105 protein-coding genes and 8 tRNA genes are annotated in these 112,333 nt (G+C 46.8%); 38 read left to right on the top strand and 75 right to left on the bottom strand.

The genetic code is table 11. The annotated features are described in order from the left end of the window. From QZ209_RS07600 to QZ209_RS07585, 4 genes are all read left to right on the top strand, one after another. A partial coding sequence (locus tag QZ209_RS07600) for a hybrid sensor histidine kinase/response regulator (RefSeq protein ID WP_294346576.1) occupies positions 1-1,524 on the top strand: 1,524 nt, incomplete at its 5' end. Positions 1,525-1,794: 270 nt separating this feature from the next. Then, positions 1,795-2,175, top strand: a complete 381-nt coding sequence (locus tag QZ209_RS07595; protein WP_294346571.1) for a hypothetical protein — start codon at positions 1,795-1,797, stop codon at positions 2,173-2,175. Between the two features lie 330 nt (positions 2,176-2,505). Then, the gene (locus tag QZ209_RS07590) at positions 2,506-3,093 is read left to right on the top strand and encodes a fibrobacter succinogenes major paralogous domain-containing protein (protein WP_294346568.1); all 588 of its coding nucleotides are present in this window, start codon (positions 2,506-2,508) and stop codon (positions 3,091-3,093) included. 119 nt (positions 3,094-3,212) lie between these two features. Then, positions 3,213-3,650 (top strand): PPC domain-containing DNA-binding protein, encoded by a 438-nt coding sequence (locus tag QZ209_RS07585; RefSeq protein WP_294346564.1) that lies wholly within the window; start codon positions 3,213-3,215, stop codon positions 3,648-3,650. Between the two features lie 41 nt (positions 3,651-3,691). Here QZ209_RS07585 and QZ209_RS07580 read toward each other — a convergent pair whose 3' ends face one another. After that, entirely contained in the window at positions 3,692-4,432 is a 741-nt protein-coding gene (locus tag QZ209_RS07580; RefSeq protein WP_294346561.1) for a fibrobacter succinogenes major paralogous domain-containing protein, read from the bottom strand. A 142-nt stretch (positions 4,433-4,574) separates the two neighbouring features. On the opposite strand from QZ209_RS07580, the gene QZ209_RS07575 reads away from it, so the two are divergent. Then, complete coding sequence (locus QZ209_RS07575; RefSeq protein ID WP_294346558.1) at positions 4,575-4,754, top strand: MarR family transcriptional regulator; 180 nt, start codon at positions 4,575-4,577, stop codon at positions 4,752-4,754. A gap of 100 nt (positions 4,755-4,854) precedes the next feature. On the opposite strand, the gene QZ209_RS07570 is transcribed toward QZ209_RS07575, so the two are convergent. Together QZ209_RS07570 and QZ209_RS07565 are read right to left on the bottom strand one after the other, a co-directional pair. Continuing rightward, a complete protein-coding gene (locus QZ209_RS07570) occupies positions 4,855-5,136 on the bottom strand; it encodes a hypothetical protein (RefSeq protein ID WP_294346557.1) in 282 nt (93 codons plus the stop codon). Between the two features lie 80 nt (positions 5,137-5,216). Then, positions 5,217-5,819, bottom strand: coding sequence for a class I SAM-dependent methyltransferase (locus QZ209_RS07565; RefSeq protein ID WP_294346555.1), 603 nt, complete (start codon positions 5,817-5,819; stop codon positions 5,217-5,219). Positions 5,820-6,323: 504 nt separating this feature from the next. Between QZ209_RS07565 and serC the strand changes: the two genes are divergently transcribed. Genes serC through yrfG form a run of 3 tightly spaced genes read left to right on the top strand, consistent with a single transcriptional unit; the run spans position 6,324 to position 9,287 of the window. Further along, the gene (serC, locus tag QZ209_RS07560; protein ID WP_294346553.1) at positions 6,324-7,406 is read left to right on the top strand and encodes a 3-phosphoserine/phosphohydroxythreonine transaminase; all 1,083 of its coding nucleotides are present in this window, start codon (positions 6,324-6,326) and stop codon (positions 7,404-7,406) included. A 12-nt stretch (positions 7,407-7,418) separates the two neighbouring features. Continuing rightward, the gene (locus QZ209_RS07555; protein ID WP_294346552.1) at positions 7,419-8,582 is read left to right on the top strand and encodes a phosphoglycerate dehydrogenase; all 1,164 of its coding nucleotides are present in this window, start codon (positions 7,419-7,421) and stop codon (positions 8,580-8,582) included. 45 nt (positions 8,583-8,627) lie between these two features. Further along, entirely contained in the window at positions 8,628-9,287 is a 660-nt protein-coding gene (yrfG, locus tag QZ209_RS07550; protein WP_294346550.1) for a GMP/IMP nucleotidase, read from the top strand. Between the two features lie 99 nt (positions 9,288-9,386). On the opposite strand, the gene QZ209_RS07545 is transcribed toward yrfG, so the two are convergent. From QZ209_RS07545 to QZ209_RS07485, 13 genes are all read right to left on the bottom strand, one after another. Then, a complete protein-coding gene (locus QZ209_RS07545) occupies positions 9,387-9,791 on the bottom strand; it encodes a GNAT family N-acetyltransferase (protein ID WP_294346547.1) in 405 nt (134 codons plus the stop codon). A gap of 82 nt (positions 9,792-9,873) precedes the next feature. Continuing rightward, positions 9,874-10,329, bottom strand: coding sequence for a tRNA (N6-threonylcarbamoyladenosine(37)-N6)-methyltransferase TrmO (gene tsaA, locus QZ209_RS07540; RefSeq protein WP_294346545.1), 456 nt, complete (start codon positions 10,327-10,329; stop codon positions 9,874-9,876). A 100-nt stretch (positions 10,330-10,429) separates the two neighbouring features. Next, on the bottom strand, positions 10,430-11,107 hold the full coding sequence (locus QZ209_RS07535) for a sulfite exporter TauE/SafE family protein (RefSeq protein WP_294346539.1): 678 nt from the start codon (positions 11,105-11,107) through the stop codon (positions 10,430-10,432). Beyond that, positions 11,107-11,310, bottom strand: coding sequence for a cbb3-type cytochrome oxidase assembly protein CcoS (ccoS, locus tag QZ209_RS07530; protein ID WP_294346536.1), 204 nt, complete (start codon positions 11,308-11,310; stop codon positions 11,107-11,109). Before ccoS ends, QZ209_RS07535 begins: the two co-directional genes overlap by 1 nt. Positions 11,311-11,403: 93 nt before the next feature. Further along, entirely contained in the window at positions 11,404-13,827 is a 2,424-nt protein-coding gene (locus tag QZ209_RS07525) for a heavy metal translocating P-type ATPase (RefSeq protein WP_294346533.1), read from the bottom strand. After that, positions 13,814-14,257, bottom strand: coding sequence for a hypothetical protein (locus QZ209_RS07520; RefSeq protein ID WP_294346532.1), 444 nt, complete (start codon positions 14,255-14,257; stop codon positions 13,814-13,816). Before QZ209_RS07520 ends, QZ209_RS07525 begins: the two co-directional genes overlap by 14 nt. Continuing rightward, positions 14,236-14,673, bottom strand: a complete 438-nt coding sequence (locus QZ209_RS07515) for a FixH family protein (protein ID WP_294346530.1) — start codon at positions 14,671-14,673, stop codon at positions 14,236-14,238. The genes QZ209_RS07520 and QZ209_RS07515 overlap by 22 nt, the downstream gene beginning before the upstream one ends. A gap of 214 nt (positions 14,674-14,887) precedes the next feature. Next, positions 14,888-15,790 carry an SDR family NAD(P)-dependent oxidoreductase gene (locus QZ209_RS07510; RefSeq protein ID WP_294346527.1) on the bottom strand — a complete coding sequence of 301 codons (903 nt, stop codon included), beginning with the start codon at positions 15,788-15,790 and terminating at the stop codon, positions 14,888-14,890. Positions 15,791-15,931: 141 nt separating this feature from the next. After that, on the bottom strand, positions 15,932-17,035 hold the full coding sequence (locus QZ209_RS07505) for a 4Fe-4S dicluster domain-containing protein (protein WP_294346521.1): 1,104 nt from the start codon (positions 17,033-17,035) through the stop codon (positions 15,932-15,934). Between the two features lie 9 nt (positions 17,036-17,044). After that, positions 17,045-17,509: a c-type cytochrome gene (locus QZ209_RS07500; RefSeq protein WP_294346519.1), complete on the bottom strand. Its 465-nt coding sequence runs from the start codon at positions 17,507-17,509 to the stop codon at positions 17,045-17,047. Positions 17,510-17,529: 20 nt separating this feature from the next. Continuing rightward, positions 17,530-17,679: a cbb3-type cytochrome c oxidase subunit 3 gene (locus tag QZ209_RS07495; protein ID WP_294346517.1), complete on the bottom strand. Its 150-nt coding sequence runs from the start codon at positions 17,677-17,679 to the stop codon at positions 17,530-17,532. Then, positions 17,676-18,347 (bottom strand): cbb3-type cytochrome c oxidase subunit II, encoded by a 672-nt coding sequence (locus QZ209_RS07490; RefSeq protein ID WP_294346514.1) that lies wholly within the window; start codon positions 18,345-18,347, stop codon positions 17,676-17,678. The genes QZ209_RS07495 and QZ209_RS07490 overlap by 4 nt, the downstream gene beginning before the upstream one ends. Next, on the bottom strand, positions 18,347-19,753 hold the full coding sequence (locus QZ209_RS07485; protein WP_294346510.1) for a cbb3-type cytochrome c oxidase subunit I: 1,407 nt from the start codon (positions 19,751-19,753) through the stop codon (positions 18,347-18,349). Before QZ209_RS07485 ends, QZ209_RS07490 begins: the two co-directional genes overlap by 1 nt. Positions 19,754-19,895: 142 nt before the next feature. Between QZ209_RS07485 and QZ209_RS07480 the strand changes: the two genes are divergently transcribed. Beyond that, on the top strand, positions 19,896-20,402 hold the full coding sequence (locus tag QZ209_RS07480; RefSeq protein WP_294346507.1) for an SRPBCC family protein: 507 nt from the start codon (positions 19,896-19,898) through the stop codon (positions 20,400-20,402). On the opposite strand, the gene trxA is transcribed toward QZ209_RS07480, so the two are convergent. Further along, the gene (gene trxA / locus QZ209_RS07475; RefSeq protein WP_294346504.1) at positions 20,383-20,727 is read right to left on the bottom strand and encodes a thioredoxin; all 345 of its coding nucleotides are present in this window, start codon (positions 20,725-20,727) and stop codon (positions 20,383-20,385) included. The two genes, QZ209_RS07480 and trxA, sit on opposite strands and share 20 nt — an antisense overlap. A gap of 260 nt (positions 20,728-20,987) precedes the next feature. Here trxA and QZ209_RS07470 point away from each other — a divergent pair, with 260 nt between their 5' ends. Next, complete coding sequence (locus QZ209_RS07470; RefSeq protein WP_294346501.1) at positions 20,988-21,437, top strand: 6-carboxytetrahydropterin synthase; 450 nt, start codon at positions 20,988-20,990, stop codon at positions 21,435-21,437. Continuing rightward, positions 21,397-22,068, top strand: a complete 672-nt coding sequence (folE, locus tag QZ209_RS07465; RefSeq protein WP_294346498.1) for a GTP cyclohydrolase I FolE — start codon at positions 21,397-21,399, stop codon at positions 22,066-22,068. The genes QZ209_RS07470 and folE overlap by 41 nt, the downstream gene beginning before the upstream one ends. Here folE and QZ209_RS07460 read toward each other — a convergent pair. From QZ209_RS07460 to QZ209_RS07445, 4 genes are all read right to left on the bottom strand, one after another. Beyond that, positions 22,058-22,528 carry a HyaD/HybD family hydrogenase maturation endopeptidase gene (locus QZ209_RS07460; RefSeq protein ID WP_294346494.1) on the bottom strand — a complete coding sequence of 157 codons (471 nt, stop codon included), beginning with the start codon at positions 22,526-22,528 and terminating at the stop codon, positions 22,058-22,060. The genes folE and QZ209_RS07460 overlap by 11 nt on opposite strands. Before the next feature lie 179 nt (positions 22,529-22,707). Continuing rightward, positions 22,708-23,397, bottom strand: coding sequence for a Ni/Fe-hydrogenase, b-type cytochrome subunit (gene cybH, locus QZ209_RS07455; protein ID WP_294346491.1), 690 nt, complete (start codon positions 23,395-23,397; stop codon positions 22,708-22,710). Between the two features lie 14 nt (positions 23,398-23,411). Next, the gene (locus tag QZ209_RS07450) at positions 23,412-25,130 is read right to left on the bottom strand and encodes a nickel-dependent hydrogenase large subunit (RefSeq protein WP_294346488.1); all 1,719 of its coding nucleotides are present in this window, start codon (positions 25,128-25,130) and stop codon (positions 23,412-23,414) included. Positions 25,131-25,190: 60 nt separating this feature from the next. Next, a complete protein-coding gene (locus QZ209_RS07445) occupies positions 25,191-26,279 on the bottom strand; it encodes a hydrogenase small subunit (protein WP_294346487.1) in 1,089 nt (362 codons plus the stop codon). A 569-nt stretch (positions 26,280-26,848) separates the two neighbouring features. Between QZ209_RS07445 and QZ209_RS07440 the strand changes: the two genes are divergently transcribed. Continuing rightward, the gene (locus QZ209_RS07440) at positions 26,849-28,252 is read left to right on the top strand and encodes a hypothetical protein (RefSeq protein ID WP_294346484.1); all 1,404 of its coding nucleotides are present in this window, start codon (positions 26,849-26,851) and stop codon (positions 28,250-28,252) included. 287 nt (positions 28,253-28,539) lie between these two features. On the opposite strand, the gene QZ209_RS07435 is transcribed toward QZ209_RS07440, so the two are convergent. The 15 genes from QZ209_RS07435 to QZ209_RS07365 all read right to left on the bottom strand — a co-directional run bounded on the left by QZ209_RS07435 (position 28,540) and on the right by QZ209_RS07365 (position 42,396). Beyond that, positions 28,540-30,075 (bottom strand): NADH-quinone oxidoreductase subunit N, encoded by a 1,536-nt coding sequence (locus tag QZ209_RS07435; RefSeq protein WP_294346481.1) that lies wholly within the window; start codon positions 30,073-30,075, stop codon positions 28,540-28,542. A gap of 83 nt (positions 30,076-30,158) precedes the next feature. Next, entirely contained in the window at positions 30,159-31,796 is a 1,638-nt protein-coding gene (locus QZ209_RS07430) for an NADH-quinone oxidoreductase subunit M (protein ID WP_294346478.1), read from the bottom strand. A gap of 53 nt (positions 31,797-31,849) precedes the next feature. Next, entirely contained in the window at positions 31,850-34,198 is a 2,349-nt protein-coding gene (gene nuoL / locus QZ209_RS07425; protein WP_294346476.1) for an NADH-quinone oxidoreductase subunit L, read from the bottom strand. A gap of 52 nt (positions 34,199-34,250) precedes the next feature. Continuing rightward, the gene (nuoK, locus tag QZ209_RS07420; protein WP_294346473.1) at positions 34,251-34,568 is read right to left on the bottom strand and encodes an NADH-quinone oxidoreductase subunit NuoK; all 318 of its coding nucleotides are present in this window, start codon (positions 34,566-34,568) and stop codon (positions 34,251-34,253) included. A 6-nt stretch (positions 34,569-34,574) separates the two neighbouring features. Continuing rightward, on the bottom strand, positions 34,575-35,099 hold the full coding sequence (locus QZ209_RS07415) for an NADH-quinone oxidoreductase subunit J (RefSeq protein ID WP_294346469.1): 525 nt from the start codon (positions 35,097-35,099) through the stop codon (positions 34,575-34,577). A gap of 32 nt (positions 35,100-35,131) precedes the next feature. Then, entirely contained in the window at positions 35,132-35,755 is a 624-nt protein-coding gene (locus QZ209_RS07410) for a 4Fe-4S binding protein (RefSeq protein ID WP_294346466.1), read from the bottom strand. Between the two features lie 15 nt (positions 35,756-35,770). Next, complete coding sequence (nuoH, locus tag QZ209_RS07405; RefSeq protein WP_294346464.1) at positions 35,771-36,889, bottom strand: NADH-quinone oxidoreductase subunit NuoH; 1,119 nt, start codon at positions 36,887-36,889, stop codon at positions 35,771-35,773. Then, a complete protein-coding gene (locus QZ209_RS07400; RefSeq protein WP_294346462.1) occupies positions 36,886-38,088 on the bottom strand; it encodes an NADH-quinone oxidoreductase subunit D in 1,203 nt (400 codons plus the stop codon). Before QZ209_RS07400 ends, nuoH begins: the two co-directional genes overlap by 4 nt. A gap of 39 nt (positions 38,089-38,127) precedes the next feature. Then, positions 38,128-38,655: an NADH-quinone oxidoreductase subunit C gene (locus QZ209_RS07395; RefSeq protein WP_294346460.1), complete on the bottom strand. Its 528-nt coding sequence runs from the start codon at positions 38,653-38,655 to the stop codon at positions 38,128-38,130. 21 nt (positions 38,656-38,676) lie between these two features. After that, a complete protein-coding gene (locus QZ209_RS07390; RefSeq protein WP_294346459.1) occupies positions 38,677-39,249 on the bottom strand; it encodes an NADH-quinone oxidoreductase subunit B in 573 nt (190 codons plus the stop codon). A gap of 38 nt (positions 39,250-39,287) precedes the next feature. Further along, positions 39,288-39,710: an NADH-quinone oxidoreductase subunit A gene (gene ndhC, locus QZ209_RS07385; protein WP_294346457.1), complete on the bottom strand. Its 423-nt coding sequence runs from the start codon at positions 39,708-39,710 to the stop codon at positions 39,288-39,290. Between the two features lie 204 nt (positions 39,711-39,914). Then, a complete protein-coding gene (locus QZ209_RS07380; RefSeq protein WP_294346456.1) occupies positions 39,915-40,166 on the bottom strand; it encodes a hypothetical protein in 252 nt (83 codons plus the stop codon). Continuing rightward, complete coding sequence (locus QZ209_RS07375; protein WP_294346453.1) at positions 40,156-40,755, bottom strand: tetratricopeptide repeat protein; 600 nt, start codon at positions 40,753-40,755, stop codon at positions 40,156-40,158. The genes QZ209_RS07380 and QZ209_RS07375 overlap by 11 nt, the downstream gene beginning before the upstream one ends. Next, positions 40,742-41,812 (bottom strand): ferrochelatase, encoded by a 1,071-nt coding sequence (locus QZ209_RS07370; RefSeq protein WP_294346451.1) that lies wholly within the window; start codon positions 41,810-41,812, stop codon positions 40,742-40,744. Before QZ209_RS07370 ends, QZ209_RS07375 begins: the two co-directional genes overlap by 14 nt. Next, a complete protein-coding gene (locus tag QZ209_RS07365; RefSeq protein WP_294346585.1) occupies positions 41,809-42,396 on the bottom strand; it encodes a hypothetical protein in 588 nt (195 codons plus the stop codon). Before QZ209_RS07365 ends, QZ209_RS07370 begins: the two co-directional genes overlap by 4 nt. 107 nt (positions 42,397-42,503) lie before the next feature. On the opposite strand from QZ209_RS07365, the gene QZ209_RS07360 reads away from it, so the two are divergent. The 6 genes from QZ209_RS07360 to QZ209_RS07335 all read left to right on the top strand — a co-directional run bounded on the left by QZ209_RS07360 (position 42,504) and on the right by QZ209_RS07335 (position 48,391). Continuing rightward, positions 42,504-42,585, top strand: a tRNA-Leu gene (locus QZ209_RS07360). A gap of 56 nt (positions 42,586-42,641) precedes the next feature. Then, positions 42,642-42,726, top strand: a tRNA-Leu gene (locus tag QZ209_RS07355). 33 nt (positions 42,727-42,759) lie between these two features. Next, entirely contained in the window at positions 42,760-43,281 is a 522-nt protein-coding gene (locus QZ209_RS07350) for an HIT domain-containing protein (protein ID WP_294346448.1), read from the top strand. Positions 43,282-43,286: 5 nt separating this feature from the next. After that, positions 43,287-44,255, top strand: a complete 969-nt coding sequence (locus QZ209_RS07345; protein ID WP_294346446.1) for a class I SAM-dependent methyltransferase — start codon at positions 43,287-43,289, stop codon at positions 44,253-44,255. 142 nt (positions 44,256-44,397) lie between these two features. Then, on the top strand, positions 44,398-45,285 hold the full coding sequence (locus tag QZ209_RS07340) for a hypothetical protein (RefSeq protein WP_294346443.1): 888 nt from the start codon (positions 44,398-44,400) through the stop codon (positions 45,283-45,285). Positions 45,286-45,691: 406 nt separating this feature from the next. Continuing rightward, the gene (locus tag QZ209_RS07335; protein WP_294346441.1) at positions 45,692-48,391 is read left to right on the top strand and encodes a cation-transporting P-type ATPase; all 2,700 of its coding nucleotides are present in this window, start codon (positions 45,692-45,694) and stop codon (positions 48,389-48,391) included. Positions 48,392-48,462: 71 nt separating this feature from the next. Here the strand turns inward: QZ209_RS07335 and QZ209_RS07330 are convergent, their stop codons facing one another. From QZ209_RS07330 to QZ209_RS07285, 10 genes are all read right to left on the bottom strand, one after another. After that, positions 48,463-49,854 (bottom strand): TolC family protein, encoded by a 1,392-nt coding sequence (locus QZ209_RS07330; protein WP_294346438.1) that lies wholly within the window; start codon positions 49,852-49,854, stop codon positions 48,463-48,465. A 71-nt stretch (positions 49,855-49,925) separates the two neighbouring features. Further along, positions 49,926-51,254, bottom strand: a complete 1,329-nt coding sequence (locus tag QZ209_RS07325; protein WP_294346435.1) for a replication-associated recombination protein A — start codon at positions 51,252-51,254, stop codon at positions 49,926-49,928. Further along, positions 51,254-51,910, bottom strand: a complete 657-nt coding sequence (locus tag QZ209_RS07320; RefSeq protein WP_294346433.1) for a riboflavin synthase — start codon at positions 51,908-51,910, stop codon at positions 51,254-51,256. The genes QZ209_RS07325 and QZ209_RS07320 overlap by 1 nt, the downstream gene beginning before the upstream one ends. 137 nt (positions 51,911-52,047) lie before the next feature. Then, complete coding sequence (nadA, locus tag QZ209_RS07315; RefSeq protein WP_294346431.1) at positions 52,048-52,983, bottom strand: quinolinate synthase NadA; 936 nt, start codon at positions 52,981-52,983, stop codon at positions 52,048-52,050. A gap of 47 nt (positions 52,984-53,030) precedes the next feature. Further along, complete coding sequence (tpx, locus tag QZ209_RS07310) at positions 53,031-53,531, bottom strand: thiol peroxidase (protein WP_294346428.1); 501 nt, start codon at positions 53,529-53,531, stop codon at positions 53,031-53,033. A 203-nt stretch (positions 53,532-53,734) separates the two neighbouring features. Then, on the bottom strand, positions 53,735-54,520 hold the full coding sequence (locus QZ209_RS07305) for an ATP-binding cassette domain-containing protein (RefSeq protein ID WP_294346425.1): 786 nt from the start codon (positions 54,518-54,520) through the stop codon (positions 53,735-53,737). 59 nt (positions 54,521-54,579) lie between these two features. After that, a complete protein-coding gene (locus QZ209_RS07300) occupies positions 54,580-54,996 on the bottom strand; it encodes a DoxX family protein (protein ID WP_294346422.1) in 417 nt (138 codons plus the stop codon). A 202-nt stretch (positions 54,997-55,198) separates the two neighbouring features. Then, a complete protein-coding gene (locus tag QZ209_RS07295) occupies positions 55,199-56,212 on the bottom strand; it encodes a porin (protein ID WP_294346420.1) in 1,014 nt (337 codons plus the stop codon). A gap of 283 nt (positions 56,213-56,495) precedes the next feature. Further along, on the bottom strand, positions 56,496-57,614 hold the full coding sequence (gene ribD / locus QZ209_RS07290) for a bifunctional diaminohydroxyphosphoribosylaminopyrimidine deaminase/5-amino-6-(5-phosphoribosylamino)uracil reductase RibD (RefSeq protein ID WP_294346415.1): 1,119 nt from the start codon (positions 57,612-57,614) through the stop codon (positions 56,496-56,498). Between the two features lie 6 nt (positions 57,615-57,620). After that, entirely contained in the window at positions 57,621-58,157 is a 537-nt protein-coding gene (locus tag QZ209_RS07285) for a dCMP deaminase family protein (RefSeq protein ID WP_294346410.1), read from the bottom strand. 153 nt (positions 58,158-58,310) lie between these two features. Between QZ209_RS07285 and QZ209_RS07280 the strand changes: the two genes are divergently transcribed. Then, positions 58,311-59,951 carry an NFACT RNA binding domain-containing protein gene (locus QZ209_RS07280; protein WP_294346407.1) on the top strand — a complete coding sequence of 547 codons (1,641 nt, stop codon included), beginning with the start codon at positions 58,311-58,313 and terminating at the stop codon, positions 59,949-59,951. 34 nt (positions 59,952-59,985) lie between these two features. After that, positions 59,986-60,390, top strand: a complete 405-nt coding sequence (locus tag QZ209_RS07275) for an acyl-CoA thioesterase (RefSeq protein ID WP_294346405.1) — start codon at positions 59,986-59,988, stop codon at positions 60,388-60,390. On the opposite strand, the gene QZ209_RS07270 is transcribed toward QZ209_RS07275, so the two are convergent. After that, entirely contained in the window at positions 60,371-61,696 is a 1,326-nt protein-coding gene (locus QZ209_RS07270) for an LptF/LptG family permease (protein WP_294346403.1), read from the bottom strand. The two genes, QZ209_RS07275 and QZ209_RS07270, sit on opposite strands and share 20 nt — an antisense overlap. Before the next feature lie 416 nt (positions 61,697-62,112). Here QZ209_RS07270 and QZ209_RS07265 point away from each other — a divergent pair, with 416 nt between their 5' ends. After that, on the top strand, positions 62,113-62,772 hold the full coding sequence (locus QZ209_RS07265; RefSeq protein WP_294346401.1) for a hypothetical protein: 660 nt from the start codon (positions 62,113-62,115) through the stop codon (positions 62,770-62,772). 540 nt (positions 62,773-63,312) lie between these two features. Here QZ209_RS07265 and QZ209_RS07260 read toward each other — a convergent pair. Together QZ209_RS07260 and secG are read right to left on the bottom strand one after the other, a co-directional pair. Continuing rightward, positions 63,313-63,385: transfer RNA gene (locus QZ209_RS07260), tRNA-Lys, on the bottom strand. Between the two features lie 23 nt (positions 63,386-63,408). Next, positions 63,409-63,759: a preprotein translocase subunit SecG gene (gene secG / locus QZ209_RS07255; protein WP_294346398.1), complete on the bottom strand. Its 351-nt coding sequence runs from the start codon at positions 63,757-63,759 to the stop codon at positions 63,409-63,411. Positions 63,760-63,863: 104 nt separating this feature from the next. On the opposite strand from secG, the gene QZ209_RS07250 reads away from it, so the two are divergent. Together QZ209_RS07250 and hisB are read left to right on the top strand one after the other, a co-directional pair. Beyond that, positions 63,864-64,106, top strand: a complete 243-nt coding sequence (locus tag QZ209_RS07250; RefSeq protein ID WP_294346396.1) for a DUF2905 domain-containing protein — start codon at positions 63,864-63,866, stop codon at positions 64,104-64,106. 8 nt (positions 64,107-64,114) lie between these two features. Then, entirely contained in the window at positions 64,115-64,717 is a 603-nt protein-coding gene (gene hisB, locus QZ209_RS07245; RefSeq protein ID WP_294346394.1) for an imidazoleglycerol-phosphate dehydratase HisB, read from the top strand. Positions 64,718-64,988: 271 nt separating this feature from the next. On the opposite strand, the gene rny is transcribed toward hisB, so the two are convergent. The 13 genes from rny to QZ209_RS07180 form a co-directional block, all read right to left on the bottom strand. Then, positions 64,989-66,563 carry a ribonuclease Y gene (rny, locus tag QZ209_RS07240; RefSeq protein ID WP_294346391.1) on the bottom strand — a complete coding sequence of 525 codons (1,575 nt, stop codon included), beginning with the start codon at positions 66,561-66,563 and terminating at the stop codon, positions 64,989-64,991. A gap of 303 nt (positions 66,564-66,866) precedes the next feature. Beyond that, on the bottom strand, positions 66,867-67,130 hold the full coding sequence (locus QZ209_RS07235) for a cell division protein ZapA (protein WP_294346390.1): 264 nt from the start codon (positions 67,128-67,130) through the stop codon (positions 66,867-66,869). Between the two features lie 7 nt (positions 67,131-67,137). Beyond that, the gene (locus tag QZ209_RS07230) at positions 67,138-67,416 is read right to left on the bottom strand and encodes a hypothetical protein (RefSeq protein WP_294346388.1); all 279 of its coding nucleotides are present in this window, start codon (positions 67,414-67,416) and stop codon (positions 67,138-67,140) included. 23 nt (positions 67,417-67,439) lie between these two features. After that, positions 67,440-69,851, bottom strand: a complete 2,412-nt coding sequence (gene pheT / locus QZ209_RS07225; RefSeq protein ID WP_294346387.1) for a phenylalanine--tRNA ligase subunit beta — start codon at positions 69,849-69,851, stop codon at positions 67,440-67,442. A gap of 164 nt (positions 69,852-70,015) precedes the next feature. Further along, a tRNA-Glu gene (locus QZ209_RS07220) sits at positions 70,016-70,087 on the bottom strand. Positions 70,088-70,245: 158 nt separating this feature from the next. After that, positions 70,246-70,321, bottom strand: a tRNA-His gene (locus QZ209_RS07215). Positions 70,322-70,343: 22 nt separating this feature from the next. Then, positions 70,344-70,417: transfer RNA gene (locus QZ209_RS07210), tRNA-Arg, on the bottom strand. Positions 70,418-70,451: 34 nt separating this feature from the next. After that, positions 70,452-70,524: transfer RNA gene (locus QZ209_RS07205), tRNA-Pro, on the bottom strand. Between the two features lie 181 nt (positions 70,525-70,705). After that, positions 70,706-72,055, bottom strand: a complete 1,350-nt coding sequence (locus QZ209_RS07200; RefSeq protein WP_294346385.1) for a TolC family protein — start codon at positions 72,053-72,055, stop codon at positions 70,706-70,708. 51 nt (positions 72,056-72,106) lie between these two features. Beyond that, positions 72,107-75,259, bottom strand: a complete 3,153-nt coding sequence (locus QZ209_RS07195) for an efflux RND transporter permease subunit (protein ID WP_294346382.1) — start codon at positions 75,257-75,259, stop codon at positions 72,107-72,109. A gap of 100 nt (positions 75,260-75,359) precedes the next feature. After that, the gene (locus QZ209_RS07190) at positions 75,360-76,523 is read right to left on the bottom strand and encodes an HlyD family efflux transporter periplasmic adaptor subunit (protein ID WP_294346381.1); all 1,164 of its coding nucleotides are present in this window, start codon (positions 76,521-76,523) and stop codon (positions 75,360-75,362) included. A gap of 32 nt (positions 76,524-76,555) precedes the next feature. Then, positions 76,556-77,002, bottom strand: a complete 447-nt coding sequence (locus tag QZ209_RS07185; protein WP_294346380.1) for a MarR family transcriptional regulator — start codon at positions 77,000-77,002, stop codon at positions 76,556-76,558. A 118-nt stretch (positions 77,003-77,120) separates the two neighbouring features. Then, entirely contained in the window at positions 77,121-77,531 is a 411-nt protein-coding gene (locus QZ209_RS07180) for an NUDIX hydrolase (RefSeq protein ID WP_294346376.1), read from the bottom strand. 187 nt (positions 77,532-77,718) lie between these two features. Here QZ209_RS07180 and QZ209_RS07175 point away from each other — a divergent pair, with 187 nt between their 5' ends. From QZ209_RS07175 to ahcY, 3 genes are all read left to right on the top strand, one after another. Next, a complete protein-coding gene (locus QZ209_RS07175; protein WP_294346373.1) occupies positions 77,719-78,696 on the top strand; it encodes a sugar phosphate nucleotidyltransferase in 978 nt (325 codons plus the stop codon). Between the two features lie 362 nt (positions 78,697-79,058). Next, entirely contained in the window at positions 79,059-80,270 is a 1,212-nt protein-coding gene (gene metK / locus QZ209_RS07170; RefSeq protein ID WP_294346372.1) for a methionine adenosyltransferase, read from the top strand. 37 nt (positions 80,271-80,307) lie between these two features. Beyond that, positions 80,308-81,723 carry an adenosylhomocysteinase gene (ahcY, locus tag QZ209_RS07165; RefSeq protein ID WP_294346583.1) on the top strand — a complete coding sequence of 472 codons (1,416 nt, stop codon included), beginning with the start codon at positions 80,308-80,310 and terminating at the stop codon, positions 81,721-81,723. 383 nt (positions 81,724-82,106) lie between these two features. Here ahcY and QZ209_RS07160 read toward each other — a convergent pair. Continuing rightward, a tRNA-Gln gene (locus tag QZ209_RS07160) sits at positions 82,107-82,178 on the bottom strand. Between the two features lie 168 nt (positions 82,179-82,346). Between QZ209_RS07160 and QZ209_RS07155 the strand changes: the two genes are divergently transcribed. Beyond that, a complete protein-coding gene (locus QZ209_RS07155) occupies positions 82,347-83,009 on the top strand; it encodes a phosphoribosylanthranilate isomerase (protein ID WP_294346369.1) in 663 nt (220 codons plus the stop codon). Here the strand turns inward: QZ209_RS07155 and QZ209_RS07150 are convergent. Next, on the bottom strand, positions 83,006-83,980 hold the full coding sequence (locus QZ209_RS07150; RefSeq protein WP_294346580.1) for an alpha/beta hydrolase: 975 nt from the start codon (positions 83,978-83,980) through the stop codon (positions 83,006-83,008). The two genes, QZ209_RS07155 and QZ209_RS07150, sit on opposite strands and share 4 nt — an antisense overlap. A 193-nt stretch (positions 83,981-84,173) precedes the next feature. Between QZ209_RS07150 and QZ209_RS07145 the strand changes: the two genes are divergently transcribed. From QZ209_RS07145 to QZ209_RS07130, 4 genes are all read left to right on the top strand, one after another. Then, positions 84,174-84,620 carry an arsenate reductase ArsC gene (locus QZ209_RS07145; protein ID WP_294346367.1) on the top strand — a complete coding sequence of 149 codons (447 nt, stop codon included), beginning with the start codon at positions 84,174-84,176 and terminating at the stop codon, positions 84,618-84,620. Positions 84,621-84,713: 93 nt separating this feature from the next. After that, positions 84,714-85,400: an aquaporin gene (locus QZ209_RS07140; protein ID WP_294346365.1), complete on the top strand. Its 687-nt coding sequence runs from the start codon at positions 84,714-84,716 to the stop codon at positions 85,398-85,400. 160 nt (positions 85,401-85,560) lie between these two features. After that, positions 85,561-86,100 carry a hypothetical protein gene (locus QZ209_RS07135; RefSeq protein ID WP_294346578.1) on the top strand — a complete coding sequence of 180 codons (540 nt, stop codon included), beginning with the start codon at positions 85,561-85,563 and terminating at the stop codon, positions 86,098-86,100. A gap of 88 nt (positions 86,101-86,188) precedes the next feature. Beyond that, positions 86,189-86,629 (top strand): hypothetical protein, encoded by a 441-nt coding sequence (locus tag QZ209_RS07130; RefSeq protein ID WP_294346363.1) that lies wholly within the window; start codon positions 86,189-86,191, stop codon positions 86,627-86,629. Between the two features lie 237 nt (positions 86,630-86,866). Here QZ209_RS07130 and QZ209_RS07125 read toward each other — a convergent pair whose 3' ends face one another. Further along, positions 86,867-87,367 (bottom strand): rubrerythrin family protein, encoded by a 501-nt coding sequence (locus QZ209_RS07125; protein WP_294346361.1) that lies wholly within the window; start codon positions 87,365-87,367, stop codon positions 86,867-86,869. A gap of 159 nt (positions 87,368-87,526) precedes the next feature. Then, on the bottom strand, positions 87,527-87,895 hold the full coding sequence (locus tag QZ209_RS07120; protein ID WP_294346360.1) for a YbhB/YbcL family Raf kinase inhibitor-like protein: 369 nt from the start codon (positions 87,893-87,895) through the stop codon (positions 87,527-87,529). Positions 87,896-88,045: 150 nt separating this feature from the next. Here QZ209_RS07120 and QZ209_RS07115 point away from each other — a divergent pair, with 150 nt between their 5' ends. Then, positions 88,046-89,206 carry a cation:proton antiporter gene (locus tag QZ209_RS07115; protein WP_294346358.1) on the top strand — a complete coding sequence of 387 codons (1,161 nt, stop codon included), beginning with the start codon at positions 88,046-88,048 and terminating at the stop codon, positions 89,204-89,206. A 203-nt stretch (positions 89,207-89,409) separates the two neighbouring features. Here the strand turns inward: QZ209_RS07115 and QZ209_RS07110 are convergent, their stop codons facing one another. Next, positions 89,410-90,765, bottom strand: a complete 1,356-nt coding sequence (locus QZ209_RS07110; protein ID WP_294346357.1) for an MATE family efflux transporter — start codon at positions 90,763-90,765, stop codon at positions 89,410-89,412. Between the two features lie 220 nt (positions 90,766-90,985). Here QZ209_RS07110 and QZ209_RS07105 point away from each other — a divergent pair, with 220 nt between their 5' ends. Genes QZ209_RS07105 through QZ209_RS07090 form a run of 4 tightly spaced genes read left to right on the top strand, consistent with a single transcriptional unit; the run spans position 90,986 to position 97,239 of the window. Beyond that, positions 90,986-91,657 carry a TetR/AcrR family transcriptional regulator gene (locus QZ209_RS07105; RefSeq protein WP_294346355.1) on the top strand — a complete coding sequence of 224 codons (672 nt, stop codon included), beginning with the start codon at positions 90,986-90,988 and terminating at the stop codon, positions 91,655-91,657. A 5-nt stretch (positions 91,658-91,662) separates the two neighbouring features. Continuing rightward, positions 91,663-92,829, top strand: a complete 1,167-nt coding sequence (locus QZ209_RS07100; protein WP_294346354.1) for an efflux RND transporter periplasmic adaptor subunit — start codon at positions 91,663-91,665, stop codon at positions 92,827-92,829. Continuing rightward, on the top strand, positions 92,826-95,864 hold the full coding sequence (locus QZ209_RS07095) for an efflux RND transporter permease subunit (RefSeq protein ID WP_294346351.1): 3,039 nt from the start codon (positions 92,826-92,828) through the stop codon (positions 95,862-95,864). Before QZ209_RS07100 ends, QZ209_RS07095 begins: the two co-directional genes overlap by 4 nt. Beyond that, entirely contained in the window at positions 95,848-97,239 is a 1,392-nt protein-coding gene (locus tag QZ209_RS07090) for a TolC family protein (protein WP_294346348.1), read from the top strand. The genes QZ209_RS07095 and QZ209_RS07090 overlap by 17 nt, the downstream gene beginning before the upstream one ends. On the opposite strand, the gene QZ209_RS07085 is transcribed toward QZ209_RS07090, so the two are convergent. Both QZ209_RS07085 and QZ209_RS07080 read right to left on the bottom strand, forming a co-directional pair. Beyond that, positions 97,201-97,662, bottom strand: coding sequence for a MauE/DoxX family redox-associated membrane protein (locus QZ209_RS07085; RefSeq protein WP_294346345.1), 462 nt, complete (start codon positions 97,660-97,662; stop codon positions 97,201-97,203). The two genes, QZ209_RS07090 and QZ209_RS07085, sit on opposite strands and share 39 nt — an antisense overlap. Before the next feature lie 3 nt (positions 97,663-97,665). Continuing rightward, a complete protein-coding gene (locus QZ209_RS07080) occupies positions 97,666-98,211 on the bottom strand; it encodes a rhodanese-like domain-containing protein (RefSeq protein WP_294346342.1) in 546 nt (181 codons plus the stop codon). Positions 98,212-98,448: 237 nt separating this feature from the next. Between QZ209_RS07080 and QZ209_RS07075 the strand changes: the two genes are divergently transcribed. Beyond that, a complete protein-coding gene (locus tag QZ209_RS07075; protein ID WP_294346339.1) occupies positions 98,449-98,892 on the top strand; it encodes a PPC domain-containing DNA-binding protein in 444 nt (147 codons plus the stop codon). Positions 98,893-98,979: 87 nt separating this feature from the next. Continuing rightward, on the top strand, positions 98,980-99,252 hold the full coding sequence (locus QZ209_RS07070) for a hypothetical protein (protein WP_294346334.1): 273 nt from the start codon (positions 98,980-98,982) through the stop codon (positions 99,250-99,252). 18 nt (positions 99,253-99,270) lie between these two features. On the opposite strand, the gene ald is transcribed toward QZ209_RS07070, so the two are convergent. From ald to QZ209_RS07040, 6 genes are all read right to left on the bottom strand, one after another. Then, positions 99,271-100,383: an alanine dehydrogenase gene (ald, locus tag QZ209_RS07065; RefSeq protein WP_294346332.1), complete on the bottom strand. Its 1,113-nt coding sequence runs from the start codon at positions 100,381-100,383 to the stop codon at positions 99,271-99,273. Next, entirely contained in the window at positions 100,380-102,362 is a 1,983-nt protein-coding gene (locus QZ209_RS07060) for a DUF2779 domain-containing protein (RefSeq protein ID WP_294346329.1), read from the bottom strand. The genes ald and QZ209_RS07060 overlap by 4 nt, the downstream gene beginning before the upstream one ends. Before the next feature lie 42 nt (positions 102,363-102,404). Next, positions 102,405-103,139, bottom strand: a complete 735-nt coding sequence (locus QZ209_RS07055) for a SprT family zinc-dependent metalloprotease (protein ID WP_294346326.1) — start codon at positions 103,137-103,139, stop codon at positions 102,405-102,407. A gap of 176 nt (positions 103,140-103,315) precedes the next feature. Beyond that, positions 103,316-104,488: an MFS transporter gene (locus QZ209_RS07050; protein WP_294346323.1), complete on the bottom strand. Its 1,173-nt coding sequence runs from the start codon at positions 104,486-104,488 to the stop codon at positions 103,316-103,318. 56 nt (positions 104,489-104,544) lie between these two features. Continuing rightward, on the bottom strand, positions 104,545-105,960 hold the full coding sequence (locus QZ209_RS07045; protein WP_294346321.1) for a TolC family outer membrane protein: 1,416 nt from the start codon (positions 105,958-105,960) through the stop codon (positions 104,545-104,547). A 31-nt stretch (positions 105,961-105,991) separates the two neighbouring features. Next, positions 105,992-112,333, bottom strand: a 6,342-nt coding sequence (locus QZ209_RS07040) for an Ig-like domain-containing protein (RefSeq protein ID WP_294346319.1), incomplete at its 5' end; no start/stop codon positions are given.

Raw genomic sequence — 112,333 nt, 5'->3', positions numbered from 1 at the left:
ATTTTCCATATCGATGAAACTCTTTTTCTTTTTATCCTGTTCAATCTGCTGAAAAATGCACTGTATTATTTCAGAAATCATGCTGATAGCGAGATCCGGATTCAGCTGAAAAGTGGCAGTGAATACAACTATCTTTTTTTTCGCGATACCGGACCCGGTATCGCAAAAGAGGATCTACCCCACATTTTTAACAGCTTTCATACAAAAGGAAAGCAAGGTGGCACCGGTTTGGGACTCGCATACTGCAAACGGATAATGAAAGCTTTTGGCGGAAACATCACTTGTGATTCGGTGAAAGGAAAATATACCGAGTTCTCCCTTGCTTTTCCGGTTGTCAGCAACAACGATCTGGCTCGCCATAATGCTGACGTTATAGCCAGCGCCCTGCCTGATTTCCGCGGAAAACGGTTATTGATCGTCGACGATGAACCGCTCTACCGAATGACTTTGAAAAAACACCTCTTGCCTCTTGAAGTAACCCTCGATGAAGCGGCAAACGGGTTTGAAGCCATGGTATACGCTGCAGAAAATCAGTACGATCTCATCATCATGGACCTGAACATGCCGCAAATGAACGGTTACGAAACGGCAGAACGGCTGCGATGCGGAGAAGCCGGTGCAGCAGCGGTTACAACCCCGATCATCGCCCACAGCACCGAACCGGCATACATCGCAGGAGCAATGTCTGAAAAGGCAGGTATGCAGGCTCTGGTTGCAAAACCTTGCAGCCAGGCTGAGTTGATTAACGCTCTACACGAAGCTCTCGAGACAGGCAAACACAAAGCCCTCAAAAGTAACCTGTTTGAAAACTCACGAGTACTTTTGGTCGACGATTCAGCTTCGAACCGGGAACTGCTGGCCATGAACCTGACCGAAACCGGTCTCCAGGTGGCATTAGCCGAAAACGGAGCAGAAGGCTGGCATATGCTTCAGACGCTCGAGTTCGACCTGCTGATCACCGATATCCGGATGCCCGAGATGGATGGTCTGGAACTGACCCGTTTGCTCCGCACAAGCGAAAATCAACGTTTACGCAGGTTACCGATAATCGGTCTTAGTGGTGCCGAGGAAGAAGCGGAAACAGCTAAGGCCCTAGGAATCGATGAGTTCAGGCTCAAAACCGAAAATTCGGACCTCTTGCTGGCTTCAGTTGAAAAGCTGCTCTCTTCATCACCATTCAAGCAACCGATCGATTGCACCCTGCCACCGTTCAGCCTGACCCCTTCACCTGAATCGATGGGTCTGTCAAGTGCTGACGTCGAAGACCTTTTCAAAACGTTCCTCGACGAATTTCAGGGCATCGAAACATCGATGTACAAAGCCCTTGCCGAAGAAAATATCGAATACCTTCGCACTCAAGCACATAAGTTGAAAGGCAATGCCGCTCTCTTTGGCGCTGAGCCCTTGAGGCTGGCAGCAGAGAACCTGGAAGAAAGTTGCCGCTCAAACCAGACCGATGAGTTGGAAAAGCAGGTTACAGCCTTGCTCGGAGCGTTGTCTGCTCTCAAACAACATCCTTGTTGAAAGTCACCTTCACCGATGGATAAAAGAATGTCTGTGATCTCCGAAAGATTCCATGACCGGCATGAGGAATTATGAGAAAGAATAAGAGTATATTATCCTTGAGATTCAATCCCGGCAGTTAATAAACAATACAATGAAACATCTTCTTCAGGGTATAGTTCTACTCCTGTTGTCAATCGGAATCCCGTTGTTGATAATAAGACGGTTTGACTTCGGCAGAAAATTTTCAAACAAGGAAATCGGTCGTGAAATCCACACGAAAAGAAAACCATGATGAACAAGAACTATTACACAACTGTCTCATCCATATTGTTTTTCATGGTCGCTCTACTCCATCTGTTTCGCGTTTTCTTTGCATGGGAGGTGACAATAGGTGACTATACGCTGCCAGTTGCAAGGTCATGGGTTGTTTTTGGCGTTACGCTTTGCCTTGGCGCATGGGGATTTCTCGGATCGAAAGGATATACTGCCCTGTCGGCAATTCTGTTTGCCCTTGTTGCCATGCTTCACCTTTTCCGCGTACTGATCGCAGACACAATCGTTGTTATAGACAGCGTCACGGTGCCACTCTCCGCATCCTGGACAAGCTTTGTTATCTCTGCAGCCCTCTCAGTATGGGGCTTCGTAACCTACAAAGTAAAAACACCATAACAGTCTCGCCCTCTGCGATACCCCTTTGAGCATCCCCGAGAACAAATACGTATCATGCTTCACAAAGATTTGACCGAATCGGGCTTGTTTTTCACTCAGGAAGAGTGAACATTTCGATGTGCGCTACACAATACATAAAAAACAAAGCAAATATGAAGTATTGTTTATTATCAATGTTATAATCAGCCCGATCATTTTGCATAAATAATGCAATTACCTATTTTATCTATCGTTGTGAAGATGTCCCCCCCCCAACCTTCGAAGGGGACATTATTAAAATCACGTTTTTCGGCGTAGTCAGTATGAACGCTCGAACATAACAGAAACAGTATGCCAAAGCAGACGCTTTCCGCCTACTCTTCAATTGCCATCGGTTCGCAGGTTTGGATGGATTCCAACCTACAGGTAACCAGCTACAGGAATGGCGACCCAATACCTCAAGTGGATGACCCTCATGAATGGAGGAATTCGACAACTGGAGCCATGTGCCCGTACGGAGGAGAAAACGGTTATAGCCGGAATTTCGGCTATTTATATAACGGGTATGCACTCAATGATCCCAGAGGATTGGCACCTGAGGGATGGCGCTTACCTGAAGATTCTGACTGGCAGACACTGTTTGATTTTCTCGGTGGTAATGAAAAAGCGGGCGGTGCACTGAAACAGGAAGGAGTCAAGCACTGGAAAAGGCCCAACAGCGGAGCCTCGAACAGCAGCGGATTTTCTGCCTTACCCGGCGGGTTCCGCAGTCTTTACGGAGACTACCGTCACCTCGGACTGTACAGCTATTTCTGGTCCTCAACACTGTTCAAAAACAACTGTACATCCATAAAGGTCCTTGGATATTTCGATTCGAAGGTGGTTCATACAGGTGGTCCTGCTGAAAGCGGCTACTCTGTTCGTTGTATCAAGTGTTGAAAAACAGCTCTCCGCAACCTGATTCATCATGAATCCATTACCTGAATAAGAAATACAACTTCTTAACCCCAGACAATTGCTCGGTTCATTCGATCACCGAAAGTCTTCCATTATCAGCTATGTCAAGAATACACAAGGTCGCATCGAGATCGCTCTATATGGGCAAACTCAAACATGGAGATGATCTTCTGGGAGCCATCAGTGTTATTTGCAGAGAAAACAACATCCGCCTCGGTAGAGTGGAAGCAATTGGAGCCGTAGAGAAAGCCACACTTGGTTATTACGATCAGATACGAAAAGAGTATGACTTTTTTACAATCCACGCCCCTCATGAAATCACTTCACTGATAGGCAACGTCTCGTTACGTGACGGTGTACCGATGGTTCATGCCCACATGACGCTTTCAGACGAAAAGGGTAACGTTACAGGTGGTCATCTCGCTCCCGGCACCATCGTATTTGCATGCGAGACGATAATCGAGGCTTTCGAAGGACTTGATTTCAACAGATGCATCGATGAAGATACCGGACTACCACTTTGGCATCACCATGACTGACATCCTGAAACCTCCCTTGCATCGATATGGTACTATCCCGGTTAATCCTTTACACAGCGTACCGAAAAACCGCACTTCTGATTGAAGCTGAAGCGGTAGACACCAGGCTCTGTCGAAGTCACCCCCCTGAATAAAACACGATTACCGTCTTCGGCTTTCGATGAGGTCCAGAAAGAGCCGTATTTTCCAAAAAAACAGAATGGACCGTCATTATCGCGATAACCACCTGCGAGAGCTGAAAAACCTGTTTCATTGGTTGCATCAGCGTTTTGCCCTTTCCAATGCTCGGTTCCTGCCTGTTTCAGTTTACTGCCGACAGCAGCTTCTCTTCCCCGAAACTCAACATCATTGACCTCGTTACTATCCATCCCAAGCTGCATCTCCATTGCAGCCCACTCTTCATCGGTAGGCACATGCCACCCTTCCGGGGCAAGACCGCGAGGATCGTTGACGGCATACCAGTTATAGAGTTTCCCGTAAATCGTTCCGGTTTCGGGATCGTTGTTATAATAGCACCACGCTCCGGTTTCAAGCGTGATCCACTCCTCTTCGTCCGTCACCTGTGGTATCGGATCACCATTACGGTAATGCGTAACCGAAAGATTTTGAGCCATCCAGACCTGATCACCGATCTGTATCGCTTCATATTCATTTCCATCAACATCGGTTACAGGTTCTGTCGTTTTCTGTTCAATCACCTGTTTTCCGTTACAACCGCCTGTCATCAATAACAAAAGAACGGTACACAGAGAAAGCAGCGAATGGCATGAAAAGCGGTTCATCGTAGAAATTCGTTTAAATTGACGATACATTGGCGAGTAAAATATTAAAAAACAGAATTTTCATGGCACTATTTCTAACTGCATGCAGTTAGAAAATATCATGTTTACAAAGCAGTCCCGCTAATTTAACAGAAAAGAGACCATGGATGTAAAAAATACTGTTCTGGAAATCATGAACAAAGAAGGAAAACCCCTCAGTGCCGGACAAATTGCAGAAATCAGCGGCCTGGACCGCAAGCAGGTCGATAAGGTAATGAAATCGTTAAAGCAAGAAAACCTGATAGTTTCTCCAAAGAGATGTTACTGGGAGCCAAAAAAATAATGATCACCTCATCTCTTTCGTGACAGGAATCAAGGATGCCGCAACAAATGCGACATCCATTCCGGCACTCCCCTGTCCCGAGCCGGGAAATCACATTCGGCTACTCCAATCCCTTGGTATTGAAAAAATAACCGATTATGTACTCACCTGCCTCCTGAATGGCTTTATCTATGGCGGCTTCATCAGAACAGTCTTCCAGCAGTTCCACCTCTTCAGCAAGACAAACATCCTGGGGCACCTCTTCTTCTGTAGAACAACTGCGGGGATTCGTCAAAGGATTGTCGGTAACTGTTTTCGATATATACCCTTTAAGCCTCGGGAAAACAACTCTTTCAAAAACAAACCGTTCCCCGTCCCTGTATATTTTGAAGTCGTTATTCATAGTATTGTTGTCTTTTGGGAAAAAACAGGTATAAGTTAGCCTTATTTCCTGGAAAGACAAGCATACCCATCCCCAATAGTTCAGAGCCTTCTCTTCTTCATCACACACACCCAGCACTTTACAGGGTCAGGACGGTCGGAATCCAGATTTCCCGAAACAAGGGAAAGAATCTCAAAAAAAGGCTCGACCGCTATCGTGATTTCAGCTGCCGATAGCCTTGGAGGTCCAGGATTTCGTTGCGGTGCATCGGTACAGGCGATGAGACTGAGCCATACTCCCTCATGATCGAGATGAATACTGACGTTTTGAGCAAATAATGCATGCTGTTGCGGAGAGTCGAGAGAATGAAAACAGCCCCTGTCAAAAGCAAAACCAAAAGGAGCTTCATCGATCCGTTCTTTCAGAAAATCTGCAACAACGAACTTGCATTCAATACCGATCTGTAATGCCTTTCTTCTTGCTTTTTGTATCGCCAGAGCTGAAATGTCAACCCCTGTAACATCAAATGTCCGGCGAGCCAGCCATAGGGAATTATCACCGGTACCACATCCGATATCAAGTGCCCTGCAGCTTTTGATCGGCCACGCATCGACTACCGACACAAGATTGGCATCCGCCCTACCCAAGTCCCAGGGGATTTCACCTTTTGCGTAGCGTTCTTCAAAACTCTGTTCTTTCGACATACACCATTCTGATTCTTTCTCCATCAACACCTTTTCATAGAGAGATATTGCGGTTTCGAACCTTGAACCGGCAATACCATTTCTTCAAATCCTGCCTGCATTACATCATCATAGTGATGCACAATACCGTCGACTTCGAAAAACAGGCTTCGCTGTATAGGTATCATACCACAAATCACCTGTTCAGATCTATCAGAATTTTGCGATAGATACTCTCGCAGAAGATTACCCTGGTATTGTCTGACACTTTCTGCTACCAGAACCCCTTCTTTTTTATGACAAAGGAAGGTGTTGAATTACCATGATTAAGGAAGATTCAATACCGAAAGTTATTGAATGTTTTTAAATTACAGCATCCCATTTTGGCGAAAGAGGTTTCCATTGTCATCTCTTTCGCCAAATACTAAAATGGCATGACCATGGTATTACAGGAAACGACATGTTCCCTGAGAAGTACTATCTTTTTTTCTCTTAATCATCAAAAAAAGAAGGAAAAACGAAAATATGACCAGAAACTTCAATTTCAGTGCCGGACCGGCGATGCTGCCAACTGCAGTCATCGAGCGTGCCCAAGAAGAAATGCTGGACTGGAATGGTTCAGGAATGTCTGTAATGGAAATGAGCCATAGAGGCAAAGAGTTCGTCTCTATCGCGGAAAAAGCTGAAGCTGATCTTCGTGACATTTTGGCTATTCCGCAAAATTATAAAGTGCTTTTCCTGCAGGGAGGCGCTTCCAGCCAATTTGCGATGATTCCCCTCAACCTGCTGAAAGACAAAAAGAAGGCCGATTATATCAATACCGGCATGTGGTCAAAAAAAGCGATTGCCGAGGCCAAACGTTTCTGCGAAGTGAACCTTGCCGGTGACACGTCAGAGAACAATTTCACGACTGTACCCGATCAGGACAGCCTGAGACTCGATCCAGATGCAGCCTATGTACACTACACTCCTAACGAAACCATAGGTGGTGTCGAGTTCAACTATGTCCCTGATACAGGAGATACACCACTGGTTGCGGATATGTCTTCCGATATCCTTTCACGCCCTATCGACGTTTCAAAGTTCGGACTCATTTATGCAGGCGCCCAGAAAAACATCGGGCCTTCCGGGCTGACCATCGTTATCATTCGTGAAGACCTGATCGGCAATCCCGCCGATGGAATACCGACAATGTTCAACTATGCCACTCATGCCGACGCCGGCTCTATGTACAACACACCCCCCACCTATAACTGGTATGTCGCCGGGCTGGTTTTCGAATGGATCAAAGACCAGGGCGGTCTTTCAGCAATGGCGGAAATAAACCGGAGAAAAGCTGAGAAACTGTACACAGTTATCGATAATTCAGCATTTTATGCAAACCCCGTTGCAGAAAATGCCCGTTCCTGGATGAATATTCCATTCACGCTTGCCGACCCCGGTATGGATGCTGATTTTCTTTCAGGAGCCACAGCAAGAGGACTGCTCACGCTCAAAGGCCATCGTTCCGTAGGAGGCATGCGCGCAAGTATTTACAACGCTATGCCTGAGGAAGGTGTCGATACACTGATCTCTTATATGCAGGAATTCGAACAAAAAAACGGTTAACATCTACTCGACATGTTCAAGATCTTAACGTTAAACAATATTTCCGTTGCCGGACTTGACCGCTTACCACGGGATAAATACGAGGTCGCCTCTGAAATCGTGCATCCTGACGCAATACTGTTGCGCTCTTTCAAAATGCACGAGATGGAAATCCCCGAAACCCTCAAAGCTGTCGGCCGTGCAGGAGCGGGAGTCAATAATATCCCGGTAGGAAAACTCACAAACATGGGTATTCCCGTTTTCAACACTCCGGGAGCAAATGCCAATGCCGTCAAGGAGCTGGTTGTAGCAGCACTGTTGATTGCCAGCCGTAATCTCACACAGGCCTGGGACTATGCCCGAAATCTGGAAGGAGACGATGCTTCAATCGCAAAAGCTGTCGAAGCAGGAAAGAAAAAATACGCCGGCACCGAATTGCCCGGAAAAACACTCGGAGTCATAGGCCTCGGAGCTATCGGCGGAAGAATTGCAAATGCGGTTATCGGTCTTGGCATGAAAGTTATCGGTTACGATCCAACCGTCACTATCCAGCATGCCTGGAACCTCTCTGCAGAAGTCCAGCGAGCTCATAGTTTCGAAGAGCTTCTGTCGAAAGCAGACTATATCACGTTCCATGTCCCTCTCATCGACGCGACAAAGAACATGCTCGATGCTGAACGCATCGCGCATATGAAGGACAATGCAATCGTTCTTAACTTCGCACGTGGAGGGATTGTCGATGACGATGCGGTAATCAAGGCGCTCGATGAGGGAAAACTATACGCCTACATCAACGATTTTCCGACGAACGAAAACAAAAACCACCCCCGAGTTGTGTCGCTGCCGCACCTCGGGGCATCGACACTCGAGGCGGAAGAAAACTGTGCTGTCATGGTTGCCTGCCAGATACAGGACTATCTTGAAAACGGCAATATCACCAACTCGGTAAACTTCCCTGAAATGAAGATGCCGAGGGCAGGAGCATCAAGAATGGCGATCTCCAACTCGAATGTTCCGAAAATGGTTGGCCAGATCACTTCGGTACTTGCCGACTCCGGCATCAATATCGTCGACATGCTTAACAAGTCCCGCGAGGATATCGCCTATAATTTGGTCGACCTCGAAACAGCTGCAGACGGCGATATAGTGAACAAAATCAAGCAAATCGAGGGTGTACTGGCAGTAAGGATAATCTGAGAGCTCGATGGCAGGAAAAGAAAGGGGCACAGGAAAGAAATGGCTATGAAGCATATACATATCCCGATGCAGGAGATCTCTCACATTCTGCTCGATATGGATGGTACGCTGCTCGACCTGTATTTCGATGATTATTTCTGGGGACACCATGTGCCGGAAAAGTATGCTGAAAAGCACAGTATTTCCTTCGGCTCTGCGAAGGAAATACTGCTTGCCAAATACAAGTCACATGAAAAAACCCTGAACTGGTGTGATATCGACTTCTGGTCAAAGGAACTGTATCTCGATATCCCCTCTTTGAAAGAAGAGATAAACCACCTGATCGATGTCCATCCGCATGTTTTCGATTTTCTCAACCTCATGCGCGAACAAGGGAAAAAAATTTATCTCCTGACAAACGCTCATGTAAAGGCAGTAGAAATCAAGTTCAGAAAAACACACATCGGTAAATACTTTGACGAGGTGCTCAGTTCATTCCACGTCGGGCATCCTAAAGAGAACCTGAAATTCTGGCACAAGGCAGAAGAAAAACTCAAATTCGACAAGGAACGATCACTGTTCATCGATGATACTGAAGATGTACTGATAACCGCAAAAGAATACGGAATCCGCCACCTCTTGTTCAAGGCAAAAGCCAGCTCGATGAGCGAACCGAAAAAAACCGAACATTTCCCGGTTATTCACGATTTCAGGGAACTGATGTAGAGCACCTTTCCCCCTCCGCAGCGTCTTTGTCCCGGCAAGTTCCTTCAGACTTTCAGTTATCCTTTCGATACTTCAGCATGATTCACGAAATGCGTCTTGTCAGACTCTTTCTTCACGGTTCAAATGCATATGAATCAATGCAACACGTTGGCTACCCGGACCTTTTCTCTCCTCGAGGTCCACAGGCCTGAATCCCATTTTGTAATACAGCAACAGCCCAGCAATATTCAGGTTGAAACAGGATATACGCACATAGTTCGCAGCATAGCGCTGAAATGCCATATCGACAAATGTACCGATGAGGTAGGAGGCAACTCCTTTACCTCTATGTGAAGGTTCGATGATAAGGTTCCCTATTGAACAATGACTTCCTCGATCGACCTCGATAAAGTTCCCGTAACCGGCAATAACGTCGTTTACGAACGCGACTAAAGGATCGCACCTGTTTCGTGCAGCCTCGAACAGCTGCTCAGGCGTCAATGGATAGCTTGCCTTCGGAAACATATAAAACAATTCATCAGCAGACTGAGGAAAGGTGCAAATACACTCCAAATCCTTTTTTAGTAGAGGCCTGTGCGTATACATCTTACTCTCTACCTTCAGGCTTTCGACGCCACTTTTGCCCAGCAGTCCAACCTTCTGAAGCCTTACCGATACAGTCATATTTGGGAATATAAGGCTTGATATCGAGAAGTGGAGTTCCGTCAAGTATGTCAGGTCTTTCGACCATAAGAATATTTTCATTTCGGCTAACAAGCCCGACTATCGAAAAGCCGATTCCATTCGGCCTGCAAGGGTGCCTCGAAGCATAGATGCCACGTGGTGCATCCCCCAGGAAAGTTGACCGGACCAGCTCGATCTTTCCCGCTCGATCAAAAAGATAGAGTATATAGATGTGGGAAAATGTTTCGATATCTCTCAAACCGAGTTCGTATTCCCTAAACACCTCAACTCGTCCAAAAGAACCTAAAGAATAGAGTGGCTGTATAGGACACTCCTCTTTGGTCTTGTACGGAGTGTGAATAATACCTATATGTTCCATATTAGAATGTTTACAGAACAAATATACAGCAATACTGCTTTACAGCATAATTCTCTGAGTATGCCAATTCCTCCTCAACACTCATTCCATATCAGAAGAACTACAGCACCTTCACCACGAAGTATACTCCAGTTAGAATCATGATCAGGCTTGCGAGTTTGTAGAACCTGTCACGAGCTTTTACACCGACATAATTGATAACTCTGCCGACAAGCAAGAGAGCAGGGGCTGTACCGAGCCCGAAGAAAAATAGCATGAAAGCACCTTGAAGCAGACCTGCCAGGTGATTTTCGGCTTCCATGGAAGCCCTTGCTGCCGCAAGAAGAGCAGTGTAAGTCAAGCCGCAAGGCAGAAACCCGAGCACGATACCCATTGGATAATAGGTTCCTGCCGTTCGAGGTCCCTTGAACAACTCCATCGTTTTCTGAATCAGGGAAGTCAACCAGGAAGCACTTCGTGAGGTTTTCCTTACCGGAATCCATCCGCCGATCACAATGCCCATGATGATGATCGACACTCCTGCCACAATCATGATCATCATCTGTATTTTTTCTATCGATGCCGTCAGCACCAGAAACGACCCCGTCAGCCCGACAATCGCCCCCATGAACATATAGGTTGTAACCCTACCGAAGTTGTAGAGAATATGGTGCAGATATTTCAGCCTCTGTTCACCGAGAGAGTACGCGGCGACAACAGGCCCGCACATCCCGATGCAGTGACCAAAACCTCCTGCAAGTCCGGTGAGAAACATGACGATCAGAGCACTTTCTTCCATCAGTAGTGGGTGTATGGTTTTTCATCCTCTTGAGAAGAGGCTGATTTATCGATGGCTTCACCGGCATCTTCATCGTCGAGCATACGGTATTTGGGGGCTTCCGGATCCTCGAACTGTCCGCTTTTTACCGCCCAGACAAACAGAAGCCAAGCGGCAAACCCCAGAAAAAACACGATGAATATGAGAAAGTAGGTGGTGTACATAATGAAAAGTCAAAAGGTAAAAGTCAAAAAGCCGGACAACTCGACGGTTTGATTGCTCTCTCGTCTCTTGTCACTCGTTACTCGTCACTATCTTCAAAACTTCCTCAACCGCAACGCATTCACCACCACAACCAGCGAACTCACCGCCATCAGAAAAGCTGACATGATAGGGTGTAAATAACCACCGATCGCAAGTGGCAACGCTACGAGATTATAGGAAAAAGCCCAGAAAAGGTTTTGACGAATGATTGCAAAACAACGCCTGGAACCAACGATAAGCGTAGCTATCAGGTCAAGGTTATCTTTTATTATAACAGCACCGGCACTTTCAAGCGCAATATCACTTGCATGGCCGAGAGTCACTCCGGTGTCGGCTTCTATCAATGCAGGAGCATCGTTAATACCGTCTCCGACCATCATCACCGTATCGCCTTTCGATCTCATGGATTGAACTTCCAAAGCTTTTTCAACGGGATTCAAACCTGCCTTGATGTCCTCTATACCACACTGTGCCGACACGTATCGAGCCACATTCAAAGCATCTCCGGTAAGCATGCTCACATGAACCTTGTTTTTTCTGAGAGCTTCAACAAGAACGACCGCATCATCGCGAACATCGTCAATCAGACCGATGATACCGGCAAGGGTGCCGTCTATCGCGATAAACACAACCGTTTTTCCCTCACGCGTCAATGTCGTAAAGGCTTCTTCAGATTCATGAGAGAGAGATACATCTCGTTCAAGCATGAAAACCCGATTTCCAGCCAAGCCTGATTTTCCGTTAACGGTACCCACCACCCCTTTACCGGGAACAACCGTAAAACTTTCAACGTCGAAAACATCAGCCTTGTACGCCTCTACAATGGCCTTTCCTGAAGGATGTTCGGAATACCTTTCAAGAGATGCCGCAAAGTGCAGCAGTTCTTCCCGTTTCATCTTGCTCACAACATCGGTCACCGAAGGATTGCCACTGGTTATCGTACCGGTTTTATCAAGCATCACACGGTTGGTTCTGGATATGCTCTCAAAAATGTCACCACCTTTTACAACGATTCCCTTTTTCGCCGCTGTACTTGTTCCAAGCAGAATTGCAAGGGGCGTTGCCAGACCAAGGGCACATGGACATGCTACGACAAGGACGGATACGGCATTCATGAGAGCGACAGCTGTATCGGCAGTTGTCAATTTCCAATACAAAAAAGCCGAAACAGCAAACAGCACGACAACCGGAACAAAATAACCGGCCACCCTGTCGGCCACAGCTTGAACGGGAGCTTTTCTTGATTGGGCATCTTCGACAGTTTGTATGATCTTCGAAAGGACTGTATCGTCTTCAGTAACTGAAACCCGAACAGAGAGCCTGCCGTTAAGCGAAATGGTCCCGGCAAAGACCTCCTCTCCTTTCGACTTGAAAGAGGGTGTGGATTCACCTGTCAGCATAGACTCGTCAACCTCGGCTCCACCTTCGAGAACCGAGCCATCGAGGGGAATCTTTTCTCCAGCCAGTACTTCGATCGTATCACCCTGGTGAATCTCATCGAGAGGAACCATACCGGTTTGACCGTCCATCATGACAAGCCGAGCTTCTTTCGGTTGCATTGCGATGAGCGACGTCAGGGCATCACCTGCTTTCAACCTCGAGCCGGCTTCGAGAAAACGGCCGAGCAGAATGAACGATACAATCATTGCCGAAGTATCGAAATACACTTCCCCCCCCCGAAAAATCATTACGACACTGTAAGCATATGCAGAAAAAGACCCAAGCGCGATCAGCACATCCATGTTGAGGGCACGATTGAGCATCGATCGAACAGCGTTTTTCAAGAAAGGATATCCCGAATAAAAAAGCACCGGCGTTGCAAGAACCCATGAAATAATCTGAAACGCCTGCCTGTATTCTTCTTCGATACCCTGAAAAAAACCGGCATAAAGAGCGGTAACAAACAACATGAGCTGCATCGAAAAAAACGCTGCCGTTCCAAATCTGAGTAAAAGGTCATTTTTCTCCTGCCGCATGGCCTCGTTGAACGCAATCTTGTGATAGGGATGCGGAACATAGCCGATAGAACGGATGCCCTCGAGAATTTTGCGCAACGCTATTTTACTCTCGTCCCACTCGATCGAAAGACGATGAGTTGCATAGTTTACCCTGGCAGAGTGTACGCCGTTCATTTTCACAAGAAACTTTTCGACAAGCCAGACGCACGATGCACATCGAATCCCCGAGAGCGTCATATCGAGAGAAGAGATGGTGCCGGCTGTACGGATAGACTCTCGAAATGCAGCCGGCTCAACTTTTGCTTTTTCAGGGGGGCCGGGAGTCCAACCGCATCGGCTATTGTAAAAAGTATCGAGTGATTCCCTGTGAATCAGCTCATACACGCCGAGGCAACCATGACAACAGAAATATTTCGTTTCTCCGTCGAAGTCAGCGCTCACGGCCGACTCCGGCTTCATCTCCAGCAGACAGTGATCGCAGCGGATAGTTGCCGATCCACGTGTTTCAGTCTCTGACATTGAAGGTATATGCCGGTTTCAGATTTTCGGAAAGCAACAGCGTAGCCCGCCACAGAGTCCTGCCGCTCGGGCATTTGACAATGATACCTTTTCCGCTGTACCGACTCTCTCCAACTCTTCGAAGCACGACTTCATTTTTTCCCATATCCATACCCGGCATGGAAAGATCGAGTAACAGGGTATCCGATGAAATTGGCGGGGAATCGCTGGAAAAGCTCAGCTCGAAAGTCAATTCTTTCATGTGCGGCACTGGCTTCGGTGAGATATCGAGCATTATCGTATAATCACCGGCCTGTTTCGTACAGGTTCCTGCATGAGGATCACAGTCCGGTATTGCATCCGTTCCGGATGAGCAGCTTACAAGAGCAAGAACAAGGTACAATGAGCAGCTCCACAGCCACCCATGTTTCATTCGATTTCTGTAAACCATCGCCTGCTTGTTTTAATTGTTGTATCTGCCACATCGACTCTCACGAACCATTTTCCCGAAAACGGAAGAGGTACATCAGCAGTATATATCCCCGGCAAATCCTCAATCATCGAATACTCAGCATCATAGCTTTTCTGTGATACACTTCCTGCAAAAAAAGTCACTTCCGCCCTGCAAAACGGCCTGTCCTCCAAGAAAACAAACACCTCAACCGCATTGTTTCCTTTTTTTAAAGAATCGGGCAGAATAATTTTCAGCCCGAGTGAATCCTCGAGCTCTTTCGTGGAAAAATAGCCGGTTGCCTTTTCATAGTAATTTTCCTCGACAAGCCCTTCGGCACCGCGATACGCAACATAAAATCCCATCGCCATGGCGAAGAGAAACAGTGTATACAGAGCGTAGAGAAAGATTTTCATGGCTGTAACGAAAATGTCAAGGCTTTACACATACTTGCTGTCCTGTCCATAACAGTGATAGTACAGTAATGTACCCTTTTCGAAGCGATCGCTCATCGAGAAACAACCCATGACAATCAAGATGCGTTTATGGTACTTGCTCGTTGCTGAAAAAAGGCATCATGAACAACCGGAAAAAACTCTGCAGTAACGGTTCGAAACAGGCTATCCGCCTTCATCCGGACATCAATCCTGTTTTTTTCACCAAGGCATCCCATAGCTTTTTTCCCGATTCCTCGTCATTCATTGCTCTATCGGGTTTTTCAATGCGCTTACGTAATTTGAACATGGCCCCGTTGATAGCATTACGATCAGGACAAGAAAGCATGAGATCCGCAATCGGCACACCGGCTACTACCGGCGGTCTTGAAAAAAGCGCTGTCATCACACGCCAGAAAATCCCCATCAACCCGGATGAAGGCCATCGTTTTTCCAGCTCCGGATCTGATTTATCAAAAATGAACGTCGGATTGAATGCAACAGAAGATATCTTTCCGGCATACCGCCTGGCCAGTTCCGCTGCGACCATCCGGTTGTATGTCTTGGTTCTGTTATATGCAGTCCATGTTCTATGGGTCCTGATACTTTCAGGGTCTTCCCAATCGATCCTTTTGTAAAATGTTGAAACCACATGCAAAACCAATCCATCGGATTGCTCCATTCTTTCCACCAACTGCTGGGTAAACAAAAACGGTCCCATCACGTTTGTAGCGAACATCATCTCATGACCACTGGGCAGGATACTCGGACCATTTTGGACCAGGACGACAGCGGAGAGTATCAGCCCGTGAATTTCCGGAAACCGATCCATAGCCTCCATTGCTGCTGACTTTACAGACTCCATATCCGAGAAATCGACCACCAATGTGGTGATATCCCCGTTCTGACAGTCTATTCCGGATTCAGATAACCTGTTACGAATAGAATCCGCCTTGGTTTCCAGGGTTATGCGCTTGCGCCCGAGCAGAACAACCCTGGCACCACGTTTTGCAAGCTCGATTGCTGCACCTCCGCCGATGCTTCCAGTCGCTCCGGCAACAAGTATTGTCTGTTTACCTGTTGTTTCGATAGTACTCACTGTCTTGAAAAATTATGGATTTTTTCAAAAGCCTGAGAAATGGATATTCATGTCTCACGAATCAAAATCACATACAAAGGGTTGTGACACAACAATCCACTGTTTTCAACTCTGTTGTGCATACCAACAATCCATTGCAGCTCATAGGAATCCCGCTTTTTTTTCTATGAAAAATTTCTCGTTCTCTACCCTGAACACAACCTCGCTTTTCCCGCCCTCTGATCTGATGAGCACTTTTCCTTTTTTAAACGAAAATGGCTCGACAGACAGTGTAGTTTCTCCGATAATCAGAAAACCACTCTGAACGGAAAGCTCGAATTGCTTTGAACTTCCTCCGTTGTTGTATAGCGTCCAGGAATAACGGTTGATTCCCTGAGGTAACCGTTCCGGGTCCCTATTCACCAAAAACGAGACTTCAGGCCTCGCATACACTATAATGGCAAGTGTCAACCCTGAAAGAAGCGTCACTACACCAAGCCAGTACGATTTGGCACGAAGGATGTTTCCTCGGTATCGTGGGAACGGTTTCATGTTCCTTTTTTCCGTTACCGCCGTACAGGCGTCGATGCATTCGGCACATGCGATACAGTCGGTTTTCAGTCCTTCTTTTATATCGATCCCGACCGGACAGACTTTGACACAATCATCACATTTCATGCACTCGCTTTCTCTGGCCTTGTCATATTCGATCACCAGAGTATCCTTGTCGAAAAGCGCATTCTGTATCATCGCATAAGGGCAGATAGTGGTGCAGAACCTGCGACCCAGAAAGACAAGTTCCGTATAAATCACCACCCATTGTACGAGAAAAAAACCGGTAACGACTGTGTTGGAAAACAGCGAATGAACCGCTTTTACCGGAGGGACGAAATACCAGAGTATGGTTAACGATACCAGCGCTGAAAACGGCAGAAGCACAATGCGTTGCACGGTTTTCACCGACATTCCGTTGAAAATTCTCGCAATACTCATCGAAAGGTCGAGAAGGACGGTCTGCGGACAAAGCCATCCGCACCAGACGCGCCCGAATACAGCCGTTACCGACGTGATGAAAAGAAGGAAAAAAAGAATCACGCTGAGGATCAGGTAGAATTCCTTTACCCAGATAACCGAACCGAAAAAGTATAGTTTCAGCTCCGGAATATCGAAACGCAGAGCGCTCTGCCCGTTTATGACAAGAAAAGGCAGGCCGGTAACGAAGAGAACCTGCAGAATCTCAACCGCTTGTCTGTATGTGCGCCACAAAACGATCTTTTACTTCCTGAGGATTTCGAGAAAAGCTATCAGTTTTCGTATTTTTGTATCGTTGAGCTGTTGCTTGAAAGGTGGCATCCCGCCTTCTCGTCCTTCCGCAATCGATTCATACAGTTCTTCTTCCGAACCACCGAATTTGAGATCACCGGTAAGATTGCTGCCGATTCCACCCGTTCCATCTGCATTGTGGCAAACGGCACAGCTCGAAGCATAGATTTCCCCCCCCTCTGCAATAGCGGCTTCATCTCCGCTGTATGACGCTTTCGCTTCACGTTGTGCATCGGTTGACAAAGCTTGAGCCTCCGATACTCTTTTTTCAAATAGTGTATAGTACGACCACCCGGAAATACCCGGTGTATATAAAACGACGTACACAACAACAAAAAGAATGCAAAAAACAAAAAAAGCAGCCATACCCTTTGGCACCTTGTTATTGCTTTCCGTCGGATTGTCATAATCGTTCATGGAAACCTCCTGTGCTGATTTTATCGGCCATCATCATCATCCAGCATTCTGTGTTTCGGAGCTTCAACCTCTTGTTTGCGCCGTGGGTTATAGTAATAGATTATGATAAACACCAAGACAACAACCAGTGAAAACGTGAAGAGAATGTATGCCAAGACCGTAAAACTCACTGTTCCGCCTCCAGTTTTTTTACATCCCTACCCAGTTTTTGCATATACGCTATGATCGCGTCCATCTCTGTCAACTCAGCCTGTAACGATTCAGGGGTAACTTCCTCTCTTGCTTCTTTTGAGTCATAGGACTGACCGGTGACTTTTACTGTATACTCTTCTATCTGAAGAGCAACCTCTTCCGGAGTGTATCCATAACCGAGAATAGAAATTTTTTTTACGGTATAACGGGTATCCAGCCTGTTTTCCGCCAACCACCCATAAGGAGGCATGTTCGATTTTTCAAACATGCTTTGCGGGCTTTGCATATGCTTGTAATGCCATGAATCCGGATACTTCCCCCCTACCCGGTTAAGATCAGGCCCTGTACGGCGGGAACCCCAGAGAAACGGACGATCGTAAGCGAACTCCTCCGGCTTCGAGTACTCTCCGTATCGCAGCACTTCCGTTCTGAGTGGACGAACGGTCTGGGTATGACAGTTGTTGCAGCCTTCACGGATATAGATATCCCTGCCTTCGAGCTCGACGGCGGTATACGGAGTGACATAGTCACTCACCGGTTGAGTCGATGGCATGAGCAACGGTATGAAAACCGTGACCACCGTACCAACGAGAATCACTACAGCAGAAAGGACGGCAAAAACAGCCGGTTTTGAATAAACGCTCATCACATGCCCTCCTTGTTCTGTTCAAAGGCTTTTTTTGGTGTTCTTATCGTCATGAAAATGTTCCACGCAAAAAGAACGATACCTGCGAAGTAAACAATACCCGCTGCGAACCGGATTTTATAGTAGGGATAAAGCGAAGCAATGGAGTCAAGGAAATTATATGTCAGTGAACCGTCTGCATCGGTAGCTTTCCACATTGCGCCCTGCTGAATACCGCCGACCCACATGGTAACCGTCCAGATGAGCTGCCCAACAAGAATAAGCCAGAAGTGAACATTGGCAATCCTGATACTGTATAAATTGGACCCGGTGATTTTGGGGATCATGTAATAAAAAGCCGCCGAAATAGTCATGGTCACCCAGCCCATCGTCCCCATATGCACATGGCCGATAACCCAGTCGGTATAATGAAAGAAAGCATTCAGTGTTCTCAGTCCCTGGACCGGCCCCTGTATGGTCTGCAAACCGTAAAAAGTGATACCGACAATGAAAAACTTCACAAGGTAGTTGGAGCGCATTTGTTCCCAATTTCCCCGAAGCGTGTAGTATCCGTTGACTACGGAGCCCCAGGACGGTGCTATCAGGAAAATGCTGAATGCAATGGCAACAGTCTGAATCCATTCAGGCAACGGTGTCAGCATGAGGTGGTGCGCCCCTGTCCAGAGATAAGCAAATATGAGCGACCAGAAAGAGATAATCGACAAGCGGTGACTGAAAAGAGGAAGTCCGGACGAAACCGGCAGGAAGTAATAGAACATCGCAAGAATCGGAACCGTGAAGATGAAACCGACGATATTGTGACCGTACCACCACTGCACATTCGCATCGTTCACACCCGCATAGAGCGAATAGGATTTAAACCAGTTTACCGGTATCTCGAGGTTGTTGACGATATACAGAATGGCAATGGTGACAGTCATGGCAATGATGTACCAGAGCGAAACATACATCTGCTTTTCCTGCCTTTTCGCCAATGTTGCAAAGACATTGACTGCAAAGATCACCCACATGACCACCACCGCGATATCAAGCGGCCATTCGAGTTCTGCATACTCCTTGGTCGTGTTCATTCCTGCGAAAAGACTGAGAGCCGCTAACGCGATGATGGCATTGAACAGATAAAGATGTACCTTGGCCAGACCGGGATAAACAAGCGACTTCCGGGTGAGCTTCTGAAGAATGTAATAGGAGGTGGCAAAAATACCGGCCAAACCGAAACCAAGCCCCAAACCGTTGGTATGTACTACCCTCAAGCGTCCGAAACTCAGCCATGGAGTAAGATTGAGTACCGGGTTGAACATTTCAAAAGCTATCCAGAGCCCTACAATCAAACCGACTATCAGCCAGAATAACGCAGAAAACGTAAATCCGCGTACTATTTGGTAATCATAACCGCTCTCTTTCATACCTGTCTCTCCAGGATCATATTAGATGGTAATGGTGATGAGCTCATTCTGAACAACTTTTATCGATCGGTGTTGGGAGATCCAAAATACAATCGCATATTTTACTCGAACATCTGGTCTGATTATGCTAATCCATGAACCTATGTCTTTTACAGTAACAATCAATATCAGCAAGAACCTCGAGACCGAAGCTTCTTCCGAAGAGGTTTTCGAACTTCTTTCCGATGTTGCAAAATCTGGGTCTTTTTTCCCTAAAGTCGAGAAACTGGTTGATCTTGGCGGCAATACCTGGCGATGGGAAATGGAACGTATCGGCATTGGAGAACATACGCTTCAGCAATCCATCTATGCCTGCAAATATAACGCCTGTAAAGAACGAAAAACAGTCACCTGGATACCTGTCGAAGAAATCGGCAATGCTACTGTCAGCGGAAAATGGGCAATCATGCCAACACGATATGGAAGCAAGGCCACCCTGCAATCTCTCGGCACCCTTACCGTCAACATGCCCGGTTTCCTTGAATTGCTTCTTTCTCCATTGATCCGGTTCGAGTTCGAAAACCTTGTCGATCGGTACATAACGAACCTTGCAGAAGAATTTGAACAGCACGCAAACCGCAGCTCTTCTTCTATATTCCCAGAGACTTGATCACCTCTGCTCGAATATGTTCATAGGGCAACGCACCTGTCGCCCTCCATTTGATCGTACCTTTGTCAAAGAGCACCAAGGCAGGAATACCCTGCACCTGATATTTAGCGGCTACTTCCGGTTGCTCATCAACGTTGATTTTAACAACGGTCAGTTTTTCCTGAAATTCCCTGGCAAGCCTTTTGATCGAGGGCGAAACGCTAGTACACGGCCCGCACCAAGCCGCCCAGAAATCCACAAAAACCGGTTTTTCACTTTCCTGTATCAGCTGATCAAATGATTTTTTGCCATAATCCAAAGTATTGTTGCAGGCTGTGGGTTGCATTTTTGAGGTTATAATCCTTTTTTTCACAAATTCATTCCCGAAAAAACAACTCTTTCATATGCTTCTTTTTCAAATCATGGCATTATGGCTACAGAGTATTTCAATGAAGCTGAAACTTATAAACTGAGGCACAAGTTTACTCTTCGTAAACAACCACTATGAAACATGAGTTGGCTCTTCTTTGTCTAACCCTCAACCAAAAATGCAACCCTCCTCACAAGATACTCATATTTTACCTCGTTTTTTTTACTTTATGAATGATGAATGATATTCTAAAGAAACCGAGAAAAGTTTACGTTACACGAACCATCGAGTTCAATGCTGCACACCGATTGTATAGCACTGATCTTTCTGACGATGAAAACCGTGAATTGTACGGCAAATGCAGCAACACGTATGGCCATGGCCACAACTACGAACTTGAAATAACTGTAAGCGGAATCGTAGACCGTGCTACTGGATTTCTGCTCGACATGAAAGAGTTGAAAAAAATTCTTGAAAAAGAGATCATGAGCCGGTTCGATCATAAACATCTCAACTTCGATGTTGAAGAACTCAGGGATATGGTCCCGAGTACCGAGATACTTGCCGTTACGGTATGGGATATTTTAACAACCGCATTGCAACGTTACATTAACAAGGGAATAACCCTTCATGAAGTCACAATCCATGAAACAAGAAAAAACTCCGTCAGATACCTTGGTGAATGAGCCTCCATCATATTCAGGATACAGTTCATGCGCCGATGACGAATGTTTCGACGACACCCGCAACACCGACCCGGAGGCTATTTCCGGCATATCAAACGCTGTCTACACTATGCTGGAAGGCATAGGAGAAGATCCCGAACGGGAAGGGCTTTTGAAAACTCCGGAAAGAGTAGCGCGATCAATGCGCTTTCTTACAAAAGGGTACCGGCAGAACCCGGTTGAGATGTTGCAAAAAGCTGTCTTCACCGAATCTTACGATGAGATGGTGCTTGTCAAGGATATTGAACTTTTTTCAATGTGCGAACATCACATGCTGCCATTCTTCGGAAAGGCTCATGTAGCCTATATTCCGAATGGAAAAATAGTCGGCATTTCCAAACTTGCACGTGTGGTCGAGGTTTATGCCCGCCGCTTACAGGTACAGGAACGCTTGACCCAACAGGTAAGAGATATCATTCAGGATGTCCTGAATCCAAGAGGGGTAGGTGTTGTCATCGAGGCAAAACATATGTGTATGGTCATGAGAGGAGTTGAAAAGCAGAACTCAACCACAACAACGTCAGCTATGTCAGGCGAGTTTCTTTCTTCTCAGTCAACAAGAAGCGAGTTTCTGCGTCTGATCAATCGCTGAGAACACTGCTGAGCATTTTTTTACCTTCATCAACAGCTGTAACAAGCAGTTCTTCAACGATTTCGCTAATCCCGCTGCCGAGACGAAGATCTCTCGGCGGCACCCCTATCAAAACAATCTTTCGAGGCACTTTTCCATGAAGCCTTGCTATCGAAAGAAGCTCGCTCAAACCCATCTGGTGTGATGACATTTTACGATGGATGAACGACGGCAGTTCATTATCGATATACACATAAACCTGCCTGTCGTAATCGGAAGGAACAATGGCATCATAAATCAGGACCACATCGGCCGACTCGATATAGTCGAGAAGGTAGAGACCTTGTGTTCCCCCATCGATGAACTGAACTCTATCGGTTAACTCCGGACACTCTTTTTCGAGCCGCCTTACCGCTTCTACCCCGAATCCCTCGTCACCAAACAGAATATTGCCGAGACCGATGACATTTATTTTTTCCATATGACACTTCTCCAGTCATTAACCATGTCGCACTTTACGACCACCATGCAAAATACCACTGACAGCTAGATCTCAGGATACGTTCAGTGGAATACTTGTTCCGGATTTCACGGATCGAACCCGAAAATGACAGTAAGAAAATATGATGTGACCGACGACTGTAATAACTACTGCTCTTGTCAATCCAAGGACGGTTCGTCCTCCACTTTGTGTTTATACCCGGTAATAATCGATGATGTAACGCTGGTACGATCAACGACATCATGGCGAAAGACAGCATAGAGATGAAGAATCACGTAAAACGGAAAAATCCAGGCTGCACTGTGATGAACGATGTGGAGGTTATAACTGCTGCCGAAAAGGGGGATCAGCCAACCAAACATGGTATCGGTAAATCCTCCTGGATTATTCTCCCCATACATTGCAAGACCGGTAAAAATCATGAAAAGCGAACCAAGAAAAATGAAAATGAAATAGGACATTGCAGCTACCGGGTTATGACCGATATATCTCGGCTCGTCCGATCGCAGGAAAAGATACGAGGCCATCTGCTCCCTGAAAGGTTTCCCCCACCATTTCGGAGACCATGGCCTGAAACCGGCAAATCGTGCATATTTGTCATACCCGAACAACGCCCAGTACATACGGAACAGATAATTAGCAATAAAGATAAACGCCGCTGTAAAGTGCAAAAAACGAAAAATGGACATCTGCTTGAACCAAACTGCCTCGCCGATCGGTGGATTGAGAAATGGTGAAGCGATGTACAAGCCCGATACAAATAAAACCGTGATACAGAGTGCATTGATCCAGTGGTACATCCTTACCGGAAGCTTCCATACATAGATTTCCTCGATAATTCTGCCCATGTTTTCCTCCCTGTCTAAACGATGGTGACCTTGGTGATTTCTTTACCGTTCATATCAAAAACATGAGAAGCACAGGCAAGACAAGGGTCGAAAGAATGAACGGTTCTGAGTATTTCAAGAGGCTGCCCTGGATCGGCCATTGGTGTTCCAGCGAGAGCCGATTCGTAAGCACCGACAGCTCCGTTTGCATCACGTGGTGAAGCGTTCCATGTCGAAGGAACGACAATCTGGTAATCCTCTATCTTGCCGTCCTTAATATGAATCCAGTGCCCAAGCGCACCACGGGGAGCCTCTGTATAACCAAACCCTTTTGCTTCTTTCGGCCACCTGGAAGGATCCCACAGCTCGGTGTTCGCTGTTCTCAGATCACCCGCCTTGACATTGTCGACAAGCTGATTGTAGTAATGCATCATAAACCCGGCGGTCTGCAGGCACTCGATACCACGGGCGGCAGTTCTTCCCAGCGTCGAAAACAAAGCTTCCGGGCCAACCTCGAGCTTGCCGAGAATCATGTCAACCGTTTCCGTGATCATAGGATCATCTTTTGCATAGGCCAACAACACTCTTGCAAGCGGTCCAACCTCCATAGGATTGTTTTTCCAACGGGGAGTTTTCAACCAACTGTATTTCTTGTCCGTATCGAGAAATTCAAATGGAGGTTTCGGACCGGTGTACTTAGGGTTTGTCTCCCCTTCCCAGGGATGAAGTCCCTTGCCGTCACCATTGCTGTAAGTGTACCAACTATGGCTTACCTCTTCGGTCACCTGGTTCAGATCCCGGGGATCGACCTCGTAAATCGTCGACAGGTCCTTGTTGAGAATCGCACCTCTCGGCCATAACAGTGACGCTGCATCATCGATACTTTTTTCTGGAAAATCCCCATAACAGAGGTAATTACCAAGACCGCCTCCATAGAGCCAGTCCTTGTAAAAACCGGCTATTGCAATCAGATCGGGAATATAGACCTGCTCGATAAAAACCTTAGTATCCTCGATGATCTTCTTTACCATGCTGAGGACCTCGATATTGATCGCCGTGTTCCTGTTCGGGTCGATTGCACAGGCCATGCCACCAACAAGATAGTTTGGATGCGGATTCTTTCCCCCAAAAACAGTATGGATCTTGACAATCTCTTTCTGAAAATCAAGAGCCTCGAGATAATGAGCAACCGCTATAAGGTTGACCTCGGGGGGGAGTTTATAAGCCGGATGTCCCCAGTATCCGTTCGAAAAAATTCCTAACTGCCCGCTTTCGACAAAGCCGACAAGCTTCTGTTGCAGATTATTAAAATAACCGGGTGACGATTTAGGCCAGGAGGAAAGGCTCTGCGCTATGCGGGATGTTTCTTTGGGATCGGCCTTGAGCGCGCTGACAACATCGACCCAGTCCAGTGCATGGAGATGGTAAAAATGCACCAGATGATCCTGGGTTTGCTGGGTTGCATTCATAAGGTTCCTGATAATCCTTGCGTTTTTGGGTATTTCTATATCGAGGGCATCTTCTACACACCGCACAGACGCAAGTGCATGAACCGTCGTACAAACACCACAGATACGCTCAGCAAAGGCCCAGGCATCACGGGGATCTCTACCTTTGAGTATAATTTCGATACCTCGCCACATAGTACCGCTGCTGTATGCATCTTCAATGACATTGTTTTCCCCGAGTTTCGCTTCTATACGCAAATGTCCCTCGATTCTGGGGATTGGATCGACAACGATTTTTTTCGCCATAATACGTTTCTCCCGTTACTTGCGAACACACCGATTCATGTTTTCCGTAACTCGATTTTCTTATCCTTCGAGTTGATCGTTTTCACTATCTGTTTTTTTCTTTCTTACTGCCGTTACGGCAGCATGAGCCGCTGCACCTGCCGCCGCAGCACCAACAGCTATCACACCGATCCTGTCGGCATTCATATCGGTACCGAGAAACGATACATCGGCAAGCCTTGTATAAAACGGCCCGTCATCCCAATACCCCGGTGCGGCACAGCCAAAACAGGGATGTCCTGAACCGATAGGGAAACTGATCCCTTGATTCCATTCCGTTTTTGAACAGGCATTGTACGTCGTCGGCCCTTTACAACCCATTTTGTAAAGGCACCACCCCTTTCTTGTGGATTCATCATCGAAGTCCCTGACAAACATTCCAGCATCATAAAATGCTCTGCGATAACACTTGTCATGGATTCTCGTACCGTAAAAAGCTTTCGGCCTTTTCAGCCGGTCAAGCTCGGGAAGAGTGCCGAAGGTATGATAATGCGTAATAACACCAGTCATTACTTCAGCAATCGGGGGACAGCCAGGAACATTGACAAGCGGCTTGTCTGTGATTAATTCCGAAACAGGAACAGCACCGGTAGGATTTGGGGCGGCATTCTGAACACAACCAAACGTAGCACATGCACCCCATGCAATAACCACGGCGGCGTCGGCAGCGGTCTCTTTCAGAACGTTCAGATAAGAATCTCCGCCAACAAGACAGTAGACACCGTCGTCTTTTGTAGGAGCATTCCCTTCACAGGCCAGAATGTACTGGCCCTTGTACTCTTTCATGATCTTTCTGCGCACCTCTTCCAATTGATGTCCTGCTGCTGCACTCAGTGTATCGTCATAATCGAGCGAAATCATATTGAAAATGATATCTGCCATGACAGGATGAGAAGATCTGATAAACGACTCCGTACAGCAGGTACATTCAAGCCCATGAAGCCAGATAACCGGCGTTCTTGGGTTTGTCTCCATGGCATGGATGATTTTTGGCAGGAGAGAAGGTGCAAGTCTCAGAGATACCGAGGTGAGCCCGCAGAACTTCAGAAAATCACGACGGCTTATACCTCGTGACTTGAAAATCTCAGCATAAGTAGGTTGTTTATCCATTGAAACCTCCTGATTACCGAAACAGCACGAGAGTGAACAACACTGTTCGATATGTTGACATAAGGACACCTTTATTGACTTACAGCGCACCATGATTACTTCTGTGATCGGTGCAGAAAATTCTCACATGTTCACTGTACACTCCGGTTTCTGCGATCCGCTCGCCTCGTACTCATGCCGTTTGTGACAATACATGGAAGTGCCCATGACTTCTGAAGAGATTATGAAGCAAAATCAAAAGAAAGTTAACAATTGCTTAAAACAAAACATAACAAACAATGTCACACATAAAAATATGCAATCAATTTATTATTCACATAAAGCCTAAATAATCCTTAATTATTAAGTAAAAACAACCATATAAAAACAATTTTTCAGTAAAATCCTCTTACACATAAAATCCCTTATAACATTGATATTTTACCAGGAACTTCCTTGTCCCCTCTGGGCTTGTTACTCTATGTACCTATTTTTCACGTACAAGACAGTACAGGATACTCCTGCCTAAAGAGCAATGTAAAGGCACAGAACAAGAGCGAAATTTCAATCACAGCTAACTGAAAAAAGATATGTCTCCCCATAATGTTTTATCCCCTCGACAAAAAGCCCTACAGATCAATCTCGATGAAACCCTCTATGGCAGTTTTGCAGAAATCGGTGCCGGTCAGGAAGTAGCTCGTCATTTTTTCCAGGCTGGAGGAGCTGCGGGTACCATTGCACGCACCATGTCTGCTTATGATATGATCATGTCAGATGCAATGTATGGAGAAACCGGCCGTTATGTGAGCGAAGAACGGCTGATCAGCATGCTGAAGACTGAATGCACTACCCTGATGCAACGCCTTGATCTCGAACGGGGAGAAAGCACTCGTTTCTTCACCTATGCAAATACGGTAACCGCAAAGGGATACCGCGGTGCCGGAAATTACCATGGCTGGACCGGTGTGAAATTCCAGCAAAATCCAGGAGACGAACCAAGTCAGATAATTATCCATATCAAGCTTCTGGACAATCAAAATCTTTTTCAGCAGGAAGCCATCGGGACATTTGGAGTCAACCTGATTCACAGCTGTTATTACGCGAGTGACAGTATGGAATATTTTGTTCGCTCTTTGATGGACAATCTAACGAACGAGCGCATACTGATCGACGCGATCAAGGTTACCGGTCCGGCTTTTCGTCATATGGATGACCGCCTTCTGAGTCTCGAACTGGTCAACAACTGCTTCACCGATGTCATTATGTTCAATGACAGGGGTAACGTGGTGCAACCCTCGGAAGAACTGTACAAGAAAACCATTGTCGCTCTCCGCGGTAGCTTCCGCCCGCCAACGTTATTGAACATGGAAATGCTTCAAAAAGGAGCGGAACAGTTCAGAAGCAATTTGCCTGAAGAAGAGAGAGAAAATATCATGACTCTCGCTGAAATCTCCATGAACCGTCTGATTGAACGAGGATCCATCGACAGCGAAGACTTCCTGGCTCGTATCGACATGCTGACCTCCATCAGTCAACCGGTACTGATTTCGCACTTTCAGCATTTCCATACCTTGAGCCATTATTTGTCGGACATCTGCAAGCGCCGTGTAGCATTTGCCGTCAGAGTTCACAATTTGCAGGATATCTTCGATGAGGAAAACTATAAAGATCTGGATGGAGGATTTCTGGAAGCGTTTGGAACGATGTTTGGCAAGAACACCCAGATGTATGTCTATCCGGAGAAAGCAGATAATGAAGATATGCTGCTTACATCGGATTCGGTCACCCTCTCAATTCATATAAAACCGCTTATGGAGTATTTCAAAAACAACAACTTCATTCAGGATATCAAAGACTTCAATCCGAACGTAGCGAACATCTGGTCGCGTACGGTTGTAGAAAAAATCGAGCTGGGTGATTCAAGCTGGCAAACCATGGTTCCGGCGCCCATTGCCGATGCGGTCAAAAAATCCAACCTCTTTCGCGCAGGTTGAGAACAGTAACGAACAATTTTCGCAAACTCCCTACTGTTAACAGCTCTCTATTACACGGAGTGCTTCGGTGGACAGGGCAAGCGAAGCGTGTGAGACGGGAACCCATCGATTTCCATGCGTTCCATCATGGATGCCGGATCAAGTCCGGCATGACCATAAGAAAGATTGGATAGCGCATTGCCGTGAATTCCGAAGAACTATTGTGCAGGACGGCATAAGGTTTTAGGCTGTCTTTTGTAACACCTTGTTTGCTTTACTCCAAAGCCCTGACATGATGAAAGCCCTTGTCAGTACAACTGGTTGCCGAACACTGTAACCGCGAAATGTGCGAAATCGGAAAGCGGTGTAAAGAAAATACCGAAGTACAACGTCAGCAGCATAAGGCATGCTGTAACCAGCCTTGGAAGTAAACCGGTCTTGATGGTATCGGGAAGCGGTTGCTTCGATTCACGCAGATACATGTTCAGGGGTATCAACATGTAGTAATACAGAGAAATAACGCTGGTGAGAATCCCGATGAGAGCAAGCCAGACAAAAACCGAACCTTTTGCGAGAAGAGCGGAAAAAATCATCAGCTTTCCAATGAAACCTACAGTTGGTGGAAGTCCTACCAGTGAAATCAGGAACACGGTCATAGCCGCACCGGTAAGGGGCATTCTCCGGCCGAGCCCCCGATAATCTTCGATGTTCTCGCTTCCAGTCTTGTTCGCGATGATCACAGCGACAAGAAAAGCGCCGAAATTCATGAAGAGATAAGAAAGCATGTAGAACAATGTCGCCTGAGTTCCCAGCTCATCCATGACGATAATGCCAAGGAGAATGTAGCCTGCATGAGCGATCGAAGAATATGCAAGCAGCCTTTTGACATTTTTCTGCCAAAGAGCGACGACGTTACCGTAAATCATCGAAGCGACCGACAGGATCATCAATAGCATCAGCCATTCGGAACCCGGCGTGAACGCACCAGTTTCGGAACCGTGAGGAACCGCCACATAGAAAAACCTGATGAGCAATGCGAATCCGGCCGCCTTGGATGCGACAGACAGTAAAGCGGTAACCGGAATAGGTGCGCCCTCGTAAACATCGGGACTCCAAAAATGAAAGGGAACTGCACCGACCTTGTATCCGATACCGGTAAGGATCATGATCGAAGCGATCATCAGTGTTACCGGATCGTGCCCCCTCGCAATCAAAACGGTGCTGATTTCAGAGATATTGGTTTCCCCGGTTAGACCATAGAGTATTGAAAAACCATAGATCATCAAGCCCGAAGAAACCGCACCATAAACAAGGTATTTCAACGACGCTTCAGTTGAACGTCGCTCACGCTTCAAATAACCGGTCAAAACGTATGCGGAAAAACTGACAAGCTCCATCGAAACGAATATCATTACCAGGTCAGTGGACGATGCCATCATCACCATGCCGATCACCATACCTATAACAAGAACATAGTATTCCCCTACCCCTGATGCCCTGTTGTTAAGCTCATCCGAGGACATCGAAAGAAAAACGGTCAGAATGCCCGAAAGCACGAAAAAATACTTGAAAAAGATCGCGAACTCATCGATGACATACATGCCGAAAAAGATCTCTTGTCCGGTCATTGTATGCTGCTGCCAGATAAACCAGAGACTACCCGCAAGACCTGCAAGTGATGTAATCGAAAGAAGATGGTGCTTTTTCGGCCTGAAAATCAGATCTACCAGAATCAGCACGAGAAAGAGAGCTGACAGATATATTTCGGGTAGATAATATGCTGCACTGGACTTCAGAGTCGTAATCACCGCCTGAATTTCAGTACCGGATGGTAGCTCGTACATATTATTGACGTGAATGTTCTAAAAAACGTTATTCGTATTTATTTTTCCGGCATTCTGCTTTTTCATTACAACTTCATCCCAGATCAGTTCAAGGCTGTCATTACAACCGGCGACAACACCTCGACAAGTTTGTTGATGCTTGTGGTTATCATACCGAGAACCGGCATCGGATAGATACCGAGGAAAATGATAATCACCGCAAGAGGAACAAGCATTGCAAGCTCTCTTCCATCGAGGTCGTTCTTGCCTTTCCAGTCATGGAAATGGATCTGATCGTTACCATCGGCATCCTTGTGCAGCTCGTAAACCGCATCGGGCCTCCGTTTTCCAAGAAAAACCCTCTGCAGAGACCATAACAGATAAACGGCACCGAACAGAATGCCCAATGCTGAAACGATAGCGACATAGCGTATATTCTCGGAACTGAACGCCCCTACGAAGACAAAGACCTCGGAAATGAACCCGCTGAGCCCCGGAAGCCCAAGTGATGCAAACCATGCAACGGTAACGATTCCGGCATAAACCGGCATGTAAGAGGCCAGACCGCCGAACTTGTCGATCTGGCGAGTATGTGCACGGTCATAGATAACACCGACAAGAAGAAAAAGCATCGCCGTGATAGTACCATGATTGAACATTTGATACAACGCGCCGGTCATGCCTTCAGTGTTGTTGGCCGCAAGCCCTAGCAGCACATACCCCATATGGCTGATAGACGAGTACGCAACGAGCTTCTTGAGATCCGACTGAGCCAGTGCACAAAATGCACCGTAAAGAATATTGATCGCTCCGAACACAGCGATAACATAAAGTGATGCCTGAAACACCTCTGGGAAAAGCGGGAAGTTTATCCTCATCATACCGTAGGTACCGAGCTTCAGAAGAACACCAGCCAGAATCACCGAAATCGGTGTCGGCGCCTCGACATGGGCATCGGGAAGCCAGGTATGGAACGGGAACATTGGCACCTTGATTGCAAAACCGATAAACAGCACGATGAATGCTGCATAACGCCACACAACACTTTCCGGCCCGAAAATTGAACCGGGAAGATAGTTTTCCTGACTTGCCATTGCAACGATGCTGAACGTGTGATTACCGGTCGCAGGATCGATAACGCTGAAATACAGTCCGATCATGACCAGTAGCATGAAAACGGAGCCGAACAGCGTATAAAGGAAAAACTTGATGGCTGCGTACTCCCTGTTCGGACCGCCCCAGATGCCAATGAGAAAATACATCGGAAGAAGCATGAGCTCCCAGAACACATAAAACAGGAAAAAGTCAAGAGCCACGAAACACCCCATCATCGCCGTACTCAGAAGGTTGAACAAAATGAAGTAGCCCTTCACCTGTTTTTGTATCGTCCAGCTCGACAAGACAGCAATAATGGAAATGAGTGCCGTCAGAATTACCATCGTAATGGAAAGTCCGTCAACACCCATGAAATACTCGATATTCAAAGTGCCGAAGTTACCGAGGTCCAATGTAATCCAGGGAAGCCTTTCGACAAACTGGAACGAACCATCGAGCGAACCGTCAACAGCGGCTGTGATACCCGGAAGAGAGGGATCGTAGCCTTGCCAGATGAGAACGGCAAGAGCACCCTGTACGAGAGCGGCAAGTAATGTTACGATCCTGATGATCTGCTTTTGTGATGACGGCACTGCAAGAATTATCAGGCCGGCTATGATGGGCAGAAATACAATTAAACTCAGCATCTTCAGTTATCTGTTAGTTTCAGATTAAATAAAAACCTCTCTTCATCTATGAGCTAGGGCATTAGCTGAAAAAAGTAGTACACGATATATCCCGTAACGGCAACAAGTACCATGACAAGATAGGTCTGAACTTTTCCGGTCTGGATTTTTTTCATTGCTGCCCCGGATGTCTGAACGAAAAAGGCAGTGAAGTTTACAAGGCCGTCAACAACATAGTGGTCGAAATTGCCGCTTGCCGTTCCCAACCTTCTCACCAACGCACCAAGCCCGTTCACGATACCATCGACAATATTGCTGTCGAACCAGGCCAACAGCTTCGATAAGAACAACGAACCTTTGATGAACGTAGCATCATATATTTCATCCCAGTACCACTTGTTGTACGAATAAAGATACAGCGGTCTTATGCGCTGCGCCGTTTTTTCCGGATCGATGAATCCGAAGGCGTATACAATCAGCGCAAGCCCTATACCGAGTGCAACCATGAAGCTCGAATACATAATGGCAGGATCATGATTTTCATGTGTTGCATGAGCAATCGCTGCCTGACGCGGATCGTCAAATACCGGCCCATGATGCTCGTCCCCATGCAGCTTATCGTGTTCCGCGTTATGTGTAACGGCATGCTCCTCAGCGTTTGCATGAGTGGCGGCTGCCGAATGATCGCTTCCGTCGATTTCACTATGCACTGCCTCAGTGACGTTCTCATCGGCAACGACCTCATTCATATGAAGATCCGCTGCCGACTCTTCCATGACGGTCTCATGCTGCATTTCCGATACGCTATGGGCACTGGCGTTTTCACTCACCATGCCTGCGGTAACAACCGTTTCCGGAGTTTGCACCAGATGCATGAACCAGCCTTTTGCACCATCGAGAGGATCCGGCGAGTAAACCGCAAAAACCGATAAGGCAGCCAGAACAACAAGGGGCATTCTCATCGCCCAAGGTACTTCGTGGACCTCATGGTGGCCGTGCTCATCATGTTCATGATGGTCATCGTGTCCACCGGCAGGTTTGAGATGAGTCCTGCTTTCTCCGAAGAATACCAGCCAAATCTGTCGGCCCATATAGAACGCCGTGAGCATCGCAGAGAAAAACCCGAGAATCGGTATCAGGTAGTATATACCGCCACCTTCAACTTCAGCAAATCCTAGCGCACCGGCAAGAATGGCATCCTTGCTCATAAAACCACTGGTAAGTGGCAGACCGGCAAGAGCGAGAGTTGCAAGAGTGAACGTTACAAAAGTCCATGGCATTTTCTTGCTCAGCCCCCCCATCCATCTCATGTCCTGCTCGTGATGCATCGCATGGATAATGGCGCCTGAACCGAGAAAAAGGCATGCCTTGAAAAACGCATGGGTAAGAAGGTGGAAAAGAGCTGCAGAGTAGGCGCCAACCCCCAGTCCGAGGACCATATATCCAAGCTGCGAAACCGTCGAGTATGCCAGAACGCGCTTGATATCATGCTGTGTAATGGCAATCGTGGCAGCCATAAAAGCGGTAATCGCACCGATGAATGCTATGACATGCAGCGCATCAACCGTAAGAATAACAAAGATCCTTGCGACGAAATACACACCGGCAGCAACCATGGTGGCTGCATGAATAAGAGCCGAAACCGGAGTAGGGCCTTCCATCGCATCGGGAAGCCAGACATGTAGAGGAAATTGCGCCGATTTTCCGACACATCCCATGAAAAGAAGAATACCGGCAGCTGTCAGCCAAGCCTGGGACATGTGAAAATCACCGGCCTTGATATGTTCGTAAATCTCATCGTATCCGAAAGTATGAAACTGTGAATAGAGAATAAGAATACCCAGCAACATACCGATATCACCCACACGGTTGGTGAGAAATGCCTTCTTTTGAGCATCTGCCGCACTGTCTTTTTCAAAAAAGAAACCAATAAGCAGATAAGAGGATAGTCCGACAAGTTCCCAGAAAATATAGATGGAAAACAAGCTGTCAGAAAGGACGATACCGAGCATCGAAAAGGTGAAGATACCGAGATATGCGAAGTAACGTCCGTAGTATTTATCTCCGGCCATATAACCGGTTGAATAAATGTGCACAAGCAAACTGATAAGCGAAACCATCGTCAGCATGATCGCCGTCAGGTTGTCGATCAGTATCCCCATTTTGATTGTCAATGGGCCGACTCCCGGCACATTACCAAAATCGATCCAGTTAAAATTCCAGGTAAGTTTGAATGCAGGATCGTAACCGACGACAATGACATTCCAAAAAATCCAGGCGGAAATGGCAAATGTCGCCCCGAGCATACCAACAGCCAAAAAGTCACCGTTTCGTGGCAAACGACGATTGAAAAATATCAACAGTACAAACGAAAGCAGCGGAAGCAGCAGTACGATTATTGATAACTGGATTAGGTTGTGCATATCTTTTTAGGCTTTACAGAAAAACAATAGAACCAGATTCCCTTGTTATAACTTACTCTTTCAGTGAATCAATACTGGATACATCCACAGTATTGAACGTTTTATAAATATTGATGACAATCGCCAAAGCAATTGCAGCCTCCGCCGCGGCAAGAACAATCACAAAGAGACCGAACATAACGCCTTCCATTCCACCATTGTATTTGGAAAAAGCGAGCAGATTGATGTTAGCCGCATTAAGGATCAGTTCAACTCCCATGAGCACGACAATGGCATTCTTGCGGGTAACGATTGCGAACAGACCCAGCCCGAAAAGTATTGCCGATATGACGAGATAGTGATTGAGCCCTATTGTGTTGAAAAAATCCATGAGAATTTACTTTTCATTCATTTTTCGGGGATTATCGAACCTGGCAAGAAATGCTGCTCCGATTAGAGCGAGCAGCAGGAGAATCGAAGCCATTTCAAAAGGCAGGACATATCGTGACATGGTTTCGAAACCGATCTTTTCCACGACACTCCCCTGCAACTGGTCATCCGTTGTATACCAGTCCGCTCTTGTCAAAAAGGTATAGATAAGCCCACCTGTTATGGTGATCAGCAAAAGAATACCGGGCACAATGTTGAGAACCTCTGTCTTCAGGTTGGTCACCATGATCTTGTTGGTGAACATGACACCGAAAAGCAGCAGCACCAGAATCCCCCCGACATACACGATAATCTGGGTCACTGCAATAAAGTCGGCACTGAGAAAAACATAGAGTGCAGCCACGCCAAAAAATGTAAACAGCAGAGAAAATGCCGAGTAGACGACATTTTTTGAAAAAACCACAAAAGCAGCTGAAAAGACCGTAATTGCGGCGAACAAATAAAAAATTACAGTATAGGTCGTATTCGTCATGTGTTATACACCCATTAGTGTTTAAACTGTGCCTATGAGGAACCTTTGTCAGATCCAGATTTCGGTGCGGGTTTCGGCTTGGGCTTCGGTGCCGGTGCCGCTTTCTTCTCTTCTTCGAGCTTCTTGCGTTTCGCTTCGGCTTCCAGTTTTGTCAGGTTACCGAAATGATAGATCATGTCTTCCCGTCTGAATACGGAAAAATCGCTTACCTGTGTATGATAAAGACAGTCAGTGGGACAAACGGCAGAACAGATACCGCATGTCATACACTGTGCGACATCGATATCGAAAACAGGTACCCAAAACCGCTTTTGCTGACCACCTGAAGTTTTACCGCAAACAGCAAGATCATCCTTGGTTACCTTGATGGTCTCGATGGTGATACAATCGATCGGGCATGCCCGCGCACATTGGTTGCATCCAATGCAGTCATCGATATCGTTATAGAGTCTGTAATGACCTATTTCGGGAGTTGGAACCGCTTCTCTCGGATATTGGAGTGTAACCAGGCCATCAACCTGATTGAAGTAATTTTCTTCATCGATACCGGCATCGCCTTTACGCCTGACTGCATTGAAAAAATGGCGCAGGGTGATTCCCATACCGGTGAGAATGGTTGTGATACTGCTGCCTATATCCCTGAAATACTCACTCATGTTTTTCTCTGAATCCTATTTGACATAAATCTCCCAGACTGCAGTCAGCACAAATGCCACAAAAGCGAACGGTGTAAGCACTTTCCAGCAAAGATGCATGAGCTGATCGACTCTCAGCCTTGGAAGCGTCCACCTCAACCACATCTGGATGAAGATGAAAAAGAAACCCTTCATCACGATCCAAAATGCTCCCCAGACAGGACCGGTAGTCCAGTCATTGAGCAACAGAGAGCCGATATTCGGTAACGGTGAATTCCAGCCGCCGAGAAAAACGATTGAAATGATCGCCGATACCATGAACATGCTCGCGTACTCCGCAAGAAAAATAACTGCAAATTTCATTCCGGTATACTCGGTGAAATACCCGGCCACAAGCTCTGATTCAGCTTCGGGAATATCGAACGGAGCACGATTCGTTTCAGCAAGAGATGCGATGAAATAAATAATGAACGGCAGCCATGCGATAGGATTCTGAAACAGGAAAAAGTGAAGAAATCCGTACTCACCCTGCTGAAGGAGGTTGAATTGCTGCATGCTCAATGTGCCTGCCATCATGGCACCGCACAAAATGGCGATTGCCGCAGGGATCTCATAGCTTACGATCTGGGCTACACTCCGGATAGCACCGTAAAGAGCCCACTTGTTATTCGAACCCCAGCCGGCAGCGAGAATACCGACAACCTCGAGGGCGACGATACCTATAGCATAGAAAAGTCCGACATTGAGGTCGGCTCCGATAAACGCAGGTCCGAAAGGTAAAACAGCGAAAGCGAGAAACGACCCGACAAACAGCACACCGGGTCCGATGACAAACAAAAACTTGTCTGCCGATTTATTGACGATGTCCTCTTTCTGAAGTAGTTTCAGAATATCGGCAAGAGTCTGTAGAATTCCCCACTTTCCAACTTCCATAGGACCGAGTCGATCCTGCATGAATGCGGATATTTTCCGCTCACCGTAGACACCATATGTCAGGGCATAGAGAGCGATAAAAACAAGAGGAATAGCCGCAATGACAATCAGCCCAAGAGGTATTCCGAAAAGATGGAGTTCTGAAAGCGCATCGGACCATGCATTGAGACTTGTACTCATGACTAAAGAAAAACTGTTAGGCAAAAGAGCTCCGTTACTCATCGGTCTACCTCCCCAAGCACAATATCGATACTGCCTATAATTGCGACAAGATCAGGAATAAGTTGTCCCCGAGAAAGCTCTTTCATAGCGGAGAGGTTTACGAAACAGGATGAGCGTGCCTTGCAACGAAGAGGCTTGGTTGATTTCCCGTCACTTTGGATGTAAAAACCGAGTTCACCTCGCGGATTTTCTGCACGACCGTAAACCTCACCGGCTTTCGGTCTTATACGCTTTGGAATTGCCGCCCTGGGATCGAAACCTTCCTCCTCCGGCATCATTTCCAGGCACTGCTCGATAATCTTGAGACTCTCCTCCATCTCCAGAGCTCTGACGACGTGACGGGAAAGACTGTCCCCGATATCGGAAAACTTACCGTCGGGAACGCAAACCTTGAAATCAAGCTCCGGATAAATGGAATACGGATCGTCTCTCCTGAGATCCCATTCAACACCGGAACCACGCAACATGGGACCGGACCAACCATAGTTGACAGCAACATCGGCCGGCATCATGCCGACTCCTTTGGTACGTTTAACGAAAATCTCGTTCTCCGTCAAAAGCCTCTGGAGTTCAACCGCTTTCGGCCTGAAATATTTGACAAACTCGGAAGCACGCTGCTTGAAACCTTGAGGAAAATCATGAGCCACCCCGCCAATCAGGATATAATTATAGAGCATTCTCGCTCCGGAGGCCCACTCCAGAAGGTTGAGGATGTGCTCCCTGTCACGGAAACAAAAAAGAAACGGTGTAAAAGCGCCAAGGTCGATAGCATAGGTACCGATAGCGACCAGATGGGATGCTATCCTGTTGAACTCTGACACAATGACGCGGATAAACTCGACACGTCTTGGTATTTCGATATCGAGAAGCTTTTCAACGGCAATGCAGAAAGCAAAATCGTTGTTCATGGAAGCCAGATAGTCCATTCGGTCCACAAAAGGAACGATACCCGGATAGTCAACCATTTCGGCATGTTTTTCAAAACAACGGTGGAGATAACCGAGATAGGGCTCAGCCTCGATAACAACCTCACCATCCGTTTTGCACTCAAGCCGAAGAACACCATGAGTCGAAGGATGCTGAGGCCCCATATTCAGGATCATCTCTTCACTCGAGATGTCTTTTTCAATAATCACCCGGTTCTCCCCCTGAGGGGTCACCCTGACTGATGAATATTCCGCCTTTCCCAACTCCTGCATCTGTAGTGCTTTTACAATTAAAACATGTCTTTCGATTCCTTAATCCGGCACCTTGATCCCATGATAGGTCTCTTGCACCTGGTAATCCTTGCGAAGAGGATATCCTTCCCAGTCCTCGGGGCATAGAATCCTCCTGAGGTCATCATGACCTCCAAACCTCATTCCGTACATGTCGAACGCCTCCCTTTCATGCCAGTCTGCCGTTTTCCACACCTTCATAACCGATGGAATGATCCCCTTGTCACGACAACACTTAACCTTGACAGCAATTTTGTGGCCATGCTCTCCAAGCGATTCGAGATTGCATACGATACCGAGCTTTTCTTCTTCAGGATAATCGACTCCCGAAAGACAAGCCATATAATTAAAACGAAGCCTTGCATCATCACGCATAAAAAGAGCGATCTCTCTCCAACGCTCCGTTTTCAATACCTCGAAAAAAGGCATGAAAGCATTTTCATCCAGCTCCGACACAGCATCACCGAACTTTTCTCTGATAATCTGCCAGGCTGCTTTCGCAGCGATAACCTCGGCTGACTGCGGTTTATTTTCCTGTGTATCTTCCATCCGGAATCTGCTTGAATTGTTTTATGACGCCATTGCGCCTTTTCGCGCTTGCTGTATAAGCTGACTTGGATCGACGCTCTTTTCTTCGAGCTTTTTCAACGCCTCTGCACGTGAAATCCCAATTTGCTCCATACGGATCAGTTCCTGAACTTTCATTAAACCGCCGATAAGAGCTTCCGGCCTTGGCGGACAACCGGGAACATAGACGTCTACCGGTATTATCCTGTCTACCCCTTTAAGCACATGATAACCGTGCTTCCAGTAAGGACCGCCACAATTCGAACAGCTCCCCATTGAAAGGACATACCGCGGCTCGGGCATCTGCTCATACAGTCGAATAACCCTTTCTGCCATCTTCATGGTAACGGTTCCGGCGACAATCATAAGATCTGACTGACGTGGGGACGAACGAGGAAAAATACCGAAACGCTCGAGGTCGTAATTGGAAGCATTTGTAGCCATCATCTCGATAGCACAGCAAGCCAATCCGAATCCCATAGGCCAGAGCGAAGAGAGACGAGCCCAGTTCATGACATTGTCGACCGAGGTCACCAGCACATTGTGCTTCGATATATTTGCATCAAGTAATCCCATATCCTTTTATGCTTGTATATTAATTCTCTATCGGGGTATTACCGGTCATTCTCATCTTCATCGATAACAGGCATGGCTGGAACATTCGGCGTCGGCCTGACCCAGTCCAGATCACCTTTTACCCACGCATACACCAGACCAACGATCAGAATACCTGCGAAAACAAGCGCCTCGATCAATGCGAAATCACCAAGCTGCTTGAAAACCGTGGCCCAGGGAAACAAAAAAACAACCTCGACATCGAAAATGATGAAGATCAGGGCAACGACGTAGAAACGTATATTGAACTTAATCCAGGCAGAACCAACAGCTTCTTCACCACACTCGTATATTGCAAGTTTTTCAGGATTGGGTCTGCTGGGGCGTAAAAGGCGGGCGGTCAGATAACCTCCGATAACAAAAACGATACCGAGGAGAAGAAAAACAAAAATGGTGCCGAAATCACTCAACGTTTGGTCCATAAGAATATATTTTACGTTGATATCTCTGGCTCATGAGACTCTGTTTTAACAAGCTTTTAACAAGTGCGCCCAATATACACAAAATTGTTCTCGAAACCACAAAAAAAAGCCAAGAAGAAAACATCCCCACACTTTACCACAGCACGAAACAACCTTAATAAAGAAATGAAATAAACCAACAAACAATATAAAAAAAGGCAAAAACTAATTATCCCCGAATATTTTCTCACTAAGCAAGACAAGGTAGCGAAATGCAAAAAAAGTCAACAATAGTGACAACCCGATTACCAAAGAGTGTTCAAGCCAAACAATCCCGATGAACAGTGCAAACAATTTTCCGAGAGTCACAGAAAGAAACAGCCACAGTATAGGAAACCAGGCTATAGCGAAAACAATCTGAAGCCCTGTTTTCATCAATTGCTTTCTTGTACAGCCATCCTTCACCTCAGGTTTCATCAAAAAACAGCCCTCCGATTTGCAATGCAAGGGAAGGATCGAGTTCCTTCAATATCAAATGCTGCTCCTTCAAGCCCTTGAAATCGCCCTGAGAAAGACAGTACATCGCCATCTTACAATGCGGTTCAGCCCCATCCGGCTCCAGTTCGAGCGCTTTCTCGATCGCCGCTCTCGCCTTGCCATACTCACCCATATCGATATAAACGTCTCCAAGAAGGCAATAAGCGTCAACATATGAAGGATCGATGTCGAGAACCCTTTCCAGAGTACCGACAGCCGCAGCCTCTTTTCCCATGGTCAACTGTACGAATCCCAGGTTCTTGTATGCGTGCAGAAAATCCCTGTCGAGCGCAACTGAACGAAGAAAATCCTGACCCGCCTGACGATAGTTCCCGGTTGACATATGGACAACCCCCCTTGAATACAGAACATTGACATTCCGGAAATCTTTTTTCAGCAACCCGTCAAGAACACCAACCGCCTCGGAATACCTGCCGGCACCGATATACGCCAAAGCGAGTTCATACTGTTTCTCATTATCACCCGGATCGTTACCGGCTTTTTTTTCAAGCTCCTCAAGTTCCAGCATGTTCACCGATTTTTTTTTCAGACCACAAATTCTCGAAGACCTCCTGAACTGCATGAAGCTTTTCCATTTCATCGACAATACGTGCAGCAAGCCATTCTGCAAACTGCGGAAAACCATTGATACAGCGAACATACTGCTTGTAGGTAAACGGAGATTTTTCAAGCAGTGTTCGTGCCTCATACTCTGTTTCGCTGTTATCGGCAAAAAAACCATAGGGAAACATCACCACACTGTCGTACCCCTCGGCCTGGAACTCCTGAAAAGCTTTTTGAACGGTTTCAGCTGTCCATTCACCTCCCGTTGTATGGTTCATACACCCCTGCTTGACTCCATGAAAAACATTTCGAGGATCATTTATTATTTGCCTTTTCACCATCTCGAAAAACTCACCAGTTTCATTCAATCCTGTAAATACTTTCGGAGGATTTCCCGCACGATCTCTCACAAGAGTGCCGTGAATAACAAGCACCAACCCCTTTTTTCCAGCTTTGCCCAGGTACGACCTATCGATATTCTGAAACAGATAATCGGTATAGAGCCTGTGCAACTCCTTGTCCTGCCAAAGCTTGTTCAGCATACGGGTCTTTTCAAACTTTTGATCTCCGTAAATATCCGTCACAATTTGACAAGCGACCCCACAGGAAAAAGCTGACTCCACTGGAATCATCGGAACAACAATCACCCCATCATACTGCGCCTGAATACTTGCGAGAGAATCCTCGAGATACGGTGGGACAAAATAGTAGGAATCGAAAACATCGACATCTATGGAAGACAGAATAGAACGATCATCTCTACGGATCTGATCGGCAATCGACCTGGTCTGACTTCTATTGGTAGCGACAAGGGTTGACTCGTAGTTGTGTAACCGCCAGTCGATATAATGCCGCGTTGACCGGTAATCCGCAATCAGATAGACCAGGAATTTCGGTACCTTGACAATTTGCCGGGTTATGACCTTGACTATTCTCCGGGTACTTGGCCAGAGATTTCGCAGCGTCAGTCTTTCAACCTCACCATATGTTACAATAACAACAGCATACTTTTTTTTCTTCACAATCCAATCCACCACTTTAATTCGGCAAACATGACCAGAAAACCGATCAAGCTGCCAACAAGAGTCTGCATGAACGTATGCGCTTTCAAATAAATTCTCGACCACATCAGTACCGGAACAAGAAACATGAGCCAAAACACCACAGCACCAAACTGGATATACAGCAACGCTATTGAAGATGCTAACGTAAGAAGGTGAACACTGATCTTCCACTGAAGGGTTATCAGAAGAATAAGCACCGTATTTACTGCATTAAACAGTAAAATGCCGGTAAAAATTCTTGGTGCTTCAAGTTGCTGCATCAACTCGTATCCCAGAAAATTGACTCCGACCATGACGAGTAAAGGCAGAAAGCGCTGTTCGCGAAAAGTAATGTTGTAGTCGGAGACCTTCCCTATTTTCTTCAGTCCGTATATCAGCAGTACTGGAACAACAGTACTGGCAAAAAAAAGAAGTAAAAAATAGTCCCATCGAGCAGGGTCATCTCTGAAACCGAAACGTGCAACAAAAAAATATGCTGCGGGTGCCACAACTATCGGGCTAATCAACCAGGATATCAGCGATGCTAAGCGATGGAAAAACATGGAGTAAGCAAGGAGCAAAAAAGAAGTTACGCATAAAAAATCAACTATCATGGAAGATAGTTTTTATTAAAGAAAAAACCACTTATATTCTTTTTTCATCGCAGAATGCGAGAGTGGTGAAATTGGTATACACGCTAGTCTTAGGAACTAGTGCCGCAAGGCGTAAGGGTTCGAGTCCCTTCTCTCGCACGCTAAAAATGGAATGTATCTGAAAAACCGTCTTGGGCATTTCGATACATTCACAAGCCAAAGTGGCGGAATTGGTAGACGCGCTGGACTCAAAATCCAGTGGGTGTTTAACCCGTGTGGGTTCGAGTCCCACCTTTGGTACGACGCTATCCCCTGCAGCAAAATACAGCCAGCATGGAAAAAATGTATTCGCCATGGAGAGAGGTGTACATGGAATCTTTCAAGGATGAAAGTCATCCCTTCCACCCGGCAAAAGATATCTTTACCGATATCCCTCCTGAACAAGACGAGGAACGCTACGTGTTGCACCGCGCGAAAAAAAGCTTCATCATCATGAATCTTTTTCCCTACAACTGCGGGCACCTCATGGTCATCCCCTTCAAACAAACACCTGAGCTTTCCGACCTTGACGACGCAACGAAGCTTGAAATCATGCAGCTCACCGATATCGGCATCGAAGGGCTTCGAAGAACAATCCATCCGCACGGGTTCAATTTCGGCGTCAATGTAGGAAAAGTTGCCGGCGGAAGTGTCGATTCACATATCCACTTCCATATCGTACCCCGTTGGGAAGGGGATACGAATTTCATGCCAGTTGTCGGAGAAACCAAAGTGCTGAGCAACGATATGCGCAGACTTTACAATCAGCTACGGAAAGCTATCGAGGAAATAGTTCAGGAAAAAGCCGGAAAATAAAAATCATGGAGAGGCCCGCTAGCCCCATAACCGGTAACAGATCTCCAACCCCCTTCATGACGGTCAATGACCGGCTCGATTCCAAAAACAGCCGACAATGGCAACTGGTCCAGGATCCTCTGTCAGAACTGATCTATCTCTCTCCTTGCCCTGACGAAACTGAAATGACAGCCTATTATCCCTCCTCATGCTACGATCCGTACCTGTCCGCAAAAACCACGAAATCTTTTCGAGACACCCTCTACCTGATCCTCAGAAAATTCACTCTCGGCAGAAAAGCATCACTGATCGAGAAAATAGCCTCTCCCCTCTCTTCCGGCTCAAAAATACTCGAGGTAGGCTGTTCCAGTGGTGAGTTGCTCGATATACTTCAGCAAAGAAACAGCCTTCCCCCTGAAAACTGCATCGGGTTCGAGAAGGACGACGGTACAGCTTCTCTTGCAATGAAAAATTACAGACTTGACGTAAAGACCGTTCCATTTTGTGAAAGTTCACTTTCAGATACTTTTGACCGCATCATATTCTGGCATACACTCGAACATATTCACCGAATCAACGAAACACTTGACAAAGCCGCTCAATATCTCGATACAAAAGGGGCTATGATTATCGCTCTTCCAAATGCCGAAAGCTACGATGCAAGCTTTTACGGCAAGCACTGGGTAGCCTGGGATGCCCCTCGACATCTCTACCACTTCACGCCAAAAACCCTAGGAAAGCTGCTCAAAAAACACAGTCTTGAAATAACCTCGATGCAGCCTTTCATATTGGATACTCTTTACAACTGTATCTACAGCGAAAAAATTATCCACCGCGAAAAAGGACGTCGATATGCATCCTCTCTGACCAGCGGAATCCTTCGTGGGATACAATGTATGCGTAAGGGAGTACAAAACAACGAACAGTCCTCAACGCTCGTATATACCGTCAAACGGGTCGTAAGAGAAAAGAAATCCGGGAACTTAATGCCTTGAGAAAAGGTATTGACCATCATATTCGAATGCATCGTCCTCTCAGAACCATGGGAGAACGCATTGAATTCAAGGCTATCCGAACCCCCATATAAACATTCAGCATACTCGGATCACTCTACAGTCAACTCTTCGAGGAAAAACCATGAAAAAGCCATTCGCCCTTTCACTTCTGCTGTTTTCTTTTATCGCAACCGGCTGCACCCCGAAAGCAGAAGAACAAACTGAAAACGTTGTTCAGAAAAAAAACGGAACCTTGAAAGAAACAGTCGAGCAAGTAACCGAAGAACCCGTCAAGAAAAATGAGGACAATACGGCCGAAACAAGCGCGGCAAATAACACCATGAACCCATCCGACGGCACAGTCATGGAGAACACTGAAGAAGTGATATTCGCTCCGGGAACTACCGGCACCACAATAAAATCCGCTATCACAGGCCGCCAGTCAAAAAACTACGCGCTCAAGGCAACTGCCGGACAGACAATGAATGTTGTACTGTCGAGCGGCAACACCGCAAATTATTTTAACATTTTCGCTCCTGGCAAGGGACCGGGAGACGAAGCCATGTTCATAGGTTCGATAAACGGAAACCGTTATACAGGAACCTTACCGGCAACAGGTCACTATATCATACAGGTGTACATGATGCGAAGCGCCGCGCGCCGCAATGAAACTGCAAATTATACCCTGAAGCTCGATATTACCGGAGAGAAAAAAGAGATGTCGGGAAACAGCAGTATTCAATGGCCGGCAAGTGGAGATGCTTCCGGTCGAATAGTTTGCTCCGGCAAAAAAGAAAACATCAAATCATTCTGTGAATTCAGGGTTAAAAGAAAACCGAATGGTGCGACAATCTGGATGGTTAAACCGGAAAACCAGAATACTCTCCGAACCCTTTACGTCGAAAACAACACCTTTACAACCGATGATAGCTCGAAAATCAAGCAGGTAAGAGTTGACGATAACTGGAAAGTCTCCGTAGGAATTTCCGAAATCTACATCATACCTCACGCCCTCATATACGGCGGATAACTATAAACCACTTACTATTAAGCTTTACGTATGTTGCAGCTCCGCGAAAAGCTTTGCTGATCTGTATCTCCGTCCCGGAAACGCAACTGTATAAGCTCACAGCTCTTCTCGGCCATACGGATTGTGCTACCTTGCACTTCTGTTCTTTTCAGGGATTCCCAGCTCCGGCACGGGTGACATACATCCCAAGTTGTATTGTCAGTCGTCTTGCCATCACCGATCCAAATGTTGTTGACAAAAAAACATCATCCTCCTTGCCAAAACAAATTTCCAGCTCTTCAGTCCTGCATGACTGACAAACGGTACTTTACACCAAATGCATCATCCTCGCAGAAGACAGAAAAAGCTTGGGAACAAACAACTGAACCCCATTGTAAGGATATGTAAAAATCAAGAGGTTAAAACCATGAAAGAGCAGCAAGCCTGGCACAGTAAAACCGCTGAACAAGTTTTTCATCAGCTTTCGACTTCACACAAAGGCTTGGCCAATAACGAGATTTTACCGCGAAAGGAACAATACGGACCAAATCGTCTCACTCCGGCGAAAAAACAGCATCCGGTTCTGAAGTTTCTGTCACAATTCAAAAATATCCTGATCTACGTTCTCCTCGTTGCGGCTGTTGTTACCGCTCTCCTCGATCACTGGATCGATGCCTGGGTAATACTCGGCGTGGTCATCATCAACGCGCTCGTCGGGTTTATTCAGGAAGGAAAGGCAGAGAAAGCTCTGGATGCCATTAAAAACCTGCTTTCGCCCCAGGCAATGGTCCGCCGGAACAACCGAACATACACGATACCCTCCGATCAACTGGTGCCTGGTGATATCGTCATTCTGCAGTCAGGCGACAAAGTACCGGCGGATATGCGTCTCATCTCCGTCAGAAACCTTCGCATCGACGAGTCACTATTGACAGGAGAATCACTTCCTGTCGAAAAAAACAGCACGACAATCAAGAACGATACACCGCTGGCTGAACGCGCAAACATGACATTTTCAGGGACACTTGTCACATACGGAAAAGGTGAAGGTGTCGTTGCCGAAACTGGTGACCAAACGGAGATCGGCCGAATCAGCTCCATGCTCGGTAAAATCGAAACACTTGAGACCCCTTTACTTCAACGCGTCGATGAGTTCGCTCGAACCCTGACAATTGTCATTGTTCTTCTTTCAGCGTTGCTTTTTGGTTTCGGCGTCTTCGTAAGAGGCTACTCGTTGACAGAAATGTTCAATGCAGCTGTCGGTCTTGCTGTTGCCGCCATTCCCGAGGGTTTACCCGCGATCATGACCATAACTCTTGCGATCGGTGTAGAAGCAATGGCTCATCGAAAAGCCATAATCCGGAGGTTACCGGCTATTGAAACCCTTGGATCGGTTTCGGTCATCTGCACGGACAAAACCGGTACGTTGACCCGTAATGAAATGACGGTCAAATCAGTTGCCCTCCCGGGAAAACGCTTCGAAGTCACCGGCTCTGGCTACGATCCTCACGGCACCTTTCAGCTTGACGGCAGAGAAATTGATCTCCGGAACCATTCCCAGATGAGGGCCATTGCTCATGCGTCCCTGCTATGCAACGATGCAACCCTTCAGTTTCGCGATGAACAGTGGACAATATCCGGAGATCCTACAGAAGGTGCCCTCTGTGTCCTTGGCAAAAAAGCAGGTTATGACCCGGACCTGGAACGCCAAAACTGGCCAAGGATCGATTTGATTCCGTTCGAATCCGAACACCGTTTCATGGCAACCTTACATCACGATCATACCGACAGGACGTTTACCTACCTGAAAGGAGCCCCCGAGGTTGTACTTGAACGCTGTACGAAACAACAGCATGGTGAAACCGATGAACCTCTCAACTATCAATACTGGGAGAACATAACACAAAAAATGGCCGCCCAGGGTCATAGATTACTTGCCATAGCCAGCAAAAAGACAGCGCCCGGACAAGAAACTTTGACATTTAAAGATGTAACCTCCGGACTGACGCTGATCGGGATTGTCAGTATGATCGACCCTCCGAGAGACGAAGCCATCATGGCTGTCAAACGTTGCCAGCAGGCAGGTATTCGCGTAAAGATGATCACAGGCGATCATATCGATACCGCCAGAGCCATCGGAAAAATGACCGGCATCGGCGATGGATTACGAGCTTTGACTGGAACGGAAATCGAGGTTATGAGCGACGAGGAACTGCAACAACACGTCGATTCCATCGACGTGTTTGCTCGCAGCAGCCCCGAACATAAAATCAGGCTGGTCAAAGCGCTCCAATCCAATGGCGCTGTCGTGGCGATGACAGGAGACGGCGTCAATGACGCCCCTGCCCTTAAAAGAGCCGACGTTGGAATCGCAATGGGACAGAAAGGAACGGAAGTTTCCAGAGAAGCATCTGAAATGATACTTGCCGACGATAATTTTGCAACTATAGCCAGTGCCGTCGAACAGGGACGGACAGTATATGACAACCTTAAAAAATCCATTCTTTTTGTCCTGCCGACCAACGGGGGCGAAGCACTCAGCATCCTCTTCGCCGTAGCACTGGGCTATACGCTGCCTGTCACAGCGGTACAGATCCTCTGGGTCAACATGGTTACAGCGGTAACGCTCGCCCTCACCCTTGCGTTCGAAAAATCCGAAAACAACGTGATGGAACGTAAACCAAGGAAATCCGGCGAACCCATCCTTTCTAACTTTATCGTCTGGAGAATCGTGTATGTTTCGCTTATCCTGCTGAGCGGTACTTTCGGGCTCTTTCTCTGGTATGAAAAAGCAGGGTACTCTCATGACATGGCGCGAACCGTCGCCGTCAACACACTTGTCATGTTCGAAATATTCTATCTTTTGAGTTCACGCTTCTTTGTGGCATCTGTTTTCTCGAAAAAGGGACTACTGGGCAACCCTGCCGTCCTCTATGCGATAGGAATACTCATTGTCTTACAGTCACTGTTCAATTATGCCCCATTCATGCAAGCTCTGTTTGCAACTGTACCGATCGGCCTGTCGGACTGGCTCACCATTCTGCTGGTCAGTTCTTCAGTGCTGTTCCTTGTCGAGTTGGAAAAATACATACTGAGAAAACGGCGTAAAGACAACCTGACCATGTAAACCGGCATCAGGAAAACGAAGCTCCTCTCAACAAGTAGTTCGAGTACTTACCCGACAATCAAGAACACAGTTTATAGCCCATGCTCGGGCTTAACAGTTCTGCCAAGAGCCCTGTCGCACTCGACACGGGCAATCAGGTAATCGTAAACAGCCTGGAGATAGTTGGTTTTTGCCTTGTTGAGCTGAAGTTCAGCCTCGGAAAGTTCGAGTTGTGAACCGACGCCTTCACGGAAACGCAACTGCGTAATCTCATAGCTCCTCTCGGCCGTACGAATTGTTCTATCCTGTACTTCTATCCTTTTCCGAGACTCCTCGAGATCGGAAAGCTTCATCTCCAACTCAGCTCGTATATCGGCTTTCAGATCTTCATGCCTTGCGATGGACTGCAAGCGACCAAGTTTCGCCTGTTCGACCTGTGCACTGGTGCGAAACCCGGTAAACAACGGTAGGGAAACCTGCGCCCCGATATATGAAGTCACCGGCCAGTCTGTATTCTCGATGGCTGTCCCATCGTCAAATTGTGTTTGCGCCTGCAACTGACCTACGGCGGTAATCGTCGGAAAACGCTCGGCTCTTGTCTTACTGACATTTTGTGCATCGGCTTCCACCTGTAGTTCGAACTGGCGGACTTCGGGTCGTGCTGCAAGTGCTTCGGCATAGGCTGCCGAAACATCCTGAGGGTATTTTCCCGGCTGATAAACAAGTGAATCAGATAAAATAACGTTTTGAACAAGATCAAGACCAATGATATTTTTGAACTTCGTCCTGACGATCACTGCCTGGTTTTTTGCTTCGATGAGGTCCGGCTTGATATTCTCTACAGAAAGAAAAGCTTGTAAAGTATCGATATCTGCAGCTACCCCTTCTTTGAAAAGCGCCCTGCTATCACGCAAAGCCGTCTCCCAGCGTGCGATGCTTTGCTCCAGTATCTTAACCTGTTCGGCTGCTATCAAAACATTGTAATATGATGTTTTAATGTTGCTGATAACTTCTGCTTTGATCTTACGATACGATTCCATGCTAATCTTTTTCACCGTAGTGGATGCTCGTATCCCGGCAATAGCCTTAAGGTCGAACAATGGCTGTGTCAGCGATAGTGAAGCACTCATTGAATTGTCCAGACTCACTTCCAGGGGAATCAATCGGGTTAGATCACCGCCTTCGATATCAGGAAAATAGATGATCGACGGTTCCAGAGTTCTTGTATAGTCGAATCCTGCATCGAGCTGAGGAAGCATGTCCGCCCATGCTTCGCGCACTTTCTGACTGGCAATATCGCGATCGAGCCGTGCAATCTCGAGATCACGATTACGATCGAGCCCGGTTGATACCGCTTCATCGAGCGAAAGAGTCAATACGGTCTCTCCGCTCACACTTCTTTCAACAGCAGGAAGAACCAATGGCAACAGTGTGAGAAACCCCACCGAAATCAGGGAGAAGAAAGATTTATCGATAGTTCGCATGGTAAACAAATCTCGTATCAAGAACTGAAAAGGCAAAATATACCGAATTCGTCGATCTGCATGAACAATGATCAATATCTTCCCTTCCAAAGCTTTTCAAGACGATCCTTGATGAATTTCTCCCTTCCTTCTGCAGTCGGATGATAAAAAACTGTTTCATGGCCTTCAGGCATGTACCTTTCTCTGACAAAATGTTCCGGATAATCATGCGGGTACTTGTAGCCCTTGCCATATCCCGACTCTTTCATGAACTTGGTAGGGGCATTTCGTAAATGCATCGGTACTGGAGCCTCTTGCTGTTGCCCGGCATAGTGTTGTGCATCGTTTATCGCCCGATAACTTGCATTTGACTTCGCAGAGCCTGCCAGGTAGGTCACCCCCTGGGCAAGATTGATTCTCGCTTCGGGTAGACCGATCACTTCGACAGCATGGAAAACAGATACTGCCAGCGTAAGAGCATATGGATCGGCATTGCCGATATCTTCGCTGGCGAAAATCACCATTCTTCGAGCTATGAATTTCGGATCTTCTCCTCCTTCGAGCATCTTCGCAAGCCAGAAAAGCGCCGCATCGGGATCGGACCCTCTCATGGATTTGATAAAAGCAGATATGACATCGTAATGCGACTCCCCTTTTTTATCATAGACCGGAAGCTTTTTTTGAAGCGCTTTTTCAAGCAGGGTTCTTGATATATGAACTGGAACGGTGGAAGTATCGACCATCGACAACGAAGCCTCGAGAGCATTCAGAGCTTTCCGTGCATCGCCGCCGGCATAGCGCAAAAGAAAATCCCAGTCATCTATGGCCGCCTGATATGAAGCAATCGTGCTATCGCTTTCAAATGCCCGTCTGACAACAGCTTCAATATCGCGGTCACCAAGAGGCTCAAGAATGTAGACCTGCATCCGGCTCATCAGAGCAGGGTTGACCTCGAAAGAAGGGTTCTCGGTTGTCGCCCCTATCAGCACAACAATCCCCTGTTCGATCGCATGTAACAGTGAATCCTGCTGCGCCTTGTTGAATCGGTGAATCTCGTCGATAAACAACAGGGTCTGGCGTCCCTCTATTCTCTGCGCCGATTCTGCGAGCTCAAGCGCTTTGCGGACCTCTTTCACCCCTGCATCGACTGCGGAGAGCGAATCAAAACGAAAATCCAGCGAGTATGCGCAAATTTCCGCAAGGGTTGTTTTACCTGAGCCCGGAGGACCCCAGAATATCATGGACGGCAAGCGCTTTTGCACAAGAAACCTTTTGAGGGGACCGTCAGCACCGATAAGGTGCTCCTGACCGTACATCTCCTCGAGAGTTTTGGGCCGCACCCTTTCGGCAAGCGGCTGAAAACCGGAGCCTCTTTTTTCCCTGGAAGGCAACCCGAAAAGGTCATCCTGCATGTGCGACATCAATATCCTAAATCACTTAACCAGCTTTCACTGATTTTTCCGGCACCGCTCGTAACATTTTTCACAAGCCCCTGCTGTTTGACGATATATTTACCGAGTATATCAAACTCCAGATTCACCCCATCCCCTACGTTGAGATGGTTGATGGTCGTATTATCGAACGTATAGGGAATAATAGCAACGGAAAAACTGTTTTCCCTGACGTCAGCAACGGTAAGACTGACACCATTGATCGCTATAGAGCCTATCGGTACGATAAATGGCTGAAACTTCTCTGGAAAACCAATCCTTATTTCTCTGCTTCCTTCCAGCTCCCGCACCTGGAGAACGTTACCGACGCAATCAACATGTCCCTGAACAAAATGCCCTCCAAGCCTGTCCGAAGGACGCAACGCTCTTTCGAGGTTTACGGAAATACCAGGAGCGAAAGTACCGAGCGTGGTTTTTTTCAGCGTTTCCTCGATTGTATTGACATCGAACCTCTTTTCACCAAGAGCCACTACCGTCTGACACGTTCCGTTAATCGCAACACTTTCATCAATTGCTAGGTCACCGAATTCATGTTCATTTTCATAGCGCACGCAAATTCGGAGGTTCGAGCCCTGACGACGTATTGACTCTATCGTCCCGATATCTTTGACAATTCCAGTAAACATAATCCAGACCATTACTGTTTTCCAGGCAATCGAATTTTGCCGAATTCATTACTCATATATAGCATTTTCCGACGTTTTCCAGTGAAGTTCACACGAAATCTTTACCTGCAAGACAGCTCTTCGAAAAACACTTTTGTTCAGAAAAGTCGATTGAAGAGCGTACGGATACGCTCGCCAACAACCCGATCGACCTCTACTGGGTAACACATCTTCTCGAGGGATTCCACAATGGTTTTCAGCCGTAACACCTTAAAAACATTACACGTTAGGTAAGAACTTAAATGCAGGATATTTTTTTCGGGAAACTCGTTCCGCATTCTGTCGAAAAAGCCACGTTCGGTACCAAGTATGATCGCCCCCGGATTTCCGTCTTTACTTATCTGCTCACGCATTTCACCGGTTCCCATCACATAATCCGCAGCATCGATCACCTCTTGCTTACATTCCGGATGGGCCATCAAGCATGCATCGGGAAACTCGTCTTTCAAACGTTGCACATCGGAAAGGTCTGCCGAATTGTATACATTGCACACCGGATTCCCGCTATAGGCAATGACTTTCTTGCCGCACCTCTTGACCGCATCGTCCGAACAGTTCCGTTCCCCGGCAAAAAGAACCTCATCGGCATCTACGTTTTCAATGGTATCGACAACTTCTCCAGGAAAAGCAACATAGTCGGCCAGTAGTTTTGTTTCGAGCGGAGACGTTGCATAACAGACCAGCGGTTTACCACGATGACGTTTTTTGAATGCAGCGATATTGTCGAAACCGAGATTGCTGTGGCTTGCGACAGGACACTCGGCTATTTGAGGCACAAGAACCTTTTTTTCCGGCCACATGGCTGCCGTTATTTCCGCAAAAAAAGCCGGAGCGAGCACAATCGCTGTGCTCGCTTCACAGCCTTGTACAACCGCGTCGAAAAACCCCCTGCTGTCCGAAAGCACATCTGCAACACCATGCACCTCGGCCGGAGCATAATGATGAGCGATAATCACTGCATTTCTTTCTCTTTTGAGCAGCTCTATCCTTTTTTCAACAGAACTCCCCACTTCTTCACGATATTGCTGCTGCATAGGTAAAAAAATGAATTAAACATTCGCAAAACGATCATGGAGCTTTTCTACACCATGGCTTTCAAGGCCGCTTCGTAATCAGGTTCCTGAGTTATTTCAGGCACTTGTTCGGCATAAATGACTTTTCCTTGGTCATTAACGATCACCACAGCGCGAGAAAGGATTCCCTTCAACGGACCGTCAACCATGGTAACCCCATAATCATTACCGAATTCAGGGGAACGGAACACAGAAAGAGACACCACGTTCTCTATTCCTTCAACCTCGCAAAAACGCTTGTGGGCAAAAGGCAGGTCGGCAGATACACAAAGAACAACCGTATCGGGAATACTCGAAGCTTCGAGGTTGAAACGCCTGACCGAAGCTGCACAAACAGGCGTATCGAGACTCGGAAAGATGTTCAGAACAATCCTTTTTCCGCTAAAGTCCGTCATGCTTGTTTCAGCCAGGTCTTTATTCACAAGAGTAAACGAAGGAGCGTCAGTTCCTTTGGCAGGCAACTCACCAACTGTCGCCACTGGATTTCCTTTCAATGTAATGTTGGCCATGTTTTTTCAGTGATTTGTAACTATAAAAGATTGTATTTCAATGTGGTAACTATAACGGGATCTCAAGAAACAGTATGGGGAAACGGAAAATACTCGAACAAAGTTCCTGTAAACGAAAACCTTTAGAGTTTGAATTGTTTCACCCACCCCAAAAGATATATGATTCGCAAAAAGCACGTAAATAGAGCGTACCCCCTCGTTCTTCATCCTGGTAAAACCTGATAAAAACCATTTGAAGCGACAACTTGTACAGGAACCTCGAAAAGACTTGAAAGATTTGAGGAGGTCAACACCTCGGCTTTTTCTCCATCCAAAAAAATCCTCCCGTTTTTGATAAGCACCACTCTTTTGATTTCCGGTGGAATTTCATGAACATGATGTGTAACAAGGATGATTGTTTTTCCGTCGTGGATCAGTTTTCTGACAATATCCAGATATTGAAACGACGCCTTGAGATCAAGCCCGGTTGTAGGTTCGTCGAGAAGCAGTGTTCCCGGATCGTTGATCAATGCCCGGCCGAGTAAAAAACGCCGCTGTTGACCGGTAGACATTTCCCCGAAAGAACGTTCGGCAAGAGTTTCAATACCCAACTTGCGCATAATGAGAGATGCTTTCTCGATATCACTCTCAAGAAACTTTTGATAACTCCATGTATCGATACTCGAGTAATATCCTGAAAGGATAACGTTCAAACCTTTTGCAGATTCCAAATAATCATGTTGCAGGTCGTGAGAGATGATACCGAACCGGGAACGTAACTCCCAAACATTCCAACGTTCCCGACCAAGAATGTTCAGCCGGGAACCTTTTGAAGCCACAGGAAAAATATCACAACTGATGAGCTTTAACAAGGTTGTCTTACCCGCACCGTTGGGACCGAGCACAGCTGTGCTGCATCCCTCCGGGATTGCCAGAGAAAAACCCTTGAATACAGGGGTTTTACCACGATATGCAGTTATATCACAAAGCTCCAGCAAATATCGACTCATCCCATACAACAGCTTTTCCTATAATTACATCCATTATCTCATCGAGAATCTGACTTTTTTCAATCCAACAAGCCTCTTCCCCTCGAAATGCTGTACCTGCCTGAACCGAGAAAAACAATGGCCAGAGAACCGAACAGATAGAGAAACTGTAGTTCCAATGCATGACCACCATGTTGAGTCAGAGCGAAGAGTTCGGGAACATGCACCAGATAGATTGCGGCAATCATCACAAATGCCTCAACCAGTGCAGCAGGGCGGGAAAAAATACCAAGAACGATAAATAGTGGTGCAACGATCTCACCGAGCAGCGCCCCATAAGATAGATAAGCGGGCAAGCCTGCATCAGAGAGTGATTTTTCAATGAACCCGAGTCCGTTTTTCAGCTTATGAATCCCGTGAAACAACATCAGTCCACCAACAGGCAAACGCAACAGTAACTTACCCAGATCATTGTTCTGAACGATACTTTCTACCATATCAATCGAATGTTTAGGGGTTTCAGGAAAGTTGGAACAGCTGTGAACAAAAACATATCAACGAATCAATCTCGACGCACACAAATTACAACTATTTTATCAGACTTGTAAACAAAAGCCGAACTGCCCAACGGAGAAAGGCAGTCCGGCTTCTGGATGTTGTCAACGGTAACACAGGAAAGAACAATCTTTTTCATTCATTTTAGTTGGCCGTGTATTTGAAGTTGTAAATCGCACCAACCGACAGAACATAAGGAGTGTAATCAGAATCAAGATCTGCATAGCTTGCCATTGCATAAATCTGTGCATTGTCAAGGATATTGTAGAATGCACCTCCGGTTATACCCAAACCTTCTGCCGCACCATCGTCAACCAGTCCGAGAGAGAGTGAAAGATCGGTTTTAGCCTCTTCCAGCATGGCCGTTCCCGTCAGATAAAAATAGTTGACATTGTCAGGGCCACCCTTGATGTCGATATTTTCATACGAAGCGCCGGCTTTCCAGCCCTTTCCCTTATAGGTTGCATACGCACGTATTGCATCACCATCTGCAGCTATGTTCGGATAGACCACTTTTTTCTCCGGATTATCGGCATAGACCCCCCCAAAAGTAAAACCGTCTGTGCTATAGGAACCACCGGCAAGATAAGCGAGCTGGTTATCGTCTTCGCTGTCATCAAAAGCAATGCCACCAACCAGTTTGAAACCGTTCAGATTCGGGGAGAAGTATTGCAGAGAATTATCGGTAAAACCGTTGGTTGCAGAGGACAAGCCATAAGATGCCCCGCCACCGCCGAACCACCCGTTCGAGCTGATCCGGGAAAGGTCATAGAATGGATCGAGAGCATAACCGGGAAATTTGTAGGCATTGGTCATACGGCCATAGGTTACCTTACCAAAACCACCTTCGAATCCGCCAAAGAAAAAGCGCTGTTCGAAGGCGTCTTTGTCGGCGTCTTTGTCGGCAAAAGCTCTTACCTGCAAATGAACAAAGGCTTTTACATCTTCGTTACCGTACGATCCCTTGATACCGAAACGTGAGACGTTATCCGTCCCCTTCCAGCGCTCCATCCCGCCTCCATCTTCGTCAATGTAGTTGAAAGAATAACGGAGATTACCATAGACGGTAACACTCGGCTTTGTTTCTTCCGCCTTGACGGCGGATGGCAGTGCCAAGATCATGAAGAGGCACAATAATGATAGAATTTTTTTCTTCATGTTGCTGCATTTCTAAGTGATTGTGTTGCTTTTTCCTCGCATTCTTGTTTTTGCCGGTGCTGTAAGCACCTCTTCTTTTCCTTCGAACCTCAAACAAGAACCATATGTTCATGAGAATATATATACATATACTCATAAAGTATGATGTTATAAAAAACCACCCATAAAACCAAATGCGCAAATAAAAAAGGAGGAAAACCAGGAGAATCGATGCCGTAAAAAAACACCGACAGAAAGAAGTTTTTAACGAAAAAAGAGAGGGAAAATCGCGACTGAATGAAGTTTACCGCGTGTAGGCTTCGAGCAAAAGGTCTTCTCCAAAAAAGAAGGACGCCTCGAAACGAAAAAGAAAAGCCTTATCGGGAGTATGAACATCGAGAGGGGCAAAAGAGTCAAGACCGTCACCGCCGAACAGTTTGGGAGCGATATAAATATAAGCCTTATCGACAAGCATGGACCGAAGCAAAGAAGCTGAAAGTCTGGCCCCTGATTCCACGAAAACGGAAAGGATACCTTTTGCATGAAGAACCGATAAAACTTCCCCGAGGTCGAGACCGCCATGTTTTTCGTCAACATGCACAACTTCGACACCGTTCTTCTGCAAGCGGTCAAGCTTCGTGGTATTGGAGCTTTCGACCGAAGTAAAAAGAAGCGTCGGTGCTTCTTTATTGAAAACTTTCGCTCCGAGAGGCAGTCGCAACGTCCGGTCCAGGACGACACGAAGGGGATTGCGCCCTTTTGTATGGCGAACCGTCAAACGAGGATCATCGGCAAGTACGGTTGCCGATCCTGTAAGAACTGCATCGTAACGGCTGCGTAAACTGTGCACATGGGTTCTCGATTCCTTTCCGGTAATCCATTTCGACCTTCCAGTGACGGTTGCTATCTTTCCGTCGAGGGTCTGAGCGAGCTTGAGGGCGACAAAAGGCATGTTTTTAACATGACTTTTTATAAATGCCTCGTTTAATTTCAGGGCCTCATCTTCCAGAATTCCCTCTATGACATCCACCCCGGCTTCGCGCAGTTTACCGATACCTTTTCCCGCGACTTTTTCATGAGGATCTCTGCAAGCGACAACAACTTTGGGAATCTTTTTTTGAATGATAAGATCACTGCATGGAGGGGTTTTACCGTAATGAGAACAAGGTTCGAGGTTGACATACAAGGTAGATCGGGTCAACAAAGCTTCATCATCCACACAAGCGATAGCATTGACTTCGGCATGCGGCCCACCGAATCTTCGATGGAAACCTTCTCCGACAATCCGGTTATCGACAACGATTACAGAACCAACCATAGGGTTGGGACTGACACTGCCGGCACCTCTTTGGGCAAGCTGTAGACAGCGCGACATATAACGTTCATGATGCTGCAAATCTCTTCTTGTTTTCTTCACGGCCATACGCTGTCATGTCGATGATGATGGCATTTCGACATGTACCTGCACCAGTTTTATCCCCGAAAGACGCAGCAGTTCAGCAATGTGGTCTATCTTATAGGGTTTGTCGTAATAAATGGTTTTGATACCGACGTTGATCAGCACTTTCAGACAATGTATGCAAGGACTGGAAGTGATATAAATATCGGCATCCTTGATGGAAACACCATGTTTTGCAGCTTGTGCTATTGCATTGATCTCGGCATGAATGGTATTGACGCAATTCTCTTCCACCGTTCCATCAGGATGGGTGCTCCTATAGATTTTACAGGTAGTTTCGTTGCAATGAGGCAACCCTGAAGGAGCGCCATTGTAACCGGTTGAAAGAATATTGTTATCCCGAACGAGCACTGCACCGACATGCCCTCTGGTGCAGGTAGCCCTACGCGAAATCAGATGAGCAACACTCATGAAATACTCATGCCACCCAAGCCGTTGCTCATCGGCGAAGCCGTCACCTCCTCCATTTGGAGAACAGCAATTGTCTTGTCGGACATTTTCAGGCATAGACCGGATTTTGATACATTGTTTCAAAAAATTATTCAGCGTATTGTATTTGCACGTTTTCCATTCTCTCGATGATCACACAGCCGTGCGTCAGGAATTGCAATACAACCTGATTTGTTACAAATAAAGAAAGAAAAAACATACAGAAAAACGATGCTGCGTAACTATTTCACCCTGTACCATCTGGCAAGTGAATTGGACGAGCTGCTAAAGAACGGCTACGTGTTCGAGGTATTTTCCCAGCAGCGAAACGAAATCACCATCAGCCTGATAACCAACAAGGGTAACCATCTGCAGCTTGTTGTCGTCACAGGTCATCCAAGATTTTGCATCTATACCAGAGAAGGATTGAACAGAAAGCAGCGTAACACCGTGGATCTGATGCCTGAAATCGCCGAAAAAAAAATCGCCGAAATAATCATCGATCCCCGTGACAGGATAATCCGGTTACGACTCGAAGATAATTACGTAATAGTCCTGCAGCTTTTCAGTGCCAAAACAAACGTTCTTTTGGAAAAAAACGGTATGTCCATCAATGCCTTCAAGCATGGGCCCCCTGTCAATGCTTCCGAAAAAAAAGAAAGCTGCCACGAAAAGCCTGAAATACTGCGTTCACTCGAACCGCTTGTTTATGATCGAGCCCTTTTTTCGACACGATTCTCGAAAACGCCAGCAAAAGACCTCCGCTCAAAACTGATAAAAATGCTTCCCGGTTTTGATCGCAAGCTAACAAGAGAACTTATCGACCGTTGCGACAACAATCACTCTGCTGAACATATCCATACAGAGTTCGCTACACTTTTTTATGAATTGCTCGACCCACATCCTGTCGTCTATATCGGCAAAGATGACTACCCTGAATTTTCAATACTGCATAACTCCACAAAAACGTCTACCCGCCTTGAAACAATACAAGAAGGTCTGAATCTCTACAGCGGCAGAACATGGCAGTTCCTGAAAACAAGAGAGCTTGTCGGTGAACTCGATAAAAAACTCCATCACAAAATGACCAAAATCGAACGAGAACTCGCTCTTTTTCGTCGTGAAAAGCTCAGAAAACAAGCCGAAGACTATGAGAGAAACGGACACCTCATAATGGCAAATCTGTACAATACCGACCATCAAAAGAATCAGATCACGGTAAAGAATATATTTAACGAGCCACCCAACCCCATAACAATCTCTCTAAAACCGGAAATGACTCTGCAGCAAAATGCGGCAGCGTGGTTTCGAAAAGCGTCAAAAGCGAAAGAAAAAATAGAAGGCGGCATAAAAAGAAAGAATGTGCTTGAAAAACAGAAGCATGAGCTCGCAAGACTCATAGAGCTGTCTTCGAACCTCTCAACACCCTCTCAAGTCAGAAATTACTACCAAACAAACCACTCTTTACTACAATCGCTCGGGATTGAACGTACGTCGAAAAAAGAGAAAAAGCCATTACCGTTCAAAGTATTTTCAATCACCCAAAAAGCGGTACTCTATGTCGGAAAAAACGCAAAGAACAACGAAGAGCTTACATTCTCCTTTGCAAAACCACATGATATCTGGCTTCACGCTCGTGGAGTAGCCGGCTCGCACTGTATTCTACGCGGCGCAACGATGCAAAACATCACTGAAATAGAGAAAGCTGCCGAAATCGCGGCGTTTTACTCTTCTGCAAAACATTCAGAACTCGTTCCTGTTATGTATTCCGAAAAAAAATATATTAGACGGGCCAGAAACATGCCTATCGGTCAGGTCTTGGCGGAAAAAGAAAAGGTCATCATGGTACGGCCGGCGTCAAATGGTTTTTAGAAATACCCTCATCAACGTTCAAGTAAAAAATAACATGGAAAATTATAAACTCGTTCTACCCGAGCACCTCAACCATTATGGCTACCTGTTCGGCGGTAATTTGCTGAAATGGATAGATGAAATGGGATACATTGCCGTTACGCTGGACTATCCCGGCTGCAACTTCGTTACGGTTGCCATGGACAAGATCATCTTCAGAAAAAGCATAAAAAAAGGGACCATTCTCTGCTTTGAGACCGTAAAAAACCGCGAAGGCGAAACTTCGGTCGAATACACCGTCAACGCATATAAAGACAGTATCGACACAGGAGAACGTGAAATGGTTTTCACTACCCAGATTACGTTTGTCTGCCTGGATAGAAACGGCAACAAAAAGAAACTCTGTAAGGATAGAACCACCTCTCAAATCCAGGATGAAGCTACCGACCTGAACCAATAGCAAGACCGGAAACGCGAATCAGGGCAATGGTACCGATCAACAGCATGACAGCATTAGCTATCCACATCGCTATTCCGGGATCAAGCAAACTCCTGTCGGATAATTCTTCACCCATGATGAGCAGTGACCAGTAACTCACAAAAAACAAGAGGGACAAGCCTGCACCGACCCCGAAACCACCTCGTTTCGCGAGAACTCCGAGGGGAACCCCGACTAACACAAAAATGGTGCAGGCAAATGATAGCGCGTACTTCTTGTGAAACTCAACCATGTACTTGTTATACATATCCCTGCTGCGTTCCATATGGTCGATTTCCCTGTCAATTCGCGCCAGCATTTTTTCCACCTGTTGCAGAGCCTGTGCTTTTTTTTCAACGGTATATCCGGTTACTGAGGCAATTGCCGGCTCGACCGAATCACGTTGCTTGTTTATCGTCTCCTGCTCGCGCGAAACAACATCGCTGATATGCTTTTTAGCATCATTACTGCGTTCTCGAAATTGCAGCCCCACAGCATACAACTGCTTGGCTGACAACTCTCGATCGCCCCGGCGTATTTCGTTACCGTCGGTACGTTCGAAACCGTAGCCGGTTGAAGAAAAAACGTAACGATGTTTGTCGAAGGTCGTGATTCTATATTCTTCACTGTCTTCTTCTCTCAATTCATGCATCTGTCCGTCAAACAACGTCAAAATCAAGTAATGATAGTCGGACGTAAACGCAATACTCCCTCTTTCAGCTGTGATGACAGTTTTGTCATCATCTTCTTTCGTCTCGTAAATCGTAATCCCCTTGAGCGTTTCAGCATCATCTCCAGTCTCCCTTACAAGAATCGAGTATCCATCCACAAGTCCTGAAAAAGCATTTTCCGTGAGACCGAAACTGGGTTTTGCCCTCGTTATATCTCTCAACAGCTGTTTTGCCTGATAGTTAGCTTCCGGAAGCACAATATTGTTGAACCGTTCCATCAAAACCGTGAGAAAAACACCCGCCAGTAAAACCGGAACGATAAGCCTATATAGGGACAACCCGCCAGCTCTCATGACGGTTATTTCAGAGCTGTTCGTAAGGTTCCCGAACACGACGAGGGTTGCTATCAATACCGCCATAGGAGCTGCAAGCACAACCATCCAGGCAATCTGCAGCACAATCAGCTCGACGACAACAAAAAATTCAAGACCCTTGCCGACAAAACGGTCAAAAAAACGGGTAACGAATTGCAGTGTAAAAACAAAGAGAATGGTGAAAAAGGCAAAGAAAAAGGGACCGACATGCTCTTTGAGAATGTAGCGATACAGTATCTTCATTGATATCAATCATTACTTTTTCGCATGAAAAGACGAACACCATCGCGATAATATAGGCAAGACTCTTGATTGTCAAGACATTCACCCGCAATCACTGACCGAAAACACAAAGGATGGTGAAAGTGAGAAGTCAAAACACCCTGCGTAATACATATTGTCAATTACACAGGGTGATACGGCATCCATAGTGAAAAACAGGTACGATACGAGAGGCTGCCTTATGCAAGTCCTGTTGAACGTCTAAATGTTTTGAAACGTTAACCTTTATAAGCACCTGGAGAAAAAAGGAAACCAATCGTCGGCTCCGGAAGAAGGAATGAGAGGAAGGCATTATCAGTTATTTTGTAAATAGTGTTTCTGTGTTTTAAATTATATGTATATAAAGTTGTTATTTTTCTAATGAAACATTCCTTGCCATGACACAAGCAATAAAGATCATCAGTAATACCTGGAAATCAGCTGTATTGTTGTCGGTTCTTTTATCGCTGGTCATTATCAACAGTGAAAACGCCAGAGCGAAGGACGGCAAGGAGCTTCATTTCGCCTCCGAAGAAGTCCGAAAAACCGTCTCCTGGGTTAAAAAGAACAAGGATAACCGGAAACTCCCTTACGCAATTATCGACAAGAAAAACGCCCACATTTTTGTTTTTGATGCCAAAAGCAAGATTGTGGACCATGGACCGGTCCTGCTTGGTATCGCAAAATCAGATAGAATCGACCCTAAAACCCTCAATGCCCGGCTTTCATCCATAGGTCACAAAGATCGCGTCACTCCTTCAGGGCGCTACGTATCGGTATTTGGGCCCGACCATAGGGGTAAGGATGTTTTATGGGTCGACACCAAATACGCTGTCGGACTGCACCCGGTCGCCAACGTCCCCGGTCAGAGAAGGAAAACCCGCCTCAATTCCACCACATCAGCGGACAACAGAATCACGTGGGGCTGCATCAATGTTTCCAAGCCGCTATTCAAAAACGTACTCACCCCTCTCTTCAAGCCTAAAGCAGGCATAGTCTATATCCTTCCCGAAGCTGCTCCGATAGAACAGCTTCTCGCAAACAAGGATAAAGACTGAGACTTCTCCGGAAAAATCTGGTCTTGCCGAAATTACCTCAGCGAATAATCTCTTGATGCTAACATTATAGAGGTTTCTTCATAGGAAACCTCTTCTTCTCTTTCTTTCATACTGTCAACCTGTGTTGACACGAAGAGCCCTAAAACTCAGTGAAGATCGAAAAACCAGATCGCCTTTCCGCTTCATATCGTTGAGGAAGCCGATTTAAAACCGAACGATATACTTGAAATCACCTGTATGCACGAAAATGTAACGTTCGTCCTGACGTTTTCGGCATTGTCAGACCGCTTCAGACAACCGATTCCAGGTAAACCTTAGGCATCACAGAAAATATCACTATCGCTGAACCGTAGAATACTTATTGGCACACTAACTTTCTGCACCTGTTTTCTCAAAACGCTTTAAAGGATTAGTATCGGAGACTTCCAATCATTCGAAAGAACTGTTCGCGAAGCAACGTTTAACACTATAGGATGTACCCTACTTTTCTTTTAAAACAAAAAGGCTTACAGATTTCCATCTGTAAGCCTTTTTGTTTTGTGCGTTCGGAAGGAGTCGAACCCTCAACCCACTGATTAAGAGTCAGTTGCTCTACCACTTGAGCTACGAACGCATACCATAATTTTTACTTCTGACTTATTCAGCCGTTTTTTCGGGAGCAGCTTGAGGTAGTGCATTTTCTACCGGAGCCGGGGCAGGTACGGCTGGCAGCTCTTTCTGCAAGATGCTTTCCCTGGTATCTATAGATGACTGCCTGGAAGGCAGTGTGAACTGAACGACAAAACAGAGTACCATAACAACGCCGGCAAGAATTGCCGTTGTCTTGCTCAGAAAATCGCCTGTCCTTCTGACTCCGAGATTCTGGACAGTACCCAAGCTCGCCATTCCACTGGTCAAACCACTCCCCCCTTTAGGGTTTTGCAAAAGGACAACCCCAATGAGCAAGATGGACGATAACAGAATCAGAACAACAAGAAAAACGTGCATAATCCCTCAGGATGTTGTTAATTAAAAAGGTATTTACCAAAAATCGTACCTTCTTTTAAATAACGAAGGGCTTAATTTAGCAACTTTCGGAAAAAATCCAAGACGTGTTTACCGAAATCGGGAAACTACTCGTCGTTATAGGAATCATTGCTGTCGTTGCAGGCGTGCTTCTCATAACATTTCAGAAGACCGGGACACCGGTTTACATGCGCTGGCTTGGCAACCTCCCCTTTGATATCAAAATAGTCAGAGACAATTTCAAATTTTATTTCCCTATCGGGACATCGATCGTTCTTTCGTTTATTTTAAGCTTTTTACTCTATCTTGTCAATAAAATTTTCAGATAGCCCATTTCATGTCCAAAAACGCAAACGGAAACAATCGCTCTGCAAAAGTCAAGCGTAAAACATCCGAAACCGATATCCAGATTGAACTGAACCTTGACGGTTCAGGCCAACACTCCATTGATTCAGGCGTGGCTTTTCTCGATCACATGCTTGCAAACTTCAGCAAGCATTCCGGCATCGACCTTTCGCTACAGTGCAAGGGAGACATCGACATCGACGACCATCATTCAGTTGAAGACGTCGCCTTAGTCATGGGTTCGGCAATACAGGAAGCGTTGGGAGACAAAAAAGGTATTCAACGATATGGCTGGTCGATGATACCGATGGATGAAGCGCTTGCGCGTTGCGCCCTGGACCTCGGTGGAAGAAGTTACTGTGTTTTCAAATGCGACTTCAGCCGTAGCGATATCAACGGCTTTTCAACCGAAATGATCGAACATTTTTTCCTTTCACTCTCCCGAACACTACAGGCGAACATCCACTTGTCCGTTCTCGAAGGAAGCAATACACACCACAAAATCGAAGCTCTTTTCAAGGCGTTCGCGTATGCACTCAAACAGGCCGTTTCGATTACAGGGACATCTGTGCCATCTACAAAAGGAACTCTGTAAATGAGTGCTGAGTGCTGAGTGCTGAGTGCTGAGTGCTGAGTGCTGAGTGCTACGGTGAAAATAGCAGCAACCGAAACCTGCGTCAAGCCAAAAAATGACAGCTATTATCTAAAAACTCATAACCGCGAACTGAAAACCATTCATTTCTTAGCACTCGTTGCTTTCAGCTAAGAACTAAGGATTGAGAACTAAAAGGGCCGGCAAGCTGGCCAGCCCTTTGTCGATTTTTTCTGAACTTGTCACTTGTTACACGTCTCTCGTCACTACTCCCTCATTTCGCATAGGCAACCGAGCGCTTCTCCCTGATAATCGATACCTTTATCTGGCCGGGATAATCGGCTACTTCTTCGATCTTATGAGCGATATCGTGAGCGAGAACATCAGCCTGAGAATCGTTGACATTTTCTCCCTCGACAATAACCCGGATCTCTCTTCCTGCCTGAAGCGCATATGTCTTGATGACACCAGGAAAACCTTTTGCAATTTCTTCAAGATTTTCAAGACGCTTTACGTGACCTTCTGCCGTCACAGCACCCCTGCCCCCAGGCCGTGAAGAGGAAATCACATTGGCTGCTTCGATAAGAGCGGCAATAGGGCTTTCCTTTTCGTGATCCCCATGATGAGCGGCAATGGCATTGAGTACAATCCTTGACTCTCTGAATTTCTTAAGATATTTCATACCCGCAATGGCATGAGGCTCTTCGCTTTCCGGAAGGACAAGCCCGATATCATGCAATAATCCTGCACGTTTAGCCTGCTTCGCATCGAGTTTGATTTCAGCGGCCATGAGACCTGCAAGCATGGCTACTTCACGCGAGTGTTGCAGAAGATTCTGCCCGTAGACCGTATGGAATTTCATTTTCCCTATGAGAGAAACAAGCTCTGAAGGCATATCGGGAATCTGCAGAGAAGACAGAGTTTCCTCTCCCGTGCTCATGATAACGTCATCGATCTCTTTTTTCGCATCCTCATAGGCTTTCTCGATCGCAACCGGATGAATAACCCCATCGATAAGCAGCTTTTGGAGTGTCAATTTGGCAAGCTCACGGCGCAAAGGATCGAAACAGGAAAGAATAACGACCTCCGGAGTATCGTCGACAATGATATCGACACCGGTCGCATTTTCAAAGGCTTTGATATTTCTACCTTCACGCCCAATAATTCGGCCCTTGAGTTCGTCACTCTGAATGTGAACAACCGAGAGCGCACTTTCAGTCGCCTGTTCGAAAGAAACCCTTTGTATCGCAGTCAGTAAAGTTTTTTCAGCGATCTTGTTCGCTTCCTGCTCCGCTTCTTCATTAATTTTGTGTATCGTTTCCGTCGCCTCTTCCCGTGCAACGGCAACCATATTCTCCATTAACTCCCGCTTTGCCTCTTCGGCCTGCAGGTTACCAATCGCTTCGAGCTTCTGGTTTTGTTCGGTAATAATCCGCTCGAGATCATTATTCTTCGTTGCAACCGCCTCTCTGTCATGTTCGAGCCCCTTGAGTTTTTCGGCAACCTTTTTTTCGCTTTCCTTTAGATCCTGACTCTGACGCTTCAGATTATTTTCTTTCTGGCGGATCTGTTTTTGTAACTGGTTGAATTTGTTGTTTTTTACCGTAACATCTGCATCGAATTCACGTCTTCGCTTTTTCCATTCCTGATTCACTTCGGCGACTTTCAGATCTTTGTACTCATTCGCTTCTTTCTGGGCCTCCTGTACAATCTGAACTGCCCGTTCCTCTGCCTCGAGTACTTTCGTCGTCCCGATCTTTTCGAGCATGAAACGACCGATAAAAAACCCTACGCAAAAAAACAGAAGTGATGCAATAACCAGTAAAACAAGATTAACGACAATCCCCATTAAACTCTACCTCCTTTGTGCGCCCGTTATCCGATAAAAAAGGGCACTTTTTAATGCAAAAAAAAATCCGCACCTGCAGGGATGTGTAAGATTTAAGAACCCGTATTCGGTACGGTGGGCGCCTCCTTCAGATTTTTTGCTTCCTATGGGATCCCTTTTCAGAAATCCTCTGAACCCTTGGGCTCAGCAAGGCCTGCAATCCAAAAGAAGAGTACAGCTCCCAGTTCTTAAGTGTTGGTTCTTTTACTTACAAAACACCCCTGTAATCGGTGCGGATATTTCTTCTACTTCTAATGTAAACGATTAGAACGAATTTTGCTCAAGAAAAAGATTTAGCTGATCGATTTTTTTCTCCATCGATGACAGCTTTGCCACGAGTTCGTTTTTTTTCTCTGCAAAATGAATTGCAGCGAGTACCGCAAACTTTTTAACCTCGAGGTCAGGAGCTTTTCCGGCGAACTGCTGCATGATTTCATCGACTTCATAGGCAGCCTGTTCCGTCGATTCACGACTCTCGACCCTTAACGGATAGTTATCTCCAAAGATGTTGACATTTATCTTTTCCATCAACCTCTCAACCCGGCATCTCGTTTCTCAGCTCAATTTCTATTCTCTGCAGGATCGTAACCAGTTTCTGTCTTATCTGTACTTTTTCCTCATAGGAAAAACCATCGACCGCTCCACCTTGCCCGCTTCCTGAAACGGAAAGCTTGCATGATCGCAATATCGACTGAAGACTCGTAATTTCAGCCTGCAACATTTCATTTTGTTTTCGACAATCAGCCAGCTGTTCAACAACCTGCGCAACACGTCGGTCAAGCAGATCAAGACCAGAACTTTCGCTGCCTTCCATGCGTCTCTCCATACCTTTACGCATCAAACTTGCCGAATTACCGCACCAAGCCTGCTTTCTGCATTTTCCATGACTTTCTGGAGAATCTTTTTGACATTTTCTTCTTTAAGAGTTCCAGAGTGATCTGTAATATTCAGAGACAGCGCAACACTTCTATCTACCTTACCGGCATTGTTTTCCGGCTCCCTTTCGAAAAGATCGAATACCCGAACGCTACTGATCAGAATATCACTGGTTTTCACACAATCGACCAGCTTCTGAACCTCCAACCCTTCAGGAAGTATAAATGAAAGATCCCTTTCAACTACCGGATACCTGGAAGGGGGCTCGTAACGAACATTCAAGGTAAAACAACGCTCGAGAACCTGCGTATCGATTTCAGCAACGAAAACTTGCTGATCGATATCAAATGCCTCAAGCACCTCAGGCGCTATCTGCTGAACTTTCCCGGCATGTAATTTCAGGGGTTTATCTTCTCCCTTCCAGTCACATGTAATGGAAAGCGTGCTTTCATTATAAATATTCAATGATGATTTATCAAGCAAATTCAATTTCCCGAAAAGCATCTCCACCGCACCTTTCATATCGAAAAAATCAACCTGCTCTTTCTTTCGGTCCCAGTTTACAGGATAACGGCTTCCGGTAACGGCAAAAACAAGCTGCTCTTTTTCAGTCATGCTTTTCGCTGTATCACCATCTTCATTCAAAGCGAAAAACGAATGCCCCACTTCGAAAAGCCGCATATCTCTTATCCCATGCTTGATATTATGGGATATCACCTTCAGCATTGTCGGCACGAGGGAAGGACGGAGAACTTCAAGACCCTCACTGATGGGATTCAACACCGGAACCGAGTGTTGATCGAATTGCAAAGCATCACGCTTCGTTATCAAAGGATTCGTAAGAATTTCTCTGAACTGCAAACCAATCATGACAGAGCGAAGATAATCAGGAAAATATTCGGGATTTTTCCTTGACTGGGGATAACTTGCCACCATCCTTTCTGACGCGGCAATATTGTTATACCCTTCCAGCCTGGCTATTTCTTCAATAAGATCGATTTCCTGTTCAACGTCGACTCTGAATGTCGGAACCGAAAATACCAGGTATTCATCTTTGTCATTGGCAGTCATGATAAAACCGATATTCTCCAGCATGGAAACCATTTTTTCCATGGATATCGAGCAGCCAAGAATTTCATTGGCTCTCTCTGGGCGTAATGCAACCGCTTTTCTTTCGGGAAGAATCGAACCGGCTTCCTCAGCTTCTGTAATTCCTCCCCCTGCAAGTTCAAGAATGAGCTTGACCGCAAATTGTGCCGCAAAACGCACATTTCCCGGATCGGTCCCCCGTTCAAAACGATAAGCCGAGTCACTTGTCAGTCCAAGAATTTTCGAGGCTTTTCTCACTACACCTGGAGAAAAATATGCCGATTCAAGTAATATATCGGTTGTCGAGTCGCTCACGGCCGAATCGTAACCACCCATGATACCTGCTATGGCTACCGGCACTTCCTTGTCACAGATTACAGGCATACCAGGTTTCAATTCATAGGACTCCTGATTGATAGCGACGATCGATCCGCTCATATCGGTTCGTACCTCAACGCTTTTCCCCTTCAGTTTCAAGAGGTCAAAGGCATGAAGAGGCTGGCCGAGTGCATGCAAAACGTAGTTGGTAATATCGACAATATTGTTTCTCGGGCGAAGCCCGATACTTTCAATCTTCTGTTTAAGCCATGAGGGGGACTCCTTCACCACCACGTTGCGGATAACGATACCGCTGTAATAGGGACATGCATCAGGATCCTTTATCTTTACAAGATTTTCCGAGCTTGTAAAGTCTACTGTACAGATATCCGGCAATGCTACCTGTGCAGTACCCACAATTTCTCTCGCTACCCCAAGATGCGAAAGAACATCCGGACGATTCGGTGTTACTGCAATATCAAGTACGGTATCGGCATGAAGATATGAGGCGACAGGCCGACCTATCTCGAAATGCTCTTCGAGCACCATAATTCCTGAATGATCGTCCGATAACCCAAGTTCATCGGCAGCGCAGATCATTCCGAACGAACGCTCACCGCGTATTTTCGATTTTTTTATGGAAAAGTTTTCACCTTCGGGTGTTTCGAGCTTTGCACCGATCATTGCGACCGGAACAAGCTGTCCTTCAGCCACATTGGATGCTCCACAAACAATTTGTAATGGCTCGACCCCGCCAACATCGACCCGGCATATCTTCAGGCGGTCGGCATTCGGATGCTGTCCGACCTCTTCAACTTTTCCAACAACAACAAGAGAATCGGGCAACTTCTTCGTTATGATATCCTCGACTTCGAGTCCGAGAAAGGTAAGTTGATCGACAAGGGAAGGTATATCTGAAGTAATGGAGGGAACGAAATCCTTGAGCCAGTCTACGGAGATTTTCATGTGAGACCCGTTTCTGTATTAGATAACAAAAAAGCTCTGATCGATAATCGAACAGAGCTGTACAGAAAAAAAGCTATCATCCACGATAATCCGGCAACCTGAATTCATAAAAACGGATCTTTTCTCATAAAAAAAACAAGCCGGATCTCGTGAGAGATAGTATGTGACCCCAACGGGATTTGAACCCGTGCTACCACCTTGAAAGGGTGGTGACCTAACCACTAGTCCATGGGGCCATCAAGGAGACACTTCTATTTATTTGTTGCGCGCTATGATCACTTCGTTGGTCGGTGCTCGAAATCCTCATGTACTCTGTGTACACTCCGGTTCCTGCGCTCCGTCCACCTTGTACTCAAGGCGCTCAAAGACAATAAATAAATAGAGGCACCCAAGAGGGTGAATGAGGGGACTCGAACCCCCGACCTCCAGGGCCACAACCTGGCGCTCTAACCAACTGAGCTACAATCACCATAAAAATGGCTTACATCATTGCATGCCCGACTGGACTCGAACCAGTAACCCTCAGCTTAGAAGGCTGATGCTCTATCCAATTGAGCTACGGGCACAACTAAGCTCTTACCAATGAACACTCCATATCTGTCGGGGCACCGAGACTCGAACTCGGGACCTCCTGCTCCCAAAGCAGGCACGCTACCAGCTGCGCCATACCCCGCCTTGCTGGAAGGCTCTTAATATACCACTATAACGTTTAGAAACAAACACTTTTTGCACCTCACGAAAAAAAACTTTCTGCTCTTCAAACATCGCTGACAGTTCAAGAATTTCACAGTACAACGAAAAAACAAATAATCACAAAACAGTGAAATAAAATATACTCATAGTAACAGAGCCGCTCAACGCGAATCGACCCCGACAGCATCTTCTTCCGTAACCAGCGTTCCTGCGAAGCGTTTCAGCTTCAGTTCAAGTATCTTGGCATCATAGCCTGCGGAGGCGATACTTTTCCTGGCATCGATAAGGTTGAGCTGAGCTTCTCTGAACGCTGTCGTGGTCAACTGTCCGAGAACATACAATTCTTTCGAACGCCTGAAATTCAGTTCTGCCGTTTCCAGGTTTTTTTTCTGAAATTCCAGAATATCAAGGTTGTTCAAGTATTCCTGCCAGGTATCGGCAACCTGCTTTTCCAACTCATTGAGAGACTTCTGCTCGAGAAATTTCTTGTTCTGCAGTTCGATGCGGGCGTTCTGACTATTGATACTCGTTTGAAAACCATTGAACAAATTGAAGTCCAGTGTCAACGCCGCCGAAAAGCCCCCTGACAGATCATCCGTTCCCGTATCGAATCCCGTTTCGGTATTGCTGAAACCGTAACCAACCTGAACACCCAATTCAGGAAAAAAGTCGGATCTTTTTATACCGAGCTCGTATTCAGCCTGTTTTACCGACTCCCGAGCGATCAGATATGCTGAAAACGACTGTTTAGCGCCTTGTAAGACTATATCTTCGCTGAGGTTTTCTTCGAAAGAAACCTCTCTCTCGATACTGAGCGGTGTGTTTACGGGACGATTCAGTAAAAGATTCAATTTCCGATTCGCATTATCCATGTCAAGCACCGCCTCTTTCCACGACACACTGTCTGCATTGACATCTACCGATGCCGAAAGCACTTCGAGGGTATTGGCCTGTCCGTATTCCGCCCTGAGGCGAGCACGTTTCAAACGGTCGCCGGATATGGCAAGTGCTTCTTCGGCAACAATAACCTGCTCGGTTGCGTTTGCAAAATTATAAAATGCCTCACTTACCTCCAGAATAACACCTTCAATGCTGTTGCGGGCCTGAAACCTGCCAAGTTTTCCTGCGCTTTTGAGCTTTTTGAATGTATAAACGTTACCCAATCCATCAAACAAGGTATAGTTCGCCTGCAAGGTTACACTTGTCGTAGTGAATTCATCGAGTCCAAATGACGAAGACTCTTCATTGTCCTGGTAGTTCATCGATCCGACAAGATCGATCTTCGGAAGCAGTCCTGCATTTCCGATGTTGACATTGTTGCTACTGATCTCCTGCTCTCCCCTGGCCACCTGAATATCCTGATTGCTGGCAAGAGCCTCGGCAATGGCATCTTCAAGGCTCAAACGCTCTGTAGCCGACAGCGATGAAACCAGAAAAACACCGAAAAAGAGCGTCATCACTGCAACCACCAGACCAACATAGGAAAAAGCATGTCCTTTTCTTTTCGCCATAACCTCTTCTTTTTTCACTTCCTGAAATCCTCTTTTCCGTATCTGGACAATCTACTTCTGCGTTTCATCACTTTCGAAAGGTTCCCGATGCATTACAGCAGGTTCAACCGCTTCAGGCAAAGGTTTTTCTCCCTGTAGCAGTCCTATGACAAATACTTTGGCACGATTGAGCAAAACCAACAGGGCAGGCAGCATTATTAACGTCAAGAGCGTACCGAACAACAAACCGTACGCAACGGAAATAGCCATGGGACTCAGAAACTGGGCCTGACGGCTTTTTTCGAAAATCAACGGGCCGAGTCCGGCAATGGTCGTCAGCGATGTAAGTACAATAGGCCGGAAACGGCTGAGCCCAACCTCATAAATCGCATCGGAGAATTTTGTCCCTTCCTGCAGACGACTGTTGAACGTATTGACAAAAACCAGAGAATCGTTGATAACGATACCGATCAATGCAATAACGCCGAAAAGTGAAAGAATACTCATCAGATACCCTTGAATGAAATGCCCCCATACAACCCCTACAAGACTGAAGGGAATCATGATGAAAACAACAAAGGCCTGTAGAAAAGAACGGAAAGAAAACACCACAACAAGAAACATCATCCCCAGAACAACAGGAAAAACACTCCTCATCGAACTGGTTGTCTTGTCGCTTTCCCTGCTTTGCCCCTCAAAATCATAGCTTACATCCGGAAATGTTTCCAGAAGGCCTGGCATGATCTGTAAATCGATACGCTCGAGCAGATTTGGAACCGATTCTTTAGAACTGACAATGTCCGCTTCGATTTTCACGACTCTCTGAGCATCGATATGGTTCACGGAAGATACTCCCCGCTGTATCCTGACATCTGCAATCGCACCGAGAGGAAACGCTCTACCGTCCTGCAGCCGAATATCCATCCGTTCCATCTTCGCGACCGATTCCCGATCGGTCTCGGAAAACCTCACCCATACTTTCACTTCATCGATCCCCCTCAGGATTCTCTGAACCTCGTAACCGAAAAAACCACTCCTGACCTGATTCATGACGTCAGATTCACTGAGACCAAGCGATTTGGCCCTGTCGTTAAGCGTTATCCGAACTTCCCGTAGACCAGGAGGATCATCATCGATGATATCCTTCAGTTCCGGCATTTTTCTCAGCTCTCCTTCAAGATACTCCTTGGCACCTCTCAACTGTAACAAATTATCGCTTTTAAGCGCTATCGATACCGGCATTCCCCAGAAACCACCTGTTCCGACCTGCAGTTTTTCAGCACCGGGAATTATGCCTATTTTTTCCCGTATGGCATTGGATACCTGCATACTCGACCACTCTCGATACCGACCCTCGAGCAATGTAATCCTCAGCCCACCCTTGTGTGCATCCGGCCCGACGCTGCGGCCTATGGCCTCGACGAGATCGAGCCCGTACTCTTGCTTGTATTCGTCACTTACTTCCCGCACATTCATTTCCATACGGGCTAACAGGCTGTCGGTTACCGTTTGGCGTGTTCCGGCTGGCATTTCAAACGTCAGCTCCACATTGTCGAACTCGAGATTCGGGAAAAAGGTCAGCTTGACAATTCCTCCCTGGAGTGCACCGATAGTGACAAGCAGCAAAGCAACGGGAATGACTGCCGTGACGACAGGATTATTGATACTGAAACGCAGAACGGGCGCATAAAACCTGTCGCGCTGAAAGCGTATGAATGCTTCCGATTTCCTTAAAAGCCATGATTTTTTTTCAGTACCGCCCCGCAATGCCCTGGAATGGGCAATATGACCAGGAAGGATGAAAATCCCCTCGACGAGAGAGATGAGAAGCGTGGCTATAACGACAAACCCAATATCCCTGAAACGTTCTCCGAAAGCACCTTCGAGGAAAAGAAAGAGCATAAAAAAGACAATCGTAGTCAATATCGCCGCTACAACCGACGGAAGCACATCCATGGTACCTTTAACTGCCGCATCGAGCGGCTTCATACCTTTTTCGTACTGCTGATAAATACTTTCTGCGATAACGATACCGTCGTCGACCAGAATACCGACAACGAGGATCATGGCCAAGAGAGAGACAACATTGATGGTCAGCCCGTAGAAGGTACCGAGCATGAACATACCTGCAAATGAAAGGGGAATTGAAAGAGCAACCCAGAAAGCCATTCTGGGATTCAGTGAAAAAGAAAGAAACAGAATCACGAGAATGCTACCGATCAATCCATTGTTCGCCAGAATATTTGCACGTTCCTGAACAATGCCCGATCCATCCCGCAACAGGCTGACCGATATATCATCATGCTCCCTGTCGAACACCTCCATGTATGCCGCAACCCTGCTTGCTATGCTGAACATGTCTTCGTCGCTGGTCTTTTCAATATCGATCGTGACCGATGGCTTTCCGTCGAAGTAGGTCCTGTTTGGATCCTCCGACCAGCGATCTGTAACCATGGCAATGTCTTTCAAACGAACGACTCCCCCCGCAGCTGTGGTCCTGACCACGATATTTTCGATATCGATGGCGTAATAACCCTGATTATCCGAACGGATCAGGAGCTCTTCCTTAGACCCTTTGATAGTCCCGCCGGTAATCCTCAAATTGGCCTCACTCACAGCAGAAGCCACTTCATCGAACGTCAAACCATAGGATTTCAGTACATCCTCGCGGATACTGACCTCAATTTCTTCTTCAGGAAACCCGCTCAAGGTAATCTTCGAAATGCCTTCATTGTTACGCAATTCACGTTCGATCCTCCGGGCGTATGTTTTCAGTACCTCGAGCTCTACGTCACCATGAATGGAGTAGGCGACGACGAAGTCGGTCATCTCCCTTTTGTATATCCTGATTTTTTCCAATCCCACAGGAAATGAGCTGATCTGGTCGACTGCATTACTCACCTCTTGAAGCAACACATTCGCATCGTAATTCTGGAGCAGCTCAACGGTAATCGTAGCGGTGTTTTCAGCGGAAACAGAGGTCACCCTTTCTATTCCGGTTACTCCTTTGAGTTCATCTTCAATTTTAAGAGTGATGCCTTCTTCAATCTCTTCTGGTGAAGCACCGGGGAAAGAAGCGACAACAAAGATGGTGTGAGACGGGACTTGAGGGAAAAACGTCGTTTTCATCCCATTGAAAGCAAGAAACCCGAAAAGAAAAATCGAGAGAAAAATTGCGTTGCCGAGAACCGGATACCTGATAAATTGCCTGATAATTCCTTTCACAATCCAGAATCAGCTTTGAGGCACCTTGCAAAAACAGCTTCCATGACAGACCGGAATCTGCGGCAACATGCCTTTTTATTGGAGAAATAATTATTCTTGTTCATTTCGAAACCGACGAGTTCTCTTCCTGTACCGTCGCTACCGACTCGGTTATAACCATGCCATTGAAAAGTCCTTCCACAGGTTCGGCAACGATCGCAGTACCATCAGGAATACCGCGGACAATCGCTGTTCTTCCATCAACCGACACAACGTCAACAGGAAGTAATACGACTATAGAATCTCGCAGTGCGAATACACGATTTTCATTATCAAGCAGTTCACGGGCTATAACCGACGCATCTTCAACCGGGACGCTCAGTGATGCGGAAAGGAACATACCGTCTTTCAAACGGGAATCATCGAGAAGTGCATATACCCCAACGGTCTGAGTATTCGGATTGATCACATCGTTCACCCGGGCGACCTTCGCTTCTATCGAGCCGTTAAAATCATCGGATGAAAGTGTAATGCGATCCCCCTTCCGAATAAAAGCCGCCTCACGCACCGGTACGGACAGTTCCAGCTCATATGCCGTCGTAGCAGCAAACTCTCCAAGCTTTTGCCCATTACGAACAAGAATACCAGGATTCGCTTCCGAAACAGTAACAACACCATCAAACGGAGCAAGGATACTGTACTTGGCCAGAGTCTCTTCCATACTGCGGACAGCATAAAATTTTGTGTAGATATTCCTTGCCGCCACATAATTTCTCAACCTGTCATTTGGCGCCGGAGGCAATGGACGGAGAGGTTTACCGATACTGAAATCATCCAGGTACTCTCTCCAGGGCCCGGCATACAACGGAAAATCAATCAGTAGATCCGGCATCAGTAAGGTCAGATCATTGAGCAATGCACTTTTTTCTGCCAGAACAGTATTGCGATAAACACTGTCCTCGATCCTGAGCAACACTTCCCCCTTCGCAAACCTGCGCCCCTCTCTGAAAGGCCTCGCCCCATCGACAAACACACCGGTCACTTCGGCATATATTTCGATTTTTTCAAGCGCGTCAACTTTTCCGTTCATTTTGACGACCCTCTGCACCTGCTTGTTCGTTATCTCCACAACTGGAACCTGACTATCCCTTTTTGGAACAATCCTTTCCGCTTGCTGCTGTTTTCCCGATCCGAGCAAACGGCCAATAAGAATACCGGCTAAAACGATAATCACAGCATAGGCGTAAGGCTTGAACTTCAAAAGAATCGGTTGTTTTTGTTTCATGACTGGTTGCTGTAGCTTCTGCGGATTACCTTTTAGATTTTCTTTGCATTTTCCCTGAGCCTCTCAAGGACCTCAAAGACAACCCTGATATGCTCCTTTTCGATCCCGTCAAGCAGACGCTCGTTAAGAAACCTGGCTTTTGGAAAGACTTTTTCTACAAGCGTTTTTCCCTGAGGTGTAAGATACGCAAGGTTCGAACGACGGTCATGTTCGGCCTTTTTTCTAACAGCAAGCTTCTTTTTTTCAAGGCTGTCGAGAATACGCGTTATCGTTGCATCATCCTTGAGAACGCTCTCGGCAATAGCATTTTGACTCAATCCGTTTTTGGTACTCAGCCGAACAAGCACAGCAAACTGCTCGGGAGAAATATTTTCCGCATACTTTGTAATCTGTGCCGCAAAAACTCTCCGAAGAAGATTTGAAGTAATCCCTATCTGATAACCGATCAGTTTTTTGATTGCATCCTTTTCTTCAACCATATCAATTTATTTGAGACTTAAATATTTGAGACTGCAATTATATAAAAAATAACTCGGCAATAAAAAAATCAAACACCCGTAGCACTCCGATGAAGGCTTTTCAGCATGTGCATTATTCTCACTCCTTTTCCAGACGATGGAAAAAAGTTTGTAGTATCTCTGCAAGCGCATCGTTTTCGATCATTTCGATGGCTTTGCTCAGAGATACAATTTTACGTTTCCTGACATGCATCTCTTCCCACCTGTCAAGCAACTTCTCGACGTAGAATGGATAAACCCGAACGGTACAAGTCCCTCCCCACTTGGGGTAATCATAGCGGCCAATTTCTATTTTCCTGACATTGCCGACAACACCAGCCTCTTCGTATGCCTCCTTTGCAGCCGAATCATGAGGAGACATATTTTTTTCGACAATCCCTTTCGGGATGGTCCACCGCCCGGATTTCCTGGTAGTAACAAGAACGACTCTTCCATGCAGAACAGGTACTACCCCCGACTGGTTATAAAACCACTCCGGCTTCAACGACATGACAGTATCTTCTTTTACATTCTAATTATTCCCTTTTCTCGAGAAACGGAGAAACATTTGCAACAATACAAAAAAACCTGATTACGGTCGCCCTCGAGGGTGAAAAGAGATTTTATTTTTTTATCCTTTAGTAAACTGGTATTTGTACAACGTCCAGCAACCCCATTTAACAAACCCGTCACATACCATGAAAGCTATCATACCTGTTGCAGGAGTCGGTTCGAGACTACGCCCGCATACCCTTTCTCAGCCAAAAGTACTTCTGAATGTTGCCGGAAAGCCGATCATAGGCCATATCATGGATAAACTCATCGCTTCAGGTATCGACGAAGCAATTATCATCGTCGGCTACCTCGGTGAGATGATAGAGGCTTATCTCAGTGAAAACTACGATATCCGTTTGACGTTTGTCAACCAGCAGAAACGCCTCGGCCTCGCTCATGCGATCGGAATGTGTAAGGAACATGTCAACAATGACGAACCGGTGTTCATTATCCTCGGTGATACTATTTTTGATGTCGAGCTCTCGGGAATACTGAACAGTCCATCCTCCAGTCTGGGAGTCAGAGAAGTGGAAGACCCCAGTAGGTTCGGTATTGCCATAACCAATAACGGCCGCATCGTAAAGCTTGTAGAAAAACCGAATGAACCGGTAGGCAATCTCGCAATCGTGGGACTCTACTATATCAGGAACTCTGATTCGCTCTTTACCTGTATCGACAGCTTGATCAGGGAAAACATAAAAACAAAGGGAGAATATCAACTGACCGATGCCTTACAGATGATGCTGGAAAAAGGCGAATCTCTGACGACATTTCCAGTCAACAACTGGTATGATTGTGGTAAACCTGAAACACTTCTTTCGACAAACGAAATTCTTCTGAAAAGCCATAGTACCGAATCGTCTTTTCCTGGCTGTATAATCAACAAGCCGGTGTTTATCGCGAAAAATGCGCAAATCGACAATGCCATCATCGGTCCGAATGCGACAATAGGAGAAAACACCGTGATCAAGGATGCTGTCATTAAAAATTCTATAGTCGGCAACGATTCGAATGTACAGCACGTGTTTCTCGATAATTCCATCATAGGGAACAATGCATCTCTGTCCGGCCACGCTCATGAGGCCAACATAGGAGATTTTTCAGACATCAAACTCCGATGATTCGACGGTCGATACCGTACATCAAAGGTTATGCTCACGTCGTCTGTCAGGAATACAAATCAGACAGTGTGCATACCCCCCTCCACCGCAGCCTAAGGATATCGCGAGGCACAATAAATTAACGGAGCACCCCTTGCATGAGTAGCTCCGAATGATTACATTGTGCACTTATCCGGCATCCCCATTACCTATGGACACGGTGCCGAAAGCTTCCGTCAAGATGTTGCCGGAAAGCTTGTACCCAGGGTTTTCCGTGTCCAGTCTGTCTTTTAATCCAACGTACACGCCTAATCCTTTGTAAGACAAGCAAGAGCTTTTCTTGTAGTTCTTGTTGTTACGGTAAACAATAAATATCAACGAAAATGACACAGTCAAGATTTTTCTTTACTTCAGAGTCTGTATCAGAAGGGCATCCGGATAAGGTTTCAGACCAGATTTCCGATGCAGTATTGGATGAATTTCTTCGTCAAGACCCGAAATCCCGTGTCGCATGCGAAACATTTGTAACCACAGGTCAGGTCATTGTCGGCGGTGAAGTAACGACAAAAGGTATTGTAGATATACAGAAGCTTTCAAGAAAAGTCGTCGAACAAATCGGGTACAACAAAGGCGAATACATGTTTGAAGCCAATTCCTGCGGTGTACTCTCAGCGCTTCACAGCCAGTCACCCGATATCAACAGAGGCGTTGATCGCAAAGAAGAAATTGAAGATGAGCTCGACAGAGTCGGCGCCGGCGACCAGGGAATGATGTTCGGTTACGCTTGTACCGAAACTCCCGAACTGATGCCTGCCGCAATACAATACGCTCATGCTCTCGTTAAAAAGCTCGCCGATATCCGCAAAGCAGGCGAAACAATGACCTACCTTCGTCCTGACTCGAAAAGCCAGGTAACCCTTGAATATATTGACGGAGTCGCAAAAAGAGTCGATGCCGTTGTAGTTTCGACCCAGCATGATCCCGAACCGGAAGGTTGCGGCGAACAGGAATGGCAGGATATCATCAAAAAGGACATTATCGAAAACGTTGTCAGAGAAGTCATTCCTGCAGAAATGCTCGACGAGAACACCAAATTCCATATCAATCCTACAGGGCGTTTCGAAATCGGCGGTCCTCATGGCGATACCGGCTTGACGGGACGTAAAATCATTGTCGATACCTATGGTGGTGCCGCTCCTCATGGTGGTGGCGCATTCAGCGGCAAAGACCCGTCAAAAGTAGACCGCAGTGCAGCCTATGCTTCACGCCATGTCGCCAAAAATATCGTAGCGGCAGGACTTGCTGAAAAATGTACCGTTCAGGTTTCTTATGCCATAGGTGTTGCCCGTCCTGTTTCTGTATACATCGATACACACGGAACAGCGGTAAACGGTCTCAGTGATGCTGAGATCCAGGAAAAAGCCGAACAGATTTTCGATCTCAGGCCTGCAGCTATCATTCGCCATTTCAGCCTGGACAACCCTCAAGGTTGGTGTTACCAGGATACGGCTGCTTACGGTCATTTCGGTCGTTCCATTTTCCCATGGGAAAAAACCGACAAGGTAGAAGAACTGAAACAAACATTTAATCTGTGATTCTATATTTCAAAGCAAAAAACACACTATCACTATGATGACAACTGACACTGAAGTACTCAACTACAAAGTGGCAGACATCTCTTTAGCCGACTGGGGGCGAAAGGAAATTGAAATCGCAGAAAAAGAGATGCCGGGCCTGATGGCTACCCGCCGTAAATATGCGGGCAAGAAGCCATTGAAAGGTGCTCGTATTACAGGATCATTGCACATGACGATCCAGACAGCGGTCCTGATCGAGACTCTGGTCGACCTCGGTGCCGACGTTCGCTGGGCGAGCTGTAACATCTTTTCGACTCAGGACCATGCAGCTGCTGCAATCGCGGCAGCTGGAACACCGGTTTTTGCCTGGAAAGGGGAAACACTCGATGACTATTGGTGGTGTACCCGTCAGGCACTGTCTTTCGCTGACGGAAAAGGCCCGAATGTCATAGTCGACGACGGAGGCGACGCTACCTTGATGATACATCTCGGTTACAAGATCGAAAATGAACCTGGGATGCTTGATAAAACACCAGGGAATGCCGAAGAACAGGCATTGTATGGCCAGCTCAGGGAGATTTTCGAAGCAGATAACCAGCATTGGCACAAGATCGCTCCTGAAGTCAGGGGCGTCTCCGAAGAAACGACAACCGGTGTCCACAGGCTCTATCAGATGATGGAGAAAGGGGAACTTCTCTTCCCTGCCATCAACGTCAACGACTCGGTCACCAAATCAAAGTTCGACAATCTTTACGGATGCCGCGAGTCTCTTGCCGATGGAATCAAGCGCGCTACGGATGTTATGCTTGCAGGCAAGGTGGTCGTCGTTCTCGGTTATGGTGATGTCGGTAAAGGGTGTGCCCATTCAATGCGCTCTTACGGAGCAAGAGTTGTTGTTACCGAAATCGACCCGATTTGCGCGCTTCAGGCTGCCATGGAAGGCTTTCAAGTTTCCACCATGGAAGATGCCATCGAGGAGGGCAACGTTTTTGTTACCACAACAGGCAATAAAGACGTTATCACGCTCGAACACATGAAGCGGATGAAAGATGAAGCCATCGTCTGCAACATCGGTCACTTCGATAATGAAATTCAGGTAGACAATCTCAACAACTATGCCGGTGCGACAAAAACAAACATCAAGCCGCAGTTCGACAAGTACACCTTTGATGATGGGCACTCGATCTATCTGCTGGCTGAAGGCCGCCTGGTAAATCTCGGCTGCGCAACCGGCCATCCATCGTTCGTCATGAGTAACTCATTTACAAACCAGACTCTGGCACAGATTGAACTCTGGACGAAAGAGTATGAGACAGGAGTGTATTGTCTTCCGAAAAAACTCGACGAAGAGGTTGCACGACTGCACCTCGAACAGCTGGGAGTCAACCTTACCAGACTTTCACAGGAACAGGCTGATTACATCGGAGTGCCGGTAGACGGGCCATACAAGCCCGAGCACTATCGATACTGATTCAAGCTCTTGCTTTTTCCGTAAAAAAAGCTGTACCGGGGATCTGCCGGTACAGCTTTTTTTTGCTCCGCCGCGATTCACAGAGACATGCCGGTTTGCCCTTTCGAACCGAACCTGATAGAGCAACCATACGAAATCACGAAATATCAGGCTAGCCTTTCGTGCTCTCTGTAAGCAAGGAGATACAGCAAGACGAAGTGGATCCACGGATCGAAATCCACTTGCCCGGGGATGAAAGGTGGAGAGGTGCTACCGTGATAGAATTATTTGGACTCGCGTGAACAAGCCCGAAAGAATGCTGACATCGGGGAGAAAGCGAAACGATGAAGACTGTCTGTCATAAACATACAAGAGGCTGCCTTTTCGAGGCAGCCTCTTTTCCGCTGGGGCGGCAGGATTCGAACCTGCGAATGTCGCCTCCAAAGGGCGATGCCTTACCACTTGGCCACACCCCAGTAATGTATCACCAATACCAAGCGGAGGAAAGTATAAAAAGAATAAGTTAAAACTAAAAATCACATTTGCTCAAAGCCACACATTTTTGCGCTTTTGCGATACTTTTTTAATTTAATTTTTTTCTTTTCACCTTTCATCTTTGACCATCTCCTTTCGGGACCCTCACTATGACAAGAATTAAGATTTGTGGAATAACGAACCTCGATGATGCCCTTGCCGCATGTATGGCAGGAATCCATGCTCTCGGGTTCAATTTCAGCAAATCAAGCCCGCGCTGTATTCAGCCGAACGACGCACGAAAAATCATCGCCGAACTCCCCCCCTTTGTATCCTGTGTTGGAGTATTCGTTGAGCAGGAACCGTCCGAAATCAATGCAATATGCAAGAACTGCAACCTTGACCATGCTCAGCTTCACTCCGAACACTATACCCCGCAAACAGCCCTTGCCATTTCAACCACAAAGGTCATACGGGTATTTCGAGCCGGACCGGATTTCTCGATGGAAGAAGTCGAAACGTTCGCCGAAAAAACAGGATTCAGGTCATTTCTTTTCGATGCTTATCGTCCAGGGCAAGCTGGTGGAACAGGAACCACTATAGCGAAACAGACCGCGCAAAAGATATTCCGGAGGATGGAAAGTATAGGCCATGGCATTCTCGCCGGCGGGCTCAACCCTCAGAATATTGCCGAAGCAATTCGGACAGTCAAACCTTATGCAGTCGATACCGCAAGCGGAGTGGAAGAATCACCCGGGAAAAAAGATCATCAAAAAATCATCGATTTCGTCGATGCTGTCAAAAAAGCCGACAAAACACCCACGGAGTCCTAAAACGATGCATTTTCAGGCACACAATGTTTGATGTGCTCGAAAATCAAACCGCCTGCAGTCTCAGGAAGTTCAAGCGTGATAAGATGCCCGCAGGCCGGCACATTGACAAAAATTCCTTTTCGGCAATATCCAGCAAGTTTTTTAGTGTTCTCCGGGGTCATGATGCTGTCTCCGTCACCTGCTGCAAACAGTACCGGAACCTGCAAAGCCTCGACAAAACCAACGATACTTTCCGTAACCTCCATAGAGGTTATCTGGCTTGTTGACTGCTCGATTGCTTCCGGAGCACAAAGTGCAAGACTCTCGAAACCAATCTGAACATCATGGAACAAGACGGCATTGCGGGAAAGCACAAGACGGGCAAAAATATAGGCCGGCAACCACCAAGTAATTTTTCGTAAAAGATTATTGAACGTGAAATTCAACGTTGCAGGCGCCACCTTTTCTACAAAGCGGTTGTTTTCAAGATAGCCGAAATTGAAAAACACCATCGACAGCATCTTTTCAGGATGCTGTTTTGCATAGTGAAGAGCGATAAAAGGGCCGAATGAAAATGCTGCGATATGAAAGTTCTCGAGTTCGAGCTTGTCTACCAGAGCTTCGAGATTTTCGGCAAAAGAATCGATCGAATAATCATTGTGGGGATCGTTATCCGACCAGCCGTGCCCTTTGAGATCATATGCAATGGTTCGTATACCTCTTTCATTGAGAAAGCGGATAATATGATGCCACCACATCCACCAGCAATCCCAGCCATGTACAAGAAGCACTGTTTCGCCGGTAGAGCCCGGTCCAGAGTCATGATAATGATGAAGGATTCCGTTCAGCTCTACAAAACAGCTTTTTGCGATCAAACTTTTCTCGTACTCGACGTTCAGGGAATCTCCCCGTTTCCCGACAGCCTCGCGTTGGTTGAGCTTTTCACGATAAGCCAGAAACTTCTCCGTAGGCTGTGTTTTTTGTTCTTCAATCACGATTACCGCGTTACTTACAAAATGTTTAAGAGTGAAATATATGGTCTTTATCGTAAAACCGAGCCTTTTTTATGCGCCTTAAATTTGTTACGGAGTTGAAAACTTTCCAATTGATGTGCAGCGCCTGCACCAATCTTTTGTATCATGTTAGGCGGCATTTTCTCGTCGTAACAGCTTTTTTGATCGATTTATGTATAAAATCAGGATTCTTTTTCTTTGCACCGGTAATTCCTGCAGAAGTCAAATGGCGGAAGGCTGGGCACGATATTTGCACGGTGATATTTTCGAGCCTTATTCTGCTGGAACCGAAGTACACGGTATGAACCAGAATGCAATCCATGTTATGGACGAAGCGGGAATAGACATATCCTCTCACCACTCGAAAAATATCGAAGAAGTACAGCATATTCCGTTCGATGTTATCATTACGGTTTGTGATCATGCACATGAAAACTGTCCGTTTTTTCCTGGATCGGCAAAGCGCATCCATGCCGGATTCGACGATCCACCACGTCTTGCTCGATCGATAAACGATCCTGAAAAAAAGCTCGACTGTTACCGGAAAGTTCGCGATGAAATCCGGGATTTCATCGCACAGCTTCCCGATGCTCTGCAAACCGTTACTCAAGCCCGGTGATGAATCACGTCATTTCTCGGAAAACAGGATACCGACGCTGGGCATTTCCATTCACTGATCGATATAACCTTATACCTCTCTATGCATTGAAACATGTTCGGTTCAAAAAAAAACATATACATTGCTGAAGCAATCGGCACTTTTGCCCTTGTCTTTGCCGGTTGTGGCGCCATCATCGTCAACGACACGTTTGGAATACAGCTAGGCCATACAGGAATCAGCATGGTTTTCGGTCTCATTGTCATGGCAATGATCTACTCGATCGGAAACATTTCAGGAGCACATATCAACCCTGCAGTTACTTTGGGATTTTTTTTTGCCGGAAGAATACAAAAGCAGGAGATACTCCCTTACATCACCAGCCAGTTTACGGGCGCTCTTCTTGCGGCAGGGCTGCTAAGGCTGCTTTTCAGCTCCCATGAATCTCTTGGCGCGACATTTCCTTCCGGGGGAATAATCAATGCCTTCGTTCTCGAGGTTGTTCTCTCGTTTTTATTGATGTTCGTCATTCTGAATGTGTCAACAGGTCATATGGAAAAAGGAATTATGGCCGGTGTTGCCATTGGTGGAACCGTAGCACTTGAAGCACTTATGGGCGGCCCTGTCAGTGGAGCCTCCATGAATCCTGCCCGGTCACTGGATCCCTCACTTGTGTCCGGAAACGTCTCAACCCTCTGGATATACCTCACAGCACCGGTTATCGGGGCTTGGCTTGCTCACCCGACCTGCCGCATGGTACAAGGCAGTGAATGCTGTGCTGTAAAAGACGGCACAGCATAGTAAAAAGGACAATGATTTTTTTGTTTTCATTTTTCCTCATATATTTGATATATCAATATTTGATACATCAACAATAATGAGCATTCTGAAAAAACATCGATACAAAAAAAAAGAGCTTCAGACAAGTCTGTAATCACAAAAAAAGAACCTTGTGAAAAAAATGACCGTATCTCAGCAAAAGCTCCTGAAGGTTTTCCATGTGATAGCATCCGGACTATGGTTATCATGTGTCATTGTTTTAGCAGCACTACCGATCATTTCGATAAGCACGGCTTCCGGAGATGAAGTTTACATGTACAATCATGCCTATCATTTCATAGACATGTCTATCCTCATTCCTGCTTCGATAGTGACCGTGTCAACAGGATTGTGCTTCTCGCTATTTACGAAATGGGGATTTGTGCAACACGGTTGGATCATCTATAAATGGATCGTTACACTATTCATCGTCATCGCCGGCACGTTCTACCTTGGGCCAATGGTAACGGATCTTTTGGAAATTGCAAATAGAGAGAGAATTGAAGCATTACAGGATCCGCGTTACATGCAGAGCCAGGCAATAGGAACATATGCAGCTATTATCAATGCATCGTTACTTGTTGTCGCAGTCGTTGTATCGGTGTACAAACCATGGAAAAACCTAAGACCCTCGGCAAAAAACAGGAGCAGCAATGGTACCGGAACACCTCAAATCCCATAGCGGGTCGGAAGTATGGGATAAGTGTACCGGCAAATACTCGTAGTGTACTTTCAGCTCGAATGCAAAAAACAACCAGGGAGATCCACCAATGACAAGAAAAGTACATGCAATAGCGAGTCTACTGGCAACATTGACAATCGCAACCTTTTTTCTTTCAACGATTGTCGTAGAGCTTTTCAGCACAGACGAAACGGTGGCTTACGTCAAGAGTCTTATTGTAGCACCAGGCCTTTACATTCTCATCCCTGCGATAGCGATAGCAGGAGGAAGCGGCCAATTCCTTTCGAAGTCACGTAGTGGTAAACTCGTTGATGCAAAGAAAAAACGAATGCCGTTCATTGCCGCCAATGGCCTTTTGATTCTCATCCCCTGTGCAATCTTTCTCGACCGTTTTGCTCAGGAAGGAAGATTCGACGAGATATTTTACCTGGTGCAAAGCATAGAACTGCTGGCTGGTGCCACGAATTTAACACTTATGGGTACGAACATCCGTGACGGACTCAAGCTCAGCGGAAAATTGCGTGGATAAATTGTCGTGGTTCAGAAAGGAATATCATGTATCCCAGTGTCTCACTCCACTTGCCCGGGGATGACATGAAGAGGAATTGTCATGCCGCTCCGAAAAATAGCGTTTTGAATTTCACAGGCAAGGTTCGGAGCTGATCACCCTGAGGGTAACTGAACCATGAGCGGATAGCCTGCTAAAATACGAGAGGCTGCCCTTTCTTGGCAGCCTCATTCAAAAAGTGAATTTCTTCTTGATACATCAGACAATCTGAACGTATACCGATGCTTTCGCACTACAGATAGGACAGCGCTCAGGAGGTGTACCCAGTTCTATATGGCCGCAGATCGGACAAAGCCAGATTTCGGTTTCAGCAAGATCTTCTCCGTTGTTCACAGCTTCAAGAGCTTTGCGGTACAAGGCAGCATGAACTTTTTCGGCCTGAACGGCATAGCCGAACATACGTTTGGCCTTATGTCCTTCGGCAACAGCCTGTTCATACATTGGCGGATACATCTCATTATGCTCATATGTTTCGCCTGCGATTGCTGTTTTTAGATTATCAGCTGTCGACTCGATACCGTCGGATGCCCCCAAATGCCCCTCAGCGTGAATACGTTCCGCTTCGGCCGTTGTTTTGAACAGCTTTGCAACATTTTTGAACCCATCCTTTTCAGCTTTTTTTGCAAAAGCCGAATATTTCTGGAACGCCTGGCTCTCACCTGCAAATGCATTTTTCAGATTCTCCTGTGTTGTCGGCATTGTACTGAATTCTCCTTTGTTTTACTGTTACCATAATCGCTATTTCTCCTCGATCCGAAGCATCAACGATCACTCTTCGGAGCCTCGGCTCTTTCTGTAAAACCATAATTATCTTGACATAGTTTCCTGTAGAATGCTGCCGACCACATTACCCAGCAACTACAACCACCCATGAACAGCATTTGAAGGCACCTCGTTTTCCACAATCCCCCGATTTACAGGCATAACAAGCAACCAATGATTCCATGTACCCTTTGGAGCATCGGGATCATCCATAATCAGGACAAGACATTTGGCATTCTTGGAAATCGTGTGAAAAGCCAACGGAGGATTGACGTTCATCCCATCACAGGTAAACTTCGAAGGTATTTTCTCATTGTGATCGAATTCAGGAGATGACACACTAAAACCATCAGTTCCAACCCCTGAAAAAGAGTTTTCCGCAATAACCGATGTAGAGAAAAAAAGTCCTTTCACGGCACAAAGCACAATGAAAACACGTACAGAAAAAGCTATGCACCACTTCATCTTATACCATATTTTTTCATGGTGTCAATTATCAAAACAGAATCAACGAAAAAGAGTTCCGCTTTTTCTTGAAAAGAAATGCACAGGAAGTCATTTTTACGTAGATTTTCAAGAACCATCGCACACCACCACAGTTTCTGAAAAACAGGTATGAATCCTGCAGAATTTCTTCTTACCCTCGGGGCGATCCTTTTAGCAGGGCTTGCAATAGATCTTCTGGGAAAAAAGACCTTTCTGCCCAGGGTAACGCTCTTGCTTCTTTTCGGGATGGTTATAGGCCGTGAAATGCTTGACGTAATACCGGATTTTTTAACGGAACGGTTCGAGCTGATATCGAACATGGCTCTTCTCATGATCGGCTTTCTCCTCGGGGGAAAACTCACGAAGGATACGCTAAAAAAATCGGGAAAAACAATCATTACCGTTTCAATTTTCGCAGCGGTCATGACCACTTTCATGGTAACGGCAGGCTTGCTGATTGCCGGAACAGCCATTGAAATCGCCATTATAATCGGCTGTATTGCGTCAACAACAGCCCCGGCTGCAACGGCGGACACTGTTTTATCATCCGGCAAGGAAACTCCATTTAGCCGTATTCTGATTTCAATTGTAGCCCTCGACGACGCCTGGGGTCTGATACTTTTCAGTACAGGAATAGCAATAGTCAGCGCGATAACAACCGGAAGTTCAGCTGAAATGCCACTGTTTATTGCCGCAAAAGATATTGGTGGTGCACTCCTGCTCGGCATGATCCTGGGCTTTCCCGCCTCATTGTTGACAGGAAGGATCAAACCCGGCCAGCCAATGCTGACAGAAGCTCTCGGTCTTGTCTTTCTTTGTGGTGGTCTTGCCCTTCATTTCGGCGTCTCTTTTCTGATCGCATCGATGGTCATGGGAGCGGTTATCGCCAATTTCGCATCGCATCATGAATATCCGTTCGATGCAATCGAAGGTATTGAATGGCCGTTCATCGTTGTATTCTTCATTCTGGCAGGGGCTTCACTTGAATTCGATTCACTACAATACATCGGGCTTTCAGGCAGCATATATATTGTGACAAGAATAGCAGGAAAAATAAGTGGCTCGGCTCTTGGAGGCTTTCTGGCAGAAGCTGGCAAAAATGAAAAAAAATGGCTGGGTATAGCACTTCTCCCACAGGCAGGAGCAGCAATGGGCATGGCTCTCGCGGCTGCAAATCATTTTCCTGAATATCGCCAGACCATCCTCTCGATCGTCATCAGCACAACCGTTTTTTTCGAACTTATCGGGCCACTCTTGACACGTATCGCCGTGAGAAAAACAAGCGATTGACCATCGATAAACAGTAGTTATCGATAAAACCCTCGAGAGGCTCTTCGACGAAGCTCACAAGAGCCGGCAACAAAAAAAAACAAATAAGGAACAAAGAAATATCGACGTTTTACGAAAGGGGCATTACGAGCTTGCCCAAACAACCGATGACACTCTGGAGGTGAAGTTTTACAACCGTGAAGATGCTTAGACAAAATAACCACCTACAATGATGCTTCACGAACAACTTTGTCAGGTCTCATAAACGAGAAGAAAAGGAGGACAATCAAAAAGGTTATAAACTCGGCAATGGAAAACGAGACGAATATCCCGTTATCACCGAAAAAGATCGGCAAAACCGATACAAAGAGAAGAGGAAAAACAAGAGTTCTTGAAAAAGCGACAAAAGCCGAGGGAAGCGGTTTGTGAATCGCAGTAAAATAGGCACTGAACACCACATTGAAGCCATTCCATAAAAACGCCGGCCAGCTTAGGGAAATGAATGCAAGAGTAATACTCAACGTAGCTTTCGTACCGTTATCGAGAAACAAACCGGCCAACTGTTCCGGTATGAGGAGAAGTAACGCTATGAGCGAGACCCCGACGACCATCACACAAATCGATGCAAGCCACAGAAAACCTTTGATCCTTTCAGGTTTCCTCGCGCCATAGTTCGTGCTGACAATCGGTTGAAGAGCATCCGAAAAACCATAAACGATGATTTGTTCTGAAAAGAAGAGATAGTGCATGATGGTAAATGCAGCAACACCTTCGACACCGAAGCGGCTTATCATTACCCAGTTGAAAACAAGAATGACAATAGCTGCCGACAACTGGTTGGCAAACTCCGATATACCATTGTAAGCTACCTTTGTCATTTCCCCCCAATCGTTCTGCTTCAGGGAAAATTTCAACGCCGACTTACCGGAGAAAAAATGCAACAGAAGCACAAGAAAGCTGGCAATATTCGCAAGACCGGTCGCGAGAGCAGCTCCTTGCAACCCCATACCCCATTCAGCGACGAACAACCAGTCGAAAAGCACATTGACCAATGCCGCGGATATTATAGCCACCGCAGCGAGGAGGGGCTGGCCGTCGACACGAACAAAAAATGAAAGAGTGAGACTGACAGGCAAAAAAAACAGCAACAGTAACAAAACAAAAAGATATTCGCTCACCAGGGGAGCAAGCGTCTTGTCGGCCCCCAGCAGAGCGACAACCTGATCGAGCGCCAAAATCCCCAGAGCGGACAGCACAAGCGTCAAAAGAGACACCGTTATCAAGGTTTTTGAAAAAACAGCATTCGCCTCTTCCCTTTTTGACTCTCCTATATATTTTCCACAACGAACCGTTCCACCAACGGCAAACATGATGGCAACCCCCATAAGAAGGCTGAAAACCGGCATAATTATATTTATCGAGGCAAGTGCACTGTCCCCAACGTAGTTCCCGACAAAAATTCCGTCCACGATACCGGCTGACGAAATAGCGAGCATCCCCAGAACATTGGGAATCGCATGATAAAAAAACACTGCCACAATATTGCCTTGCAGCATGTCGGCAAACCGATCATTACCCATTACAACCGCTCCTTTACGGGTATTGCAAACTTCCTGTCAATATCTTGAAAAATAACAGGGTCAGAATATAGCGCAATCGTCCACATTAAACAATTCTTGCACTTTCAAAATTTAATCACTTGATATATTTTAATCGTTTGATTAAATTATCGCCACAAAAAGCAACGTTAATGACAAGCTATTTTTCCTTGCTTTCTTCGATAAAAAGCAAAAAAAGAGTATGAAAAAGTATGCAAGCAGTGAGCAAACGAGACTGACCCTCATTAACGCAGCGGGAGAACTTGCAGCCGAAATGGGTTTTTCCAATGTATCAACGAGGGCAATTGCCATGCGGGCAAAAGAAAATATCGGGAGCATTCACTACCATTTTGGTGGCAAAGAACAGTTGTTCGAAGCTGTGGTAAAGGAGGTAGTCAAACGGGGTGACACATACCCTGTCAGTCAGGCAGTTGAACCGTTCCACAACGTTCTCGACACTCCTGCAGGCCAATCGGGAGCGTTACGAGCGATTGTCAAAAGGGAAATAACTTTGCTTTTCGATCCAGATTACCCGCCATGGCATAGCAGGGTTGTCTATCAGCTTATGCAGCAGAAAGGACGGCTGCAAGATATCATGACCAGAGATCTTTTCACCCCTATCGTCGATACCATTGAGTCGCTGCTCAAGCGTATCGACTCGAGTTTGGACAGAGAGGAAACCTTCCTTATCATCACGCAGATGATTTCCCCAATCGCCTCCCATGCCGACTATATGGCATATTGCCTGGAACATTTGGGAACTGATCATTACAGCGCTGACTATCTACAGAAAATGGAGGATATGATTGTTCAAAAAGTAGAACTCCTTCTGGGCTTGACTTCCGAAAAATTCAAATCAACTCTCGAAGAGTAGCATTCATGAGAAGAAATCCTTGCAAAGTTCTTGCCCGGTGCCTCGGCACCTTCATGACCATGGCCCTGTTAAGCTGCAGCGGAGGTGAAGACACCTCAACGGATGTTGAGACAAAACGTCAAGTCCCTGTAGAATATCCTCAGATGATCGACGCTCAAGCGGCATACAACTACCCAGGAGAAATAAAAGCCTGGAAAGAAACCAGCCTTTCCTTCAGAGTGGACGGACCGCTTGTCGATGTCGCGAAAAAACCTGGCGAGAGAGTCTTTCAGAAAGAACTCCTCATGCAGCTTGATCCAAGAGACTACCGCGACAGGATAAGAATTCTCGAGGCTGAACTCGATGGCGCCCTTGCCAGAGCGAACAAGGCATCCCAGGATTTCACGAGAGCAAAACAGCTTTTTGCCAAAAATGTCATCGCAAAGGCGGACTATGACCTTGCCAGAAGCAACGCCGCATCCCAGAATGCCTCGGCAAAAAACATTCGAGCTCAACTTTCGGTTGCACAACACCAGCTCAAAGATACCTCGTTACGCGCACCTTATGACGGGATTGTCACCGCTCAACTGGTGGAAAATCACGAAATGATACGTGCCGGACAGATTGTGATGCGGATGCACGATATTTCGACACTCGAAATCAGTACAAATATCCCGGAAAATGATATCGGGCAACTATTGTTACAGAAAGGAAGTAAAGCTGTTCTGACGGTTCCGTCCCTGAGTGGCCGCCTGTTCACCGCGGCACTGAAAGAATGGAGCACAGAAGCGGATAAAACAACAAGAACATACAACGTCACCTTCTCTCTGCCGGCTCCTCCGGACAGCAGCCTTCTTCCAGGCATGACGGCGGAAATAACGCTAAGAAACCTGAAGACTCGTAAACCGGTCATGACCGTACCGCTCGATGCCGTTACGGCTGATAGCGAAGGAAACTCGATAATCTGGGTTTATGATGAAAAATCCGGTATGGTGGCCTCGAAAAAGATAGTCACTGCGGAAATGTACGATGACAGCAGAATTATCGTCAACGGCGGGGTTGAAGGAAATGAACTCATCATCACCGGTGGCGTTCATTTCCTCGTTGAAGGATTGCAGGTCGAACCATTGAAACCCTCTACCGTGGACACGCTGAAACCCGAATACACGAAAGGACAGGAAAGCGCATTATGAACCCTGCAATCTTTGCTCTGAAAAAAAGAACGATCATGATCATGCTGACCATACTTCTGGTTGGCGCAGGTGTTCTTTCCTATCAACAACTCGGTCGCCTCGAAGATCCGGGGTTCACGATCAAAACAGCACTGATCGTAACAGAATATCCGGGAGCGAGTCCTGCAGAAGTGGAAGAAGAAGTCACCGATGTTATTGAAGAACATATCCAGTCGATGGGAGAAGTAAAGGAAATCTACTCGACGTCCGAAGAGGGAATTTCCTACGTCTATGTCGACATGAAGGACAACTATACTTCAGGCAAACTGCCGCAGATCTGGGATGAGCTCCGGAAAAAAGTTGGCCAGGCAGAATCATCATTGCCTGACGGTGCGAAGAAACCTTTTGTGAATGACGACTTCGGTGATGTTTACGGCGTCTATTTCGCCATCACCGGCAAAGGGTACTCTTACGCAGATCTGAAAGAGTATGCCGACTTTTTGAAAAAAGAGCTGCTACTGTGCCGCGATGTCGCGAAAATAGACTTCTGGGGAACACGTCAGGAAAAAATCTTTGTAGAAACAGATCGAGCGAAAATGGCTGAACTGGGTATTTCACCCGAGTCGATCACACGAACACTCCAGACACAGCTTTTTGTTCGGCAAAGTGGAAAAGTCGAAGCGGGAAACAACTATCTCCGCATCACTCCGACCGGTGAAATTTCCAGCGAAAAAGCAATAGCCACCTTGCTTGTCGGCCCTCCGGAAAAAACAATCCGCCTTGGGGATATTGCCAGAATTTACCGTGGCTACACAGATCCGCCGCGTAATGGCCTCTGGTTCAACGGAGAACCCGGTATCGCGATGGGTATCTCGACAATCGAAGGTGGTAATGTCATTTCGATGGGTGAATCGGTTAGCGAAAAACTCAGCCAACTCGAATCACGCAAACCGGAAGGTATCAACTTGCACAAGATTTATTACCAAAGCGATCTAGTCGAGAGTTCCGTCAATACCTTTGTCACCAACCTTGTTCAGGCGGTCTTCATTGTCGTTGTACTGCTGATGGTTTTTATGGGCTGGCAAAGCGGCCTCATGATCGGTAGCATCCTGCTCCTGACCATCCTGGGAACGTTCATCACCATGGCACTGTTCGACATCGACCTCCAGAAAATGTCGCTCGGAGCCTTGATCCTGGCACTCGGCATGCTTGTCGACAACGCAATTGTCATTGCCGACGGTATTCTGGTCCGTGTTGAACGGGGAGACAATCGTGAACACGCCGCTGTCGAGGTAGTGAAAGAAAACATATGGCCTCTTTTCGGAGCGACCCTCATTGCGATCCTTGCTTTTGCAGCCATCGGTTTCGCGCCGGGTGAGGTAGGAGAGTACTGCCGCTCTCTGTTCGATGTTCTGGCGCTTTCTCTCTTTATAAGCTGGATTCTCGCCGTAACCATCACGCCCCTTTTCTGCGTGTGGTTCTTAAAGATTCCTGACCTGCATAACAAGGATCCTTTCGACAAACCGTTCTACAACCTCTACCGCCGCATGCTTCATCTGGGTCTCACCCATCGATGGATCACAATTGGTATAACCACCGTTATGCTGTTTTTGGCAGTCATTGGTTTTACCACTCTGCCACAGGCTTTCTTTCCTGACTCGACACAACCGTATTTCTTCGTCAACTTCTGGAAACCACAAGGCACGCACCTCGACAAAACACGCCAGGACATGGTCATTGCCGAAGAACACATCAGGCAGTTAGATGGGGTCAAAAACGTCTCTGCATTTGTCGGGGAAGGTGGTATGCGCTTTATTCTGCCCTATAAGTATGTAACCCCAAACTCGAGTTTTTTTCAGCTTCTCATCGAGACCGACAGCCATGCGACCATTGAACGTATCAGCAGTGAGGTTGACAGGTATCTGGCAGAAAATTTCAGGGATGCTGAACCTTATCTCACAAGAATCACCAACGGCCCTCCTGTCGACTTCAAAATCGAGGTGCGATTCAGGGGACCGGACTCGGCCGTTCTGCACCGGCTTGCCGCTCGAGCGACTGAAGTCATGCAGACCACACCCAACACCCGTGACATTCGAACAGACTGGCGTCAGCAAGTCAGGGTGATTCGGCCAGTGTACAATGAAAGCCAGGGAAGAAATTCCGGAATCACAAAACTCGACCTCGAAGCGTCGTTGCAACGCAATTTCAACGGAGTCACAGCGGGAACCGTCAGAGAAGGCGATGAATTGATTCCCATTGTGTTCAGAATGCCCCGAAAAGAACGTGCAACTGTCAACGAGTTACAAAACGTTCAGGTATGGAGCTCAGGACGCCAGAGCTTTCTCCCTCTCAGCCAGGTTGTCTCCACCATAGGAACAGAATGGGAATGGCCGATCGTCCAGAGGAGAGATAGAATGCAAGCCGTTACCGTACAGTGCAATGCTGTTTCAGGCCTTGCCGAACCGTTACGTCAAACAATGGTTAAAGAAATGGAAGCAATAGAACTACCGGATGGCTATTCGATGGAATGGGCCGGAGAATTCAAGGAATCGAACAAGGGAACCGGTCCGCTTGCCCAGATATTTCCGCTCTGTGTTCTCGGGATGTTTTTCATACTTGTCTGGCAGTTCAATTCCGTAAAAAAGGCAACCGCTATATTTCTTACCGTTCCGCTGTCGCTTATCGGTGTAACGACAGGCTTGCTCATTACCGGTCAGGCATTCGGTTTTATGGCAATCCTCGGCTTTCTCGGACTATCGGGAATGTTGATAAAAAATGCCATTGTACTCATAGAACAACTGGAACTCGACCTGATAAAAGGTAAGGAACCCTACAAGGCAGTCCTCGATTCTGCGGTAAGCAGACTGAGGCCGGTAGTCATGGCTGCTTCGACAACCATTCTCGGTATGTTACCGCTGATTACCGACCCTCTCTATGCCGCTATGGCCACCACCATCATGGGAGGCCTGTTTGCAGCGACTTTTTTAACCCTTGGAATAGTACCGGTACTCTACACTCTTTTCTACAGGATACAACCCGATGAAAAATATCTATAAATACAGCAACCTTACAGTGAAAATTGTCACTTTGCTCGTTTTACTGCTTATTCAGTCGCAAGGTCTGAAAGCTTCGGAACCGCCGCAGACTGCATTTGAAATGAACCTGACCATTGAAACAGCGAAACAGACCGCTCTTGAAAACAATCCCGGAATCCGGCAAACTCTTGCACGGATACGTTCTGCAAAAGCAATTCTCGGCCAGGCATACGCATCCTGGTTTCCCACCATTTCCGCTAACGGGGGCTATATCCATCGCCATATCGACATACAGCCTGACTTCGACCCTTTCAATCGCGTCAAAGGAGATATCACAGAAACAACGGGCAGTCTCCAACTCAACTGGCTCCTTTTCAACGGATTGGCAAGAAGAGCCGAAACACTCGCTGCGAAGTATGGTGTCGAGCAGGCAAAACAAACATACGCCGATACACAAAGACTTCTTATGGAATCGGTAGCGACAGCGTACTATCAAGCTCAGCTTGCAAGAGAAAACATACGTATAGCCGAAAAAAATGCAGCTTTCAACCGGGAACTTGAAAAAAACGCACAGATACGGCGCAAAGTCGGAACCGCCCCCCGGTCGGAAATGCTCAATTTTTCCATAAGAGCCATTCAGGCTGAAAGTGACTCCATTCGTGCCGATAGAGACTATACCGTTGCACGTACGGTTCTCGCTGAGCTTATGGGAATCGATAAAACCATGCTTTCCGCTGAGCTTGGCCCTGCACCTGAAAATGCTGAAATCACCGATGCAATCCCGTCATATGAGCAAATCATCACTCTTGCTTTGGAAAACCGGCCTGATCTTTCAGCCGTAGAAGCCGGGATCAACGCGGCGGTTCAGCGTAAGGATGCAGCAAAAGGTTCCTGGTTTCCGACTGTGAACCTCACTGCCGGCCTGAACTATGACAAGCAAACAGGCATCGACCCTGATCAGGAAGAGCGTAACCGTTATGCAGGTATTACGGCTCGTTGGGATCTGTTCACAGGTGGTAAAAGAAGCTCGGTTTTTCAACAGAAAAAAGCGGAAGTTTTTGCTCTTGAAGCTGAAAAACAACAGACAATTCTTTCGATTCAGTCAGGTATTCGACAATCCATAGCCAATGCCGAAGCTGCAAGAAAACAGTGGAAACGCCAAGAAAGCGCCCTTACAATGACGCAACAGGTACGCGACGATATCGAATTACTTTATAAAACAGGATCCGCCACACTGACAAGGCTCAATGAAGCCCAGACAGATCTCGTACGTGCACAGGTCCTTGCTGCAAGCAGCAAAGTAGAGTATCTTCTTGCCCTTGAAAAACTGTCGTCCGAAACCGGAAACATTCCAACATTACCGACGCCGGAAGAAAACATTGCTCCCGTAGAGTAGAATCGGAAGAATCAAGCCTATTAAAAACAAGTCTCTGAGAATCGTTGAAACACTTATTTCATCCTGAAACCCAAACCATCCTTCGAATAGTTCAAAGCACCCGCAATCATGAACAATACCCCTGAGAAGGTTGTTCGTAATGCCTATGGTAAAGATGACTAGCACAACCATCATCACCAACGCATTGCTTTGAGCAAACACATTCAAAACAAGCATCATTCCGCACATCAACTCGAGCCAGGGCAAGATTATCGCTGCAAAAGGGATAAGACTTTCTGGCAATAGCTGATACTCGGCAACGACTGCACTGAATTGAACCGGGTTGATGATTTTGGAATAACTGGCAAGAATGAACAATACCCCGATAACAACTCTCAACACAGTGACGGTTATCGAACTAGACACTATTTTACCGATACTCATGAGTCAACGTTTAAAACCTTGAACGGGATATTTTGCTTGCAGCCACTCTACCCACCCACCTGAAAAGACTTTGAGGTTCGTGTATCCCAATCCTCTTAATTTTCTGGCGACGATATCGCTGTAAGGACAGGTAATGCTGTGACAGTAAATGATAAGTAAAGCATCCTTTGCAATAACGTCGCTGAAATCTTCATATCGGGAGTCGAATTTACTTGCCGATAATGACAATGCATTAGATATATGCAGCTCATAATACTTGTACTCGGATCTCGCATCGACAAAAAAACCCTCTCCCCTCTCGAAGAAAGCCTTTGCTTCCAACAAAGTAATCACCTCAATTTCCTCTCCAGCAGGCACGTCACCTGGCGACCCTTCCAGGGATTGACCTTGCTTGGTTTCGGCAATCTCTGCATAGGATGGACCTGAAGAACTCACAAAATCAATTCCATTGGGGTTCATCGAATTGAACACCAAACCAAGCCCACTCACTGCAATAGTGAGTATGATTCCTATGAAAATTATCTTTCCCAGCCCATGTTTTTCCTTCATTGTTACCAGCTTTTTTCAAGGCCAGACAGTTTGTCAGTCCTGTGACACACATTCTTCCAGATTCGGTTGGAATGTCCGTCGTCTTCTGTTTTAGAAAGGTATATAACCTTCCGAAACAGAACAACTCAACAAGAATGATTCTCACGAGATAGTTTACAGAAGCTGGCCGAAGCTTTATTTTTTCGTAAAATCTTTATCTTTACTCAATGCTGCAAACGCAAACCGTAGAATAATTCAATGCTGTACTCCGAGGCAAAGCAGGGAAGAACATTCATCATACGACTTGAAGACGAAGAAGTCGTTCATCAAACACTCGAAAAATTCGCGGTTGACCATGACATCAAGTCCGCAGCCCTAATCGTACTCGGGGGAGCGGATAAAGGAAGTACGCTCGTCGTAGGGCCGCAAAAAGGACGCACATTACCTGTCATGCCGATGCAGCACGAGCTATACGAAGCTCATGAGGTAACCGGCACAGGAACGATCTTCCCGGATGAAAACAACAATCCGGTGCTCCACCTTCACATGGCATGTGGACGTGAAGAAAATACCGTTACAGGTTGTGTCCGTGAAGGCGTAAAAGTATGGCACGTCATGGAGGTCGTTTTGTTCGAAATAACTGCAACAACTGCAACCCGAAAGCCTGATCCCGAGATCGGCTTCAAGCTGCTTGTCCCGTAAGTGTCATGTAACAGATAACGTGTAACAATCATTCAAGCCATCGAGCACTTTTACTTTTTAACTTTTGCCTTTTGACTTGGACTTCAAATGGATTTTTTCTTGGATTTGACATGGTGGGGACTGCTTTCCTGTGCACTCGCCGCAGCGATCGTCCCTGCATTTCTTCAAAAGATTCGTATTACGGTTCTCACCGCCACAGCCCTTTTTTGTCTTGCGATGATTACAGCCATGTACTTCATCACAGGCATGGTTTCGGCCATCGCCGGCTCAGCCCTGACACTGTTTGCAGGCCTTACTGCCCTGCTTGTCACCCTTGTCATTTCCGGTATTAACACTATGCTCAAAAAACGGTATCGATAATACCAACTTCCTCGACTGTCACTTATCTACATCGAGCGAGCTTTCACCATACTCGATGCCCAGTGAGGTGGAAACCGCACTATTGGTTATTCGATTGTTATGTGTATTCAAACCTTCTCTCAAGCCGGAAACAGAACGCACCGCTTCCTCGACTCCCGTGTCTGCAATTGCTCTGACATACGGCAGGGTGTTGCCGGAAAGCGCCTCTGTGGAGGTTCTGGCATAAGCCCCGGGCATGTTGGTCACACAATAATGCAAAACACCCTCCTCGATAAAAACAGGGTTTTCATGTGAGGTTGGCTTGGAGGTTACCGAGCATCCTCCTTGATCGATCGATATGTCGACAAAAACCGAACCTTTTTTCATGGAGCGCAGCATGTCACGATCGAGTAGTTTAGGAGCGGTCGCCCCGGGAATGAGCACCGCCCCGACAAGAAGATCGGTATCTTTGAGTTCTTCGACAATGTGCTGGCCTGTTGAAAAAATCGTCTGGACCTGCGCACCGAGCACGTTGCTTAGATAACGCATTCTCTCCTGACTCAGATCCAGTACAGTAACCCTTGCCCCCATCCCTTTTGCAATGACAGCTGCATTCATTCCAGCCGTACCTCCTCCCAGAATGGTAACTTTACCGGGTAAAACTCCCGGTACACCACCCAATAGAATACCGTTACCGCCGAAATGATTCGCGAGGTATAATCCTCCTGCCATAACACTCATTTTACCGGCAATTTCACTCATCGGAGCCAACAGAGGAAGACGTCCGTTGGTATGAACGGTTTCATAAGCTACGGCACTCACTCCTTTCTCGACAAGACAACAAGCCAGTTTAGGATTTGCCGCAAGATGCAGAAAAGCAAACAAGACCTGACCGTTGCGAAGAAAACCATATTCAGCTTCAACCGGCTCTTTTACCTTGACAACCATATCGGCCAGCCAGACTTCCGCAGGATCGTCCAATATTTCCGCACCCGATTTCCTGAACGCAGCATCGCTGAAACCACTGCCTTCACCTGCTTCGCTTTGAACCAGAACTGTGTGCCCCGCGTCCGAAAGATACCGTATACCCGCCGGAGTACAGGCAACGCGGTTTTCCCTGATTTTAACCTCTTTCGGTATACCGATGATCATGAAACCTCCTCTCTCCAAGCTTCGTACAGCATTACCATAGCGAGTGTATCGAGTTCACAATACTGAAGCAATGCTCGATTGATGGCATTTCGCTCAAAATCTTTCATCTCCTCATATTGCAGCCTTGCATACGCAGTCATCGCCGCCCCGCCGTGACGAATTGCATTTTCCTCTTCACCGCTCATCAAATGCTCCATCTCCTCCGGAACAATATCGGTAAACATCTTCGGTAAAAGCAGGTATGGATCCTTCACTTTACCGTTCTCCTTTTCAATCCAGCGTTTTTCCTTGAAATTCAAACTGGAAATTTCTCCTTCGGCACCGTAAACCTTCTCTGCGTATTTCCGTTGCAAAAAAAATGAACTCTCCAGTATGGCCGGAAGAACGTACTTGATGGAGTTCGATCCCCTCGTCAGGGGATGATAGTAGTAACGCTTTACCATATCGAGCAAATCGACCATATCTCTCGATCCCTGCCAAGAACATTCGTTTCCGGACGAAGAGTGAGAAATACTCTCGATGAAAGCAAGAAGCTCTTCACTGTCTCCCGGAGGGTTTTCCTCTTCCCTGAGCTGGCGGTGAATGACGTTCAGAACAGTGTTTTCGTAATGGCTGTAGCGAAAAACCGAACCTCGATCTTTTCCCAACTCGGTTTTGAGCGCCCGGAGGAATTCATAGTTCGGAAACACACCCGGTTCTGTCAGCAAAAACTGGCCTGCGTGACGCACGGAACCATTTTCTTCGGCTATGTGATGAGAAAACTGAAAAGCGATCATCTCGTAGGGATACCGCCCTTTAGTAAACGGAATGGGAGCCGTCGCCGTTTCAAAATCGATAAAGTGCAGTGGAAATCTCCATCCACTCATTTCCCGCTTGAGATTGTCCCTGTCAATATAAGGCGTCTCGTCATGCAACCGTTCCTTTTCGATTTGCAGAAACTGCCGGTTTGTTCTGGAAAGTCCATGTTCTCCGTCACCACAATCTTCCTTCAGCCCAAGATCTTTTTTCTCGAGATCGACAATTTTTAATTTTCCGTTAGATATTGCAGAATCTTTTTTTCTATAGTCCCAAAGATCGAGCACCAGCTGCTCCCTGAAATCCTCATCCCGCCACCCGAAAGCCTCTTTCCAACATTCTTTGAAACCGCTTTTTCTTTGCCTGTTTTCTTCGGGAGATATGAACTCGCACTTTCCACACTTTCCTCCGGGTTCCGGTGAAATCTTCTGATCCACTGCATAGCAATCCGCCAAGTACCGCAGCGTCTCTTCGAAACCCTTTGGTTCGAAGTCATCCGTTCCGTCACCGTTTATTACCATGGAAACATATGCACCAACCGGAACCGAAGTCAACAGTTGAACGGAAAGGTCAAACGATGTCAATTCATCGGTCAATACCTCTGCCTTGTTCCCGGATCGCTTGCGAATGCGGAACTTTTGATTCAACCCGTCAGTCGGACACTTGGCGGTTTTATCGGCAAACATGAGAAACGCTTCCGTAGCGAACCCCGGCACCGCTTTCCCTACAACATAAGCCTGAAATGCAATATCATAGAGATAGGGTTTCCATGCAGCGGTAAAATGGCCCTTTTTCCAGATAAATGTCTTTTTTTCGGAAGGATTCCAGGATTTGGATTTAACCTCGTAAAGACGCAGTCGCTTACCTTCCTTGACCAAAATATCCACCCTCACAAAAAGATTCTCATAACGAAAAGCCGGCTCATACAACACGACATTCTCCCGTTCAAAAAGCCGGGTTGTTTCAACCAACGCCGTCCGATCGTCAAGCTGTCCGATCATGTGCCCACCTGGAAAGTAACTACGGGCGAGTGCACCAGCCTGGAACCCTCCTTCAGCAAGAGCGGCAAGAAACGGATCCTGACTCGACTGATCGGCATATTCATCTTTCCCTGTGTAGTAGAGCTTTGTCGGGCACTGCATTGCGAGCAAAAATCTCGATTTGGTCAGATATCTTTCGGTCATGTTCCTTTGAAAATAACAGGTTGCGGTTTCTTCGCGGCTCTTTCATTGCTGCAAAAACTGCGGAACGTAATGAAACGCGTCTCTCATGGCACGATCATGAACAACGTAATCCGGCATGTTTTGCTCAACAAGAGCCCAGAAACGTCGAGAATGGTTCATATGCATGGTGTGACAAAGCTCGTGTAGCATGATATACTCGACAAGGTCGGGAGGAAGAAACAGCAGTTTCATGTTGAGGCTAATCGTTTTGTTGACCGAACAGCTTCCCCACCTGGTTTTTTGACATCGTACAGCCCCTTTGTCATACGACAATCCATACTGTTCCGAAACCTCGTCGAGCTTTTTCAGCAGTTCGTTCACGGCCTTTCTTCTCACCCATTCACGCAGAAGATCGAACGATGTTTTCGACCCGCCCTGCAACGAACGGATCTCGAGTAATCTGCCCGGTTTTTCAACGAAACAACATTCGGGTTCCCTGGTGACCTCAAAAAAAACGTACCATTCTTCATCGATACTCCGCAAGGAAAGGGTGTCAGGAAAAAGATCTTCAGAAGATCGAACAGCAGGCATTGTTCCAAGAGCTTTGCGAACCCATGGAAGTCTTTTTTCGACAATACCGGGCACCAGTGACCGGTCAAATCCCTGTGGAACGATGACAACCAGCCCTTCTCGAGGAGAAACACGTAACCGGACATGTTTGGCGCGAAGGCTTGTCCGAACAGAATAGGTAACATCCCCGTCAGGGAATTTGTAACGGTGTTGGTGATGCGCAGGCATGAACACGGTACACGAAAATAGAATTAAGGGGAAAAAAGGATCGGGAAAATCTTTCCCTCCGACAACCCGAACCTGCTGATGGAGATGGTCCCGGAAACATCATTTATGCATTGAATATACTTATCTATAAGCCGCCTGACAAGGATACGGCTCAACGAACGTTTTTCTTATCGGGGCTATTTTCTCGAAATTGGAGGGGTAACGATATAGTTCATTGGTAGCACTGTGAGAAAGATTGCAACGGCAAGGAGAAACACCGCCGATGCGAGAAACGCTCCATCGAGCGAAAAGAGCGATACAACAGGGGCCATGAGAATCGGAGACAGAAACTGTCCAAGAAATATCATTCCTGTAAAACCGCCCACCGCTTTTCCTCTTATTTGCTCAGGGGTCACTTCCATGAGCCAGAAACTGCCATTCGGCATCAGCATACCGTTACCGAATCCGGCGAGTGCGAGACCTGCAAGGATGTATGTAAAACCGAAAAAGTTGCCTATCAGAACATATCCGGCAGCAACAAACCCAAATCCAAGAACATAGATCGATCTATACGATAATCTGCGTTTTAACAAAGGAAAGGAAAGCGAAGAAACAGCACCGGCAAACGCCGCAACAGAAATGGCAAGGCCGGTAACGGCACTACCAATCCCAAAACGGTTCTGCAAGATAAAAGGCAACTGAACGAGTACCATGTAGTAAAATACCATCAGCAGGAAAACCAGCAGATAGATCAATCCAACCACAAGATACGGCATCAGCAATGGCTCTTCACGATCAATCATCCCGGAATTGTTCGAATCAGAATTCGGGTCACGGAGCCCGATTATCGCCATGATGAACACGGCAAATGCCGAAAGGTATGCAAGAAAAGGGGCTTTCCAGCTTATTTCTGCCAGAAATCCACCCAGCAGAATAAGTACAATCCCTCCGATATACATGAACCCCGACTGTAGACCGATAAATTCAGCACGTTCGTTGCCGGAATACAAATCGCCGATCAACGCTGTAGCGGCACTCATGATTCCGCCAACACTAATGCCGAGAACTGCACGACTTACAAGCAAAAGAAAAAGATCGTTCAGAAAAAAGCCGCTGGATCCGGACAAACCATATAAAAACAACGAAAAAACCAGAAGTTTTCTACGTCCGAAAAGATCAGAAAGATGCCCTGCAAGAGGGGCACACAAGGCAATCGTCAGCGCAGGCATCGTCAAGACGAGCTTCGTCAGGACGTTTACGCTGTCTCCGGAAAAATGACGGCTTATTTCGGGCAGCGCAGGAGAAATAACAGCTCCAGCCATTACTGTCATAGCACTTGACAGCAAAAGTACCGCTTTTACAAGCCGCATGTACACACCGTTACTACCTGGTTGCTATATTTCTTCACTGAAACAACTAACCCTCTTTATTGTATCGATCCTTCAGGTGCTTCGACAGGACAGTAATCCGATGCCTGCATAGAAGGGATACCGTCATAATCCAGTTCCTCGAGGGACGGCAGATCATATCGAACCACGTCCATATCGTTGAGCAAACGCCCCATTCCCGCAAGTGTCCGCGCGTCGGCTATCGTCAAATCGTATACTCCGTTGGTATACGCACGCTCTGCCTGATAGTACTCGTTCTCCGTATCCAAAAGGTCGAGCAACGTTCGTCGGCCTATCGTAAACTGATCGAGATAAGCGACTCGTACCTCTGCAAGTTGCATACGATGCTGATCGAGATAGTTTACCTGGGAAGTCAGCGCCTCGCGGTCATTATACGCAATTTCAATCGTTTGACGCAAATCCCGGCATGCTTTATCCTTCAAATCGATCGACCGGTACAACTTTTGCTTATACTGTCGCACCGAAGCAAAATCCGAACCGCCATTGAAAATATTGTAACGCATCACTACCTCTACCGCAGCCTCTCTTTGGTAACCGTCAATACCGTCCTTGTCCCAACTCCAGTCCTGATAGGCTCGTAGATCGAATCGTGGGTAAAACTTCGATTTCTGAACATCGAGCGCGTGCCGGGATGCCTTGATTTCAAGCATCGATGCGAGGAATCCCGGATTTTTCCGATAAGACTCTCCAAGCGCACCTTCGACACTCGAAGGAATTGCCGAAACCGGTACCTCGAATTCCTGGAGTTTTTCCGCAGGCAATTCTCCAACAATCCGCTGGTAGCGTGCCGTCACGTCATGCAGGTTCGCTCGTTCGTTAATAAGATTGGATTTTGCCAATGCAAGACGCCCCTCAATCTGCTCCATGTCCGCACCGGTGCTTACCCCCGATCGTACACGACGACTGATCTGATCGGAGATTTTCTGATGGTACGCATAGTTTTTTTCAGCAAGCGTGACAAGGTTTCGGTAACGTTGCACGTCGGCATAGGACCTGACAGCTTCGAGACCGGCCTGCTCGATGGAATCGAGAAACTCGAAATAAAGCGCTTTACCCTCACACTTCAGACGGCACACCTGGTGATGGGTATAAAATCCGTCGAAGAGCATCTGCGTCACTTCCAGACGGACACCTTTGCGAGTGTACACATCTTTCGTCAGGTTATCACCGTCCACCCACTCCCGGCCAACGCCTGCAGTAGCATCGAGTTTCGGCAGATAACCTCCATAGGCTACCGCTTCTTCATGGTAAGCCGCTCTGAACTCGTGCCATTTCGCTTGCACTACAGGATTACTGTTGATCGTCTGTTCAACAGCCGACTTCACCGTTACCGTATTATCGCGTGCCACCAAAATCTGAGGCACGATCATCCCTGACAGCACTGCAAACAGCAGTAGTGCTGTCAGCGTCCGCTTCCTGTACCTGTTTTTCATATCTCTTAGATGGTTAAATGTTAGCGACAAATCATATCATAGTTATGTCATTCTCTACTCTAAGCACAGCATCCCCGCTGGTGTAAACAGTAAAACCACCATCAACCGAAGATACCCAGCTCCCCGCAAGCTGCACACTGTCACCTGCGTCACCCAGAACTGTCAATACATTATTTTCATCGGTACTCTGCAGAACATCTGTTTCCGAAAGGTGAAGCAGTTGATGATCACCGTTTTGATCGAGATCGATGATTTCAATATTTGCAAGCGTTGAAGTATCTGCATTGAAATCAAGATCTTGGTTAAGCTGTAGTGTTATCGTATCCTCACCACCAAAACCATCATACGTTCGACCGGAGTCACCGTCATAGAACAACGTGTCGTCACCACCCGTAGGCTCAATCTGTGAAATATCGAGTGTAAAAGTCTTCGTTACGGCTTCATCAGATGAATCGTCACTACCATCGACAGTGTAAGCCGTCACCGTCACCGTGCCGGTTAGAGCCGACTGGACAAGTGTCAGGTGGTTCACATCATAAATTTCTGCAGGATCATAGCCGGGAACTCCTGTCAAGGTATAGGTATCGGTACCTGCATCATAAGCTGCATCGATCAGATTGCCTGCACTGTCATAAAAGACAGCACCCGCACCGATACCCTGAAACGTCAACGTCAGGGTTTCTGACCCGTCCTGATCTTCCATAGCCTTATTGAGGTTGATCGGAATCGCTTCACCCTCTACACCGAATGATGTGGTAGGAATGAACAGGTTCGGATCGACAGGATCGGCAACCGGTTCTACTTCGATATCAAATGTCACCATATCAACCGTTGGCTCGAGGTCCTGCTCGCCGCTGTACACCTTGAGGACACAATCTTGAACCGTCCCACTGTAATTTTCCGGCGGCCGGACAGCGATGTAATCCGGCAGTGAACCGTCCGGATCAAGCGGAATACTCCAGGTGTTGTTGCCGGTTCCGTCATCGCCAACATTGATTGCCAGAACGGCTGTCGCCTGGGAAGATCCGGTGAAAACAAGAAAACCGTCCGGCACATTTTCGATGAAAGCGCTGACAATCTCTTCAGAACCATCCGCATCCCTGAGACCGGTTCCATCGAGCTCAATCTCGATCATGGTATCTTCATCACCGCTGGCACTGGCAATCTCGGCATCATAACCATCATTGACAGGGTTGATATCAAAGCTGGCTGTGGCTGTATTGGTAAGAATATTGGACGCACTTTCTTCCTGTGTCCTCAGATACGCTGTAACCCCCACACTGCCGGCAGCATTTCCTTCAGGCTCATAGGTAAACTGAACAGTATCGGTAAATTCAACAGGGTCAATAACATAGTAATCTCCGTCAGGAACGCCCGGAACTCCGGTAATGGACTGTACGGAAACAGGCGAACCATTATGATAGAGGGTTCCTCCTTCCGGAGGGTGCATTCCCGAATCATCAACCTTCAGGTACAATGGGCCCTGAACGGTCGTAAACCCTCCATCCGCCCCGTTGCTGAACGAAACCGTAAAACCAGCGTCGTTGTCTTCATCTACGTCAGGAGCATTAATGACTATGGTTGTGTGATCTGTTACAGGAACTACTTCCCGGTTGTTAACCTCGATCACCTGATCGTTACGTTCTCCGCCTGGAGCCCGGGTTGTCAGCGTAAGTTTAAAGTCAAAGTCGTTCCCATGGTTGTTGTCATTCCAGTTGGCTGGCGGAGTAATGGTAATGCTGTCCAATACGGTCTGTAACACCACGTTACCCCCACTGCCGGAAACCGTATAGACCGTTTCACCGCCAGGAAGAACCGTTGCAGTCATACCGGTAATGACCGTACCCGGAGGAAAGTCGGTCAGCGTAATGTCGAAAGTACTGTTGGTTCCAGCGCTTATCTGGGCGTTGACCATTTCTCCAAGAGATATCGGAGTATCTTCAATAACATCGGAATCAGTATTTTCAGACCACAGATCAATGGTTGAGGGTTCATTGATAAAAACCGGACTCTCCGAGTCATCAAATTCATCTGCGTCTGCAACCGTTAACGTGAAACTCTGCATTGCCTGTTGTGTCCCAGACCCTTCATCCCTGCTGACAGCCGTAATGGTTATGGTCTGACTCAGACCGCCAAGCTGTTCAGCCGTTCCGTCGACGGCAAACGCAATATTTGTTGTAATAGTGCCGCTATCAGACGTTGTAAACGCCTGGTTCGGATCAATATCGATAATCCAGCGGCCCGAATTGACATTATCACCGGCCCCGGAATCATACACATTACCGATATAGGTGCCTCCGACAACCGTAACCCCCTGCGGTACATTGTCTATAATGAACTGCTCGAGCTTCTCGCTCCCGTCATCATCCTTGCCGTTCGGCCCTTCTGCCGGATCATCGACCTGGGTTACAGTCACAGGAATGGTAATGATGGTATTTTCAGTCACCGATACAAGGTTTCCCTCAACGGTGCCATCCCCTGGATCGTCCAGTGTTATAGTACCGAGTGTTTGTGAAATTGGATCGGTCACTGCAGCAAAAGACAGGTTGTAAACGGCATCCGACTGCGTGGTTACCGTGCTGTCCGGAGGATCGAGGGTTCCGTCAGAGGAGTTATCGGTTATTTCATACTTGATGTCAAAGGTGTAGTCTCCATGAAGATCCGCTTCATTCTGCACGTAAATATTGTCGATAGCCGAACCTGTAAGCTTGTAATAACCGCCATCGAGCACCACATCCGTCACGGCGGGATCGGCTGCAGCATCGGCAAGAGTCGTCACTCCGTCACTTCCCAGATACAGCATATAGTCCGCACCGTCTACATCTGCAGCCTTTATCCAGACCGATGTCAGCGTCTCGTCGGTATCGCCGTTCCGGTGCTGGATCGAGAAATCGACCTGCACCGTCGCATCTTCGGGAATTGTCGCCGAAGAATTGATCTCCGCTTCAGGGGACGGCGTAATCTCAACCGACAGGTCTATCGGGTCTTCAGTATGGCTATCACCTTCTCGCTCGGTCGTAATCGCTACCATCGACAGATTTACCGTGCCGCTGAAATTAGCGGGAACACGTATCTTCGCCGCCGCAAGATCTTCCTCCGTCAGAACCCAGACTCTCTCAGTTCCTGTGCCGCCGAGAAAGGTGCCACAGTCGATGGAAAACTGTGGATCGAGCCCGGTTATTCGAAAGGTCAGCGTCTCAGAGCCATCATCATCCTGCATGGTATAACCGGTAACAATCTGGTTCAGGGCAACCTCACCTGTAGTATCGACATCGGCTTCCGCGAACTTTGGCGTGGTTGTTGTCAGATCGACCGTATCGGCAACACCGCGCACATCTATTTTTAGAGGCAACGCTGTTGAAGGAGAAGCGTCTACGCCATCTTCACTGACTGCCTGAACATCGAGTTCGATCAAGTCCACATCGCTGTTCAAAGGCGGCTGGATCGTCAGCGGTGCATCTTCGTCAAAATCTGGAATGGTGTACTTCAACGTACCAACGGTTGTTCCGGCTGTTCCGGTCAATACACTGCCATTGTAATGCAGCACTGCACCGCTTGGCACGTTGTCAATGGTAACCGTAAAGGATTCCGAGCCGTCTTTGTCGTCGCTCTGTGGCCTGATGTTGATCGGAATCTGGGTATCCTCATCTCCTCCGGGACTGGAAACAGCAAGACTTACCTGATCTGCCACAGGCAGATAATCAATCGTCAAAACCACCTCTCCAGAGACCTGTTCGCTCTTCGATCCATCATCAGGATCGGTATCGACGGTCTTTGCATTGACGACAATCTCGATCCCTTCTTCTGCAAAGTTCGCTGGTGGCATAAACTCGAGACTGTCCAGGTGCTGAACCGGAATTTCGACAGGACTTCCGGTATACGTCAGAATCCTGCCCTCAGGGGTACCGTCATCGTATCTGAACTGTGAACCCAGCAAGTCATTACCCTCACTATCTTTCGGCGTAAACAGGGCAAATGTCTCCTCGGAGTTATCCTGATACGATGACGTCTCTGTATCCTCGTTGAACCATGGAGTTTCCAGATCGAACCCGTCAGAATCACCGCTGATACCGGCTCTGTGCAAAGAAAACCACTCATCTTCGGTACCGTTGACCGTGTATTCATGCGACGGATTCATCTGCAGATCGGCAGTACCGTTATCATCACTATCAGCCTGGCCCGGCAGCGGCGTATCGGTCTGTCCATCTTTATCTGCATCGGGCCCCATTTTTTCCGCAACCGGGGTAACCTCTATCTTGACCGGAAGAGTAACGGTCTGTGTATCGGAAACCGTGCTGCCGTTGACGGTCTGCGTATCGGTAGTCGTTACGTCGATATTGACAGTCTCGTCGACACTGCTGTGACCCGGGGGAAGCAGCGTGTAATCCGTATAGTCTCCACTTGTCACATCGGCAGTATCGACCGTCCAGTCATCGGAACCGTTACCGGTTATCAAGAGAGTACCGTCACCATCATACAGTTCCCATCCATCGGGGATGTCTTTGATGACTATACCGACGATGCTCTCACTCCCGTCGGTATCGGTAAGACCGAGCTCCTCCATGAATTTGACTGCAGTATCTTCCTCTGTTGAAACATCCTGTGCTTCGACATCTCCTGCAACAGGGTTGACATACAGGTTGAAGTACACCGTATCAGACTCCTCGACGGGATTTGCCCCTGAAGAATCGCTATCACTGTCCAGCGCGACAACCGTCACCGGAATATCTTCCAGAATATCCCCGCTGAAATGTTCAGGAGGCTGAATCGTGATCGGCGGAATAGTCTGATCATTGGTGAGCGCAATGCTGTAAGTCCCATCGCTTTCAGGATCAATCGCCACACCGTCAACCTTCACGATCGTTCCGGGAGGCAGTACGGTAACCCCGGACTCCCCGATCACCAGTTCACGGGATTCGCTACCGTCGAAATCAGGCGTCGTATTGTTACCGTCGGCTATCGGTGGTGTTTGCGTCGTCGTTTCATCCGGCTCTCCGGTAAAGGAGTAGTTCAGCATCGAAGTCAGATCAAGAGCAGTGTCCTCGTTGATAACCTTGTTAATCGTATCGGGATCGTCAGGAGTTTCATCCGTATCAGGAAAATCTCCACCCTCGTTCCACGAAATCTCCACCTTGTCGGTCACTGCAAGCACCCTTACATTCACTTTGATGTTCGAGACCGCACCATCAACGCCCGGCAAAGGATTTCCACTGTCGTCGACTTCGTATTCGGTCACCCGCATTCTTACCGAAAAGTTGTTGTGAGTGTCGGCAGGAGGCAACACACGAAGTCCTTCGAATTCAGCCGTCGTCATCGTCACATCCCCTGTCACCCCTGTGATGTGACTACCGTCGCTCAGCACGATATTGACTGTACTCCCGTCTGACTCCAGAACAGTTGTCCCGTCGGCATAGAGAAGTTTTGCTCCGGCAGGAATATTTCTGAGTTGTATTGCACCGAGAAGCTCAGGGTTGTCACCTGCCTGACCACCATTCTGGTCTGTGCCGTCACTTACAACCGGTGCGTTGAAACCCAGCGCAACTGATACATCTTCATCTGTCCTGACATTCAACGCATCTCTGCTCAACTCAGGAGCATCCGAAACCGGGGTCACCGTTATGGTCACGGTTGTCGTATAATCGTTACCGTCCTCATCAGTATGGGTATACGTCAGTTCATCCGTTCCGCTGTAGTGCTCGTCCGGTGTATAGGTAAGCGTACCGTCCGGATTTATCACCGCAGTACCATGCGATGGACCGCCCGGCTCTCCCTTATCGGGAACCAATGTGTTGTCCGATGTCGCATCGGCACTGGTATTGATAGTCTGTTCCCCGTCTTCCGCAACGGTCAGCAAATCACTTCCGGGCACGTGATCATCCAGTACCGTTACCGTAAACGTACCCTCCTTCGTGTGGTCGTCACTGTCATCGAACTCAAAGTCGAAATCAAGCTCATGCTCGTCACTGTCAACATGATCGAGCGGACCATGGAGCGTAAACTCGTAACCCTGCCCTCCATCAGGGTCGGTTGGATCGGTCACGACCACCGTGAACACGGTTTCACCGCCGGCCGTAGCCGTCAACGTATGACCGTCAGGGCTTAACGAATACTCGACCAGCACACCACCAGATGTCAACTCCGGTAAACTGTCGATATTTGTAAAACGCGTATCGACAATAACGGCATCAGCATCCGGCTCGATTCCCAGCGTTTCGCTCTGCGTCAATGCAGTGCCATCGGGGTTTGTCCCGTCAGGAAGATTGGGTTCACCCACCGTTACATCCACCGGAGCAGGATCCGGCGTCAGTGTCACCGTAAACTGACCGTCGCTTTCATCACCGTCGCCATCTTTTACAACAACATCAAAATCCAT

Origin of the sequence: Prosthecochloris sp. (genome assembly GCA_015482705.2) — a bacterium.
Taxonomy (GTDB): domain Bacteria; phylum Bacteroidota; class Chlorobiia; order Chlorobiales; family Chlorobiaceae; genus Prosthecochloris.
The sequence above is the reverse complement of the archived record's forward strand: the minus strand, read 5'-3'. Positions and strand labels throughout refer to the sequence as shown.

Excerpts from the sequence above, each read along its gene's own strand:
- QZ209_RS07140 (WP_294346365.1), top strand. The coding sequence starts at position 84,714 with ATGTTCGGTTCAAAAAAAAACATATACATTGCTGAAGCAATCGGCACT.
- QZ209_RS07155 (WP_294346369.1), top strand. The coding sequence starts at position 82,347 with ATGACAAGAATTAAGATTTGTGGAATAACGAACCTCGATGATGCCCTT.
- QZ209_RS07050 (WP_294346323.1), bottom strand. The coding sequence starts at position 104,488 with ATGCGGCTTGTAAAAGCGGTACTTTTGCTGTCAAGTGCTATGACAGTA.
- QZ209_RS07325 (WP_294346435.1), bottom strand. The coding sequence starts at position 51,254 with ATGTCGCACATGCAGGATGACCTTTTCGGGTTGCCTTCCAGGGAAAAA.
- QZ209_RS07570 (WP_294346557.1), bottom strand. The coding sequence starts at position 5,136 with ATGAATAACGACTTCAAAATATACAGGGACGGGGAACGGTTTGTTTTT.
- QZ209_RS07125 (WP_294346361.1), bottom strand. The coding sequence starts at position 87,367 with ATGCCGACAACACAGGAGAATCTGAAAAATGCATTTGCAGGTGAGAGC.
- QZ209_RS07075 (WP_294346339.1), top strand. The coding sequence starts at position 98,449 with ATGCTGTACTCCGAGGCAAAGCAGGGAAGAACATTCATCATACGACTT.
- QZ209_RS07115 (WP_294346358.1), top strand. The coding sequence starts at position 88,046 with ATGAATCCTGCAGAATTTCTTCTTACCCTCGGGGCGATCCTTTTAGCA.
- QZ209_RS07190 (WP_294346381.1), bottom strand. The coding sequence starts at position 76,523 with ATGAAACAAAAACAACCGATTCTTTTGAAGTTCAAGCCTTACGCCTAT.
- QZ209_RS07060 (WP_294346329.1), bottom strand. The coding sequence starts at position 102,362 with ATGACCGAAAGATATCTGACCAAATCGAGATTTTTGCTCGCAATGCAG.
- QZ209_RS07300 (WP_294346422.1), bottom strand. The coding sequence starts at position 54,996 with ATGGTAGAAAGTATCGTTCAGAACAATGATCTGGGTAAGTTACTGTTG.
- tsaA (WP_294346545.1), bottom strand. The coding sequence starts at position 10,329 with ATGGAACATATAGGTATTATTCACACTCCGTACAAGACCAAAGAGGAG.
- QZ209_RS07295 (WP_294346420.1), bottom strand. The coding sequence starts at position 56,212 with ATGAAGAAAAAAATTCTATCATTATTGTGCCTCTTCATGATCTTGGCA.
- QZ209_RS07105 (WP_294346355.1), top strand. The coding sequence starts at position 90,986 with ATGAAAAAGTATGCAAGCAGTGAGCAAACGAGACTGACCCTCATTAAC.
- serC (WP_294346553.1), top strand. The coding sequence starts at position 6,324 with ATGACCAGAAACTTCAATTTCAGTGCCGGACCGGCGATGCTGCCAACT.
- QZ209_RS07180 (WP_294346376.1), bottom strand. The coding sequence starts at position 77,531 with ATGTCGTTGAAGCCGGAGTGGTTTTATAACCAGTCGGGGGTAGTACCT.
- QZ209_RS07235 (WP_294346390.1), bottom strand. The coding sequence starts at position 67,130 with ATGGAAAAGATAAATGTCAACATCTTTGGAGATAACTATCCGTTAAGG.
- QZ209_RS07145 (WP_294346367.1), top strand. The coding sequence starts at position 84,174 with ATGTATAAAATCAGGATTCTTTTTCTTTGCACCGGTAATTCCTGCAGA.
- QZ209_RS07500 (WP_294346519.1), bottom strand. The coding sequence starts at position 17,509 with ATGAACGATTATGACAATCCGACGGAAAGCAATAACAAGGTGCCAAAG.
- ald (WP_294346332.1), bottom strand. The coding sequence starts at position 100,383 with ATGATCATCGGTATACCGAAAGAGGTTAAAATCAGGGAAAACCGCGTT.
- secG (WP_294346398.1), bottom strand. The coding sequence starts at position 63,759 with ATGCACGTTTTTCTTGTTGTTCTGATTCTGTTATCGTCCATCTTGCTC.
- QZ209_RS07590 (WP_294346568.1), top strand. The coding sequence starts at position 2,506 with ATGCCAAAGCAGACGCTTTCCGCCTACTCTTCAATTGCCATCGGTTCG.
- QZ209_RS07130 (WP_294346363.1), top strand. The coding sequence starts at position 86,189 with ATGACAAGAAAAGTACATGCAATAGCGAGTCTACTGGCAACATTGACA.
- nuoH (WP_294346464.1), bottom strand. The coding sequence starts at position 36,889 with ATGAGTAACGGAGCTCTTTTGCCTAACAGTTTTTCTTTAGTCATGAGT.
- QZ209_RS07330 (WP_294346438.1), bottom strand. The coding sequence starts at position 49,854 with ATGCGAACTATCGATAAATCTTTCTTCTCCCTGATTTCGGTGGGGTTT.
- pheT (WP_294346387.1), bottom strand. The coding sequence starts at position 69,851 with ATGAAAATCTCCGTAGACTGGCTCAAGGATTTCGTTCCCTCCATTACT.
- QZ209_RS07480 (WP_294346507.1), top strand. The coding sequence starts at position 19,896 with ATGTCTTTTACAGTAACAATCAATATCAGCAAGAACCTCGAGACCGAA.
- QZ209_RS07200 (WP_294346385.1), bottom strand. The coding sequence starts at position 72,055 with ATGGCGAAAAGAAAAGGACATGCTTTTTCCTATGTTGGTCTGGTGGTT.
- QZ209_RS07440 (WP_294346484.1), top strand. The coding sequence starts at position 26,849 with ATGTCTCCCCATAATGTTTTATCCCCTCGACAAAAAGCCCTACAGATC.
- QZ209_RS07375 (WP_294346453.1), bottom strand. The coding sequence starts at position 40,755 with ATGCTGGAACTTGAGGAGCTTGAAAAAAAAGCCGGTAACGATCCGGGT.
- QZ209_RS07485 (WP_294346510.1), bottom strand. The coding sequence starts at position 19,753 with ATGAAAGAGAGCGGTTATGATTACCAAATAGTACGCGGATTTACGTTT.
- QZ209_RS07525 (WP_294346533.1), bottom strand. The coding sequence starts at position 13,827 with ATGTCAGAGACTGAAACACGTGGATCGGCAACTATCCGCTGCGATCAC.
- QZ209_RS07520 (WP_294346532.1), bottom strand. The coding sequence starts at position 14,257 with ATGGTTTACAGAAATCGAATGAAACATGGGTGGCTGTGGAGCTGCTCA.
- QZ209_RS07365 (WP_294346585.1), bottom strand. The coding sequence starts at position 42,396 with ATGTTTTTCCATCGCTTAGCATCGCTGATATCCTGGTTGATTAGCCCG.
- QZ209_RS07515 (WP_294346530.1), bottom strand. The coding sequence starts at position 14,673 with ATGAAAATCTTTCTCTACGCTCTGTATACACTGTTTCTCTTCGCCATG.
- QZ209_RS07445 (WP_294346487.1), bottom strand. The coding sequence starts at position 26,279 with ATGGATAAACAACCTACTTATGCTGAGATTTTCAAGTCACGAGGTATA.
- QZ209_RS07575 (WP_294346558.1), top strand. The coding sequence starts at position 4,575 with ATGGATGTAAAAAATACTGTTCTGGAAATCATGAACAAAGAAGGAAAA.
- QZ209_RS07340 (WP_294346443.1), top strand. The coding sequence starts at position 44,398 with ATGAAAAAGCCATTCGCCCTTTCACTTCTGCTGTTTTCTTTTATCGCA.
- QZ209_RS07555 (WP_294346552.1), top strand. The coding sequence starts at position 7,419 with ATGTTCAAGATCTTAACGTTAAACAATATTTCCGTTGCCGGACTTGAC.
- ccoS (WP_294346536.1), bottom strand. The coding sequence starts at position 11,310 with ATGTACACCACCTACTTTCTCATATTCATCGTGTTTTTTCTGGGGTTT.
- QZ209_RS07285 (WP_294346410.1), bottom strand. The coding sequence starts at position 58,157 with ATGCCTGAAAATGTCCGACAAGACAATTGCTGTTCTCCAAATGGAGGA.
- nuoK (WP_294346473.1), bottom strand. The coding sequence starts at position 34,568 with ATGGATTTTTTCAACACAATAGGGCTCAATCACTATCTCGTCATATCG.
- QZ209_RS07275 (WP_294346405.1), top strand. The coding sequence starts at position 59,986 with ATGGAAAATTATAAACTCGTTCTACCCGAGCACCTCAACCATTATGGC.
- QZ209_RS07565 (WP_294346555.1), bottom strand. The coding sequence starts at position 5,819 with ATGTCGAAAGAACAGAGTTTTGAAGAACGCTACGCAAAAGGTGAAATC.
- QZ209_RS07110 (WP_294346357.1), bottom strand. The coding sequence starts at position 90,765 with ATGGGTAATGATCGGTTTGCCGACATGCTGCAAGGCAATATTGTGGCA.
- QZ209_RS07580 (WP_294346561.1), bottom strand. The coding sequence starts at position 4,432 with ATGAACCGCTTTTCATGCCATTCGCTGCTTTCTCTGTGTACCGTTCTT.
- QZ209_RS07470 (WP_294346501.1), top strand. The coding sequence starts at position 20,988 with ATGAATGATATTCTAAAGAAACCGAGAAAAGTTTACGTTACACGAACC.
- QZ209_RS07435 (WP_294346481.1), bottom strand. The coding sequence starts at position 30,075 with ATGTACGAGCTACCATCCGGTACTGAAATTCAGGCGGTGATTACGACT.
- metK (WP_294346372.1), top strand. The coding sequence starts at position 79,059 with ATGACACAGTCAAGATTTTTCTTTACTTCAGAGTCTGTATCAGAAGGG.
- QZ209_RS07175 (WP_294346373.1), top strand. The coding sequence starts at position 77,719 with ATGAAAGCTATCATACCTGTTGCAGGAGTCGGTTCGAGACTACGCCCG.
- QZ209_RS07335 (WP_294346441.1), top strand. The coding sequence starts at position 45,692 with ATGAAAGAGCAGCAAGCCTGGCACAGTAAAACCGCTGAACAAGTTTTT.
- QZ209_RS07585 (WP_294346564.1), top strand. The coding sequence starts at position 3,213 with ATGTCAAGAATACACAAGGTCGCATCGAGATCGCTCTATATGGGCAAA.
- QZ209_RS07450 (WP_294346488.1), bottom strand. The coding sequence starts at position 25,130 with ATGGCGAAAAAAATCGTTGTCGATCCAATCCCCAGAATCGAGGGACAT.
- QZ209_RS07120 (WP_294346360.1), bottom strand. The coding sequence starts at position 87,895 with ATGAAGTGGTGCATAGCTTTTTCTGTACGTGTTTTCATTGTGCTTTGT.
- folE (WP_294346498.1), top strand. The coding sequence starts at position 21,397 with ATGAAACAAGAAAAAACTCCGTCAGATACCTTGGTGAATGAGCCTCCA.
- rny (WP_294346391.1), bottom strand. The coding sequence starts at position 66,563 with ATGGGGATTGTCGTTAATCTTGTTTTACTGGTTATTGCATCACTTCTG.
- QZ209_RS07055 (WP_294346326.1), bottom strand. The coding sequence starts at position 103,139 with ATGCCTGCGCATCACCAACACCGTTACAAATTCCCTGACGGGGATGTT.
- ndhC (WP_294346457.1), bottom strand. The coding sequence starts at position 39,710 with ATGGACCAAACGTTGAGTGATTTCGGCACCATTTTTGTTTTTCTTCTC.
- QZ209_RS07090 (WP_294346348.1), top strand. The coding sequence starts at position 95,848 with ATGAAAAATATCTATAAATACAGCAACCTTACAGTGAAAATTGTCACT.
- QZ209_RS07460 (WP_294346494.1), bottom strand. The coding sequence starts at position 22,528 with ATGGAAAAAATAAATGTCATCGGTCTCGGCAATATTCTGTTTGGTGAC.
- QZ209_RS07490 (WP_294346514.1), bottom strand. The coding sequence starts at position 18,347 with ATGAGCGTTTATTCAAAACCGGCTGTTTTTGCCGTCCTTTCTGCTGTA.
- QZ209_RS07280 (WP_294346407.1), top strand. The coding sequence starts at position 58,311 with ATGCTGCGTAACTATTTCACCCTGTACCATCTGGCAAGTGAATTGGAC.
- yrfG (WP_294346550.1), top strand. The coding sequence starts at position 8,628 with ATGAAGCATATACATATCCCGATGCAGGAGATCTCTCACATTCTGCTC.
- QZ209_RS07400 (WP_294346462.1), bottom strand. The coding sequence starts at position 38,088 with ATGCAGGAGTTGGGAAAGGCGGAATATTCATCAGTCAGGGTGACCCCT.
- QZ209_RS07345 (WP_294346446.1), top strand. The coding sequence starts at position 43,287 with ATGGAGAGGCCCGCTAGCCCCATAACCGGTAACAGATCTCCAACCCCC.
- QZ209_RS07350 (WP_294346448.1), top strand. The coding sequence starts at position 42,760 with ATGGAAAAAATGTATTCGCCATGGAGAGAGGTGTACATGGAATCTTTC.
- QZ209_RS07095 (WP_294346351.1), top strand. The coding sequence starts at position 92,826 with ATGAACCCTGCAATCTTTGCTCTGAAAAAAAGAACGATCATGATCATG.
- QZ209_RS07265 (WP_294346401.1), top strand. The coding sequence starts at position 62,113 with ATGACACAAGCAATAAAGATCATCAGTAATACCTGGAAATCAGCTGTA.
- hisB (WP_294346394.1), top strand. The coding sequence starts at position 64,115 with ATGTCCAAAAACGCAAACGGAAACAATCGCTCTGCAAAAGTCAAGCGT.
- QZ209_RS07545 (WP_294346547.1), bottom strand. The coding sequence starts at position 9,791 with ATGTTTCCGAAGGCAAGCTATCCATTGACGCCTGAGCAGCTGTTCGAG.
- QZ209_RS07595 (WP_294346571.1), top strand. The coding sequence starts at position 1,795 with ATGATGAACAAGAACTATTACACAACTGTCTCATCCATATTGTTTTTC.
- QZ209_RS07080 (WP_294346342.1), bottom strand. The coding sequence starts at position 98,211 with ATGAAGGAAAAACATGGGCTGGGAAAGATAATTTTCATAGGAATCATA.
- QZ209_RS07100 (WP_294346354.1), top strand. The coding sequence starts at position 91,663 with ATGAGAAGAAATCCTTGCAAAGTTCTTGCCCGGTGCCTCGGCACCTTC.
- QZ209_RS07270 (WP_294346403.1), bottom strand. The coding sequence starts at position 61,696 with ATGAAGATACTGTATCGCTACATTCTCAAAGAGCATGTCGGTCCCTTT.
- QZ209_RS07410 (WP_294346466.1), bottom strand. The coding sequence starts at position 35,755 with ATGAGTGAGTATTTCAGGGATATAGGCAGCAGTATCACAACCATTCTC.
- nadA (WP_294346431.1), bottom strand. The coding sequence starts at position 52,983 with ATGCAGCAGCAATATCGTGAAGAAGTGGGGAGTTCTGTTGAAAAAAGG.
- tpx (WP_294346428.1), bottom strand. The coding sequence starts at position 53,531 with ATGGCCAACATTACATTGAAAGGAAATCCAGTGGCGACAGTTGGTGAG.
- QZ209_RS07070 (WP_294346334.1), top strand. The coding sequence starts at position 98,980 with ATGGATTTTTTCTTGGATTTGACATGGTGGGGACTGCTTTCCTGTGCA.
- ribD (WP_294346415.1), bottom strand. The coding sequence starts at position 57,614 with ATGGCCGTGAAGAAAACAAGAAGAGATTTGCAGCATCATGAACGTTAT.
- QZ209_RS07230 (WP_294346388.1), bottom strand. The coding sequence starts at position 67,416 with ATGGAAGGCAGCGAAAGTTCTGGTCTTGATCTGCTTGACCGACGTGTT.
- ahcY (WP_294346583.1), top strand. The coding sequence starts at position 80,308 with ATGACAACTGACACTGAAGTACTCAACTACAAAGTGGCAGACATCTCT.
- nuoL (WP_294346476.1), bottom strand. The coding sequence starts at position 34,198 with ATGCACAACCTAATCCAGTTATCAATAATCGTACTGCTGCTTCCGCTG.
- QZ209_RS07390 (WP_294346459.1), bottom strand. The coding sequence starts at position 39,249 with ATGGGATTACTTGATGCAAATATATCGAAGCACAATGTGCTGGTGACC.
- QZ209_RS07535 (WP_294346539.1), bottom strand. The coding sequence starts at position 11,107 with ATGGAAGAAAGTGCTCTGATCGTCATGTTTCTCACCGGACTTGCAGGA.
- QZ209_RS07415 (WP_294346469.1), bottom strand. The coding sequence starts at position 35,099 with ATGACGAATACGACCTATACTGTAATTTTTTATTTGTTCGCCGCAATT.
- QZ209_RS07185 (WP_294346380.1), bottom strand. The coding sequence starts at position 77,002 with ATGGTTGAAGAAAAGGATGCAATCAAAAAACTGATCGGTTATCAGATA.
- QZ209_RS07305 (WP_294346425.1), bottom strand. The coding sequence starts at position 54,520 with ATGAGTCGATATTTGCTGGAGCTTTGTGATATAACTGCATATCGTGGT.
- QZ209_RS07320 (WP_294346433.1), bottom strand. The coding sequence starts at position 51,910 with ATGTTTACTGGAATTGTCAAAGATATCGGGACGATAGAGTCAATACGT.
- trxA (WP_294346504.1), bottom strand. The coding sequence starts at position 20,727 with ATGCAACCCACAGCCTGCAACAATACTTTGGATTATGGCAAAAAATCA.
- QZ209_RS07045 (WP_294346321.1), bottom strand. The coding sequence starts at position 105,960 with ATGAAAAACAGGTACAGGAAGCGGACGCTGACAGCACTACTGCTGTTT.
- QZ209_RS07135 (WP_294346578.1), top strand. The coding sequence starts at position 85,561 with ATGACCGTATCTCAGCAAAAGCTCCTGAAGGTTTTCCATGTGATAGCA.
- QZ209_RS07380 (WP_294346456.1), bottom strand. The coding sequence starts at position 40,166 with ATGAAACCTGAGGTGAAGGATGGCTGTACAAGAAAGCAATTGATGAAA.
- cybH (WP_294346491.1), bottom strand. The coding sequence starts at position 23,397 with ATGGGCAGAATTATCGAGGAAATCTATGTATGGAAGCTTCCGGTAAGG.
- QZ209_RS07430 (WP_294346478.1), bottom strand. The coding sequence starts at position 31,796 with ATGCTGAGTTTAATTGTATTTCTGCCCATCATAGCCGGCCTGATAATT.
- QZ209_RS07395 (WP_294346460.1), bottom strand. The coding sequence starts at position 38,655 with ATGGAAGATACACAGGAAAATAAACCGCAGTCAGCCGAGGTTATCGCT.
- QZ209_RS07085 (WP_294346345.1), bottom strand. The coding sequence starts at position 97,662 with ATGAGTATCGGTAAAATAGTGTCTAGTTCGATAACCGTCACTGTGTTG.